The 112,645-nt window shown below is 71.2% G+C and carries 106 protein-coding genes and 9 pseudogenes (1 of these 115 cut by a window edge); 63 read left to right on the top strand and 52 right to left on the bottom strand.

Annotation, left to right across the window (positions count from 1 at the left end):
* Nucleotides 1–363, bottom strand: partial view of an NAD(P)/FAD-dependent oxidoreductase gene (locus tag OG700_RS00575; protein WP_405607151.1) — the beginning only. It extends 624 nt beyond the left edge of the window; only the first 363 of its 987 coding nucleotides appear in the window; the start codon lies at nt 361–363; the stop codon falls past the left edge of the window.
* Nucleotides 364–446: 83 nt separating this feature from the next.
* On the opposite strand from OG700_RS00575, the gene OG700_RS00570 reads away from it, so the two are divergent.
* On the top strand, nt 447–1,037 hold the full coding sequence (locus OG700_RS00570) for a helix-turn-helix domain-containing protein (RefSeq protein WP_405607148.1): 591 nt from the start codon (nt 447–449) through the stop codon (nt 1,035–1,037).
* Here OG700_RS00570 and OG700_RS00565 read toward each other — a convergent pair.
* Nucleotides 976–1,821 (bottom strand): SGNH/GDSL hydrolase family protein, encoded by an 846-nt coding sequence (locus OG700_RS00565; RefSeq protein WP_405607145.1) that lies wholly within the window; start codon nt 1,819–1,821, stop codon nt 976–978. The two genes, OG700_RS00570 and OG700_RS00565, sit on opposite strands and share 62 nt — an antisense overlap.
* A 75-nt stretch (nt 1,822–1,896) precedes the next feature.
* Between OG700_RS00565 and OG700_RS00560 the strand changes: the two genes are divergently transcribed.
* Complete coding sequence (locus OG700_RS00560; RefSeq protein WP_405607142.1) at nt 1,897–2,466, top strand: PadR family transcriptional regulator; 570 nt, start codon at nt 1,897–1,899, stop codon at nt 2,464–2,466.
* Nucleotides 2,467–2,481: 15 nt separating this feature from the next.
* Here OG700_RS00560 and OG700_RS00555 read toward each other — a convergent pair whose 3' ends face one another.
* Nucleotides 2,482–3,786, bottom strand: coding sequence for an MFS transporter (locus OG700_RS00555; RefSeq protein WP_405607139.1), 1,305 nt, complete (start codon nt 3,784–3,786; stop codon nt 2,482–2,484).
* Entirely contained in the window at nt 3,783–4,271 is a 489-nt protein-coding gene (locus OG700_RS00550; protein WP_405607136.1) for a MarR family winged helix-turn-helix transcriptional regulator, read from the bottom strand. The genes OG700_RS00555 and OG700_RS00550 overlap by 4 nt, the downstream gene beginning before the upstream one ends.
* A gap of 174 nt (nt 4,272–4,445) precedes the next feature.
* Here OG700_RS00550 and OG700_RS00545 point away from each other — a divergent pair, with 174 nt between their 5' ends.
* Nucleotides 4,446–5,603, top strand: coding sequence for an SUKH-4 family immunity protein (locus tag OG700_RS00545; RefSeq protein ID WP_405607133.1), 1,158 nt, complete (start codon nt 4,446–4,448; stop codon nt 5,601–5,603).
* A gap of 74 nt (nt 5,604–5,677) precedes the next feature.
* On the opposite strand, the gene OG700_RS00540 is transcribed toward OG700_RS00545, so the two are convergent.
* The 3 genes from OG700_RS00540 to OG700_RS00530 all read right to left on the bottom strand — a co-directional run bounded on the left by OG700_RS00540 (nt 5,678) and on the right by OG700_RS00530 (nt 7,556).
* The gene (locus OG700_RS00540; protein ID WP_405607130.1) at nt 5,678–5,974 is read right to left on the bottom strand and encodes a hypothetical protein; all 297 of its coding nucleotides are present in this window, start codon (nt 5,972–5,974) and stop codon (nt 5,678–5,680) included.
* Nucleotides 5,971–6,162: a toxin-antitoxin system HicB family antitoxin gene (locus OG700_RS00535; protein ID WP_023536496.1), complete on the bottom strand. Its 192-nt coding sequence runs from the start codon at nt 6,160–6,162 to the stop codon at nt 5,971–5,973. Before OG700_RS00535 ends, OG700_RS00540 begins: the two co-directional genes overlap by 4 nt.
* Before the next feature lie 68 nt (nt 6,163–6,230).
* The gene (locus tag OG700_RS00530; protein WP_405621345.1) at nt 6,231–7,556 is read right to left on the bottom strand and encodes a PLP-dependent aminotransferase family protein; all 1,326 of its coding nucleotides are present in this window, start codon (nt 7,554–7,556) and stop codon (nt 6,231–6,233) included.
* 347 nt (nt 7,557–7,903) lie between these two features.
* Between OG700_RS00530 and OG700_RS00525 the strand changes: the two genes are divergently transcribed.
* Both OG700_RS00525 and OG700_RS00520 read left to right on the top strand, forming a co-directional pair.
* On the top strand, nt 7,904–8,932 hold the full coding sequence (locus tag OG700_RS00525) for an alpha/beta fold hydrolase (RefSeq protein WP_405607127.1): 1,029 nt from the start codon (nt 7,904–7,906) through the stop codon (nt 8,930–8,932).
* Between the two features lie 247 nt (nt 8,933–9,179).
* A complete protein-coding gene (locus tag OG700_RS00520) occupies nt 9,180–10,190 on the top strand; it encodes an iron-containing redox enzyme family protein (RefSeq protein ID WP_405607124.1) in 1,011 nt (336 codons plus the stop codon).
* Nucleotides 10,191–10,292: 102 nt separating this feature from the next.
* On the opposite strand, the gene OG700_RS00515 is transcribed toward OG700_RS00520, so the two are convergent.
* The 5 genes and pseudogenes from OG700_RS00515 to OG700_RS00495 all read right to left on the bottom strand — a co-directional run bounded on the left by OG700_RS00515 (nt 10,293) and on the right by OG700_RS00495 (nt 15,787).
* Entirely contained in the window at nt 10,293–10,562 is a 270-nt protein-coding gene (locus OG700_RS00515; protein WP_405607121.1) for a DUF6296 family protein, read from the bottom strand.
* A 117-nt stretch (nt 10,563–10,679) separates the two neighbouring features.
* Nucleotides 10,680–11,465 carry an SAM-dependent methyltransferase gene (locus OG700_RS00510; RefSeq protein WP_405607118.1) on the bottom strand — a complete coding sequence of 262 codons (786 nt, stop codon included), beginning with the start codon at nt 11,463–11,465 and terminating at the stop codon, nt 10,680–10,682.
* A 91-nt stretch (nt 11,466–11,556) separates the two neighbouring features.
* Nucleotides 11,557–12,423 carry a helix-turn-helix domain-containing protein gene (locus tag OG700_RS00505; RefSeq protein ID WP_405607115.1) on the bottom strand — a complete coding sequence of 289 codons (867 nt, stop codon included), beginning with the start codon at nt 12,421–12,423 and terminating at the stop codon, nt 11,557–11,559.
* 167 nt (nt 12,424–12,590) lie between these two features.
* Nucleotides 12,591–14,213, bottom strand: coding sequence for an alkaline phosphatase D family protein (locus OG700_RS00500; protein WP_405607112.1), 1,623 nt, complete (start codon nt 14,211–14,213; stop codon nt 12,591–12,593).
* A gap of 55 nt (nt 14,214–14,268) precedes the next feature.
* Nucleotides 14,269–15,787, bottom strand: a pseudogene (locus OG700_RS00495) (glycoside hydrolase family 3 C-terminal domain-containing protein).
* A 35-nt stretch (nt 15,788–15,822) separates the two neighbouring features.
* On the opposite strand from OG700_RS00495, the pseudogene OG700_RS00490 reads away from it, so the two are divergent.
* Nucleotides 15,823–16,310: pseudogene (locus OG700_RS00490) on the top strand (substrate-binding domain-containing protein); the annotation flags it as partial.
* 73 nt (nt 16,311–16,383) lie between these two features.
* Nucleotides 16,384–17,745, top strand: a complete 1,362-nt coding sequence (locus tag OG700_RS00485) for an NAD(P)/FAD-dependent oxidoreductase (protein WP_405607109.1) — start codon at nt 16,384–16,386, stop codon at nt 17,743–17,745.
* Nucleotides 17,746–18,128: 383 nt separating this feature from the next.
* Here the strand turns inward: OG700_RS00485 and OG700_RS00480 are convergent, their stop codons facing one another.
* Entirely contained in the window at nt 18,129–21,359 is a 3,231-nt protein-coding gene (locus OG700_RS00480) for an alpha-L-rhamnosidase (protein ID WP_405607106.1), read from the bottom strand.
* A 430-nt stretch (nt 21,360–21,789) separates the two neighbouring features.
* Here OG700_RS00480 and OG700_RS00475 point away from each other — a divergent pair, with 430 nt between their 5' ends.
* From OG700_RS00475 to OG700_RS00465, 3 genes are read left to right on the top strand one after another with little or no spacing between them, the layout of a single operon-like run.
* Nucleotides 21,790–23,091: a PP2C family protein-serine/threonine phosphatase gene (locus OG700_RS00475; protein ID WP_405607103.1), complete on the top strand. Its 1,302-nt coding sequence runs from the start codon at nt 21,790–21,792 to the stop codon at nt 23,089–23,091.
* Nucleotides 23,091–24,839 carry an ATP-binding protein gene (locus tag OG700_RS00470; protein ID WP_405607100.1) on the top strand — a complete coding sequence of 583 codons (1,749 nt, stop codon included), beginning with the start codon at nt 23,091–23,093 and terminating at the stop codon, nt 24,837–24,839. Before OG700_RS00475 ends, OG700_RS00470 begins: the two co-directional genes overlap by 1 nt.
* The gene (locus OG700_RS00465) at nt 24,836–25,285 is read left to right on the top strand and encodes a response regulator (RefSeq protein WP_405607097.1); all 450 of its coding nucleotides are present in this window, start codon (nt 24,836–24,838) and stop codon (nt 25,283–25,285) included. The genes OG700_RS00470 and OG700_RS00465 overlap by 4 nt, the downstream gene beginning before the upstream one ends.
* Before the next feature lie 138 nt (nt 25,286–25,423).
* On the opposite strand, the gene OG700_RS00460 is transcribed toward OG700_RS00465, so the two are convergent.
* The gene (locus OG700_RS00460) at nt 25,424–25,954 is read right to left on the bottom strand and encodes a MarR family winged helix-turn-helix transcriptional regulator (protein ID WP_405607094.1); all 531 of its coding nucleotides are present in this window, start codon (nt 25,952–25,954) and stop codon (nt 25,424–25,426) included.
* Between the two features lie 92 nt (nt 25,955–26,046).
* Here OG700_RS00460 and OG700_RS00455 point away from each other — a divergent pair, with 92 nt between their 5' ends.
* Complete coding sequence (locus tag OG700_RS00455) at nt 26,047–27,267, top strand: PP2C family protein-serine/threonine phosphatase (RefSeq protein ID WP_405607091.1); 1,221 nt, start codon at nt 26,047–26,049, stop codon at nt 27,265–27,267.
* 66 nt (nt 27,268–27,333) lie between these two features.
* Here OG700_RS00455 and OG700_RS00450 read toward each other — a convergent pair whose 3' ends face one another.
* Nucleotides 27,334–28,230 (bottom strand): SigB/SigF/SigG family RNA polymerase sigma factor, encoded by an 897-nt coding sequence (locus OG700_RS00450; RefSeq protein ID WP_405607088.1) that lies wholly within the window; start codon nt 28,228–28,230, stop codon nt 27,334–27,336.
* A 180-nt stretch (nt 28,231–28,410) separates the two neighbouring features.
* Here OG700_RS00450 and OG700_RS00445 point away from each other — a divergent pair, with 180 nt between their 5' ends.
* The 13 genes from OG700_RS00445 to OG700_RS00385 all read left to right on the top strand — a co-directional run bounded on the left by OG700_RS00445 (nt 28,411) and on the right by OG700_RS00385 (nt 42,813).
* Entirely contained in the window at nt 28,411–29,565 is a 1,155-nt protein-coding gene (locus tag OG700_RS00445) for a DUF475 domain-containing protein (RefSeq protein ID WP_405607085.1), read from the top strand.
* Nucleotides 29,562–30,164 carry a hypothetical protein gene (locus OG700_RS00440; RefSeq protein ID WP_405607082.1) on the top strand — a complete coding sequence of 201 codons (603 nt, stop codon included), beginning with the start codon at nt 29,562–29,564 and terminating at the stop codon, nt 30,162–30,164. Before OG700_RS00445 ends, OG700_RS00440 begins: the two co-directional genes overlap by 4 nt.
* Before the next feature lie 111 nt (nt 30,165–30,275).
* Nucleotides 30,276–31,955 (top strand): SDR family oxidoreductase, encoded by a 1,680-nt coding sequence (locus OG700_RS00435; RefSeq protein ID WP_405607079.1) that lies wholly within the window; start codon nt 30,276–30,278, stop codon nt 31,953–31,955.
* Between the two features lie 626 nt (nt 31,956–32,581).
* Nucleotides 32,582–33,808, top strand: coding sequence for an ROK family protein (locus OG700_RS00430; RefSeq protein WP_405607076.1), 1,227 nt, complete (start codon nt 32,582–32,584; stop codon nt 33,806–33,808).
* A 289-nt stretch (nt 33,809–34,097) separates the two neighbouring features.
* Nucleotides 34,098–34,601: a flavin reductase family protein gene (locus tag OG700_RS00425; protein WP_405607073.1), complete on the top strand. Its 504-nt coding sequence runs from the start codon at nt 34,098–34,100 to the stop codon at nt 34,599–34,601.
* A 99-nt stretch (nt 34,602–34,700) separates the two neighbouring features.
* Complete coding sequence (locus OG700_RS00420) at nt 34,701–36,044, top strand: LLM class flavin-dependent oxidoreductase (RefSeq protein ID WP_405607070.1); 1,344 nt, start codon at nt 34,701–34,703, stop codon at nt 36,042–36,044.
* A gap of 43 nt (nt 36,045–36,087) precedes the next feature.
* Entirely contained in the window at nt 36,088–36,546 is a 459-nt protein-coding gene (locus tag OG700_RS00415; RefSeq protein WP_405607067.1) for an RrF2 family transcriptional regulator, read from the top strand.
* Between the two features lie 159 nt (nt 36,547–36,705).
* Nucleotides 36,706–38,019 (top strand): acyl-CoA dehydrogenase, encoded by a 1,314-nt coding sequence (locus OG700_RS00410; RefSeq protein WP_405607064.1) that lies wholly within the window; start codon nt 36,706–36,708, stop codon nt 38,017–38,019.
* 213 nt (nt 38,020–38,232) lie between these two features.
* Complete coding sequence (locus OG700_RS00405) at nt 38,233–39,216, top strand: esterase/lipase family protein (RefSeq protein WP_405607061.1); 984 nt, start codon at nt 38,233–38,235, stop codon at nt 39,214–39,216.
* Nucleotides 39,217–39,289: 73 nt separating this feature from the next.
* Entirely contained in the window at nt 39,290–40,261 is a 972-nt protein-coding gene (locus OG700_RS00400; RefSeq protein WP_405607058.1) for an ADP-ribosylglycohydrolase family protein, read from the top strand.
* Between the two features lie 83 nt (nt 40,262–40,344).
* The gene (locus OG700_RS00395; protein WP_405607055.1) at nt 40,345–40,986 is read left to right on the top strand and encodes an alpha-ketoglutarate-dependent dioxygenase AlkB; all 642 of its coding nucleotides are present in this window, start codon (nt 40,345–40,347) and stop codon (nt 40,984–40,986) included.
* A 62-nt stretch (nt 40,987–41,048) separates the two neighbouring features.
* Nucleotides 41,049–41,729: a GntR family transcriptional regulator gene (locus tag OG700_RS00390; RefSeq protein WP_405607052.1), complete on the top strand. Its 681-nt coding sequence runs from the start codon at nt 41,049–41,051 to the stop codon at nt 41,727–41,729.
* Between the two features lie 76 nt (nt 41,730–41,805).
* Nucleotides 41,806–42,813 (top strand): 1-aminocyclopropane-1-carboxylate deaminase, encoded by a 1,008-nt coding sequence (locus OG700_RS00385; protein ID WP_405607049.1) that lies wholly within the window; start codon nt 41,806–41,808, stop codon nt 42,811–42,813.
* A gap of 75 nt (nt 42,814–42,888) precedes the next feature.
* On the opposite strand, the gene OG700_RS00380 is transcribed toward OG700_RS00385, so the two are convergent.
* Both OG700_RS00380 and OG700_RS00375 read right to left on the bottom strand, forming a co-directional pair.
* Nucleotides 42,889–43,089, bottom strand: a complete 201-nt coding sequence (locus OG700_RS00380) for a hypothetical protein (RefSeq protein WP_405607046.1) — start codon at nt 43,087–43,089, stop codon at nt 42,889–42,891.
* Nucleotides 43,086–43,289 (bottom strand): hypothetical protein, encoded by a 204-nt coding sequence (locus OG700_RS00375; RefSeq protein ID WP_405607043.1) that lies wholly within the window; start codon nt 43,287–43,289, stop codon nt 43,086–43,088. Before OG700_RS00375 ends, OG700_RS00380 begins: the two co-directional genes overlap by 4 nt.
* Before the next feature lie 86 nt (nt 43,290–43,375).
* On the opposite strand from OG700_RS00375, the gene OG700_RS00370 reads away from it, so the two are divergent.
* Nucleotides 43,376–43,867, top strand: a complete 492-nt coding sequence (locus OG700_RS00370) for a TetR family transcriptional regulator C-terminal domain-containing protein (RefSeq protein WP_405607040.1) — start codon at nt 43,376–43,378, stop codon at nt 43,865–43,867.
* A 72-nt stretch (nt 43,868–43,939) separates the two neighbouring features.
* Here the strand turns inward: OG700_RS00370 and OG700_RS00365 are convergent, their stop codons facing one another.
* Entirely contained in the window at nt 43,940–44,305 is a 366-nt protein-coding gene (locus OG700_RS00365; RefSeq protein ID WP_405607037.1) for a YkvA family protein, read from the bottom strand.
* A gap of 456 nt (nt 44,306–44,761) precedes the next feature.
* On the opposite strand from OG700_RS00365, the gene OG700_RS00360 reads away from it, so the two are divergent.
* The 3 genes from OG700_RS00360 (at nt 44,762) to OG700_RS00350 (ending at nt 47,170) form a co-directional block, all read left to right on the top strand.
* On the top strand, nt 44,762–45,568 hold the full coding sequence (locus OG700_RS00360; RefSeq protein ID WP_405607034.1) for a polysaccharide deacetylase family protein: 807 nt from the start codon (nt 44,762–44,764) through the stop codon (nt 45,566–45,568).
* 83 nt (nt 45,569–45,651) lie between these two features.
* Nucleotides 45,652–46,101, top strand: coding sequence for a DNA-binding protein (locus OG700_RS00355; RefSeq protein ID WP_405607031.1), 450 nt, complete (start codon nt 45,652–45,654; stop codon nt 46,099–46,101).
* Nucleotides 46,102–46,159: 58 nt separating this feature from the next.
* Nucleotides 46,160–47,170 (top strand): D-cysteine desulfhydrase family protein, encoded by a 1,011-nt coding sequence (locus OG700_RS00350; protein ID WP_405607028.1) that lies wholly within the window; start codon nt 46,160–46,162, stop codon nt 47,168–47,170.
* A 60-nt stretch (nt 47,171–47,230) separates the two neighbouring features.
* On the opposite strand, the gene OG700_RS00345 is transcribed toward OG700_RS00350, so the two are convergent.
* From OG700_RS00345 to thrS, 6 genes are all read right to left on the bottom strand, one after another.
* Nucleotides 47,231–47,443, bottom strand: a complete 213-nt coding sequence (locus tag OG700_RS00345) for a hypothetical protein (protein ID WP_405607025.1) — start codon at nt 47,441–47,443, stop codon at nt 47,231–47,233.
* Between the two features lie 122 nt (nt 47,444–47,565).
* Nucleotides 47,566–48,441 carry an alpha/beta fold hydrolase gene (locus tag OG700_RS00340; RefSeq protein ID WP_405607022.1) on the bottom strand — a complete coding sequence of 292 codons (876 nt, stop codon included), beginning with the start codon at nt 48,439–48,441 and terminating at the stop codon, nt 47,566–47,568.
* A gap of 65 nt (nt 48,442–48,506) precedes the next feature.
* On the bottom strand, nt 48,507–49,178 hold the full coding sequence (locus OG700_RS00335; protein WP_405607019.1) for a CGNR zinc finger domain-containing protein: 672 nt from the start codon (nt 49,176–49,178) through the stop codon (nt 48,507–48,509).
* Nucleotides 49,179–49,246: 68 nt separating this feature from the next.
* Nucleotides 49,247–49,495 carry a hypothetical protein gene (locus OG700_RS00330; protein ID WP_405607016.1) on the bottom strand — a complete coding sequence of 83 codons (249 nt, stop codon included), beginning with the start codon at nt 49,493–49,495 and terminating at the stop codon, nt 49,247–49,249.
* Between the two features lie 68 nt (nt 49,496–49,563).
* Nucleotides 49,564–49,863 carry an ATP-binding protein gene (locus OG700_RS00325; RefSeq protein WP_405607013.1) on the bottom strand — a complete coding sequence of 100 codons (300 nt, stop codon included), beginning with the start codon at nt 49,861–49,863 and terminating at the stop codon, nt 49,564–49,566.
* A gap of 105 nt (nt 49,864–49,968) precedes the next feature.
* Nucleotides 49,969–51,267, bottom strand: a complete 1,299-nt coding sequence (thrS, locus tag OG700_RS00320; RefSeq protein WP_405607010.1) for a threonine--tRNA ligase — start codon at nt 51,265–51,267, stop codon at nt 49,969–49,971.
* A gap of 304 nt (nt 51,268–51,571) precedes the next feature.
* Between thrS and OG700_RS00315 the strand changes: the two genes are divergently transcribed.
* Nucleotides 51,572–54,850 carry a LamG-like jellyroll fold domain-containing protein gene (locus OG700_RS00315; protein ID WP_405607007.1) on the top strand — a complete coding sequence of 1,093 codons (3,279 nt, stop codon included), beginning with the start codon at nt 51,572–51,574 and terminating at the stop codon, nt 54,848–54,850.
* A 79-nt stretch (nt 54,851–54,929) separates the two neighbouring features.
* Here OG700_RS00315 and OG700_RS00310 read toward each other — a convergent pair whose 3' ends face one another.
* Together OG700_RS00310 and OG700_RS00305 are read right to left on the bottom strand one after the other, a co-directional pair.
* The gene (locus OG700_RS00310) at nt 54,930–55,889 is read right to left on the bottom strand and encodes an aldo/keto reductase family oxidoreductase (protein WP_405607004.1); all 960 of its coding nucleotides are present in this window, start codon (nt 55,887–55,889) and stop codon (nt 54,930–54,932) included.
* 39 nt (nt 55,890–55,928) lie between these two features.
* Nucleotides 55,929–56,522: a GNAT family N-acetyltransferase gene (locus OG700_RS00305; protein ID WP_405607001.1), complete on the bottom strand. Its 594-nt coding sequence runs from the start codon at nt 56,520–56,522 to the stop codon at nt 55,929–55,931.
* Nucleotides 56,523–56,700: 178 nt separating this feature from the next.
* Between OG700_RS00305 and OG700_RS00300 the strand changes: the two genes are divergently transcribed.
* The 3 genes and pseudogenes from OG700_RS00300 (at nt 56,701) to OG700_RS00290 (ending at nt 58,105) form a co-directional block, all read left to right on the top strand.
* Nucleotides 56,701–56,958, top strand: a complete 258-nt coding sequence (locus OG700_RS00300; RefSeq protein WP_405606998.1) for a type B 50S ribosomal protein L31 — start codon at nt 56,701–56,703, stop codon at nt 56,956–56,958.
* 179 nt (nt 56,959–57,137) lie between these two features.
* Nucleotides 57,138–57,510: pseudogene (locus OG700_RS00295) on the top strand (VOC family protein).
* Nucleotides 57,511–57,550: 40 nt separating this feature from the next.
* Nucleotides 57,551–58,105: an AAA family ATPase gene (locus OG700_RS00290; RefSeq protein WP_405606995.1), complete on the top strand. Its 555-nt coding sequence runs from the start codon at nt 57,551–57,553 to the stop codon at nt 58,103–58,105.
* A gap of 60 nt (nt 58,106–58,165) precedes the next feature.
* Here OG700_RS00290 and OG700_RS00285 read toward each other — a convergent pair whose 3' ends face one another.
* The 3 genes from OG700_RS00285 to OG700_RS00275 form a co-directional block, all read right to left on the bottom strand.
* Entirely contained in the window at nt 58,166–58,831 is a 666-nt protein-coding gene (locus OG700_RS00285) for an alpha/beta hydrolase (protein ID WP_405606992.1), read from the bottom strand.
* A 282-nt stretch (nt 58,832–59,113) separates the two neighbouring features.
* Complete coding sequence (locus tag OG700_RS00280; protein ID WP_405606989.1) at nt 59,114–59,392, bottom strand: PfkB family carbohydrate kinase; 279 nt, start codon at nt 59,390–59,392, stop codon at nt 59,114–59,116.
* A 204-nt stretch (nt 59,393–59,596) separates the two neighbouring features.
* Nucleotides 59,597–60,316: a substrate-binding domain-containing protein gene (locus OG700_RS00275; protein ID WP_405606986.1), complete on the bottom strand. Its 720-nt coding sequence runs from the start codon at nt 60,314–60,316 to the stop codon at nt 59,597–59,599.
* Between the two features lie 140 nt (nt 60,317–60,456).
* On the opposite strand from OG700_RS00275, the gene OG700_RS00270 reads away from it, so the two are divergent.
* Nucleotides 60,457–61,236, top strand: coding sequence for an SDR family NAD(P)-dependent oxidoreductase (locus OG700_RS00270; protein ID WP_405606983.1), 780 nt, complete (start codon nt 60,457–60,459; stop codon nt 61,234–61,236).
* Here OG700_RS00270 and OG700_RS00265 read toward each other — a convergent pair.
* The gene (locus OG700_RS00265) at nt 61,190–62,164 is read right to left on the bottom strand and encodes a DMT family transporter (protein WP_405606980.1); all 975 of its coding nucleotides are present in this window, start codon (nt 62,162–62,164) and stop codon (nt 61,190–61,192) included. The two genes, OG700_RS00270 and OG700_RS00265, sit on opposite strands and share 47 nt — an antisense overlap.
* Nucleotides 62,165–62,204: 40 nt before the next feature.
* Between OG700_RS00265 and OG700_RS00260 the strand changes: the two genes are divergently transcribed.
* From OG700_RS00260 to OG700_RS00250, 3 genes are all read left to right on the top strand, one after another.
* Nucleotides 62,205–62,711, top strand: coding sequence for a MarR family winged helix-turn-helix transcriptional regulator (locus OG700_RS00260; RefSeq protein WP_405606977.1), 507 nt, complete (start codon nt 62,205–62,207; stop codon nt 62,709–62,711).
* A gap of 125 nt (nt 62,712–62,836) precedes the next feature.
* Complete coding sequence (locus OG700_RS00255) at nt 62,837–63,520, top strand: ArsR/SmtB family transcription factor (RefSeq protein WP_405606974.1); 684 nt, start codon at nt 62,837–62,839, stop codon at nt 63,518–63,520.
* Complete coding sequence (locus tag OG700_RS00250) at nt 63,517–64,920, top strand: MFS transporter (RefSeq protein ID WP_405606971.1); 1,404 nt, start codon at nt 63,517–63,519, stop codon at nt 64,918–64,920. Before OG700_RS00255 ends, OG700_RS00250 begins: the two co-directional genes overlap by 4 nt.
* A 40-nt stretch (nt 64,921–64,960) precedes the next feature.
* Here the strand turns inward: OG700_RS00250 and OG700_RS00245 are convergent, their stop codons facing one another.
* Complete coding sequence (locus OG700_RS00245; protein WP_405606968.1) at nt 64,961–66,568, bottom strand: SMI1/KNR4 family protein; 1,608 nt, start codon at nt 66,566–66,568, stop codon at nt 64,961–64,963.
* 260 nt (nt 66,569–66,828) lie between these two features.
* On the opposite strand from OG700_RS00245, the gene OG700_RS00240 reads away from it, so the two are divergent.
* A complete protein-coding gene (locus OG700_RS00240; RefSeq protein ID WP_405621343.1) occupies nt 66,829–68,064 on the top strand; it encodes an aromatic acid exporter family protein in 1,236 nt (411 codons plus the stop codon).
* A 40-nt stretch (nt 68,065–68,104) separates the two neighbouring features.
* On the opposite strand, the pseudogene OG700_RS00235 reads toward OG700_RS00240, so the two are convergent.
* Nucleotides 68,105–68,459: pseudogene (locus OG700_RS00235) on the bottom strand (hypothetical protein); the annotation flags it as partial.
* On the opposite strand from OG700_RS00235, the pseudogene OG700_RS00230 reads away from it, so the two are divergent.
* The 3 genes and pseudogenes from OG700_RS00230 to OG700_RS00220 all read left to right on the top strand — a co-directional run.
* Nucleotides 68,421–68,630, top strand: a pseudogene (locus OG700_RS00230) (alkene reductase); the annotation flags it as partial. The pseudogenes OG700_RS00235 and OG700_RS00230 sit on opposite strands and share 39 nt — an antisense overlap.
* A gap of 74 nt (nt 68,631–68,704) precedes the next feature.
* Nucleotides 68,705–68,986 carry a hypothetical protein gene (locus OG700_RS00225; protein WP_405622248.1) on the top strand — a complete coding sequence of 94 codons (282 nt, stop codon included), beginning with the start codon at nt 68,705–68,707 and terminating at the stop codon, nt 68,984–68,986.
* Nucleotides 68,987–69,016: 30 nt separating this feature from the next.
* Entirely contained in the window at nt 69,017–69,349 is a 333-nt protein-coding gene (locus tag OG700_RS00220; RefSeq protein WP_405606965.1) for a DUF6191 domain-containing protein, read from the top strand.
* Nucleotides 69,350–69,385: 36 nt separating this feature from the next.
* Here the strand turns inward: OG700_RS00220 and OG700_RS00215 are convergent, their stop codons facing one another.
* Entirely contained in the window at nt 69,386–70,504 is a 1,119-nt protein-coding gene (locus OG700_RS00215; protein ID WP_405621341.1) for a lactonase family protein, read from the bottom strand.
* Nucleotides 70,505–70,751: 247 nt separating this feature from the next.
* The gene (locus OG700_RS00210; protein ID WP_405621339.1) at nt 70,752–71,657 is read right to left on the bottom strand and encodes a hypothetical protein; all 906 of its coding nucleotides are present in this window, start codon (nt 71,655–71,657) and stop codon (nt 70,752–70,754) included.
* A 462-nt stretch (nt 71,658–72,119) separates the two neighbouring features.
* Between OG700_RS00210 and OG700_RS00205 the strand changes: the two genes are divergently transcribed.
* From OG700_RS00205 to OG700_RS00175, 7 genes and pseudogenes are all read left to right on the top strand, one after another.
* On the top strand, nt 72,120–73,217 hold the full coding sequence (locus OG700_RS00205; protein WP_405606962.1) for an N-acetylmuramoyl-L-alanine amidase: 1,098 nt from the start codon (nt 72,120–72,122) through the stop codon (nt 73,215–73,217).
* A gap of 186 nt (nt 73,218–73,403) precedes the next feature.
* Nucleotides 73,404–74,051: a TMEM175 family protein gene (locus tag OG700_RS00200; RefSeq protein ID WP_405606959.1), complete on the top strand. Its 648-nt coding sequence runs from the start codon at nt 73,404–73,406 to the stop codon at nt 74,049–74,051.
* Nucleotides 74,052–74,128: 77 nt separating this feature from the next.
* A complete protein-coding gene (locus tag OG700_RS00195; RefSeq protein WP_405606956.1) occupies nt 74,129–74,890 on the top strand; it encodes a hypothetical protein in 762 nt (253 codons plus the stop codon).
* Nucleotides 74,887–75,567, top strand: coding sequence for a DUF4166 domain-containing protein (locus OG700_RS00190; RefSeq protein WP_405606953.1), 681 nt, complete (start codon nt 74,887–74,889; stop codon nt 75,565–75,567). The genes OG700_RS00195 and OG700_RS00190 overlap by 4 nt, the downstream gene beginning before the upstream one ends.
* A complete protein-coding gene (locus tag OG700_RS00185) occupies nt 75,564–76,247 on the top strand; it encodes a TetR/AcrR family transcriptional regulator (protein WP_405606950.1) in 684 nt (227 codons plus the stop codon). The genes OG700_RS00190 and OG700_RS00185 overlap by 4 nt, the downstream gene beginning before the upstream one ends.
* A gap of 100 nt (nt 76,248–76,347) precedes the next feature.
* Nucleotides 76,348–76,713, top strand: coding sequence for a nuclear transport factor 2 family protein (locus OG700_RS00180; protein ID WP_405606947.1), 366 nt, complete (start codon nt 76,348–76,350; stop codon nt 76,711–76,713).
* Nucleotides 76,714–76,913: 200 nt separating this feature from the next.
* Nucleotides 76,914–77,696: pseudogene (locus OG700_RS00175) on the top strand (MHYT domain-containing protein); the annotation flags it as partial.
* A 296-nt stretch (nt 77,697–77,992) separates the two neighbouring features.
* Here OG700_RS00175 and OG700_RS00170 read toward each other — a convergent pair.
* Nucleotides 77,993–78,736, bottom strand: a complete 744-nt coding sequence (locus OG700_RS00170) for a PIG-L deacetylase family protein (RefSeq protein ID WP_405606944.1) — start codon at nt 78,734–78,736, stop codon at nt 77,993–77,995.
* Nucleotides 78,737–79,230: 494 nt separating this feature from the next.
* On the opposite strand from OG700_RS00170, the gene OG700_RS00165 reads away from it, so the two are divergent.
* The 5 genes from OG700_RS00165 (at nt 79,231) to OG700_RS00145 (ending at nt 82,697) form a co-directional block, all read left to right on the top strand.
* A complete protein-coding gene (locus tag OG700_RS00165; protein ID WP_405606941.1) occupies nt 79,231–80,082 on the top strand; it encodes an aldo/keto reductase in 852 nt (283 codons plus the stop codon).
* Nucleotides 80,083–80,146: 64 nt separating this feature from the next.
* Nucleotides 80,147–80,386, top strand: coding sequence for a DUF2630 family protein (locus tag OG700_RS00160; RefSeq protein ID WP_405606938.1), 240 nt, complete (start codon nt 80,147–80,149; stop codon nt 80,384–80,386).
* Between the two features lie 93 nt (nt 80,387–80,479).
* Nucleotides 80,480–81,685 carry a cysteine desulfurase-like protein gene (locus OG700_RS00155; RefSeq protein ID WP_405606935.1) on the top strand — a complete coding sequence of 402 codons (1,206 nt, stop codon included), beginning with the start codon at nt 80,480–80,482 and terminating at the stop codon, nt 81,683–81,685.
* 201 nt (nt 81,686–81,886) lie between these two features.
* Nucleotides 81,887–82,429: a kinase gene (locus OG700_RS00150; RefSeq protein WP_405606932.1), complete on the top strand. Its 543-nt coding sequence runs from the start codon at nt 81,887–81,889 to the stop codon at nt 82,427–82,429.
* A gap of 145 nt (nt 82,430–82,574) precedes the next feature.
* Nucleotides 82,575–82,697, top strand: coding sequence for a hypothetical protein (locus OG700_RS00145; RefSeq protein WP_405606929.1), 123 nt, complete (start codon nt 82,575–82,577; stop codon nt 82,695–82,697).
* 213 nt (nt 82,698–82,910) lie between these two features.
* Here the strand turns inward: OG700_RS00145 and OG700_RS00140 are convergent, their stop codons facing one another.
* From OG700_RS00140 to OG700_RS00120, 5 genes and pseudogenes are all read right to left on the bottom strand, one after another.
* Entirely contained in the window at nt 82,911–83,702 is a 792-nt protein-coding gene (locus tag OG700_RS00140) for an inositol monophosphatase family protein (RefSeq protein WP_405606926.1), read from the bottom strand.
* Nucleotides 83,703–83,724: 22 nt separating this feature from the next.
* Nucleotides 83,725–84,597: a DMT family transporter gene (locus OG700_RS00135; RefSeq protein WP_405606923.1), complete on the bottom strand. Its 873-nt coding sequence runs from the start codon at nt 84,595–84,597 to the stop codon at nt 83,725–83,727.
* Between the two features lie 74 nt (nt 84,598–84,671).
* Nucleotides 84,672–85,013: pseudogene (locus OG700_RS00130) on the bottom strand (hypothetical protein); the annotation flags it as partial.
* Between the two features lie 688 nt (nt 85,014–85,701).
* Entirely contained in the window at nt 85,702–86,412 is a 711-nt protein-coding gene (locus OG700_RS00125; RefSeq protein ID WP_405606920.1) for a hypothetical protein, read from the bottom strand.
* Nucleotides 86,413–86,456: 44 nt separating this feature from the next.
* Entirely contained in the window at nt 86,457–87,371 is a 915-nt protein-coding gene (locus OG700_RS00120; protein ID WP_405606917.1) for a hypothetical protein, read from the bottom strand.
* A 194-nt stretch (nt 87,372–87,565) separates the two neighbouring features.
* Here OG700_RS00120 and OG700_RS00115 point away from each other — a divergent pair, with 194 nt between their 5' ends.
* Nucleotides 87,566–88,225, top strand: coding sequence for a papain-like cysteine protease family protein (locus OG700_RS00115; RefSeq protein WP_405606914.1), 660 nt, complete (start codon nt 87,566–87,568; stop codon nt 88,223–88,225).
* A 7-nt stretch (nt 88,226–88,232) separates the two neighbouring features.
* Nucleotides 88,233–89,186 (top strand): hypothetical protein, encoded by a 954-nt coding sequence (locus OG700_RS00110; RefSeq protein WP_405606911.1) that lies wholly within the window; start codon nt 88,233–88,235, stop codon nt 89,184–89,186.
* A 281-nt stretch (nt 89,187–89,467) separates the two neighbouring features.
* On the opposite strand, the gene OG700_RS00105 is transcribed toward OG700_RS00110, so the two are convergent.
* The 6 genes and pseudogenes from OG700_RS00105 to OG700_RS00080 form a co-directional block, all read right to left on the bottom strand.
* A complete protein-coding gene (locus tag OG700_RS00105; protein ID WP_405606908.1) occupies nt 89,468–90,109 on the bottom strand; it encodes an FAD-dependent monooxygenase in 642 nt (213 codons plus the stop codon).
* Nucleotides 90,106–90,618: a hypothetical protein gene (locus tag OG700_RS00100; protein WP_405621337.1), complete on the bottom strand. Its 513-nt coding sequence runs from the start codon at nt 90,616–90,618 to the stop codon at nt 90,106–90,108. Before OG700_RS00100 ends, OG700_RS00105 begins: the two co-directional genes overlap by 4 nt.
* Nucleotides 90,619–90,727: 109 nt before the next feature.
* The gene (locus tag OG700_RS00095; protein WP_405606905.1) at nt 90,728–91,318 is read right to left on the bottom strand and encodes a cytochrome P450; all 591 of its coding nucleotides are present in this window, start codon (nt 91,316–91,318) and stop codon (nt 90,728–90,730) included.
* Nucleotides 91,315–91,863, bottom strand: a complete 549-nt coding sequence (locus tag OG700_RS00090; RefSeq protein ID WP_405606902.1) for a hypothetical protein — start codon at nt 91,861–91,863, stop codon at nt 91,315–91,317. The genes OG700_RS00095 and OG700_RS00090 overlap by 4 nt, the downstream gene beginning before the upstream one ends.
* A gap of 321 nt (nt 91,864–92,184) precedes the next feature.
* On the bottom strand, nt 92,185–93,066 hold the full coding sequence (locus OG700_RS00085; RefSeq protein ID WP_405621335.1) for a prenyltransferase: 882 nt from the start codon (nt 93,064–93,066) through the stop codon (nt 92,185–92,187).
* A pseudogene (locus OG700_RS00080) lies at nt 93,061–93,291 on the bottom strand (squalene--hopene cyclase); the annotation flags it as partial. The pseudogene OG700_RS00080 and the gene OG700_RS00085, both read right to left, overlap by 6 nt.
* A 48-nt stretch (nt 93,292–93,339) precedes the next feature.
* Between OG700_RS00080 and OG700_RS00075 the strand changes: the two are divergent.
* From OG700_RS00075 to OG700_RS00055, 5 genes are all read left to right on the top strand, one after another.
* Complete coding sequence (locus OG700_RS00075; RefSeq protein WP_405606899.1) at nt 93,340–93,714, top strand: FAD-dependent monooxygenase; 375 nt, start codon at nt 93,340–93,342, stop codon at nt 93,712–93,714.
* A gap of 320 nt (nt 93,715–94,034) precedes the next feature.
* Nucleotides 94,035–94,412 carry a hypothetical protein gene (locus tag OG700_RS00070; RefSeq protein WP_405606896.1) on the top strand — a complete coding sequence of 126 codons (378 nt, stop codon included), beginning with the start codon at nt 94,035–94,037 and terminating at the stop codon, nt 94,410–94,412.
* A 57-nt stretch (nt 94,413–94,469) separates the two neighbouring features.
* Nucleotides 94,470–94,973: a hypothetical protein gene (locus tag OG700_RS00065; RefSeq protein WP_405606893.1), complete on the top strand. Its 504-nt coding sequence runs from the start codon at nt 94,470–94,472 to the stop codon at nt 94,971–94,973.
* Between the two features lie 51 nt (nt 94,974–95,024).
* On the top strand, nt 95,025–95,780 hold the full coding sequence (locus tag OG700_RS00060; RefSeq protein WP_405606890.1) for a DsbA family protein: 756 nt from the start codon (nt 95,025–95,027) through the stop codon (nt 95,778–95,780).
* The gene (locus OG700_RS00055; protein ID WP_405606887.1) at nt 95,777–96,625 is read left to right on the top strand and encodes a cytochrome c biogenesis CcdA family protein; all 849 of its coding nucleotides are present in this window, start codon (nt 95,777–95,779) and stop codon (nt 96,623–96,625) included. Before OG700_RS00060 ends, OG700_RS00055 begins: the two co-directional genes overlap by 4 nt.
* Nucleotides 96,626–96,895: 270 nt before the next feature.
* Here OG700_RS00055 and OG700_RS00050 read toward each other — a convergent pair whose 3' ends face one another.
* From OG700_RS00050 to OG700_RS00040, 3 genes are all read right to left on the bottom strand, one after another.
* Complete coding sequence (locus tag OG700_RS00050) at nt 96,896–97,258, bottom strand: hypothetical protein (protein WP_405606884.1); 363 nt, start codon at nt 97,256–97,258, stop codon at nt 96,896–96,898.
* Between the two features lie 579 nt (nt 97,259–97,837).
* Nucleotides 97,838–98,191 carry a hypothetical protein gene (locus OG700_RS00045; RefSeq protein ID WP_405606881.1) on the bottom strand — a complete coding sequence of 118 codons (354 nt, stop codon included), beginning with the start codon at nt 98,189–98,191 and terminating at the stop codon, nt 97,838–97,840.
* A 1,541-nt stretch (nt 98,192–99,732) separates the two neighbouring features.
* On the bottom strand, nt 99,733–101,304 hold the full coding sequence (locus OG700_RS00040; RefSeq protein WP_405606878.1) for an MFS transporter: 1,572 nt from the start codon (nt 101,302–101,304) through the stop codon (nt 99,733–99,735).
* Between the two features lie 99 nt (nt 101,305–101,403).
* Between OG700_RS00040 and OG700_RS00035 the strand changes: the two genes are divergently transcribed.
* The 3 genes from OG700_RS00035 (at nt 101,404) to OG700_RS00025 (ending at nt 107,072) form a co-directional block, all read left to right on the top strand.
* Nucleotides 101,404–104,280: an AfsR/SARP family transcriptional regulator gene (locus OG700_RS00035; RefSeq protein ID WP_405606876.1), complete on the top strand. Its 2,877-nt coding sequence runs from the start codon at nt 101,404–101,406 to the stop codon at nt 104,278–104,280.
* Between the two features lie 432 nt (nt 104,281–104,712).
* On the top strand, nt 104,713–105,516 hold the full coding sequence (uppS, locus tag OG700_RS00030) for a polyprenyl diphosphate synthase (protein ID WP_405606873.1): 804 nt from the start codon (nt 104,713–104,715) through the stop codon (nt 105,514–105,516).
* A 131-nt stretch (nt 105,517–105,647) separates the two neighbouring features.
* Nucleotides 105,648–107,072: an oxygenase MpaB family protein gene (locus OG700_RS00025; RefSeq protein ID WP_405621333.1), complete on the top strand. Its 1,425-nt coding sequence runs from the start codon at nt 105,648–105,650 to the stop codon at nt 107,070–107,072.
* Nucleotides 107,073–107,172: 100 nt separating this feature from the next.
* Here the strand turns inward: OG700_RS00025 and OG700_RS00020 are convergent.
* From OG700_RS00020 to OG700_RS00010, 3 genes and pseudogenes are all read right to left on the bottom strand, one after another.
* Nucleotides 107,173–107,587: pseudogene (locus OG700_RS00020) on the bottom strand (transposase); the annotation flags it as partial.
* A gap of 515 nt (nt 107,588–108,102) precedes the next feature.
* A complete protein-coding gene (locus OG700_RS00015; RefSeq protein WP_405621331.1) occupies nt 108,103–108,432 on the bottom strand; it encodes a DUF4262 domain-containing protein in 330 nt (109 codons plus the stop codon).
* Nucleotides 108,433–108,880: 448 nt separating this feature from the next.
* Nucleotides 108,881–111,550, bottom strand: a complete 2,670-nt coding sequence (locus OG700_RS00010) for a Helicase associated domain protein (protein WP_405606871.1) — start codon at nt 111,548–111,550, stop codon at nt 108,881–108,883.
* Nucleotides 111,551–111,666: 116 nt separating this feature from the next.
* On the opposite strand from OG700_RS00010, the gene OG700_RS00005 reads away from it, so the two are divergent.
* The gene (locus OG700_RS00005; protein ID WP_405606868.1) at nt 111,667–112,296 is read left to right on the top strand and encodes an ankyrin repeat domain-containing protein; all 630 of its coding nucleotides are present in this window, start codon (nt 111,667–111,669) and stop codon (nt 112,294–112,296) included.
* Nucleotides 112,297–112,645 lie beyond the last annotated feature (349 nt).

Below are 112,645 nucleotides of genomic sequence, written 5' to 3'. Positions count from 1 at the left end.
TTCGTCGACCAGCCCCGTCGTCACCAGCAGCCTGCGCGCCGTCACCTCGGGCACCGCCGCGCCCTCTTCGAGTACGACGCGGAACCCCTCGGCGGCCGATCCCTTGACCGCCGCCACCCGGCCGGCCAGGAACTCGCCGCCGTAACCGGCCACCTCCTCGCGTCCCACGGCGACCAGGTCGGCGGGTGCGATGCCCTCACGTCCCAGATAGCCGTGGACATGGGCCGCCGGGGCGTTGCGCGGCTCGCCGGAGTCGATCACCAGCACCGAGCGGCGCGCCCGTGAGAGGGTCAGCGCCCCACTCAGCCCGGCGGCTCCGCCACCGATCACCACGACATCGAAATCTACTTTTTGTACCTGCATGTGAACCACCTCCATCTGCTGGAGATGTTCCGTCCACGCCTCGTCGTTTGACAAACTTCCTTGCCGAGGTGGCAAATGGAAGCATGGCTGACGACGACCTCTCGACCGTCCTGAACGGCGTGGGACCGCGCCTGCGCGCCCTGCGCCGCGATCGCGGTACGACACTGGCCCTGCTGAGCGAGTCGACCGGGATCTCGGTCAGCACGCTGTCCCGTCTGGAGTCCGGCGGACGCAAACCGACACTGGAACTGCTCCTGCCGCTCGCCAAGGCGTACGGCGTGCAACTCGACGAGCTGGTGGACGCGCCCCCGACCGGCGACCCCCGCGTCCATCTGCGGTCCTTCACGCGGTACGGCATGACCTTCGTGCCGCTGACCCGCCATCTCGGCGGGCTCCAGGCGTACAAGCAGATCATCCCGGCCGGCCCGCAGCACACCGGCGAACTGGAACAGCGAACGCACGAGGGCTACGAATGGCTCTACATCCTGGCCGGCCGGCTCCGGCTGCGCCTCGGCGAGCACGACCTGGTGCTGAGCGCCGGGGAGGCCGCCGAGTTCGACACCCGCACCCCGCACGGGTGGGCCGCCGCGGGCACGGAAGCGGTGGAATTCCTCACCATCTTCGGTCGGCAGGGGGAGAAGATGCACGTACGCGCCCGGCCCGCCGGGAAGTGAACAGCGCCCCGACCAGGGGCGGTACGAGGTGACGGCCGACCCAGACCGTGTGCCGTACCCCGGACGCGATCCGTTCGCGCAGCGGATCCTGGTCGGGGACCGCCACCCCCGGTCCCGGCGCGACGCCGCCGCGTGCGCGCAGGACATCACCGGCGAGTGCGGCGAGATAGCGGTGGCCACGCCGGTTCGGATGCAGTCGGTCCACGCAGACGATCCCGGCCCCGTCCACGCGGGCCGCCGCGCGCAAGTCCACCAGCCATGTCCCGTGGCGCCGCGACACCCGCTCGATCACCTCGTTCGCCTCGGCGATCCGGCGCCGCAACTCCGCCCGCCTCGTGGACGGGAGGGGCAGCGCGGCGGCGACATCGTGCAGCGTCATCGTCAGGACGCCGTCGGTCGCCGCCCCACTCAGCGCGGCGACCACTTGGGCGTAGTCCTCCTCGAAACGGGCGACATCGAAGCGGCCGGCGATCACGTCGTTCACCCCGATCACGCAGGTGATGTACGAGGGCGCGAGCGCGACGGCGCGGTCCAGCTGGTGGCGGCGCAGCATGGCGACCGTGGCGCCGCTGCGCGCCAGATTCGCGACGAGTTCCAAGCCGGTCTCCAAGCCGGTCTCCAAGCCGGTCTCCGGGCCGGGGGTGTCGGCGGCGTGGCCCGTGGGCCCGGCCGTCAGGTAGTGGATCCAGCCCCTCAGTCCGCCGCCCCGGTACGGGTCACCGACGCCCTCACTGAGGCTGTCGCCGACCGCGACCAGGCTCTTCGTCCCCATAGTCATATCCATGACTATTAATGTAGATGACTAATTGCGCTCCGGACAGTCCGGAACGGCTCCGAACAGCCCGGATAGGGTGACGCCATGTCTCTGCGACACGCCGTCCTGGCGGCCCTGATCCAGGGCGAGGCCAGTGGCTACGAACTCACCAAACGCTTCGACGTCGGAGTGGCCAACTTCTGGCACTCCCGGCCCCAGCAGCTCTACGCGGAGCTGACCCGCCTGCACGGTGAGGGACTCGTCCGGGCCACCGAAGTGGTGCAGGAGTCGCGGCCGACCAAGCGGCTGTACTCGCTGACCGACACCGGCACTCAGGCGCTGGTCGACTTCGCCGCCGGGCCGCTGCGGCCGACGAACCTGCGGGACGAGCTGACCGTGGCGGTGCAGTGCGCCGACGTGGTGGAGCCCGACGCGCTGCTCGCCCATCTCGGGCGCCGCGCGGAGGAGGCCCGGGAGAAACTGGCCGTGCTCCGCCGCACGGAGACCTCGATCCTGTCCGGCCGCGACGAGGCGGAGTTCGTACGAACGACCGGCCACCTCGGGCCGTACCTCACCTGCCGGCGCGGCATCCGCTACGAGGCCGACGCGGAGGACTGGTGCGTATGGGCGGCCGGTCTGATCCGTGCCAAGCAGGGGGTGACGCGCCCCGCGTGAAGTCCGGGCCGGCCGTCAGACCTCGACGGGTCCTACGGGCGCCGGCGCTTCGGTGCCCTCAGGGGCGGTCGGCTTCGCGGTGACGGTGGCGGTCGGTGTGCGGTAGGCGCGAAGGGGTGCGTTGGTCGCGGCCACGGCGGCGACCGCCAGGACGGCGGACAGTCCGCCGACGACCAGGGAGAAGGAGGCGGAGGTGGCCGACGCCAGGAGGCCACCACGGAAGTTGCCGAGTTCGGGGCCCGCGACGCCGATGACGTGTTCCACCGAGGAGACCCGCCCCCGGTACACGTCCGGGGTCTCCAACTGCACCAGGGCGCTGCGGGTGACGACGGACACGGTGTCGGCGGCGCCCGCCACGGCCAGGCAGCCGAGCGCCAGCCACAGCGGCCCGGCCAGGCCGAAACAGGCCAGCGCCACACCCCAGACAGCGGCGGCGGACAACTGCACCAGGCCGCCACGACGCCACCGCGTCACCGTTCCGGAGAGCAGACCGGCCGTGATCCCCCCGACCGCGACGGCCGAGAGGAACAGGCCGAGGGTCTGCGGATTTCCCCCGAATCGGATCTCGTTGACCAGCGGGAAGAGCGCGATGGGCATGGCGAGCAGCGTCGCGGACAGGTCGGTGGCCATCGAGCCCCACAGCGTCGGGCGGCGCAGGACGATCCGCCAGCCGCCACGTTCCGGCCTGCGCCTGCCGCCTGTCGTGGCCGCGCCCTCGGGTCGTACGACAGGGAGGCGGGCCACCGCGAGCATCGAGATCGCCATGGCCACGGCCTGGGTCGCGTACGCGGCGGAGAAATCCCAGCGGGCGATGATCAGCCCGGCCATCGCGGGCCCGGCCAGCATCGCGGCCTGGAAGGAGACGTTGGTCAGCGCGAGCCCTGCCGCGACCTGGTCGCCCGGCAACAGCCGGACCGGGAGCGTGCGCCGGGCGGGAGCGCCGAGAGCGCCGCAGGCACTCCTCAAGGCGACCAGGGCGAGCAACAGCAGCACGTTCCGGTTGGCCTCCAGAGCCTGGGCACACAGCCCCGCGGCGGCCAGCAGTTGTCCCGCGGTGGTGGCCCGTACCAGCGCGCGGCGGTCAACGGTATCGGCCAACGTGCCGCCGAGCAGCCCGAACAGCACCATCGGCAGACCGGTGGCGAGCCCGATGGCACCGGTGCCCACCGGGCTGCCGGTCAGATCCCAGACCTGGGCCAGCACCGCCACGTTGGCCATCTGTCCGCCGAGTTGGGAGACCGAGGTGCCGATCCACAGGTCGCGGAACGGCTGATTGCCACGCAGCGGACGGGTGTCGAGGAACCGGACACGCCCCCTCATCGGGGTGGCTCGACGATGTGGTGGAGGATCCGCTGCCGCATCGGCCTGCGTTCCAGTGCCCGCCGCACCTCCTCGACAACGGTGGTCATCGCATACGGGACCTCGTTGTCCAGCTCGGCGACCGTCGCGTGGGTGGCGCGCCACTCCGCCTCCAGGAACGGCACCAGCGACCGGCCGCGCTCGGTCAGGTCGATCCGCCGGGTGCGGGCGTCGGGCCCCGGCTCGGAGCTGACCAGATCCTCCTTGCGCATGGCCGCGACGGTCTGGCTGATCGCGGAGTGCGAGCGGTCCAGGGACTTCGCGAGCTCGCGAATGGTCAGTGGGCCGGTGTGCGCGAGCCTGATCAGCGGATAGGCGAACCGGGGCCGCATGCCCTCGATGCCACGCTCGACGTAGACCTTCTCGATCTCGGCGTCCATGGTGGCCAGCAGCTGGTGAAGGGAGCGCCAGGGGTCGGGCAGCGCTGTGGGATCCGAAAATGTCACAGCGCTAATATAACAGTGCTGTGATAACTGGGGGTTCCTGCTCGCCCGCACCGTCACGGTGGCGAACCCGCCGACCAGCGGCAGCACGGTCATGCGCACCGGCTCTCGTTGTCAGTGGTGCCCCGTACTGTTTTCCGCGCGGGAAGAGACCGGCACCGAAGGCACGGGGGAAGCATGACGACGGCGAACGACGGCTCGGGGGAGTGCGGGGCGGGGGAGAGCGGCATGCTGCGATTCCGGCCGCCGGGTGACGAGCCCGCGGTGCTGGTCCCCGCACTTCTCGCGGACTCGGCGGATCCCGCCGAACTCGACCCGCACATCCGGGGTCTGCGGGCGATCGGCCATCTTCTGGTGGAGGGTTTCGAGGCCGACCGGATCGTGCTGGACGAGACCACGGGGCGGGTCTTCAGCATGTATCTCTTCGAAGACCGGCCGGACCTTGTCGATGCCCTGCCCCTCGCCCCGTCCGTGGCCGCATTGGCGCGGTTCACCGCGGCGATGGATCAACTGACGGCCACGCGAGGCCGGTTCGCCGACCTCGCGGGGCGTTTCGGGGAGGCGGCGGTGGCCGAGGCGACCTCGCGGTTCCTCGCCGTCCTGGCCGAGGAGGAGTGGGACGGCGGAGGCTGGGGGAGCGCGGGCGAGCGGGAGACGTGGGGCCACCCGCTGCCGGCGTTCTGGCGGATCGCCGCGCTGATACGGCCGTTGGCGCTGATCGCCGTGCCCGGCCGGGGACTGCTGCTCGACCTGCCGGAGGGGCTGCTCGCGGCGGAGTTCGGAGCGGAGAAGGTCGTCCGGTTCGATCCCGCCGCGGTGCCGGCCGCCCTCGGCCACGAGCCGACCCGGCGCTTCCTCGTGGAGACCGGGCTGCCCGTGGGCGCGTCCATGTTCACCCTGTTCAGGGAGGAGCCGCTGCTGCTCACGCTCGCGGAGTACCGCGAACGGAACGGCCCGGCCGAGGGCGAGCCCGACGACTACCCCGACGGCATGGCGGTCGCGCCGGACCGGCTGTTCTCCCTGGGATGGCTCACCCATGACACGGAGGTCGTCATCGACGGCCGCACCGGCCACATCCACGGCTGGACGGGCGGCGCACTGGAGCCGTTGAACGCGGACATCTCCACGCTCGCGTTCGCACTCTGGATGCACCGGCGTGAGGGCACCCTCGACGAGACGCACAGGCTGACCGGCGACATGTACCAGCCGCTGGCCGACACCATGGCCGCCGTGCTCGCCTCGGTCGACCCGATGGCCTGCGAGCCGACGGGCGAGAAGGACGACTGGAGGTACTGGCCGGAGGTGTTCCACGACGAGGCGGGCGGAGTGCTGTGAGTCGGTGAGAGCGGGGAACAGACGGGGATCAGGCGGGTAGCAGACGGGGGCAGGAGGGGATCAGGAGGAGGGGGTCAGAGGTCCAGCACCGCGCGTAGCGCCTGGCTGACGCGCTCCATCACCGCCGTGTCGACGGAGCCCAGCGGCTTCGCGCCGTCGAAGCGCGTGACCCTCAACTGCTGGAGGTTGACCGCGACGGCGGTGCACGGCAGCGGATGGTCGATCACCACGGACATCGCGGTGTCGGGATAGCGCCCGGCGTCGTGCAGGACGACGGTGAGGACCGCGCCGTAGGCCTCCTCCAGGCCGTCCAGCGAGACGATCAGGACGTTGCGCCCGTCGCCGAGCGCCCAGATCTCACCACGTTTCACAGGGTGTCGCCCTCGCCGCCCAGGTCGTCGCCGAGGCCGAGCGACGCGAGCCGGCGGGCGGAGTCGAGTACGGCCTGCCGCTGAGCGGCGCGCACGATGTAGGCGTTCAGGGACAGACCGGCCGCTGCCGCCCCCGCCTTGATCGATGCGTTGATCTCGTCCGGGATACGGAGCGTCATGGCTGTCATGCGACCGACGATAGCAACCGGACTGTGGTTGCACCATGTGGTGTCACTTCTCGCCGGCCGTCGAACTCCTACGCGGCGGGCGGCAGGGCCGCGCACAGAGCCTGGAGCGCACCGTTGAACGTGTGATCGGGCGGGGCGCCGAAGCCGATCACCAGACCGTCGCGCGGTGGCATCGTGCTGTCCGGGTGCCGGAAGGCGCCGAGTCCTTCCAGAGCGAGGCCCCGCCGCCCGGCCGCGCGCACCGTGTCCCGCTCGGTGCCCGGCGGGAGGTCGAGCACCGCGTGCAGCCCGGCGGCGATGCCGCTCACCTCGATGTGCGGTGCCCGCTCGGCGAGTACGGCCACGAGCCGGTCGCGCCGCCGCCGGTAGGTGCGCCGCATGAGACGTACATGCCGGTCGTACGCGCCGCAGGCGATGAAGTCGGCGAGGGTGAGCTGGTCGGAGACACCGGTCCACATCTCGCGGACGCCCTTCACGGCGAGCACGTCGTCCACGAGAGTGTCGGGCAGGACCAGCCAGCCCAGCCGCAGCGCGGGGGAGAGGCTCTTGCTCGTGGAGCCCAGATAGATCACCCGGTCGGGGTCCAGCCCCTGCACGGCGCCGACCGGCTCCCGGTCGTAGCGGAACTCGCCGTCGTAGTCGTCCTCCAGTACCACCGACCCGGTGGTACGCGCCCAGTCGACGGCCGCCGTCCGCCGCTCGGGGCGCAGCGGACCCCCGGTCGGGAATTGGTGGGCGGGCGTGAGCAGTACGGCGCCGGCGTCGAGGGTGCCCAGCTCGGCGGTCCGCGCGCCGTCCGCGTCCACGGTCAGCGGTACGGTGCGCAGCCCGGCGCCGGTGAGCAGCGAACGGTGGAAGGCGAGCCCGTACGACTCGACGGCGACCGTGCCGTCGAGCACGTCGCCGAGGATGCGCAGGGCATGCGCGAAGCCGGCGCAGACGACGATCCGGTGGGGCGCGGCGCGTACACCCCTGGCGCGGGCGAGATATTCGCTGAGCGCGGTGCGCAGTTCGGCACGTCCCCGGGGGTCGCCCACGCCGAACGCGTCGTTGGGCGCGCTGGTCAGCGCGCGGCGCGCAGACGTCAGCCACGCGGACCGGGGGAACGCGGAGGCGTCCGGCGACGTCGGCATGAAGTCGTACGTGGGCCGCCGCACCGGCGGCACGGAGCGGCGGGCCGGTTCCTTGGCGACGGGCAGCGGCGTGGCGCGCGGTGCGACGTGGGTGCCGGAGCCCTGGCGTGCCGTGAGCCAGCCCTCGGCGACGAGTTCGGCGTACGCCTCGCCGACGGTGTTGCGGGCGATGCCCAGGTCGACGGCGAGCGTGCGGTACGGGGGCAGCCGGGTGCCCGGCGCCAGCCGGCCGGACGTGATGGCGTCCCGCAGGGCCAGCATCAGCTGCTCACGACGCGGTCCCCGCCCGCTCAGCTCCAGATGGAGATCCGTCCCCACGGCGGGCTCGGCTCCGGGGCCGGGGCCGGGGCCGAGCTCAGGTCCGGGCTCGGCTCCGGGGCCGGGCTCAGGCCCAGGTCCGGCGACGGGGGCCGCGTCCGTGGAATTGACCCGTGTATCCGCCATGGAAATGCACCCTACAGGGGTCCATCCGGCTCCCGGCACGGCCGGCAGGACAGCGCGCGGGGCCCGGCCCGGAAGGCGAATTGCCGACCCGGCAAGTTCTCTTGGACCGGGCGCGGCGGTCGCCGAATGATGGTGAGCGGAAACGATCACCCCGAGGAGGACCCATGCCGGAGCCCACCACACGACCCACCACACCGCCCACCGCACCCACCACCCTCTCCCCGCCCGGCGCCGCCCACCGTCTCGTGGACGTCCCCGGCGGCCGTATCCACCTCGTGGAACAGGGCACCGGCCCCCTCGTCCTCATGGTCCACGGCTTCCCCGAGTCCTGGTACTCCTGGCGCCACCAGCTCCCCGCGCTCGCCGCCGCGGGCTATCGCGCCGTAGCCGTCGACGTACGCGGCTACGGACGCTCCTCGAAGCCCCCGGCCGTCGAGGAGTACCGGATGCTCGCCCATGTCGCCGACAACGTCGGAGTCGTACACGCCCTCGGAGAGGAGACGGCGATCGTCGTCGGCCACGACTGGGGGTCGAACATCGCCGCCGGCTCGGCGCTGCTGCGCCCGGATGTGTTCACCGCGGCGGCGCTGCTGAGCGTGCCGTACGCCCCGCGCGGCGGCCCCCGCCCGACCGAGGCGTTCGCGCGGATCGGCGGCGACGAGGAGTTCTACGTCAGCTACTTCCAGACGCCGGGCCGGGCCGAGGCGGAGATCGAGCCCGACATCCGGGGGTGGCTCGCCGGGTTCTACGCGGGTATCTCCGGCGACACGATGCCCCCGGAGGGCGAGGGAAGCCTCTTCTTCGTGCCGCGGGGCGGCAGACTCCGCGACCGGTTCCCCGCCGGCCGGCTGCCCGCCTGGCTCTCCGAGGCCGATCTCGACCACTACGCGGGCGAGTTCGAGCGGACCGGAATGACCGGCGCGCTCAACCGCTACCGCAACGTCGACCGGGACTGGGCGGATCTGGCCGCCTGGGACGGCGCCCCGCTCACCCAGCCGTCCCTCTTCATCGGCGGCGGCCTCGACGCCTCCCTCGCGTGGATGGCGGACGCCGTGCGGAACTTCCCCAGCACCCTCCCCGGCCTCGTCTCCTCGCACATCATCGAAGGCTGCGGGCACTGGGTGCAGCAGGAGCGTGCCGAGGAGGTCAACCAACTCCTGAGCGAGTGGCTCGGGGCGCTGCCGCCGCGCTGATCCACGGAGACTTCACCACCCGAACGGCGGCACGCCCGCACCGGGCCGGAACCGAAGCGGGCGGGCCGCCCGGCGGGCCGGGAACGGACGGCATCAGCGGGCGGTCGCGAGGCGTGGGCGGATGTTACCCACGGTCCGGTGGCAGCCACCGGCAGGCTGCCCACGAACGAGGACAGGCCGGGCAAAGCGGCGAGAATGATCGAACCGAGCACGCTGATCAGTTCGATCGGGTCAAGGAGTGAAGTCAGTGGAGAACGCCGACGTCCGGCCGACCGGGCCCGCTCTGCCGACGGGCCGTGGCGACCTCAGTTACGGAGTCGTACGTGCCCTGCGTGGCCGCCCCGGTTCCGGGACCCCCCTTCCGCCGGGCGGGGCGGCGGCCGACGCCGCCCCGTACGGCGACGACCTGCACCTCGCGCTCTACCTCTGCTACGAGCTGCACTACCGCGGATTCTGCGGCGTCGACCCCGCCTGGGAGTGGGACCCCGCGCTGCTCGCGCTCCGCGCCGATCTGGAGCGCCACTTCCTGGACGCGCTGCGCGCGGACACCAAACGCCGCACCGACATCGACGAGGCGCTCGCCGACCTCCTGGTCGAACCGACGGACGGCGCGAGTACGTCCCACTACCTCAGGGACGAGGGCGAACTGTGGCACCTGCGTGAGTACGCCGCCCAGCGTTCCGTCCGCCACCTGAAGGAGGCCGACCCGCACGCCTGGGTGATCCCCCGGCTCCGGGGCAGGGCCAAGGCGGCCATGGCCGCGGTCGAGTTCGGCGAGTTCGGCGCGGGCCGGGCGGACCGGATGCACTCGCGGCTCTTCGCCGGCCTCATGACGGACCTCGGTCTGGACACGACGTACGGCCGGTATGTCGACGCGACGACGGGCGAGATGCTGGCAACCGTCAACCTCATGTCGATGTTCGGTCTGCACCGCGCGCTGCGCGGCGCGCTGGTGGGGCACCGCGCCGCCGTCGAGGTGGCGTCGTCGCCCGTGTCCCGCCGGCTGGCGGAGGCGATGCGCCGCGCGGACGCCGGAGAGGCGGCCGTGCGCTTCTACACCGAACACATCGCGGGGGACGCGGCCCACGAACAGCTCGTGCGCCGCGATGTCGTCGGTGGACTGCTGGAGGAGGAGCCGTGGCTGGAGACGGACGTGGCCTTCGGCGTCGACGCCACCGGTGTGCTGGACGCACGTCTCGCCGAGAAGCTGCTCCCCGCCTGGCGCGACGGCCTCTCCGGACTGCGCACGCCCCTGTGAGACAGCCCGTCGGAATCCGGCCCGCCCGAATCTTGCCAGGAACGGAATCCGTCCCCGCCCCTCCTCACCGAGGGGCGGGGACGGATTCCGTCACCAGCGAGGTCACGAGTCGAGCGACCGCGCCGTCACCGGCGTGCTGAGCGCCTGCTGGCCTCCGCTGGCCAGCATCCGCACCTCACCCCGGTCGCTGATCTCCGCGCGCACGATGCCCGTGTCGTCCTCGTACACCGGGAATCCGCCCGCACCGGCCTTGGCGGTACGCCGTACCGTCACCACGTCCCGTTCGACGTCCTGCCGTGGGACCGGCGGACCGGCCGGGTCGGCAGGGGCGGGTTCCTCGAACACCAGCTCATAGCGTTCCGGGTAGTCCATGGGGGGAGCCTCCTCCCGCGATAGGCACCACCTCCCATCGTCCCCCCGCCGGGCGCTCCTCGCCTCTGGCGTGGCCGGGACACCGGGACCGCGCGGCCGCAACCGCGGCGGCACACCCTAGGGAAGGCGGGCGACCCCGGCGTAGACCGCGTTCTCCTCCTGCTCCGGCGCTGCCGTGTCCTTGTACCAGTCGGGGCCGGTGACGAGTCCTGGCTCGACGAGGTCGAGACCGTCGAAGAACCGCGCCACCTCGTCCCGGGTCCGGAACCGCAGCTCGATGCCGCCCTTGCCGTACGTCCCGGTGATCTGGGCCTCCAGCTCCTCGTGGAAGTCGAAGGTGCCGTGCGAGAGCATCAGATAGCTGCCGGGCGCGAACGCGTCGAGGAGGGTGCGGGTGATCTCGTACGGGCCGTCGCTGTCCGGGATGAAGTGCATCAGCGCGATGAGCGAGACGGCCACCGGCCGGTCGAAGTCCAGGTGCCCACGCGCGTGGTCGAGGATCGCCTTCGGCTCGCGCACATCCGCCTGGATGTAGTCGGTCGCGCCCTCCGCGCTGCTGACCAGCAGCGCTTCGGCGTGCCGGAGCACGATGGGGTCGTTGTCCGTGTAGACGACCCGCGCCTTCGGATTGATCTCCTGGACCACCTGGTGGAGGTTCGGCGCGGTCGGGATGCCGGTGCCGATGTCCAGGAACTGGTCGACGCCCTGACCGGCCAGCCACGCGGACGCGCGGTGCATGAAGGCACGGTTCTGCTTGGCGCTGCGCTTCCCCAGGTCGGGCAGTTGCTCCCCGACGGCCCGGTCGACCGGGTAGTTGTCCTTGCCGCCCAGGAGCCAGTCGTACACCCGTGCCGGGTGGGGCTTGCTCGTGTCGACCTGCGTCCTGGGTGTACCTGCGTTCATGGGGCGCTCCGTTGGCTGTCTGATCCGAACAGGGGGGTGGCGAGAGCGAGGAGCGGGGGCCCGGCGGCGGGCCGGTGCCCCGTACCGGCGGTCACAGCGCGGCGCGGACGTCGGACAGCAACTGCCTCGTACGGCTCGCGGACTCCGCGTGGGCCACCATCCGGTCCATGGCCTCCATGTGCTCGGAGACCTCGCCGTCCTCGTCGAGATAGAGCGCGCCGGTCAGATACTCGATGTAGACCATGTCCCGCACCTCGGGGATGCCGAAGCGGAACAGCACGAAGGGGCTGTACGTGCCGGGGTGGTGGCCGGCGGCGAACTCGGCGATCTGGATGGTCACGTTGGGCAGTTCGCTCGCTTCGAGCAGCCGGTCGATCTGCGCGCGCATCACGTCCGGCGACCCGACGTGCCGGCGCAGCACGGTCTCGTCCAGTACGGCCCAGAAGACGGGCGCGTCGGTGCGGGTCAGCAGCGCCTGGCGCTCCAGCCGCAGCGCGACCATGCGCTCGATGCGCGCCGGGTCGGACAGTTGCTGCCCCAGGGCGCCGGCGGTCAGGATGTGCCGCGCGTACTCCTCGGTCTGGAGCAGCCCCGGCACAAAGTGCGGCTCGTAGCAGCGCATGGTCGTCGCGGCCTCTTCGAGGCTGACGTAGCCGCTGAACCAGTCGGGGAGCACATCGTGGAACCGCTGCCACCAGCCGGGCTTGTTCGCCTCGTCGGCCAGCCGCAGGAAGACGTCTATCTCCTCGTCCGGGACGTCGTACGCGGGAAGAAGGATCTGCAGATACGGGACTTTGAGCCCGACCTCCGCCATCTCCATCCGGCGCACGGTGGCCGCCGTGACCCGCAGCAGCCGACCGGACTGTTCCCGGCTGAGCCCCGCCTTCTCACGCAGCGCCAGCAACTGTCTGCTGAGCACGATCTGACCGATCGTCGGAGCCGACCGTGGCTCGCTCATCCCGCACCCCCGAGCACCGCCGCAGCCATGGCGGACAGTGTGCCACAGCAACTCGCTTCCGCGGCGGCCCTGTTGATCTCTCGTACTCCGGGGGCGGCCGGTCCGGCCGCCCCGTTCCCTATGCTCAAGTCCTCAGCTCGCTTCTGGCGTGTGCCGGTGCCGCCCGGTCACGCGGGCCGCAGTCCCGGATTACCCGCTTCCGTGACGAACGAAGCCGCCCTGGTGAGCCCGGAGCCCGGCTTTGTCACGGCCGTGAGCGTGTTGAACGTGACCGTCGCCCGGTCCGGCGCGAGCGTGAACGTGGTGTATCCCCGGCGCCCGTTGTAGTACTTCATGTGCGCGTTGGCGGAGGTGAGGTTGTTCCAGTTGGACGGCTTCTCCGCGCCGTCCATGCCGCTGGTGACCGATGTCGTGGCGATCTCGGTGCCCACGACGCGGGACTTCGGGTCGTCGAAGTCCTCCTTCAGGTCGAAGCCGTAGCCGACGTGCACGTCACCGGTGAGCACCATCAGATTGCCGAGACCGGCGGCCTTCGCGCCGTTCAGGACGCGTGTACGGGAGGCCGTGTAGCCGTCCCACGCGTCCATCGACAGCTTGAAACCCGCGCCGGGCCTGTCGCGGCGCTGGGCGAACGTCACCTGCTGGGCCAGCAGGTTCCAGGTGGCGTTCGAGTTCTTCCAGCCGTCGAGGAGCCAGCGCTCCTGCGTCGCGCCGGTCATGGTCCGCCCCGGGTCCTTCGACTCCGCTCCCGGGACCTGCCAGTTGGCGCCCTGCACCTGGTTGGAGCGGTAGTGGCGGGTGTCGAGGATGTCGAACTGGGCGAGGCGCCCGAAGTGCAGCCTCCGATAGAGCCGCATGTCGGGTCCGTGGGGCCGCTGCGGGGTGCGCAGGGGCTGGTTCTCCCAGTACGCGCGGTAGGCGGCGGCCCTGCGGAGCAGGAACTCCTCCGGCGGTACATCGTTCTCCGGTGTGGAGTCGGCGTAGTTGTTCTCGGTCTCGTGGTCGTCCCAGGTGACGACGAATGGGTGCGCGGCGTGTGCGGCCTTCAGGTCCGGGTCGGACTTGTAGAGGCCGTAGCGCAGCCGGTAGTCCTCCAGCGTGAGCGTCTCGCGGTTGTAGTGGGCGGGGAGTTCGCGGTCGGTGTAGTCGCGTGCGCCGCCCGTGGCCGTCACGGCGTACTCGTAGAGGTAGTCACCGAGATGCACGACGACATCGAGGTCTTCGGCGGCCAGATGCCGGTACGCGGTGAAGTAGCCGTGGTAGTAGGCCTGGCAGGACAGGGTGGCGAACTTGAGGTCGGTGATCCTGGCCCCGGCGGCGGGAGCGGTACGGGTGCGGCCGACGGGGCTGATCCAGGTGCCGGCCCGGAAGCGGTAGAAGTAGAAGCGGTCGGGCGACAGCCCCGGGACCTCGACGCGCACGCTGTGGTGGAACTCGGGGTGGGCGGTCGCGGTGCCGCTCCTGGCGAGCCCGGTGAAACGCTCGTCGTGGGCGACCTCCCACTCCACCTCGACCCGCTCGGCGGGCAGACCGCTGTCCGCCGTGTACGGCTCGGGCGCCAGCCGGGTCCAGAGCAGGGCCGTGCCGGGCTGCGGGTCGCCCGAGGCGACGCCCAGGGTGAAGGGGTTCTTGGTGATGTTCGCGGGGTTGAGCCGGCGGGCCGTCGCGGCGCCGGCGGCGGGCATGTTCGCCGCGAAGGCGAGCACGGCCGCGGCGCCCGCGCGGGTGACGAATTGACGGCGGTCGATACGGCGCGCGGCAGCGCGGAATTCCGGCAGATGATTTCCCATGGTGACGAGTCATATGCCCTGTTATGTACGTTTACTGACCCCGCATCAGAGTGATCTATTCCGCCTCCCGGCGTATCCGGGCGTGCAGCGCGCGAGTGTGGTCCGCCTCCCGTACGGGACCGGTCGGGACCACCCGGGCGGTGAGCCGGGTGTCGCTGCTGGAGGCGGCGAGCCGCAGCTCCAGCTCGCCCGGCTCCACGACACGCCGCCCGCCGCGCCCGCTTCCAGCGGCACGCGCAGACAGCTGATCAGGCGCTGGACCGGCTGCACGACCGAGGCGACCGGGTCGTGCGGGCGCAGCTGCACCACCTCCGTACCCGCCGCCCGGCCACCGGTGTTGCGCACGGTGAAGGAGAGCCGCAGGACGCCGGGGAACGCTCACCGGCAGCCGGCCCGAAGGATCGCCCCGGCCGCTCAGCACGCCCGCGACCGCCCGCGCCCCTTCCTGGCCGGGGAAGAACGCCCGCACGATCGCCGCCGAGGCGTCGACCGCGCCGCCGCCCTCCCCGCTCGTACCCCGCCCGGTCGCCGAGCGCGGCGACGATCCCGCACCCGGGGAACTCCGACATCAACGCCTGGAGCCGCGTGGGCAGTCGTCCCCCGGCCGGGGGACCGACGACCGCGATCCGGGCGGGCCGCCCCAGTGGCAGGATCCCGTCGTTGCGCAGCAGGATCGCCGACCGCTCCGTGAGGCGCCGCGAGATGGCGCGGTGCGCGACGGTGCCCAGGCTCACGGTGTCGCACAGCCGGTGCGGCGCGTCGAGATCGGCGCCCGCCGGCGCCGGTTGCGGCGGGCTCCAGCCGGGGTCGAGCCGGGTTCGAGCAGGCCGAGTTGCGCCTTCTGCGTCAGCACCCGGCGCAGCGCCCGGTCGACCAACGCCTGTGCAGGCTCCCCGGCGGCGACCGCGTCGCGCAGCGGCTGCCCGAACGTCTTCACCGTGGGCCGTTCGACATCGACACCCGCCGCCAGGGCCAGCGCCTCGGCCTGGCCCCAGTCGGCGGCCACGCCGTGCGGGGACTTGAGGAACGCGATGCCGAAGTAGTAGGCCACGACGGTGCCTTGGAACCCCAGGTGTCCAGGAACAGACCGGTCGGCAACTCCCCGTCGGCGGCGCCGGGGATGCCGTCGGTGTCGGTGTACGCGTGCATCACCGACCGCGCTCCCTGACCCCCATGCTCACCGGGGCCGGCCTCTGGTGGACGCCCACGGACCGCATGTCGCTGCTGACCGCCGCCGCCACCGTCCGGACCGGGTCGGGGTTCCTGAGTGCGCATCAGGGACAGCGCGCCCAGCGCCGGATCGACGGGCACGGTGCCGAACGGCCTTGTCAGCTGGCCGAGTCCGTACGGGATCAGCTCGTCCAGGGAGGGCGACTCGTCCATGTCGTGCTGGTGCGGGGAGATTTCGGCGCCGTCCGCCGAGGCACCGCCCACAGGCCGTACAGCTGGCCCAGCTTCTTCTCCAGGGTCATGGCGGCGATCAGCTCCTCGACACGCGCGACGCGGTCGGCCCGGAGCCGGTCCTCGGTACGTGTCCCGCTTCGCGGGGCGTCGGTGGTCACGTTCTCGGTCACTTTCCTCCGACGCCCATCAGCCCCTGGACCAGGGCCCGGCCGGCGACCCGGAACCCGGCGTACCCTCCGTCGGATCGGCCAACCGGGCAGGCCGACTGGCCGCCACCCGCCACCCGCCATCTGCTCGACCTCGGCCACCGCTCCATCGCGGTCGTCACCGACCCCGAGGACATGCTCTGCTCCCTGGCACGCCTCGACGGCCAGGCGCTCGGCGTCCAGGTGCCGGAAGGCCTCCGTAGTCGGGTACGACGGCATCCCGCTCGCCCAGTGGTCCGGCCCGGCGCTGACCACCGTCCACCAGCCGCTGGTGGAGATGGCCGAGGAGGCCGCCCGGATGCCGCTGCGGCTGCGGCGCGTACCAGAGCGCCGGCCCCGCACGGACCGCTCCGACGCCCGCCTGGATGCCCGTCTTGATGCCCGTCCGGACGGGCGCGTGGACCAGGCCGAGACCCGGATCGAGTTCGGCACCCGGCTAGGCCCTGTCCGGAACAGCACGCCGGTGGTCAAGCCCGCGACGGAGTGAACCGGACCGTGAGAGATACCGGTCCCGGGGAAGGTGAAGGGGCGACCCAGCAGGACCGGAAGGGAAGGACACCGTGGCACGATCGAGGATTCTCGTAGTGGGCGCAGGCTTCGGCGGCGTGGAGTGCGTGCAACGCCTGGAGCGGAAGCTGGGGGCGGCGGAGGCGGAGATCTCGCTGGTCACGCCGTTCTCCTACCAGCTCTACCTGCCGTTGCTGCCGCAGGTGGCGGCGGGCGTGCTCACCCCGCAGTCGGTCGCGGTCTCGCTGCGCCGCAGCAGGAAACACCGCACCAGGATCATCCCCGGCGGGGCCATCGGAGTGGATCCGAAGGCGAAGATCTGCGTCGTCCGGAAGATCACCGGGGAGATCGTCGACCAGCCGTACGACTACCTCGTGCTGGCCCCCGGCAGCATCACCCGCACCTTCGACATCCCCGGTCTCGTCGACAACGCCCGTGGCATGAAGACACTCGCCGAGGCCGCCTACGTACGCGATCACGTCATCGCGCAGCTCGACCTCGCCGACGCCAGCGTGGACGAGAAGGAGCGCGCGGCGCGCCTGCGGTTCGTGGTCGTCGGCGGCGGCTACGCGGGTACGGAGACGGCCGCCTGCCTGCAACGCGTCACCAGCAACGCGCTGCGGCGCTATCCCCGGCTGGACCCGAAACAGATCAAGTGGCACCTCATCGACATCGCCCCCAAGCTCATGCCCGAACTCGGCGACAAGCTCGGGCAGACCGCCCTGGGGATCCTCCGCAGGCGCGGGATCGAGGTGTCGCTCGGGGTGTCGGTCGCCAAGGCAGGCCCCGCCGAGGTGACCCTCACCGACGGACGGGTACTGCCCTGCCGCACGCTCATCTGGACGGCGGGTGTCGTCGCGAGCCCGCTGGTCGGTACGTTCGACGCCGAGACGGCGCGCGGCCGGCTCGTCGTCTCGCCCGAACTGCGGGTGTCCGGGCTCGACGGCGTCTTCGCCCTCGGCGACGCCGCGGCCGTTCCGGACCTGGCGAAGGGCGGCGACGCGGTCTGCCCGCCGACCGCCCAGCACGCCCAGCGGCAGGGCCGGACGGCTGCGGACAACGTCATCGCCACGGTGCGCCGGCAGCCGTTGCGGCGCTACGAACACAAGGATCTGGGTCTTGTCGTCGATCTCGGCGGCAAGGACGCGGTCTCCAAGCCGATGGGTGTCGAACTGCGCGGGCTGCCGGCGCAGACCGTCGCCCGTGGCTACCACTGGTCGGCGCTGCGGACGAACGTCGCCAAGGCGCGGGTGCTGACCAACTGGGTGATCAACGCCGTCGCCGGGGACGATTTCGTACGGACCGGATTCCAGGAGCGGAAACCGGCATCGCTGCACGACTTCGAGTTCACCAACTCCTATCTGACGCCGGAGCAGGTGCGGGAACACACGGCGACGCTGACCGCACGCGGCTGACCGACGCATGGCTGTCGCCTGTGCCGGTTACGCGACGACCGTGGCCGCCTCCCTGGTCGGGGGGAACTCCAGCGCACCTGGCCGGCGTCCTCGCACCGGGCCAGACCCCCGCGGGCGGCGCGGGTTCGGGCGCGGGCGCGGTCACGGACACCGCGCCGACACCGCCGACTCAGGGGACGGCGGCACCGGGAAGCCCCCGCAGCAGCCGCAGCACGAGGCCGACCCACAGGGCGGCGGCGATCCGGTCGGCGGTCTCCCCGGCGGCCGGCCACGCGCCACCCGGCACGCGTCGCCGGCCACGCGCCACCCGGCACCGGCCGGGTACGGGAAGCCTCCCGTACCCGGCCGGGTCAGTTCCGCCTGCCCGGTCGCCCCCGCCGCGATCAGGTGGTGAACCGGTGGCGTCCCGACGCCACCGCGTACACCGCGCAACCGTCCTCCATCCGCAGGAACTTCGCGCCCTTGTTCCTGACGTCGCGCGCCTTCCGCGCCGGCACCCACACCTCGGCGGTGGTGTTGGGCGGCACCGAGCACTCCAGCTCGAAGCCGTCGCGCCCCAGCTCCCAGCGAGTGGTGATCGGACCGTAGACCGATACGTACCGGCCCCCGGCCCGTTTCACCTCACCGCCGGGCCGCGGCCGGATGACGATCTCCTTGAACCCGGCCCGGCCGGGCGCGATCCCCGAGATGTTCGCGTACATCCACTCGCCCACCGACCCGTACGCGTAGTGGTTGAAGGAGTTCATCCCGGCGTCCTGGAAGCTGCCGTCCGGCCTGATCGAGTCCCAGCGCTCCCACATCGTGGTCGCGCCGTTCTCGATCTGGTACCCCCAGCCGGGGAACGTGCGCCGGTGCAGCAGCCGGTAGGCGACGTCGTTGTGCCCGGTGGCGGTCAGCACCGGCAGCAGCCGGGGCGTGCCGAGGAAGCCGGTCGACAGATGCCAGTCCTTCGCCTCGATCAGCGCCACCAGCCGGTCGGCGGCGGGCTTGCGGGCCGCCTCGGGCAGCAGGTCCATGGACAGGGCGAGCACATAGGCCGTCTGCGTGTCACCCTTCACCCGGCCGTCCGCCGTCACGTACGCCGCCCGGAAGGCGTCGCGGACCTGGCCCAACAGCGTCTCGTACGGGGCGGGATCCCTGCCCAGCACCCGGGCCGTGCGCGCGGTGAGATCGGCGACGTGCGCGAAGTAGGCGGTGCCGATGACGTCCTTCGGCGTCTCGTCCGCGATGTTGAGCCAGTCACCGAAACCGTCCGCCGGGCGCAGCAGGTTGTCGCTGTGCGCGCGCAGATAGTCCAGCCACTTGACCATCGAGTCCCACGACACGTCGAGTATCCGCTCGTCGCCGTACGCCTGGTACAGCGCCCACGGCACCGTGACACCGGCGTCGCCCCAGCCGGCCGAGCCGTCGCCGACGCCCGCGATGTCCGGGGCGACATGGGTGAACGACCCGCCGTCGGTCTGCGCGTCGCGCAGGTCCTGGAGCCACTTGGTGAGGAAGCGCGCGGACTCCATGACGTACGACGCGGTGGGGGCGAAGACGTTGATGTCACCGGTCCAGCCGAGCCGTTCGTCCCGGGCGGGCGTATCGGTCGGTATGGAGAGGAAGTTGCCGCGCTGGCCCCACGCGATGTTGCTGTGAAGCTGGTTGAGCATGGGGACGTCGGATTCGAACTCGAAGGTGAACGGCGCCGACGTGTGCATGACGCGGCCGGTGACCGCGCTCGCGCGTGGCGTGCCCGGGAAGCCGCTGACCTCGACGTAGCGGAAGCCGTGGAACGTGAAGCGCGGCTCGAACGTCTCCTCGCCGCCGCCCTTGAGGGTGTAGATGTCGGTGGCCCGCGCCGTACGGAGGTTGGCGGTGTAGAGCGAACCGTCCGGATTCAGCACCTCGGCGTGCCGCAGCCGTACGGTGGTGCCCGCCTTGCCCGACACCCGGAGCCGTACCGAACCGACCATGTTCTGGCCGAGGTCGAAGACGAAGACCCCCGGAGCGACGCGGGTGACCTTCTTGGCGGGCAGTTCCCTCGTCACCCGCACCGGGCCGTCCAGCTCCGCGACGATCTCGGTGTCCACGCCGTCGACAGGCTCGGCCGCGAGCCACTTGGCGTCGTCGAACCCCGGTGAGGTCCAGCCCTTCGTCTCCCGCCGGGCGTCGTACTCCTCGCCCGCCTGCATGTCGGTCGACACGATGGGCCCGGCGGCGGCCCGCCAGCCGTCCCCCGACACGACCCGCTCGCGCGTCCCGTCCTGGTACGTGACCTCCAACTGGGCCAGCAGCGCGGGCCGGTCACCGTAGTGGTGCGGCCCGAACATGCCGAGATTGCCGCCGTACCAGCCGAGCGCGAGATGCGCGCCGAGGGCGTTGGCGCCCCGCCGCACCAGCGCCGTCACGTCGTACGTCTGGTACTGCACCCGCTTGCGGTAGTCGGTCCAGCCGGGCGCGAACTGGTCCTTGCCGACCCGGTGTCCGTTGATGTGCGCCTCGTAGTGGCCGAGCGCCGTCGTGTGCAGCCGGGCGCGCGCCACGGGCTTGTCGGCCAGCCGGAAGCCGTGCCGCAGCTGGGTGGCGGGGAAGATCGCGGGCGCCACCGAGCCCCACGGCCCGGAGCCCCACGCCGGACCCTCCTTGGCGGCGGGCCAGGCGCTGTCGTCGTAACCGGGCTGCCGCCACGCGCCGTCGGCGCCGGACGGCTCCTCGTTCGCCGCCTTCCAGGCGTCGTCGGTGGGGACGGTGGTGGTGCCGTCCGCCGAGGTCAGCTCCAGGACGGCGATGAACCCGGCCGGGCTCTCGGTGGCGTTGACCGCGGCCGCCGCCAGGACGTTGGCCCCGGCGCGCAGTTGGGCCGTGACGTCGACGACGGCCGGCCGGCGCCAGTTCTCGGCGGGCCCGTCGGGCTCGGTGCGGGCCACCTCGATGCCGTTCACGTACACGGTGTACGCGTCGTCGGCGCTGACCACGAGCCGGGCGCCCGTGACGGCGGCCGGGACGTCGTGGGCGCGGCGGAACCAACGCGTTCCGGCGGGTAGGTTGCCGGTCGGTTCCCCTTCGGGGAACCAGATCCAGGACGCGCCCCGCAGGCTCGGGGCGCCGCTCAGCGCCGCCGGCGCCGCGATCCACTTCGCGGACCAGGCCGCCGTGCTCATCAGCCCGGTCTCCCACCAGGCGCTCTCGCTCCAGCCGGAGACCTGACCGGCGGCGTTCCAGACGCGGACCGACCAGTGGTAGCGCGTCAGCGGCTTGAGGGCGGGGCCCGCGTAGGGCACGAGCACCGACCGGTCCGACACGATCTTGCCGCTGTCCCACACGTCGGGCTCGGCGAGCTTGTCGGGACCGGAGGCGACCCGGATCTGGTACGCGCTCTGCGCCTGGTCCGGCGCGTCGGAGAGCAGGGGCCAACTCAGCCGGGGCTTCGGGGTGTCGAGGCCCAGCGGATTGCGCACGTACTCGACGGTCGGCGAGCTGACCCGGAGTGCTCCGGCCCGGCCCGAGCCGGCGGCGGCCCCGGCCGGGGTCTGCTCGGCGGCCTGCGCCGACGGCGCGTTGGCCGTCGCGAGGGTGGTGCCGAGTGCGGCTGCGGTGGTGGTGGTGAGCATGCGGCGTCTACTGATCACGTCAACCCCAGAAGAATTCGACAGTGAATCGATTCATTGCGTGAAAGTAGGGGCGCCCTCCTGGCGAGTCAAGGTGTCGCGCTCATATTGCCGTGCCGCGCAGGCGATTTGGCCGGTACTGCTGAACCCTTTCAGTCGGATCCGCCCGCTGCGTGGCCCGGTACGTCGTCGAGGGGCGGGGGATCTTCGCGATTCCTGACGCTCCGTCAGGTGGGCGTCGGCCTGGGCCCCGGTGCCGACGGAGTCTTCTGCTTCTGGCGTCACTGTCGTCCGGGTGGCCGTTAGGGTCTGTCCGGGGGTCGTCCGAGAGCCGGCGGAGGGCACTCCGGGAAAATGTTGTCATGGGGTAACTGATCGCTTTAGTCTCGACGCGGACGCACCCGGCGGTCCCACGGGCCGCCGCGCCCGTGGCGAGAGGAGAACAGCTGCCATGGGCACCGGCCCGAACACAGCGGTCAGATCCACCTCAGGCAGACCCGGCACCCCCGCGTCGCCCGGCGCACGGGGCCAGGTCCCCGCGAGCAGGGACACGGCACGGGGGGACGACGCGGCGCAGGCCCTCTGGAACGGGCGCCCGCCCACGGTGCTGCTGATCGAGGACGACCCCGGCGACGCGCTCCTCGTCGAGGAACTCGTGGCCGACAGCGAGGTCCCGCTGCGGCTGAGCCTGGCCAGGACCCTGGCGGAGGCGGTCACCGCACTGGAGGCACAGGTGCCGCAGTGCATCCTGCTCGACCTCCACCTCCCCGACGCCCAGGGCCTGGAAGCCCTGGAACGGGTCCTCGTCCACTCCGGCGGTTCGGCCGTCGTCGTGCTGACCGGGCTCGCCGAGGAGCAGGCCGGCCTCGCGGCCGTCGCCGCCGGGGCCCAGGACTATCTGATCAAGGGGCGGGTGGAGCCCGACCTGTTCGTCCGCGCGATCCGCTACGCGATCCAGCGCAAGCACACCGAACAGGCGGCGTCCGCCCTCCAGACGAGCCGCCTGCGCGCCCAGGAGAACGCCCGCCTGGAGCGCGGCCTGCTGCCCACCCCGCTGCTCCTGGACACCACGGTCGCCGTCTGCGCCCGCTACCGGCCGGGCCGCTCCCAGGCCCTGCTCGGCGGCGACTTCTACGACGTCGTCCAGACACCCGACGGCATGACCCACGCGGTCGTGGGCGACGTCTCGGGGCACGGGCCCGACGAGGCGGCGCTCGGCGTGTGCCTGCGCGTGGCGTGGCGCTCCTTCGTGCTGGCGGGCGCCCGCGGCCAGCGACTCCTCAGCCTGCTCGAACAGATCCTCGTCGCCGAGCGGTCCGGTCCCGAGATCTTCGCGACCCTCACCTGTCTGACCCGGTCGCCGGCCGACGAGCACATGACCGTGCAACGCGCCGGCCACCCCGGAGTGCTGATCCGGTCGCCCGACGGCGGCGTGCGTCTGGAGGAGGTGCCGGGCGGTCCCGTACTCGGCCTGCTGCCCGGCCGGGCGTCCTGGCCGGTGACCACCGTCCCCGTCCACCGGCACGGCGCGGTGATGATGTTCACCGACGGGCTCATCGAGGGACGTATCGGCACCGGACACGAACGGCTGGGCGAGCACGGGCTGCTGGAACTCGCCCGGCGGCACGCCCACGAGGCGGCCGACGCGTTCGTCGACACACTGATCCACCGCGCGCAGACTCTGGCGGCGAGCGGCGGCGGCCTGGCCGACGACGTCGCCGTGCTTCACCTCGAATGGAACGGTGCCACCTGATGTCCGACACCACGCGGCGTCCCGCCGGGACACCGCGCCCCGCCGACGACGCGCCTTCCGCAGGCGCGCCGCCCGACGACGCGACCGCGCCGCCCCCGTCCACGGCAGCCCGGTCCCAGCCCCAGCCTCCGCGGCCACCGATCGGCCACCGGGTGCGGATACTGCGGCGGCTGACCGTCCAGGGCTGGTTCCTGCTGGCTGTCGCCGCACTCTGCGTCATGACGCTGGTCGCCGGGTCGGTGGCCGCGGCCATGCTCGCGCGCACCACGGACACCGGGGACCGGCTGATCGACGAGGTCTCCCCGGCCCGCACCCAGGCGTTCCGGCTGCAGGCCGCCCTCCTCGACCAGGAGACGGGTGTCCGCGGCTACCTCCTGACCAAGGACGAGGAGCTGCTGGAGCCGTACCGGCGCGGCCTCGCCGACGAGACCGCGGCGCGTGAACGGCTCGGCGACCTGGTCGACGGGCTCGACCGGCCGGTCGCCGACCTGCGGGCGGTCGACCGGGCCGCACGCGAGTGGCGCGCCGAGTTCGCCGATCCGGCGCTCGCGGGCGCGCGCAGCGACGAGGCCGCCTCGGTGACCGACGCGAAGCACGCCTTCGACCGGGTCCGGACGGCGCTCGCCGCCCAGCAGGAGCATCTCGGGCAGGAGCAGCGGCTGGCGCGGATGGCGTTCGCCGAGGCCCGCTCGGACCGCGACCGGGCACTGATCGCCGCCCTCGTCGCCTTCCTGCTCACCGGGGTGGCGATCACCGTCCTCGTGCACTTCACGGTGGTACGGCCGCTGGACACCGTGCGCGCCGCGTCCCGGCGCGTCGCCGCAGGGGACTTCGACCACGCGATCCCCGCGCACGGGCCGGCCGACCTGCGGACGCTCGCACACGCGGTGGAGGGCATGCGGCTGCGGGTGGTCAGCGAACTCGCCACCGCCCGTGACAGCGAGGGCGAGCTGGCACGCCAGGCCGCCGAACTGGACGCCCACGCGGTGGAACTGCGGCGCTCCAACGCGGAGTTGGAGCAGTTCGCGTACGTCGCCTCGCACGACCTCCAGGAGCCGCTGCGCAAGGTTGCCTCCTTCTGCCAACTGCTGGAGAAGCGCTACGGGGACCAACTGGACGAGCGCGCCACGCAGTACATCGGCTTCGCGGTCGACGGCGCCAAGCGCATGCAGGTCCTCATCAACGACCTGCTCACCTTCTCCCGGGTCGGCCGGGTCCAGGACGCGCAGGAACCGGTCGCCCTGGACGCGGTCCTGGACCGTGCCGTACGCGATCTCTCGGTGATGATCGAGGAGACCGGCGCCGTGGTCGAGCGCCCGGCGGAGCTGCCCGAGGTCGTGGGTGATCCGACGCTGCTCGCGATGCTCTGGCAGAACCTCGTCGGGAACGCGGTCAAGTTCCGACGTCCGGACCGCGATCCGCGCATCAGGATCGCCGTCGACCGCGAGGAGGGGGCCGATTCCTGGACGTTCACCGTCACCGACAACGGCATCGGCATCCCCGAGGAGTTCGCCGAGAAGGTGTTCATCATCTTCCAGCGGTTGCATGCCAGGGACGCGTACGCGGGCACCGGCATCGGTCTGTCACTGTGCAAGAAGGTCGTCGAGCACAGCGGTGGTCACATCTGGATCGACACGGCCCACACCGACGGCGCCCGTATCGCCTTCACCCTCCCCGTCGCACCGTCGCTGCCCGCCGCCGTCGAGCCGCCGTCGCCGGTCACCACCACCGAAGGAAGCACCGAATGACCACGTCCCCCCAGTCCCAGCCCGTCGAAGTGCTGCTCGTCGAGGACGACGCGGGCGACGAACTCATGACCCGTGAGGCGTTCGAGGACAACAAGATCGGCAACACCCTGCATGTCGTACGGGACGGTCTGGAGGCCCTGGACTTCCTCTACCGGCGCGGGGAGCACGTCGAAGCGCCGCGCCCCGACCTCATCCTGCTCGATCTGAATCTGCCCAAGTACGACGGCCGGCAGGTGCTGGAGAGGATCAAGTCGGACCCGGACCTCAGCCATATCCCGGTGGTCGTCCTCACCACGTCGGCGGCCGAGGAGGACATCCTGCGCAGCTACAAACTGCACGCCAACGCGTATGTGACCAAACCTGTCGATCTCGACCAGTTCATGAAGGCGATCCGGGACATCGACGACTTCTTCGTGACGGTCGTCAAGCTGCCGCGATCGCTCTGAGGGCGGCCCGCCGCGCTGTTAGGCTTCATCGCGACAGGAATGTTTCCTTGCGGCAACGTTTTGGGCGGGACCCGCACTCGCAATCCCCGCACCACCCACTCACCACTCACTCGCACGCGGAAAGGGGGCGCGATGACGTCAGGCGCTGTCCGCCGTGGCGCCCCGGCCGTCCGTGCCCTGGTCGTCCGCGGACCGCGTCTCCGCCGCCGCGTCGAGCCGGTCGGACGCCGCCTCGTGGAACGCGGTCAGCCCCTGAGTGAGCGCGGCCACGGCCGAGGGTTCCATGCCGTCCAGTACGGCGCTGACCTCGCGGGCCCGGATGGCCCGGTGCTCGGCCAGTACCTTCCGTCCGCGCGGGCTGAGCCGCAGCTCCACCTCGCGGCGGCTGGTCGTGCTGGTGCGCCGCTCCACCAGGCCCAGGGCCTCCATCCGGTCGCACAGCCGGCTGACCGAAGGAGGGCGGGAGCCGAGTGCCTTGCCCAGCGAGCGCAGGTTCGTCCCGTCGTACTTCTCCAGCACGAGCAGGGCCCTGAGCTGCGACGGCGACACCGTGCCCGACGGGGCCGCCTCCTGGCCGCGCCCCCACAGCACCTCAAGCAGCTCCGAGGCGGCGCGAGCGGCCTCGGACATCTTCTCGCGCGGACGAGGCTGACCGGTGAGGGGGGACATCCGTCCACTGTGTCACCCGGCGGCGACCTCTGTCAGCTCCGCACCGCGCACGAGTCCGCCCCCGCCCCCTACGCAGGAATGTCTGAGAGACCGTGACACAACGCGACGACGTACTCGGAAGATCGGTGCGGGCAGCCGCGCCGAACGCGCTCGTGGACCGGGTCCGCGACGCGCTCGCCGCCTCGCACGGCGCGACGCGCGTGCAGCTGTTCCTCGCCGACTACGGGTTCACGGTGCTCAGCCCGTACGACCCGCTGCCGGGCAAGGAGCAGGCGCTCTCCCTCTACAACAGCGCCGAGGGGCGGGCGTTCGGCAGCCAGGAACCGCGCGAGCAGCAGGTGGTCCACGGCGACGCCGTGGACCACCATCTGCCGGTGACCGTCCGTGGCGAACGGATCGGCATCCTCTCGGTCCGGCTGCCCGGCGACCGGTCCACCCCGCACGCCGTCGACGAACTGACGCACGTCGCCGATCTGCTGGGGCACGAGATCCTGGTCGCCGAGCGGGACACCGACGCCTACCAGCGGGCCCGCCGGATCAGCAGGCTCACGCTCGCGGCCGAGATGCAGTGGCAGTTGCTCCCCGGGCGCGCGTGCGGCGCCGAGGAGTTCGCCATCGGCGCCCAACTGGAACCGGCGTACGCGATTCACGGCGACAACTTCGACTGGGCGGCCGACGCGGAGGAGCTGACCCTCGCCGTCACCAACGGCATGGGCGAGGGCATCCAGGCGTCCCTGCTCAGCAACCTCGCCGTCAACGCCCTGCGCAACGCGCGCCGTTCGGGCCTCGACATCGCCGGCCAGGCGGCCCTCGCCGATCAGGCGATCTACGAGCAGCACCGGGGCGCGTCACACGTGTCGACGCTGCTGATGCGTTTCGAGCTGGCGACCGGCCGGGTGGAGGTCGTGGACGCGGGCTCGCCGCAGCTGTGGCGCCGGCGCGGCCGGACGGTCGAGAGGGTCCCCCTCGAAGCGCAGCTGCCGCTCGGCATGTTCGAGGAGTCCCACTACGAGGCGCAGGAGTTCCATGTGCTGCCGGGCGACCGGCTGTTCATGGTGAGCGACGGCGTGTACGACGCGGTCTCGCCGGACGGCGAGCGGTACGGCGAACGGGCGCTGGCCCGCGCGATCAACTCGACCGGTCTGCTTCCGGCGGCGACGATGCCGCGTGCCGTGCTGCGCGCGCTGGCCGAGTTCCGCAAGGCGGACACGACGGACGACGCGCTCGCGGTCTGTCTCGACTGGTCCGGCAGGCCGGACGCCCTGTCGCCCGTCCCGCCGGACGCCGAGCCGACATCGCCCGAGGAGAACTGAACGGAGGGGGCGGCCGACGCCCGTACCGGCGTCGCCGCCCCCTCGTCGTTCGGGAGGGGCCGTGTCTCACTCCTCGGTGAGCATGCCCGCGCGCAAGGTCGTCAGGATGCGGGAGAGCAGCCGGGACACATGCATCTGTGACACGCCCAGCTCGGCGCCGATCTCGGACTGCGTCATCTCGCGCCCGAAACGCATCTCGACGATCCCGCGGTCACGCGCGTCGAGCCCCTCCAGCAGTGGTGCCAGCGCCTGGAAGTCCTCGACCAGTTCCATGCCCGGATCGCACGCGCCGAGCGTGTCGGTGAAGGCGCGGCCACCGGCGGCGGCCGGTCCGCCGTCCCCGCCGTCGGTCGGCAGATCGAGAGAACCGGCGGTGTAGCCGTTGGCGGCGACCCGCCCGTCGATGACCTCCGCCTCGGTCAGCTCCAGGTGCCCGGCCAGCTCGGCCACGGTGGGCCCCCGGTTGAGCCTGTCGCTCAGCTCGTCCTGGGCCTTGGCCAGGTCCGTACGCAACTCCTGGAGTCTGCGCGGCACATGGACGGCCCAGGTGGTGTCCCGGAAGAACCGCTTGATCTCTCCGTGGATGTACGGCACGGCGAAGGAGCTGAACTCCACCTCACGGGAGAGGTCGAACCGGTCGATGGCCTTGATCAGACCGATCGTGCCGACCTGGAGCACGTCCTCCATGTCACCGCTGCCGAGACCGCGGAAGCGCCGCGCCGCGTATCTGACCAGGGACTGGTTCATCTCGATCAGGGTGTTGCGGGCGTACTGGTGCTCCTGAGTGCCCTCTTCGAGGACCTGAAGCCGCTCGAAGAAGAGCTTCGACAACTCCCGCGCGTCCCTGGGGGAGACCTTTCCCGTGTCCTCGATCCACGGAAGCGCGCCGGACGCCGTGTTCGTGCGGGTGAGGGCCGCTCCGGTACCCGTGGGGGCCGAAGCGGCGGGGGAATGCGTACTCATCGTCACGTCACTGCCTTCGCTGGTGTGGGCACTGTGCCGCGATGCCACTGGCTGAGGGCCCGTCCGGTCCCACCGTGCCGTAATAGTTGCCGTCTGGCAAGTGTTCGCCCGGGAGTCACCGCCCGGACGAGACGCGTGAGGGGACAGCCCTTAGCATGTCCGCGGAAGGCGTGGTGAGTCGTGGTACTGAAGACATTCGGCTGGGCATTCGGTTTCACCGTGCTCGGTCTCGCGGCGGCGGTGTTCTACGACGGTTGGGCCGCACTCGGGGTGGTGGCGATCCTGACCGTGCTGGAGGTCTCGCTGTCCTTCGACAACGCGGTGATCAACGCCGGGATCCTGAAGAAGATGAGTGCCTTCTGGCAGAAGATCTTCCTCACGATCGGTGTCCTCATCGCCGTGTTCGGCATGCGGCTCGCCTTTCCCGTCGTCATCGTCGCGGTCACCGCCAAGCTCAGCCCCGTCAGGGCGGTGGAGCTGGCGGTCAACGACAAGGACAAGTACCAGCAACTGGTGACCGACGCCCACCCGTCGATCGCCGCCTTCGGCGGCATGTTCCTGCTGATGATCTTTCTCAACTTCGTCTTCGAGGACCGCGAGATCAAGTGGCTGGGCCGGATCGAACGTCCGCTGGCCAGGCTCGGACAGGTCGAGACACTGTCAGTCTGTCTCGCGCTGATCGTGCTGCTGATCGCCTCCATGACGGTCGCGACCCACGCCCACCAACACGGCGGCGCCCACGCCGACAAGGCGCAGACGGTGCTCACTTCCGGCCTCGCCGGCCTCGTCACCTATCTGATCGTCGGCGGGCTGTCCAGCTTCTTCGAGAACCGGCTCGCCAACGAGGAGGACGCGCAGGCCGACGCGCAGGCCGCCAGGGAGGGCGCGGCGGGTACGGAGACGGCGTCCGGCGGGCGCGGCACGGGCGGTCCTTCGCTCGTCGCCGTCACCGGCAAGGCCGCCTTCTTCATGTTCCTCTACCTCGAAGTCATCGACGCCTCCTTCTCCTTCGACGGCGTGATCGGCGCGTTCGCCATCACCAACGACATCGTGCTGATGGCCCTCGGCCTCGGTATCGGCGCGCTGTACGTCAGGTCGCTCACCGTCTACCTGGTCCGCCAGGGCACCCTCGACGACTACGTCTACCTGGAGCACGGCGCGCACTACGCGATCGGCGCGCTCGCCGTGATCCTCCTCATCACCATCCAGTACCAGATCAGCGAGATCATCACCGGCCTCATCGGCGTCGTCCTGATCGGCGCCTCCTTCTGGTCGTCGGTCCTGCGCAACCGGCGGATCGCGGCGGGCGAGGCGCGCGCCACGGGCGCCGCGTGAGCCGTACCCGAGCGCCACGTGCGCCGTACCTGAGTACGGAGACAGCCCGCCGGATCACCGATGTGCTCCAGCCCCGCAACGCCCTGCTCGCCGGCATGGTCGGCATAGGCGCCGCGGCGGCGGGCGACTGGACCGGCGTCCCCTGGGGTCTGCTCGGCGCGCTGTGCGCCGGGATCGTGCCCGCCGCGTACATCGAGTGGGAGCGCGGGCGCGGCAGATGGGGCGACCGGCATGTCGTCGACCGGACGCAGCGGGCACCGATCTTCCTGGTCATCCTCGGCTCGATCGGTGTCGGCGCGCTCGCGATGACCGCCGGGCGGGCACCCACCGGGATCCTGGTCGCGATGACCGCGCTGTGGGCGATGACGATCGTCCTGCTGGCGGTGAACACCGTATGGAAGATCAGCGTCGACTCCGCCGTGGCGTCCGCCGTCGTCGCGATGCTCGCCGCCGTCCACGACCCGTGGTGGCTCGCGGCGTACGGACTCGTCGTCGCCGTGTGCTGGTCCCGGATACGCCTCGGCTACCACTCCCTCGCCCAGACGGCGGCGGGCGCCTCGCTCGGCGCGGCCACCGCCGTCGCGTTCCTGCCGCTGTAGCGGCGCCCCCCCACCGGTGCGTCCGACGGAGCCGGTCGGGCGGAAAGGCGCGTACCGGGGGAGGGTGAACAGGGTGAGGGGGCACCACGCACACGGCCGACGGAGGGCTCCATGACGAACGGCGACGCGACGAACGGCGACGCGGCGAACGGCGACGCGGCGAACGGCGACGCGGCGAACGGCGACGCGGCGAACGGCGACGCGGCGAGCGGTGCGGACCCGGCGAACGGCGACGCGACGACCCGTGCGGACCTGGCGAACGGCGCGGACCCGGCGACCGCCGCCGAGGCGGCACCGGCCCTCCACTGCCTGGTGACCGGTGCCACCGGCTACATCGGCGGCCGCCTCGTGCCCGAACTGCTGGACGCCGGGCACCGGGTGCGCTGTCTCGCCCGCACGCCCGAGAAACTGCGCGACCACGCGTGGGCGGGCCGGGCCGAAGTCGTACGCGGCGACGTCACCGACGCCGAGTCGGTCCGCGACGCCATGCGGGGCATCGACGTCGCCTACTACCTCGTCCACTCGCTCGGCACCGGACCCGGCTTCGAGCGGACCGACCGCGACGCCGCCCGCGTCTTCGCCGAACAGGCCCACGCGGCGGGCGTCCGGCGCATCGTCTATCTCGGCGGCCTGACCCCGGCCGGTGTACCGGAGCGCGACCTCTCACCCCATCTGCGCTCCCGTGCCGAGGTCGGACACATCCTGCTCGACTCACACGTCCCCACCACCGTGCTGCGCGCCGCCATCATCATCGGATCCGGCTCGGCGTCCTTCGAGATGCTGCGCTACCTCACCGAACGCCTCCCGGTGATGGTCACCCCGAGCTGGGTACGCAGCCGGATCCAGCCGATCGCCGTCCGCGACGTCCTGCGCTACCTCGTCGGCGCCGCGCGGATGCCCGCCGACGTGAGCCGCGCCTTCGACATCGGCGGCCCCGACGTCCTCACCTACCTGGACATGATGCACACGTACGCCGCCGTCGCCGGGCTGCGGCACCGGCTGATCGTGCCCGTGCCCGTCCTCACCCCGACCCTCTCCAGCCACTGGATCGGCCTGGTCACCCCCGTACCCCGCTCGATCGCCCGCCCTCTCGCCGAGTCGCTGCGGCACGAAGTCGTGTGCCACGAGCACGACATCGCGCGCCACGTCCCCGACGGGCCCGGCCGGCCCATCGGCTTCGAGGACGCGCTGAGGCTGGCCCTCAAGCGGATCCAGGACGCCCGGGTGACCACCCGCTGGTCCTCCGCCGCCGTCCCCGGAGCGCCGAGCGACCCGCTGCCGACGGACCCCGACTGGGCCGGCGGCAGCCTCTACACCGACAACCGCGAACTCACCGTCGACGCGGGCCCCGAGGCACTGTGGCGGGTCATCGAAGGCATCGGCGGCGACAACGGCTGGTACTCCTTCCCGCTGGCCTGGGCCGTACGGGGCTGGCTGGACCGCCTCGCCGGCGGCGTCGGGCTGCGCCGGGGGCGACGCGACGCGGCGCGGCTGCGGGTCGGCGACTCGCTGGACTTCTGGCGCGTCGAGGAGATCGAACCGGGCCGGCTGCTGCGGCTGCGCGCGGAGATGCGGCTGCCGGGTCTGGCCTGGCTGGAGATGCGCGTCGAGGAGGCCGAGCGGGGCCGCACCCGTTACCGGCAGCGCGCCGTGTTCCATCCGCGCGGGCTGCTGGGGCACGCGTACTGGTGGAGCGTCGCGCCGTTCCACGCCGTCGTCTTCGGCGGGATGGCGCGCAACATCGCGAAAGCGGCGAGCAAGGACGCGGCGGTGCCCGCCGTTCACACGTAGCCCGTCCGGGCCGGCCCAACTCGCCTGCGCCGAAAGCCTTTACGGGGCCGTCGGGCGGCGGTGGTTCCTCCGCGCAAGAGACTGCGGCAGCATTCCGGTACGACGTCCAGAGCTCGACCGTGCTGTTCAGCCGACCCCTGAGGCGCGTCAGGGTCCCGGCCGCCGCGGTGGTGACGGGCGGCACGCTCGGCGTCCCGGCACCCGGCAAGGGCAACCAGCGGGTGTACGTCCTCGACCTCGGCGGCGCGAACGCGGGCGCCCGGCAGGATCGGCACCGCCGGACCGTATCTGGGGTAACCGGTCCATGGGCAGGGTCCGAGGCCCGAACCGGAGGCGCGGGTGGGCGTGCGTGCCCGCGCCCGCGGTGTGCGGTGCCCGGTGCCCGGTGTCTCCGGTCCAGTCCAGGATGCGGCCGGTGATTGACCCCGTTCGGCCGCCGCGGTTACGTTGCCAGGCATGCAGCGATCCGCGCACCTGACGACTCGGGGTCATATCGATCTCAAGCGCGTCTGCTCCGCGGCGTGTCACCAGGGCTGACGTCACAGCGCCCACGCGGTCCGGCCGACCCCCGACGGGATGTGTCCCCGAGGTCGCCGCCGCTGCCATCCAGGATCTGGAAGACACCCGTGAAGAAGCCGCCGGTGCCCGTCCGTCGCCGACCCACCCCCGTACGCCGCGCGGACATCCCGCCGGCCACCGCACCACCACGCCGCGCCCCCGGCACGAAGACCGTGCTGAACGCCGTCCTCGACCACGGCCCGGTCGCCCGCAGCACCGTCGCACGCCTCACCGGGCTGTCCCCGGCGTCCGTCACCGGGCACAGCGCGCGACTGCTGGCCCGAGGGCTGATCCGGGAGAGCCCGGAGGCCACCGGGCCGCGCGGCCTGGGCCGGCCGCACGTCCCCGTGGACATCGACACCAGTCGCTACCTGGTCGCGGGCGCGCACATCGCCGTCACCAACTCGACGCTGTCCCTGATGGATCTGCGCGGGCGGATCGTCGCCGAGGACCGGCGGCCGCACCGGGACACCCGCCCGCAGCCGCGCCGGGTGCTGGACTCTCTCGCCGAGCGGCTGCCCCGGCTGGTGTCCGCCCACGCGGGCGGCCGTTCGGTACTGGCCCTCGGCGTGGCCACCGGCCACCGGGTGGACCCCGGCGCCGGGGTGATCGTGCGCCATCCGCAACTGGGCTGGCGGAACGTGGCCGTACGGGACCACCTGGCCCACGCCACCGGGCTGCCGGTCCATGTGGACAGCCACGCGAGGGCGTTGGCGCGGGCCGAGCAACTGGTCGGTGAGGCGTCGACGCGCCGGAGCGCCGTGCTGCTGTTCGTCGGCGCGGTCGTCGACGCCGCGTTCGCCACCGCCGGAGAGGTGCACCTCGGCCCCCGGCACGGCGCGGGGAGCATCGCGCGTCTGCCGGTCGGCGGGGACGGCAGCCTCGAATCGGAGGTCTCCGAGCAGGCCATGGTGCGGCTGGCGGCCGAACAGGGCCTGCCCGTACCGTCGTTCCCCGCCCTGCTGGAACGCGCGCTGGCGGGCGAGCGCCGCGCGCTGGAGCTGTTCCGCCGCAGAGCCCGGCTCGTCGGCCGGGCGGTGGCACTGCTGCTGGACATGCTCGACCCCGAGGTGCTGGTGGTGGTCGAGCCGGGCGCGGGGCTGCTTCCGCACTGCCTGGACGAGTTGCGGACGGAGGTGGCGGAGCGCTCCCTCGTCTGCGACGACCCCGAACAGGCCGTCGTGGCAAGCAGTTTCACCGGCAGCGTGCTGTCCACGGCGGGCGCGGCGGTCGCGCTCGGCGCGCTCTACGCGGACCCGCTGGGTTCCTGGCCCTCGCTGACGGCCGTGTCGTGACCCGCGAGTTGGCGGACTTAATTCAGAGAGTTGCATTGTTGACCCGGCCCGTAGATGGGCAGGACAATTACCTCATGACCATTCGGCAGCGGATTCCGCGGTACGTGCCCTGCCTCTGTTGTCGCGCCTGAATTCTCCTCGCGCCACGGTCCACCCCTGAATTCACCGGCGATCGCGTCCGGCCCGCTCAGCGCGCCCCGGATCGCCTGGTTCCGACCTGTCCCACGGCTCCGTGTGCGGCCCTGCCTGCCCCTTTCCGTTGAATCCACCTCTCTTTCTGGGGGAGACGTTGACTGTCACCGTGTCGTCGAATCTCACCGCGGGCATTGCCCCGGACCGTTTCAGGCAAGTGTTCCGCCACTATCCGGCGGGGGTGGTCGTGGTCACCGCCGACGCCGGCCACGGACCGGTCGGATTCACCGCCACCTCGCTCACGTCCTTGTCCCTCTCCCCGCCGCTCGTGTCGTTCGGCATCGCTCTCTCCGGCTCGTCCTGGCCGACGATCGAGCGCGCCTCGTCGGCCGTCGTCAACTTTCTGGGTGTTGAACAGGAGCCGCTGGCACGGACGTTCGCCACCAGCGGCATAGACAGGTTCGCGGAGCCGACGGCCTGGCAGCGCCTGCCGGAGGGGGAGCCCGTACTCGACGGTGTGGCCGGCTGGCTGCGGCTGAGCATCCAGCAGATCGTTCCCGCCGGTGACCACCGGATCGTCGTGGGCCGGGTCGAGGACGCCGCGCACGACGACGGCCGGCGCCCGCTGCTGTTCCACGACGGCCGCTACCTCGCCCTGTGAGCGCCGCGCACACCGAGCAACGAGCACCGTCCGCTTGAGCGCCCGTCCCCCCGCACCCCTCATCCGCCCAGCCCGTCCCGCCCCAGGAGAAGAAGCCCCATGTCCCGCGACCCGGACCGCAAGCCCCTGCACCTCAACGCCTTCCTGATGACCGTCGGCCACCACGAGGCCGCCTGGCGGCTCCCGCAGAGCCCCACCGACGGCACGGACGTCGAGCACTACAAGAACCTCGCCCGCATCGCCGAGCGCGGCCTGCTCGACTCGCTCTTCCTCGCCGACGGCCCCGTCCTGCACGGCGACCCCGGCCGCCGGCCCGCCAGCATCCTGGAACCCACCGTGCTGCTGACCGCCCTGGCCGGCGTCACCAGCAGGATCGGCCTCATCGCCACCGCGTCCACCAGCTACAACGAGCCCTACAACCTCGCCCGAAGATTCGCGTCCCTCGACCACGTCTCGGGCGGCCGCGCCGGCTGGAACATCGTCACCACTGCGGGCGCCGACGCCGCCCGCAACTTCGGTCTGGACGGCACCCCGCCGCACCACGAGCGCTACCTGCGGGCGGCCGAGTTCATCGACGTCGCCACGAAGCTCTGGGACAGCTGGGCCGACGACGCGGTGGTCGCCGACAAGGCGCGCGGCGTGTACGCGCTCACCGAACGCGTCCGCCGCATCGAGCACCGCGGCCCGCACTTCCGGGTCGACGGGCCGCTGAACGTACGGCGCTCCCCGCAGGGCCACCCCCTCCTCGTCCAGGCCGGATCCAGCGAGGACGGCAAGGACTTCGCGGCGCGCTACGCGGAGGCGGTGTTCACCGCGCAGCAGACCCTGGAGGAGGGCATCGCCTTCTACAAGGACGTCAAGCAGCGCGCGGTGACCCTCGGTCGCGACCCGGACGGCATCAAGATCCTGCCGGGGATCGTGCCGGTCATCGGCGCCACGGAGGCCGCCGCCCTGGAACTGGACGCGGAGCTGGACCGGCACATCGTCCCCGAGTACGCCCGGCGCCAACTGGCCACGTTCCTCGGCGTCCCCGCCGAACGGCTCGTCCTGGACGAGGAACTGCCCGACGATATCCCCACCGAGGACGAGATCGAAGGAGCCAAGAGCCGTTTCACCCTGGTCGTGGAGCTGGGCAGACGCGAGCGTCTGACGGTACGTCAACTCATCGGCAGGCTCGGCGGAGGCCGCGGGCACCGCACCTTCGCCGGCACCGCCGAGCAGGTCGCGGACACCATCGAGCACTGGTACGACAGCGGCGCCGCCGACGGCTTCAACATCATGCCGGCGCTGCTCCCCTCGGGCCTTGAGATCTTCGTCGACCAGGTCGTGCCGATCCTCCAGGAGCGTGGCCTGTTCCGCACCGAGTACACCGGTAAGACGCTGCGCGAGCACTACGGGCTGGCGCGTCCCGCCAACCGGCTGTTCGACCCGGTCGGCACCTGATCGGTGGGGGTCGCCGGGCGGAGCCGTACGCGATACTGCGCACATGCGCATTTCAGCCAGAGCGGACTACGCGGTGCGTGCCGCGCTGGAACTCACCACGTCCCGCGACGAGGCCCCGCTGAAGGCGGAGGCGATCGCCGCCGCCCAGGACATTCCGCACAAGTTCCTCGAAGGCATCCTCAACGACATGCGCCGCGGTGGGCTCGTGGTGAGCCGGCGCGGCGGCAACGGCGGCTACCGGCTGGCCAGGCCAGCGGACTCCATCACCGTCGCCGACGTCATCCGCGCGGTGGACGGCCCCCTCGTCTCGGTGCGCGGGGTCCGCCCGCCCGAACTCTCGTACACGGGCACCGCCGAGTCGCTGCTGCCGCTGTGGATCGCGCTGCGGGCCAATGTCCGCCAGATCCTGGACGTGGTGACCCTGGCCGACGTGGCCTCGACCGAACTGCCGGACGGTGTGTCCGCGCTCGCGGCGGACCCGGAGGCCTGGACGAACCCCTGAGGCGAGGGCGGCAGGGGCGTGAGCGCCGGCCTGCCCCGGATTTCGCGGACCGGAACGCGAGTCCACCATATGAACACGCACTTGGGGCGGGGGCGACTCCGTGCCAGTATTCCTACTAATCCAGTGGGAAAACTAGGGATGTTGGAGGTGGCCGGCACCGTGCCGACGAAACCCGTGGTCCGTACCGCCGCCCCGCGCCGGCCCCCCGCGGTCGACGACGCGCTCTGGCCGCGCGTCACGCGGGAGGTGGCCGACGATCTCGCCGCCGACGCGATCGCCCGCGACCGGGCGGGCAAGCCGCCGTACGACGAGGTGGCACGGCTGCGCGAGGCCGGTCTGCCCGCGCTGCTGACGCCACCCGCGCCCCTCGGCCGAAGCCGTACCGCCGCTGCCGCGTCCGACGGCGGCCGTAGCGGCGGCAACGGCGGCGGCGCCGACTGGCGTACCGCCGCCGCCGTGATCCGTGAGATCGCGGCGGCCGACGGCTCCATCGGCGAACTCATCGCCCGGCACTACGTGTTGTCGTGGAGCGGCAGGCTCTTCGGCATGCCTGACGGTACGTCAGGCGACGAACCACTCGCCGTCGCCGACGGCCGCCTCCTCGGCGGCGGCACCGACCTCCCGGACCCGGAGAGCGGCCCCGGCCTCACCCTCTCCCCGGCCGACTCGGGCTATCTCCTCAACGGCCGCAGGTCCTTCGCCGCGGGCGTCACCGTCGCCGACCGGCTCGTCGTCGGCGCGGCCTCCACGCACACCGGCGAACTGCTGATCGCGCTCGTGGACCCGGCCCATCCCGGCGTACTCGCCGACACCGACAACGACCGCCTCGGCCAGCGGCTCACCGGCGCGGGCAGCGTCGACTTCGACAACGTGCCCGTGGGCGCGGGCCACATCCTCGGCGCGATGCCACGCGACGAGCACGCCGTCTCCGCGTTCACCGCGCTCGCCCCGCTCGCCCTGCGGCTCGTCCTCAGCCAGGTCGCCCTGGGCATCGCCGAGGGCGCACTCGCCGAGGCCCGCGACGTCAGCCGCGCGGTGCCGCCCGCGCCGCGCCCGGAGGCTCCGGACACCACCACCTACGCCGTACGGCCCAGCGGCGATCCGTATCTCCTGCTGGCGTACGGGGAGTTGGCGACCGCCGCCCACACGGCTGCCGCCGTCGTGGAACGCGCGACGGACGCGCTGGAACAGGGGCTCCTGACCGGACGGGATCTCGGCATGGACGAGCGCGCCGAGATCGCCGTGCGGGTCGCCGCGGCCGAGGCCGTCACCAGCAGGTCCGCGGTCGACATCACCACGCGCATCCTCGAACTCACCCAAGCGGCCACGTCGTTCGAGGGCGGTGCGTCGCTCGACAGATTCTGGCGCAACGCCCGCGCGCTCACCGCGCGGAGCTCACCCACGCACCGGCTCCGCGACATCGGCGACCACTACCTCAACGGAACGCATCCGCCCTTCACGGTGCGCTCCTAGGCCGTGTCCGGCGGACGCCTCCGGCGTCGCCGGCGACTCGCCCGACAGCCGGGCGAGCGGCCCTGGGATCGGCCGGCGGCAGCGGCTCGCCGCCGCCCCGCGCCCACCGATGGGGGAATCCCGCCGGTGCCGGGCACCATGGGATCGGATGGCGGGCGTCATCGAAAGACGCCCCCTCTCCGGCGCGGTGTCCCTGACCTCCGGAGCCGGGACATGCGCGACCCGGCGGGGGCCGCACACCTGGGAGCCCTGTTGAAGCTCAGAGATGTCGCCGCCGCACTGGCCGGATCCGCGGTGCTCGCCGTCGCGGCGGCGACCCCCTCGTCCTCGTCCCCGTCCGTTCCGCCGGACTCCGCCCGTACCACGGCGGTCGCCCCCAACACCGGCCTGGCGAAGTTCGCCGCGGCGTTCACCCGGTCGCAGGCCGCCCCCGAGACGGCGCCGCCCGGCGCCAACGACTGGGCGTGCGAGCCCAGCGCCGCGCACCCGCGTCCCGTCGTGCTGATCCACGGCACCTGGGCGAACGCCCACGCCAACTGGTCGGGTCTGTCGCCCGTCCTGAAGCAGGCCGGCTACTGCGTCTACGCCCTCAACTACGGTGCGCCCGAGGGCGATGTGTTCAAGGCCAGGGGCCATGTCCCCGAGTCCGCCGAGGAGGTGGCCGCCTTCGTCGACCGGGTGCTGGACGCCACCGGCGCCGAGAAGGCCGATCTGGTCGGACACTCCCAGGGTGGCGGGCTGCTGCCGCGTTGGTATCTGAAGTTCGGGGGAGGAGCGGCGAAGACCCACCGGCTGGTGGGCATCGCCCCGAGCAACCACGGCACGACGGCGTCGGGCATGGCGTCCCTCGCCAAGTCGCTGCGCGTGCTGGACGCCACGGCGCGGATGACCGGGCCGGCGGCCAAGGACCAGACCGTCGGCTCCGACGTCAACGCCCGGCTGGACGCCGGCGGTGACACCGTGCCCGGCGTCCGCTACACGACCGTCGTCACCCGCACCGACGAGGTGGTCACCCCTTACCGCCAGCAGTACCTCGCGGCGGGCCCCGGCGCCCCGGTGGACAATCTGACCCTTCAGGACGCCTGCCCGGTGGACATGAGCGCGCACCTGGGCGTCGCCTACAGCACGGTCATGTACCGGCTGGTCCTCAACGCCCTCGACCCGGCGAACACCCGCCCGGTGAGCTGCCGCGGCTGAGCGCGGTCACCGGCCGGGAGCGGCCGGCGAAAGGGATGTGCGGCCGGAGGCCGCCGGCGGCACCATAAGGCGCATGACCTCACCGACGCGACCTCCGGCCCGGCCCCGTACCACTTCGCAGGCCCCTGCGGCTCCGCCGACCTCCGCCGCACCCCCCGCACCCGCCGTGTCCCCGACCGGCCACGCCGCCGCCCGCAGGAGTCTCGAAGGGCTCGCGCTCGGCGACGCCTTCGGTGAGCGCTGGTTCCCGCTCTTCCGCGACCGGGCGCGGGCGTACGCCGAGATCAAGGCCCGCCGCACGCCGCAGGAGCCCCGGTGGCACTGGACCGACGACACGGCGATGGCGCTGGCCGTCCAACAGGTGCTCGATCAGCGGGGTTTCATCGACCAGGACCGGCTCGCCGGCTGCTTCGCGCTCACCTTCGACGCCGACCCGGCGCGCGGTTACGGGCACGGCATGCACATCCTGCTGCCCCAACTCCTCGTGGAACCGGCGAGTTGGCGGACGCTCGCGCCCACCCTCTTCGAGGGTGGCAGCCTCGGCAACGGGGCGGCGATGCGCGTCGCGCCCCTCGGCGCGTGGTTCGCCCACGACCTCGAACGCGTGGTGGAGCAGGCCACGTTGTCGGCCGAGGTGACCCACGCCCATCCGCAGGGCATCGCGGGCGCGGTGGCCGTCGCCGTCGCCGCGGCGCTCTCGGTCCGCGGCGAACTGTCGCTCGCGGCTGTCGCGCGGGCCACCCCGGAAGGGCCGGTGCGGGACGGTCTCGCGCGGGCGGTCGACGTGCCCTTCGGCACCGAGCCCTGGCAGGCTTCGGACATCCTCGGCAACGGACAGCGCATCCGGGCCGACGACACCGTCCCGTTCGCCGTCTGGACCGCGGCCCGGCACCACGGCGACCTGGCGGCCGCGCTGTGGGCGACGGCCGAGGGCTTCGGTGACGTCGACACGACGTGCGCCATCACCGGCGGCATCGTGGGCGCGCGTACGGGAGTGGACGCCGTGCCCCGCGAGTGGCTGGAGCGACGGGAGGGGCTGGGCTGAGCGTCCGCGAGGCCGAAGGGGAACAGGCGGCCCCCACTCGCCAGAATCGATCGTACGTTCGAGAGTGTGGTTATGCTGGGCGTATGCCGGTACACGCACAGGGTTCGCTCTTCGACCAGACCGACGAGATACGGCTCGGTCCGCTGACAGGCGTCCGGCGGACCGTGCTCGGGGACGGGGCGTGGATCGATCTGCTCCCCGGCTGGCTCGGCGGGGCCGACGCGCTTCACGGGGAACTGGCCTCCGGCGTGCCGTGGCGGGCCGAGCGCCGGCGGATGTACGAGCGGGAGGTGGCCGTACCGAGGCTGCTCGCCTTCTACGGAGAGCGGGACGGCGCGCCGGACGCCCTGCCGCACCCGGTCCTCGAAGAGGCGCGCGACGCGCTGAGCGCTCACTACGCCGACGAGTTGGGCGAGCCCTTCACGACCGCCGGGCTCTGCTACTACCGGGACGGCCACGACGGGGTCGCCTGGCACGGCGACCGGACGGGCCGGGGCTCCCACGAGGACACCATGGTCGCGATCCTGTCGGTCGGCGCCCCGCGCGATCTGGTGCTCCGGCCGCGAGGGCGGCACGGTTCCGTCGTCCGCAGGCCGCTCGGGCACGGCGACCTCATCGTGATGGGCGGTTCCTGCCAGCGCACCTGGGAGCATGCCGTCCCCAAGACGGCGCGGGCGGTGGGCGCGCGCATCAGCGTCCAGTTCCGGCCGCGCGGCGTGCGCTGAGCGAGCGCCCCGAAGCCGGCTCGTCCTTGACGTAACCGGTTCCGCGATGTGCAATATATTGCATGCCAGTACCCCAGAGCCGAGGGCTCGTCTCCAGATCGCTCCTGCGGGAGAACGCCTACCAGGCACTCAGGGACGCGATCGTCGACGGCACACTCACACCGGGGGAGCGGCTCAACGACAGCGATCTGGTCGAGTGGCTGGGCATCAGCCGCACTCCCATCCGGGAGGCGCTGGGGCGACTGGAGCAGACCGGTCTCGTACGGACCAAGCCCGGCCGTTACACGATCGTCAGCCCTCTGGACCTCCGCGCGGCCCGCGGCGCGCAGTCCGTCACGGCCGCCATGCACGAACTGGCCGTACGGGAAGCCCTGCCCAACCTGTCCACGGCCGAGCTCGACGCCATGCGCGCGGCCAACGCCCGCTTCGCCGACGCTCTGGCCAGGAACGACGTGGACGCGGCGCTCGCCGCCGACGACGACTTCCACGGCGTCGCCGTCACCGCGTGCGCGAACCAGTCACTGCGCGCCGTGCTCGAACAGTTCACACCCGTGCTGCGCCGTGTCGAGCGGCTGCGGTTCTCGTCGCTGAGCGGCCGGGGCTCGGTCGCCCAGCACGACCGGATCATCGAGCTGTGCGCCGCGGGTGACGTCGACGGAGCCGCGGCGGCCACCCGCGCCAACTGGCAGACGCTCGCCCCGCTTCTCGACGCCCTGCCCGCCGACGACGAGAGCGACGACTGACCCCGCCGCCGCCACACCCCGGCCAGAACGCGGCCAATGCCTGGCCGCGACCCCGTCACGCCCCAAGGAGCTTCAGATGTCCCTCGACAGCTTCCCGCGCCATCCCCTCCTCTTCGGCCCCAGCCCCGTCCACCCGCTCGACCGCCTCACCGGCCACCTCGGCGGCGCCCGTATCTGGGCCAAGCGCGAGGACTGCAACAGCGGGCTCGCGTACGGCGGCAACAAGACCCGTAAGCTGGAGTATCTGGTCTCCGACGCCCTCGCGCGGGGAGCCGACACCCTCGTCACCATCGGCGGCATCCAGTCCAACCACACGCGACAGGTCGCGGCCGTCGCCGCCCACCTCGGACTGAAGGCGGTGCTCGTCCAGGAGAGCTGGGTCGACTGGCCCGACGCCGTCAACGACAAGGTCGGCAACATCCTGCTGTCGCGCGTCATGGGCGCCGAAGTACGGCTGGTCGAGGCGGGGTTCGGCATCGGCGCGAAGGACAGCTGGCACCAGGCCCTGGCGGACGTCGAGGCCGGGGGCGGCACCCCGTACGCGATCCCGGCCGGCGCCTCGGACCACCCGCTCGGCGGCCTCGGCTTCGCCAACTGGGCCTACGAGGTGGCACAGCAGGAGCGCGAACTGGGCGTCTTCTTCGACACGATCGTGGTGTGCAGCGTCACCGGCAGCACCCAGGCGGGCATGATCGCGGGCTTCGCCGGTCAGGACCGGCCCCGCAGGGTCCTGGGCATCGACGCCTCCGCCAAGATCGGCGAAACCCGCGCGCAGGTCGCGAAGATCGCCCGCGCCACCGCCGGACTCATCGACCTGGGAAGGGAGTTGAGGGACGACGAGATCACCGTCCTGGAGGGCTGGGCCGGGGATCTGTACGGCATCCCCGTGGAGTCCACGCTCGACGCCATCCGGCTCACCGGTGGCCTGGAGGGCATGATCATCGACCCCGTGTACGAGGGGAAGTCGATGGCCGGGCTGATCGATCTCGTACGCGGCGCGGACATCCCCGCGACGTCGAATGTGCTGTACGCGCACCTCGGCGGCCAGCCCGCCCTCAACGCCTACAGCGGTGTGTTCCGCTGAGCGGTGTGCGGGCGCGGGTCTGTTGGTGCGGGACGGCTGAATGAGCATCCGGCAGGTGCGTGAACTTCCGTCGACTCAGGCGGAGTTCGACCACATGCGGCCGAACTCGCCGATGATGCCGGCTTCGAGGACTTGCCGGGCGCGCACCGCACGAATGATCGCCCGCGCGGAGGGCGGCGCGGTGGTGCCCTGGACAGCCCGCCGTCGGGCGCCGGGGTCCAGTCGACGGTCGCCGGCGTCCCGCCGGTCCTCCGCCGGATCTCCACGCTCAGTCACCGCGGCACCTCGCCGCGCTGCTCGACCTCGGTGAATAACTCCCCCATGCGGGCGTTGACCTTGGTCGCGTCCTCTCCCGCAATGGCGTGCGTTGCCGTCGGCCAGAGCTCGGCGCGTACGTCCGGCAGCAGGTCGCGCGCTCGCGCTGCGGCCCGGCGGGCGTCGTGCATCACGCTGCGACCCGCGATCAGCGTGAGCACCGGGGGCACGGGCCGATCGCAGTTGTGCGTCGGTGAACACGGCCGGGACGGGCAGCGCGATACGGAACGTGCGCATACCCGCGTCGATGACGGTCGCGACGGGGTCGCCGGCCTCCACCGGGGCGTCGTCGGAGATCCAGCGCAGGAACGAGGGGCGGGTCGAGACCCGGGTCGCGACGGGCGTCACCACCGGCCCGCCCAGCGTGCGCGCCACACTCCTCGCGCTGCTCCCGGTTGACGAGCGGAGTCGCACCGAGGCCCTGGTGGCCAACGCGTTCCTGCTGCGATCCCTCAAGGACCCGGAGATCGCCGAGCGCTTCCGCGCAGGGCACGCGCAACTCCGCGACCTCCTCGCCTCGGTGATCGCGAGCGCCCGGGCGGCCGGCGAATTCGCCGCGGACCTGGACCCCGTACGCGAGGGCGGACCTGCTCCTGGCCCTCGTCGGCGGGCTGGGCGACGCGGTACTGCTCGGCCACCTCACGGCCGAGGAGGTGACCGCGCTCATCGATCACCAGTTGTCGCGGCTGGCGGCGGGGTGAGTGGACGCGGGGTGTGCTGTCACGGTGGCCGCCGGTGAGCTGGGGATCGTCGGCGCGCCACGAGTTGAACACCCGGCCGGTCCACCGGATCGGCTGACACCGGGCAGGTCTTACGACGTTCTTCGCCGGGAGCCGACGGATCGCGGACGAGCGCTGCTCGTCCGCGATCCCGCGCGTTCCCGGCCGTACGACCCGGCGCGGGCCGCCGCACCGGCCGAAGCCGCGTGCAGGGACCGCAGGGCGAGCAGCAGGACACCGATGTCGTCGAGGTAGACCGGGTCGGGCAGCAGGTCGACGGGGCTCATCACGTAGATGAGGGCTCCCCAGTACGCGGCGCGGTTGCTCAGCGGCACCCCGGCCTCGCGCAGCAGCGCGCGGGTCCGGAAGACCTTGACGAGAAGAACGATCGTCGCGGCGAGCATCGCGACGATCGCGACGGCGGCGACGGCCAGGGCGACCGTGAGGTTGGCGTCCATCGTTTCCGTGGCCTCCTGGGGCGAGGGCCTTGCCTGTCCCCGAGCGTGTTCCCCCAACGGGGCACTCCCACGTGCGAATTGGGCGTGTTCACCGTATTGCCGCGTTCCCGGGGTCGGTTTCCGGACCTCTATACGCCCCGGGTATACAGCGTGTGTATAGTGATCGGCATGTCATGGGACCCCGCCTGGCCTGGCACGTTATGCCCTGCCCGGCTCCAGCCGGCCGACCCCGCGCCCGCTCACGGTGACGGGCGCCGGATGTAAGCACCCGCCCTTCCGAGGGGCTGCCCTTCCTCCGCGCGACAAGCGCCACCCACCCCCATCCCGCACCACCTCCTTCCCGCGCAACCCCGCTCGCACGGACCACCGCGAGGCACCGGGGCGGACCCCGTCGTGCCCGCCCGGCCGTGCGGCTGTGCGCGGCGATCGCCGCGAGAACACAGAGAGAGCTCCGCCATGCCCAGAACCGCCACGCCCAGCTCCGCCCTGCCCGAAAACGCCCCGGCCGCCCGCGTGCGCCGTACGGCCGCCGCCGCCCTCGCCGCCGTCGCGGCCCTCGCCCTGACCCTCGCCGGCTGCGGGACGCAGACCGTCTCACCGGCCTCGGCCAGGGCGGACGCGGGAGGTGACGGCAAGGGGCGTTATGGCTCGGTCGACTGCGCCAAGTCCAAGTGCATCGCCCTCACCTTCGACGCCGGCCCCGCCAAGGACACACCCCGGCTGCTGGACATCCTCAAGGAGGAGAAGGCGCCGGCCACCTTCTTCCTGCTGGGCAAGAATCACGTACTGGCTCATCCCGACACCGTCCGGCGCATCGCCGACGAAGGGCACGAGGTCGCCAACCACACCTGGAGCCACCGCATACTGACCGATCTCGCCCCGGCGGAGATACGCGAGGAACTCTCCCGGACGCAGGACGCCATCACGAAGATCACCGGAGACGAGCCGACGCTGATGCGCCCGCCGCAGGGCCGTACCAACGGCGACGTCACCGACGTCTCCCGCGAACTCGGTCTGTCGCAGGTCCTGTGGAGCGCCACCGCCAAGGACTACTCCACGACCGACTCCGCCCTCATCGAGCGCCGCATCCTCGACGACGCCTCCGCCGACGGGATCATCCTGCTCCACGACATCTACGACGGGACGGTTCCCGCCGTGCCCGGGATCATCGAGAAGCTGAAGAAGCGCGGCTTCACGTTCGTCACCGTTCCGCAGTTGTTCGCCCCGGCGGTCCCGAAGCCCGGCGAGGTGTACCGCCCCTGAGCCTCCGGCCGGGAGAGGTGATGAACAAGATGTTCAACACGATCGGTTGACATCGATACGTGAGTCGAACCATGCTGGTGGGCATGTCATCGACTCCCGGTCAGCACGCCTCCGATCCCTTCACCGCGCCGCACCCGGACCAGGCCCGCGCACATCGCGTGCACGCTTCCCTGTTCCGTATCGCCGAGCGGCACGCGGCCACGCAGGCGCAGCGCCGCCGGCAGGCGCATCCGTCCGTCATCGCGCCGCACGAAGCCGTCAGGCTCGTGTCGTTCCTGCTCAGCGGGGCGGCGAAGCCGGAAGAGGGTGAGCCCGAGGTGGACCACGCCGACGTCACCGCGGCGCTGAGCCTCGTGCCGCGCGCCCGCGGGGACATGGACGAACTGGAAGCGGGACTCCTCCAGATGGCGCGGGGCCGGGGCATGACCTGGCAGGAGATCGCCTTCGGCCTCGGCCTCGGCACCCCGCAGGCCGCCCGCCAGCGCTACGAACGACTGGTCGGGCGCACGGCCGCCGACCAGGACATCGAGTAGACCGGCGGGACAGTGCGTCGGGTGCGCCGTGGCGCGGGCGAGCGGGCAGAGTGGAGCCATGGTGACCCTTTCCACGGGCGACGGGCAGCCGTCCCGTACCCCTCTCGGCAGCTGGCCGACCCCGCTCGAACCGATGCCGCGACTGGCCCGCGCACTCGGCCTCGGCGCCGACGACCTGTGGGTCAAACGCGACGATCTCACCGGCCTCGGCGGCGGTGGCAACAAGGTCCGCAAGCTGGAGTGGACCTGCGGAACCGCACTGGCCGACGGTGCCACGGTCCTGGTGACGACCGGGGCGCCGCAGAGCAACCACGCGCGCCTCACCGCGGCGGCGGGCGCCCGGCTCGGACTCGACGTCGTCCTCGTGCTGGCCGGCGAGCCCGGTTCGTCCGAGTCCGGCAATCTCACGCTCGACGGCCTGTTCGGCGCACGGGTGGTGTGGGCCGGCGGTGTCGGCAGGGACGAACTCGCCTCCACCGCCCGGCATGTGGCGGGCACGCTGCGCGACCGGGGGGCCGTCCCCGCGCTGATCCCCTTCGGCGGCTCCAGCGTGCTCGGCGCCCGCGGTTACGTCGAGTGCGGCCAGGAACTCCTCGACCAGGTACCCGACATGGCGACGGTGGTGGTCGCGCTCGGCTCCGGGGGCACCATGGCGGGGCTGGTCGGGGCACTGGGACCCGAGCGGGTGCTGGGTGTCCACGTCGGAGCCGTCGCCGATCCGGGCCGCGTCGTATCGGACCTGGTCTCCGGTCTCTCCGGTACGCCCTGTCCGCCGGACGACCTGCGTATCCGCCTCGACCAGGTCGGATCCGGCTACTCCGCGCTCACCGAACCGGTCATGACCGCCCTCACGCTGGCGGCCCGCACCGAGGGCATGGTGCTCGACCCCATCTACACCGGCCGCGCGCTGGCCGGACTGACGGCCGCGGTCGAGGCCGGCGAGATCACACCGGGCCGGCGCACGGTCTTCCTGCACTCGGGCGGCCTGCCCGGCCTCTTCGGCCACCGGGCGACCCTCGACCGGGCGGCGGCCGAACTGGCCGTCGACGGCGACCCGTTGAGCACCTGAGGACACACCGGACCGAACGCCCGCCCGGGTCGGCGGGGTCCACGTCGTCGGCGAACGGGCTCACGCGGCGTCCGGGCGCGCGGGCCAGGTCGACGGTCGTACGAACCGCTCGCCGTCGTCGTACAGCGTGGTGACGGCGCGGCACTCGGCGGGGGCGAGGAGCGGCCGGGCGGTGAGGGCGTTGCCGTACGCGTCGAGATCACCGGTGATCGCGGCCCAGTCCCGCGCGGCGACGCGATCGCCGATCCCAGCTGCCCGGTTGATGGTCTTCATCGTCTCTCCGCCTCTCCGGGCGGCACTCTCGTAGCACTGTCGAGAGTGCCGCCCGGAGCTCTCCCCCCGCCGGCGGGAATCGGACATCGCGCCGGAACGACGCGACGGCGATGTCCCGTTGGTCAGCCGGCGGGCAGCTCCGCCTTCGCGAGGAACGCCCGGATCAGCTCGGTGACCTCGTCCAGCGCGCTTTCGAGCAGGAAGTGGCCTCCGTCGAGGAGGTGCACCTGTGCGTCGGGCACATCGTCGGCGAACGCGCGGGCGCCCGCCGGCCCGAAGATCTCGTCGTTCCTGCCCCAGACGGCCAGCAGCGGAGGCCGGCGATCACGCAGATACGCGTGCAGGGACGGATAGAGCGCCAGGTTGGTGGCGTAGTCGAGCAGCAGCTTCAGCTGGACGCGGTCGTTGCCGGGGCGCGAGACGAGGGCGTGGTCGTGCTGCCAGGTGTCGGGGCTGACCAGGCTCGGGTCCGCGACGCCGTGCAGATACTGCCACTTGATGGTGTCCAGGCTGACGGCTTCGCGGACGGCGTCCGCCGTCTCGGGGGTCTGTTCGCGCCAATAGGCCTGGGCGGGCTCCCAGAAGCTCTCGACGAGGCCCGCCTCGTAGCCGTTCCCGTTCTGCGTGATGATCGCGGTGATCGCGTCCGGGGCCCTGAGCGCCAGACGCCAGCCGATCGGGGCGCCGTAGTCCTGGACGTAGACGGCATACCGGGACACTCCGAGGTCGGCGAGCAGCCGTGCGGTGAGATCGGCGAGGGCGTCGAAGGTGTAGTCGAACTCTTCGACGGAGGGCGCGTCGGACAGTCCGAAGCCGAGGAGGTCGGGGGCGATGACGTGGTAGCGGTCCGCCAGTTCCGGGATGAGATGGCGGAACATGAACGAACTGGTGGGGAAGCCGTGCAGCAGGACGAGTACGGGCGCGTCGGCCGGGCCCGCCTCCCGGTAGAACAGCTGTCGGCCCTGGACTGTCGCGTAGCGGTGATGGACGTCGACCATGACGGACTCCGTATGTTGTCAGGCGGGCAGGGTGGATGGGGCGGCCCGGGTGGGCAGGCGTGGGCTCACGCCTTCGCCGACTCGTCGGTGCCGCGGTGGCGCCGGTAGTGCCGGGCGACACGGGCGCGGTTGCCGCAATCGGCGGAACACCACTCGCGGCGTGGATGGGAGCGCACGAAATACAGCACACAGCGGGGACCGTGGCAGGCCCGCAGTTCGGTCCTGCCGGGCCCGGCGAAGAGCCGTACGCCGTCCTCCGCGACACGCGACAGGATCCACGCGGTCGCGGTGTCGTTCGTGGCGGCCGTACGGGTCGGCCCGTCGTCTCCGGTCCACTCCAGGGCGGACCAGGAGGGCGCGTACGCGCAGCACTCGTTGACGGCGGCGACCGCCGCCGCATCGGACGCGACCCCGGAGACGGTGCCCCGCGAGTCCCGCGAGTCGCCGGTCGTGACGGCGGCGAGGTGGCGCAGCGCGTCCCGCAGTTGCCGGAACCGTCGGAGTTCGTCGGCCGATGGTTCCGGCAGCCGCGCGAAGGACAGGCCCTCGGCCGCCGGGAGGCGCGATCGCACGCCACGCAGCCAGGCCGCGAGACCTTCGGGATGCGCCAGCTCGTCGTGTACGCCGTCCCGGTCGGCCCAGATCGTGTTCATGAACTCGACCGGCAGGGGCTCACCCAGCAGCGGGGCCGCTGTCGGGGGCGTTGGGTCGGACGTAACGGGCCGAATGCTCTCCATGCGTACGAGAGTAATGCGGAATCTAATGGTTGTCGAGCGGGGTAAGCATGTGAATCCGGCTGCGGGTGTCAGCGTCGACGGTCGACGGGGTGCGATCGGCCGGACACGGCATCGGTCGTGGTCCGATCGGGGCGTCGCCGCTGCACCTGGGTCCACTCCGCGAACCACCAGACGAACGCGACCAGCACCGCCCACAGCAGTGCGTGCGCGGCGGCCGTCGGCCACGGCAGCTCCCCGCCGAACCGCTCCACCCCGGCCGTCGCGGCCCAACTCACCAGCAGGACCAACAGGATCCGGATACGTCGGTGTTTCAACATGAGGCCCGAATACCCAAGATCACCAGCCGGACACGTGGCCACCGCCCTCGGCCTCCGGCGGACAGTCCCTACCGAGGGAGCACCGCGTAGATCGTCTTGCCGCGTCCGCGTCCGCGTCCGTGTCCGGAACCGGGGCGGGGTTCGGCCCCGGACACGGACACGGTTCCGGCGGACAGTTCGAGCGAGTACCGGCCGCCGCCGTGCCGCAGCGCGTTGGTGACCAGCTCGGACACCATCAGGACGACGCTGTCGACCGCGCCGGAGCCCGGTGCCGGAGTGAGGCCGCCGGTGAAGACCCGGGCGGTGTCGCGGGCCTCGTGGATTCCCGCCGGACCGTCGCCGCTCACCACGCCCGGTGCGGAGGTCACATCGGTGATCCTCGTGCCGTTCGTGCGCGTTCACCTCATGTGTGCGTCGCTTGTGCCGCGTTCAGGGCAAGCGTGCCCGCCGCGTCCGGCTTCAGACCCGGCGGATCAGTCGTGCCGTACGGCCCCGCCGCCGCCCTCCTCGTCCCACAGACCGGTGCCGTACGCGCCGACCAGCGCACCGATACGGGACGGCAGTTCGGCGGCCGGCAGGGCGTCCATCCGCCGCCCGTCCCGCAGGCGCAGCGCGACCGAGTCCCCGGCCGCCTCCCTCGCGCCGATCACCGCCTGGTACGGCACCAGCCTGGCTGCCCTGACCCGGGCGCCCAGAGTGCCGTGCTCCGGCCCCGACAACTCCGCCCGCAGCCCTCGCGCGGCACACCGCGCCACGAGCCGGGCGGCCTGCGGGAGTTCGGTGTCGGAGACGGGCAGGACCACGAGCTGGGTCGGCGCGAGCCACGGCGGAAAGGCGCCGCCGTGCTGCTCCACGAGATGCGCGACAGCCCGCTCCACGCTGCCGATGACACTGCGGTGGATCATCACCGGCCGGTGTCTGGCACCGTCGGCCCCGATGTAGCGCAGATCGAACCGCTCGGGCTGGTGGAAGTCGACCTGGACGGTGGACAGGGTCGACTCGCGCCCGGCCTCGTCGGCGATCTGCACATCGATCTTCGGGCCGTAGAACGCCGCCTCGCCCGCCACCGCCTCGTACGCGACGCCCGAGCTGTCGAGGACACCGGTCAGCAGCGCCGCCGACCGCTCCCACAGCGCCGGATCGGCGACGTACTTTCCGCCGGGTCCCGGCAGCGACAGCCGCAAGCGCGCCGGGCGGATGCCGAGCGCGTCGTACGCCCGCCGGATCAGCTCCAGCGCCGCCCGCGCCTCATCGGCCACCTGGTCCACTGTGCAGAAGATGTGCGCGTCGTTGAGGTGGATGGCCCGTACGCGGCTCAGACCGCCCAGCACGCCGGACAGCTCGGAGCGGTACATGGCGCCCAACTCAGCCATCCGCAACGGAAGTTCACGGTAGCTGTGGGCGCGGGACCGGTAGATCAGCGCATGGTGCGGGCACAGGCTCGGGCGCAGGACGAACTGCTCCCCGCCGAGATCCATCGGCGGGAACATGTCGTCGCTGTAGTGCGACCAGTGCCCGGAGATCTCGTACAACTCCCGCTTGCCCAGCACCGGTGAGTACACGTGCCGGTAGCCCGCGCGCCGCTCGACGCCCCGGATGTACTCCTCCAGGGCGTGCCGTACGGTCGCGCCGTCCGGCAGCCAGTACGGCAGGCCGGCGCCGATCAGCGGATCGGTGTCGAACAGGCCCAGCTCGCGGCCGAGTCTGCGGTGGTCGTGCATGGGGGTCTCCTCGCTTGCGTGGAGCGAGTGACCGCGTGGCCGGACAGACATGAGCCCCGGGGCACTCGCCCCGGGGCTTCGGACTGGATCAGCAGTCAGCGCGCCGGGACACTCTCCGGCGTCGTCGTCATGGCGGCACGCTTCATGGGGTCGACGGTAGAGCCGAACCCGCCTCCACGGCAACGCATTTGCGCCCGGCGTCCCGCGAACGCCTTCTGTCGTACCTCTGGACACCTGTCGAGCAGGCGTGCTGTCATTCCGCTGCGCACTCTTTCCAACGTTGTAATAACCGTTGTAATGACGACGGTACGAAGACCCTTCCGCCCCCGCCCGCGCGAGGACACCGAGGACATCCATGAGACGAAAGCCCGCCACCCGCTCCCGCCCACTGCTCCGTTCGCTGCTGCTCGCGGTCGCCCTGCTGCTGCCGACGAGCGGGTTCGCCCCGGCCGCGACGGCCGCCGGCGCCCCGTCCGCCGACGTGCCGTCCGCCGCCGCCCCGGCGGCGAAGGACGTGCGCGGTCTCAAGGGCGAGTACTTCAGCATGTCCGCGCCCGGCGCGCGGGACTTCGCCGACCTCGGGGGAGTGGCCCTCGACCCGCAGATCGAATTCCCGGGCCTGGCCACGACGTTCGAGTCCCTGACCGGCCGCACCGAGCACACCACCGCCCGCTGGACCGGCCGGATCGAGGCCCCCGCGAGCGGCGACTACACGTTCTACGCGACCGGTGACAACGGCTTCCGGGTGTGGATCGGCGACAAGGTGGTGATCGACCACTGGGAGCCGGACTGGGACAAGGAGCAGACCAGCGAACCGGTCACGCTGACCGCCGGGGAGCCGCAGGACATCCGGGTCGAGATGTTCCAGGACACCGGCGGCGCGAACATGTTCCTGCGCTGGTCGGGGGCCGGGACCGGGAAGCAGATCGTCCCCGAGTCAGCGTTCACCCCGCCCGCCGGATTCGAGGTGTACCCGGTCTCGCTGACGGTCGGTCAGGACGGCCGCCGGCTCCGCGCGACCTTCGAGGACGAGGTCGGCGGCACGGTCGCGGCGCTCAAGGACCATCTGAAGGTCGAGGTCGACACCACACCGATGCCGCTCTCCTCCGTCGCCCGCACCCCAGGTGACCCCAACTCGTTGACCGTCACGCTGAAGGCGCCGGTCCAGAAGGACCAGCGGGTCGGCTTCCGTTACGACGGTCAGGGCGGCCTCCAGGTCGGCGGCGAGACGGTGCCGGAGATCATGCGCACGTCGGCCAACGAATCCACGCACCGGCTCACCACCGAGTGGGGCGACAAGGTCGACCGGAACAACCCGCTGCCCGAGTACCCCCGTCCGCAGCAGGTGCGCGACAACTGGAAGAACCTGAACGGGCCTTGGCAGTTCGCGGGCGCCGAGAAGGACGAGAAGCCCGTCTTCGGCAAGGACCTGGACGAGAAGATCATCGTGCCGTTCCCGGTCGAGTCGCAGCTCTCCGGCCTCGAACGCCACGAGGACCACATGTTCTACCGCAAGCTCGTGACCGTCCCCCAGGACTGGAAGGTCGGCACGGGCAAGCGGCTCAAGCTCAACTTCGACGCCGTCGACTACGCGACCCGCGTCTGGGTCAACGGCACCCAGGTCACCCAACACACCGGCGGTTACACGGCGTTCAGCGCCGACATCACCGACGCGCTGAAGAACGGCGGCAAGGGCCCGCAGGAGATCGTCGTCGCCGTCGCCGACACCAACGGTCCCGACCAGCCGATGGGCAAACAGTCCACCGACCCCGGCGGCATCGTCTACACCCAGTCGTCCGGCATCTGGCAGACCGTGTGGATGGAGCCGGTCGCCACCGCGGCCGTCGACGAACTCGTCACCACGCCCGACATCGACTCCCGCAGCCTCGCCGTCACCGTCAACTCCGCCAAGGCCTCACCCGATGCCAAGGTCAGGGCCGTCGCACGCGACGCCCGGGGCAGAATCGTCTCGACGGTCAGCGGCCGTCCCGGCACCGAACTGCGCCTTCCGATCAAGAACCAGCGGCTCTGGACCCCGGACGACCCCTACCTGTACGACCTCGATGTCACCCTCACCGACGGCCGGTCCACCGACACCGTCGACAGCTACTTCGGCATGCGGTCCGTCGGCATCGAGAAGGTCGGCGGCTACCAGAAACTCGTACTCAACGGGAAGCCGCTCTTCTCCCTCGCCATGCTGGACCAGGGCTTCTGGCCCGACGGCCTCTACACCCAACCCAGCGACGCGGCCCTCAAGTTCGACCTCGAAGCGCAGAAGAAGCTCGGCTTCAACGCCGTACGCAAGCACATCAAGGTCGAGTCGGCCCGCTTCTACCACCACGCCGACAAGCTCGGCCTGCTCGTCTGGCAGGACTTCGTCTCCAGCGACATCGTCAGCGAGGCGGGACAGCGCACCTTCGTCGCCGAGGGCAAGCAGATGATGCGGCAACTGCACAACTCGCCCTCCGTCATCGGCTGGATCGTCTTCAACGAGGGCTGGGGCGAGTGGAACCGTGAGGAGACCGGACGGATCGCCGAATCGGTGAAGCAGACCGACCCCTCCCGCATCGTCAACGCCCACAGTGGCGTCAACTGCTGCTCCTCCAAGGGGGATTCGGGCAAGGGCGAGATCATCGACCACCACGACTACGTCAACAACGACGCCCCCTTCCCCGACCACCGCGCCGCGATGGACGGCGAGCACGGCGGCTTCACGCTCCGCACCCCGGGGCACATGTGGCCCGGGGTGCCCGCCGCGATCTACAGCGGAGTCGCCGACAAGGACGCACTCACCGCGAAGTACGTCCAGAACACCACGGACTTCTACCTCGAAGCGGCGAACGCCGAACTGTCCGGCTCCGTCTACACCCAGGTCAGCGACCTGGAGAACGAACTCAACGGCTTCTACACCTACGACCGCCGGCAGCTCAAGGTCGACCCGGCGCGCGTACGCGCCATCAACCTGAAGGTCATCGAGGCCGGCGCCGAGGCGGGCGAACGCGACGAGCTGAGCGGCGGCGGACACTGGCCGCTGGACGAGGGCAAGGGCACCACCGCCCGGGACAAGGGCCCGAACGGCAGCAGCCTCGGCCTCGTCGGCGGCTCCACCTGGGCACCGGGCGTCAGCGGCACGGCACTGGCCTTCGACGGCGAGGGCCAGTACGCGCAGACCGAAGGACCGGTGCTCGACACCACCAAGAGCTACTCGGTGTCGGCCTGGGTCACCCTCGACGCGCTCCCCGGCAACTACGCGACAGCGGTGAGCCAGGACGGACGGCGCACGGAGAATCCGTTCTATCTCCAGTACGGCCAGGGGGCGTTCGCGTTCAGCACCCCCGGCGGCAACCGAGCGCGACTGGAGATCGAACCGGAGACGGACCGCTGGTACCACCTCGTCGGGGTCCGTGACTCGGCGTCCGACGACATCACGCTGTACGTCGACGGCGCACCGGTCGCGACCGCGGCGGCCGGTCCCGTCGATGTGAGCACCGGACCACTGTCGCTCGGCCGCGCCAAGTACGACGGCGCCAAGGGCGACTTCTGGAACGGGTCGATCGACCAAGTGACCGTCTACGACAAGGCGCTGACGGACGATCAGGTCAAGCGCCTGAACGAGGAGGAACTGCCGCGCTGACGCGGCCGGACAGCGCTGTGGTCCCCGGCGAGCCGATCAACTCGCCGGTAACCACACGTACTTGGGGGGACCGCCCCGGTCAGGGCAGCGGCGCGCCGCGCGCCGTCAGCCACAGGTCGTACCACTCCTCGTGGGTGAGTTCCGGTTCCCGGACGGCCGCGTCGGCGCAGGCGCGGATGCGTTCGGGCCGCGCGCTGCCGACGACCGGTGCGATCCGGGCCGGGTGCCGTTGCAGCCACCACAGCAGAATGGTCTCCGGTGTGGTGTTCTTCGCCTCGGCCAGCGAGGCGACGAGCCGCGCCGCCGCCCGCTCGTCCGGGGTCTCCTGACGGCCCGTGTAACGGCCCTGCGCGAGGGCTCCCCACGCCTGGACGCCGATCCCGTTCGCCCGGCAGTACTCCGTCGTCCCGAGCGGATAGCCGCCGTCGGCCGCCTGCGGGGTGTTGACCAGCACCCCCGCCTCCACCCAGTCCCGCCGGGCCAGGCTCATCTCCAACTGGTTGGCCACCAGCGGGAGTTCGAGCGCCGCCCGCAACCGCTCGATCTGCGCGCCGCCCATGTTCGACACACCGAACCGCCGTACGAGCCCCTGCTCGTGGAGCGAGGTGAGGGCACTCGCGATGTCGTCCGGGTCGGCGAGCGGGTCGGGCCGGTGCAGGAGCAGGACGTCGATGACATCCGTACGCAGCCTGGTCAGGCTCTCCTCGACGCGCCGTACGATGCTCGCCGACCGCAGATCGTAGATGCCGGGCCGGTCGCCCTCGGCGAGCCGGATGCCGCACTTCGTCTGGACGACGACTCGCTCCCGCAACCCCGGGGTGCGGCTGAGGACTTCGCCGAAGACGGCCTCCGCCTTCCCGTGCCGGTAGATGTCGGCGTGGTCGAACGTGGTGATCCCGCTGTCCAGCGCCGCTTCGACCGCCGCCTCGGCGGCGTCGATGTCCGCCGGGCCGTAGGGCGTGGTGTCCCAGCCCCCGCCGAGCCCCATACAGCCGTAGATGAGCCGGTCGCCGTTCGTGGTCTCCGCTTCCTCTGTCACGCGCTCACCCTACGGCGGCCGGCACGGCGCGCGGCCGACCTATCGCATGGCCGCGGTGGGACCGCTCGCGTCGAGGTCGCCCTTGCGCAGACGGTAGACCTGCAACTGCAAGTTGTAATACTTCTCCGTCTCGCCGACCCACTCCATCCCGACCCGCCGGGCCGTCGCCGCGCCTCGGCTGTTCCGGGGCCGTACCACCGCGAACAGCTCCTCCACCCCGGCGTTCGACTCGAAAGCCTGATGCGCCACGGCGTGACCCGCCTCCGCGGCCAGCCCCTGCCCCCATACGTCGGGGGCCAGCTGCCAGCCGATCTCCAGATCGCTGCCGAACGGGGGGAGCGGCAGCAGCGCCACGCCGCCGACGAGCTGACCGGTCTCGCGCAGGGAGATGGCCCACCGGCCCTGGGGAGGTTCGAGGGTGACCGACTCGGCCACCCACCGTTCGATCAGGCGTTCCATCGAGGCGAGATCCGACACGGGCTCCAGCGCCGGGGCGAGCCACCGGGACACCTCGTCCACGCCGTAGACCGGCAGCGCGGCGTCGGCGTCGCCCGGCGCCCACGGTCGAAGGGTCAACCGGGGAGTACTGATCCGGGAGCCTTCGATAACGACCCGATGTATTCGGTCAGCCATATATCGAGAATATCACCGGAACGCCTGGTCAGTCGGGGGCGGGTACAGGCCAACTACCGGTTTGTCGGCGACCGGTGGAGAGACGGAATTCAGTGGAATATCCCGTCTCCCCCCGCCGTTGTAGGGGATACCGGGGGCCGAAACAGACCTCTGGACCGGCGACAGGAAGGGATCACATATGAAGTCTCGTATCCACCCCGTCTCCCGTCCGGTTGTTTTCCGGGACCGCGCCGCCGACGTCGCGTTTCTGACGCGGTCGACCGCGGAATCGGACAAGACCATTGAGTGGGACGACGGGCGGAAGTACCCCGTCATCGACGTCGAGACATCATCGGCGAGCCACCCCTTCTACACCGGTAACTCGCAGGTTCTTGACACCGCGGGCCGTGTGGAGCGCTTCGAGCGCCGTTACGGCGACGCCGCGAAACGCGGATGAGCCGCACCGGGAAGCGTCGGCGCGAAGACGGAGACCATGGACCCCGGTAGCGCGATCAACTGATCACGTCACCGGGGTCTTCCCCTGCCGTCCCACGGCCCGTCCCACGGCCGGAGCGTGCCTGCCGCGACGGGCAAAACCAATTGATCATCGCCCGAGGTCTCTGGCACCATCACCTCATGATCAGCATCGGGTCCGTTGTCATGGGCGCCTGTGACGTGCGGCGCGCCGCCGCGTTCTGGTGCCGGGCGCTGGACTACGTCCCGCGCGACGGCGAGCCGGCGGACGACTGGGTCGTCCTCGTCCCCGCCGGCGGTCCGGGGCCGGGCCTGTCCCTCGGGCTCAGTACGGTTCCGGTCCAGGAGCACCCCCGCGTCCACCTCGACCTCTACGCGAGCGACGCCGCCGAGCAGGCCGCGGAAGTGGCACGCCTGGTGTCCCTGGGGGCCGAACGCGTCGACTGGGACCGCTATCCAGACGACCCGGACCTCGTCGTCCTCGCCGACCCCGAGGGCAACCGGATTCTGCGTCATCGACACGAGTCACGGCTGAGCGCCGTCTCTGGGGCGCCGCCCCCGATCGAGAGGTTCCAGTGAGTACCGAACTACGTTCCGCGGTTGTCCTGATCACCGGCGTGATGGCCTCGGGGAAGTCCACCGTCGCCGGCCTCTTGGCGGAACGGCTGCCACGCGCGGCCCACGTCCGTGGGGACACCTTCCGCCGCATGCTCGTCTCGGGACGCGAGGAGCTGCTGCCCGAGGAGACCGCGGAGGCCAGGGCCCAGCTGGACCTGCGCCTGCGGATCACGGCGACGGTGGCCGACACGTACGCGAGCGACGGATGGACCGCCGTCGTCCAGGACATCGTCATCGGCCAGGACCTGAGCCGGTTCGTCGCCAGGGTCGGCACCCGTCCGCTGTACGTCGTCGTGCTGACGCCGTCCGTCGAGGCCGTGCGGAGCAGGGAGGACGCGCGTCCGAAGACCGGATACGGCGTCTGGACCGTGGAGGCGCTCGACCACGCCCTGCGCACGCAGACCCCGCGCATCGGCCGCTGGCTCGACACCACCGGGCAGACACCGGAAGAGACGGTGTCCGCGATCCTCGCCGACCTCCCGGCCGCACGCGTCACGACCGAGCGGGACTGACCGGCACCCGTACGCGACTGGCGGCCGACCCGGTCGCGTACGGGTCGCGTCCCCGTCGCGTCACTCGCTCGTCGCCGGGTCCCGCCCCTCCTCGAACGCGCGCCGCACCGGACCGGGCAGTGGAGCGAGCCCGAGCAGACCGGAGACCAGCTCGGTGGTGAGGGCGTGCCACTCGACGGCCCGCCGCAGCATCGCGTGGTCTCCGCCCGACATCAGCACCGCGCACGCGTCGGCGCCCGCCTCGCGTGCGCGGCGCACGACATCGCGGCTGCCCGTCGGGTCGGTCGTCCGGTCCCGGTCACCGTGCACGAGGACGATCCGCCGGTCCGTGAGCTGGTCCACCGGCTCCCCGGGCGGGCACCACGGGGCGAGCCCCACCACACCGCGCACCAGCTCGTGCCCGGCCACGGCCAGCGCCGCGCGCCCGCCCATCGAATGGCCGACCAGCACCACCCGTACCGAACCGGCGAGCTGCTCCAGCTCGTCGAGGGCCCGCCGGGCGTCCGCCGCCGCGTCGGCGCGCGTGCCGTTCCAGCCCCGGTGCCGGTAGCGGACCCGTCCCACGAGAACGTCGTGCCCCTCGGTGGCGCGCAGCACCGCCCGCGTGAACGGGCGCATCCGCGCGGCGGCCAGATTCCACCGGGGCGGCGGCGCCATGCCCTCCGAGCGTCCGCCGTGCAGCAGCAGCACGGCGGTACGGGGCCGCGGGGCCGATCTGTCGAGCACGAGGGCGGGCGGGAGCGGAGCACGGGGATCGCTGACGGGCACGTGGTGCCTGGCCTCTCTTCTGTCATCCGTGGCGGGTGGGGTCACCCGCCACGGAAAGTATTCGTCGCCGAGGCCGCCCCGGATGCCTCGTCCGGCGTATCGATTCCGCACGCCGGATTCCCCGCGCCGGAGCGGTGCGCAAGGGGGCGGTGGCGCGGCGTCGTCCCCCCGGACCGTAACCGCACCACCGCACCGCCCCCCTGTGGGGGCGCCACCGGCGACGCGGGCGCGCCCCCGGCCTCAGGACCGGCGCACCGTCCCCTCCCGCCACCCGGTGTCCACACCGGATTCGGTCAGTGCCCGGTGTACGAGCCAGCCGTGCGCGTCGTCGCCGAGCGCGCCGGTCATCACGACCGCCGCCCCGGCCCGGGAGGCGGCCACGGCCTGGTTGCCGCCCTTGCCCCCGGCGGTGATCAGTACGTCGGAGGCGAGCACGGTCTCGCCGGCCGCCGGGAACGCGGGGACCGCCAGGAGCTGGTCGGCGTTGAGGCTGCCGACGACGAAGACGGTGGTGGGCATGGGGGATCCCCGTTCATGGTGTGGAAGGCAGGGCGGTGTACGGGACGGCGGGCACCGGTCGGGTGCCTCGCCTCCCTCGGAAGGCCTGATGCGGATGGGCAGTTGTGTGAGGTGCGGGGTGACGGCAGGACCGCCGGTCCCGTGGACGGGAGATCCGGACAGCGGGCGCGGGCCGGGGTGGGGCCGCGTACGGCCTCCTGCCGGCTACGCCGGTCGCCGCGCCCCGCCCGACGACTCCCGCACGACGAGATGGGCCGGCAGGATCACCGACTCGGGTGTGCGGCCCTCGATGACGTCGAGGAGGAGCCTCATCGCCGTCGACCCCATGGCCTGCGCGTCGTGCGAGACGACGGTGAGCGGGGGGTCGAGTTCGGAGAACCACTCGATGTCGTCGAAGGCCACCAGGTCGATGTCCGCGCCGATCCGCAGTCCGCGGCGGCGCAGCGCGCCGAGCGCGCCCACCGCCATCGGGCTGTCGGCCGCGAGCAACGCGGTCGGCGGCCGTTGGCCGGACAGCAGGCGCTCGGCGGCCGTCGAGCCGTTCGCCGAGCGGAAGTCCCCGGAGGTGATGCGCCCGGGGTCGGCGTCGAGACCGTGCCGGGCGACGGCACGCACGAAGGCGTCGTGCCGGGCGCGGCCGGTGGAGATGGACCGGGGGCCGCCGATGTAGCCGATGCGGGTGTGGCCGCGGTCGGCGAGATGGGCGACGGCCTGGTCGATGCCCTGCGCGTTGTCGGAGGTCACGCTGGGCACCTCGAACCCGTCGACGGTCCGGTCGACGAAGACGAGGGGCACGGTGGTGGCGAGGGTCCTGAGGTGGCCGCTGTCCTCGCCCTGCGGAGCGATGATGATGCCGTCGACCCCCCGCTGGGTGAGGAAGGACTGCGGGGACTGTATCCCGGCGCGGTCTGCAAACGATTCCATGGAAACATTTCCGAGGCGGGCTCCTGGAGTGTCCCGCGCGGTGCGCCAAGGGGTTCGACCGATCGGTTTCCGGCGCGGCCCGCGCGGCGGGCACGTCACCCACCAGGCAGGGAGCCTCGTGCGACGTCTAATCTGCGGGCATGGATTCGCAGGCGTATCTCTCCGAACTGTTCTCCCTGGAAGGCCGCGTGGCTCTGGTCACCGGTGGCAGTTCCGGCATCGGCAGGGCGATCGCCGAGGCCCTCGCCCGCGCCGGCGCGAGCGTCGTCGTCGTGGCCCGCGGGGAGGCGGAACTGGCCGCCACGGTCGACGAGTTGACGGACCGCGGCTGCCGGGCGGCGTGGGTGAGCGGCGACCTCGGCACCCGCGAGGGCGTGCGTACGGTGGCCGACGAGGCGGCGGAGATGTTCGGCGAACCCGACACCGTCGTCAACTGTGCCGGGATCAATCTGCGGCCCCCGATGGGGGAGACCGGCGACGACGTCTGGGACGCGACGATGGCGGTGAATCTGGAGGCGCCGTATCTGCTGGGACAGCGGTTCGGCCCCGGCATGGCCGAGCGCGGTTTCGGCCGGATCATCCATGTCACGTCCCAGCAGGCGCACCGGGCGTTCGTCCAGAGCGGTGTCTACGGTGTCTCGAAGGGCGCACTGGAGTCGCTGGCCCGCTCGCAGGCCGAGGCGTGGTCGCGGTACGGGGTCACCTGCAACACGCTCGTGCCGGGGTTCGTGATGACGCCGCTCAACGAACGGCTGTCGTCCGACCCCGAGCGGGTGGCGGCGCTTGCCGCGCGCACGATGGCGGGGCGCAACGGGGTGGCGGCGGACTTCGCGGGCGCGGCCGTCTTCCTGGCGAGCCGGGCCTCCGCGTACGTCACCGGGCAGTCGGTCTTCGTGGACGGCGGGTTCTCCGTCCACTGAGGGGTGGTCGAGCCGTACGGCCGCCGGAGAGAACGGCCTTACGGCGGGCGCGCCGGGCGCGCACGGCCCGGGTCACGCCCGGCTGTCCCAGCACGATGCCGAGGAACACCAGCATCAGCCCGGCGCCCTGGCGCGCGGTGAGGGTGTCTCCGGCGACGAGTGTGCCGAGCAGGACGCCGGTGACCGGGTTGAGCAGACCGATGAGCCCCACCGTTCCCGCGCTCAGATGCCGCAGGCCGGTGAACCACGCGGTGAAGGCGACAGCCGTCGCCACGCCGGATATGTAGGCGAACCCGAGCACCGCGCCCCCGTCCAGGGCCGGCGGTGCCCCTTCGACGGCGACCGCGACCGGCACCAGCACGGCCCCGCCGGCGATCAACTGCCACGAGGTCAGCGCGAGAACGTCGACGTGCGGGCACCACTTCTTGGTGAGGATGTAGCCGATCGAGGACATCGTCATGGCCGCCACGGAGGCGAGCACACCGAGCGGATCGATCCCGGTCGCGTTCGTGAGGAGCATGACGCTGACGCCCGCGATCCCGATGGCCGCGCCGACGGCGGGCAGTACCTGCGGACGCTCCGCCAGCAGCGGCCAGGCGAGCAGCATCATCACCACCGGCGCGGTCGCCATGACGGTCGAGGCGATGCTGGTCGGCAGGAGTTGGGCCGCCAGGTAGACGAGGGCGAAGAAGGCCCCCATGTTGAGGGTGCCGAGCACCAGCGCCTTCCACCACAGCGACCCGTGCGGCCGTCGTCCGCTCAGCGCCAGCAGCACGATCCCGGCGGGCAGGGCCCGGAACACCGCCCCGTACAGCGGATGATCGGCCGGCAGGTAGCGCCGCGTGACGAAGTACGTCGTGCCCCAGGCGATCGGCGCGACGGCGGTGACGAGTGACCAGCGGGCGGGGGCCGAGGCGGTAGCTTCCATGGAAGCGATAGTATCTTCCCTGGAAGGTATTATTGCCGTCATGACTGAATCCCTTGACCGCGTGGCCCGTATCCAGCGGGAGTGGGCCCGTGAGCGCCCTGATGTCGATGTCCGTCCGCAGGGCGTGATCGGGCGCCTGCACCGCCTCGGCGTGTATCTCACCGAGGAGCTGTGCGTCGTGTACCGGAAGTACGGGCTGGGGGAGGGGGACTTCGACGTCCTGGCCGCGCTGCGGCGGGCGGGCGAGCCCTTCGAACGCGCGCCCGGCGAACTGGCCGGGCACACCATGGTCACGACGGGTGCCATGACGAAACGCGTCGACCGGCTCGAACGGGCCGGGCTGGTCTCCCGGCGGGCGAGCGAGAGTGACGGGCGGGGCCGGGTCGTCGCGCTCACCCCGGACGGCCGGGCGCTCATCGACCGGGCCTTCGCGGAGCACATGGCCAACGAGCGCCGCCTGCTGGACGCGCTGACCGAGGGCGAGGCGGCGCAACTCGAATCCCTGCTGACCAAGTGGCTGGCGGCGACCGGGGAGGCGCGCGGCTGAACGCGCCCCCACCACGCGGGCCGCCCCCGGAGGAACCCCAAGGCTCATTCGCAAAGACTTCTTCGCAAATAACTGTTTGCGAAGAACTGTTTGCGAAGAACTGTTTGCGGTCTAGGCTGCTCGGCATGACGGATTCGAACGACACCCCTCGCGGTCCGAAACACGCGCCGAACACGGTCGTGCTGGATGCGAAGGGACTGCGCGCCCTGGCCCATCCGGTACGTGTCCAACTCGTCGGGCTGCTGCGGAAGCACGGCCCTTCGACCGCCACCAGGCTCGCCGAACGGCTCGGGGTCAACTCCGGTACGGCCAGCTACCACTTGCGCCAGCTCGGCGACGCGGGGTTCGTCGAGGAGGACGCGGAGCGCGGCAACGCACGGGAACGCTGGTGGCGCGCGGTCCACCGGTCGACGTGGTTCAGCGAGCCCGAACTCGCCGAGCGGGAGCCCGAGGCGGCGCTGGCCTATCTCCAGTCGGTCGCCGCCGCGTACACCCTGCGCACCCAACGGGCTCTCAGTGAGCTACAGACGCTGCCCGACCGGTGGCGGGGCACCTTCGACATGAGCGACTGGTCGCTGCGGCTGACTCCCGAGGAGACGGTGAGTCTGCGGGAAGAGCTGCGCGCGCTCCTCGACCGCTACCGGTCGGACGACCCGGAGACGGCGGCCGAGGCGCCGGAGGGCGCCGAGCGCGTCTCCCTGATCGCTCAGATCCTGCCCGAGCTGGACACCCCTGGCGCGGACTCTCCCGATGCCGCCCCCGCGAGCGACCCGGCTCGCGCACGGTCACGGCGAATGGAGTCCTGGTGACGGCAACGGGGGTGCGGGCAACGGATTCTGACGTCATATCAGGGCGACGTACGCTGCTGCCGCTCGTCGGCGTACTCGCCGCCATGGCGGTGTCGTTGACCGGTACGCGGGTCTCGGCCATCGCCCTGCCCTGGTTCGCTCTCGTCACCACCGGCAGCGCCACCCAGACCGGGCTCGTCGCCTTCTGCGAGATGGCGCCCTACGTGGTGGTGAAGGCGTTCACCGGACCGCTCGTGGACCGGGCCGGACCGCGCACCATCTCCTGGACCACCGACCTGATCAGCGCCGCCGCCGCTGCCGCAGTCCCTCTCCTGCACACGGCCGACCGGCTCTCGTTCCCCCTGCTGCTCGTCCTGGTCGCGTTGATCGGCGCGGCGCGGGGGCCGGGCGATCTGGCGAAGGACGTCATGGTCCCCGAGGCGGCCGACCACGGTCGCCTCCCGCTGGAGCGGGCCGCCGCCCTCGCCGGTGTGACCGAACGGCTCGCCGCCACCGTCGGTCCGGCGGCGGGCGGCGCTCTGATCGCGTTCCTCGGGCCGCTGCCCGGGCTGGCCGTCAACGCGGCCTGTTTCGCGCTCGGTTCGGTGATCATCGCGCTGGTGCTGCCGCGTGGCATGGGCCGACCGGCGGAGCGCGTTCCGTCGGACGGGGTCGACACCGATCCGTCCGCGGAGCCGGGGTACTGGAGGCGGTTCGGCCAGGGCTTCACCTTCCTGCGCGGTGAACCGCTGCTCCTCGCGATCATCGTCATGGTCGCGATCACCAACCTCCTGGACGCCGCGTTCAGCTCCGTCCTCCTCCCCGTCTGGGCCAAGGAGTCCGGCAACGGGCCGAGCGCCATCGGCCTGTGCGCCAGTGCGGGCGGACTGGCGGCGATCGGCGGCAGCCTCATCGCCGCAGGCGTCGCGCACCGGATGCGGCGACGGCTGGTGTTCTTCGGCGGATTCATCCTGGCGGGCGCGCCGCGCTTCCTGATCCTCGCCTCGCCCGCACCCCTGTGGACCGTGCTGGTCGTGTTCGCGGTGGGCGGCTTCGGCGCCGGCTTCCTCAACCCCATCCTGGCGGCGGTCACTTACGAACGCGTGCCCCGCCGCCTGCTGGGCCGGGTCAAGGCGCTCAGCGGATCGCTCTCCTGGTCCGGAATCCCGCTCGGCGGGCTGATCGGGGGAGCCGCGGTGGCCTCGTTCGGACTGGTGCCGGTGCTGCTGGCGGGCGGGGCGGCGTACTTCCTCACGACGAATCTCACCGGACTGCGGCCGGAATGGCGGGAGATGGACAGGCTGCGCGGCAAGGGCCTGGCACCCGACACTCCGGTCGTCCCGCAGCCGATCTCGGACCCGGACCCGGACCCGGACGCGGACCCGGAGCCCCGCGCCCCCCTCACGCGGTCCGTCGGATAATGCCCCCAGGGCAGCCCGAATCGTCCTCGGGCGGTCGGCCTCAGACGGTCAACTGCCCTTCGTAGTAATGGAGTGCGTCGCTCTGGTCACCGTCCGCGAAGTGGGCCGCCCACTCCACCAGCTGTCCCGGTGTGGTGGTACCGGCCAGCACGGGCACCGCCGGCGCGAACGGTGAGCCGGTCCGGTCCCACAAGTCCAGCCATTGCTCGTGGCGCAGCGACAGATACAGCAGCCCCTTCATCTCGGCGACCGTTTCGATGTCGCGCACGGCGGCGTTCGACAGGTCCAGCCCGTACAGCCGCGGGCAGTCGCGCAGCGGAGCGAGGGACAGCGGGGCGGCTGTCCTGACCGTGACGGTGCGCAGGGTCGGGTGCTCCGTCAGGGGCGCCAAGTCCACCGAGGCCAGGTCGAGTTCGAGGCTCTCCAGCGGGACGTCGCCCAGCGGCGCCAACTCGACGGCCGTGGCGCCGGACAGACACACCCGCCAGAGCCGCCGCGCCCCGCGCAACGGCTCAAGGTCTGTCTCTCCGGTCGTCACCAGTGCCTGGACATCGTCCAGCGATGCCGCCGCCTCGTGGACACGCGAGTGGGACAGCGCGGCGCGACGCCGCTTCGGCAGACCGGTTTCGATCCACAGCTCGCCGTTCTCGACGTCGCACTCGTACGCGCCACGCTCCAGAGCGTCCAACTGGGCGCGCAGCAGGGCGGTCACGGAATCGGCGACGTGGACGGGGCCGTCGTCGTGGTTGCGGCCGATCCGAATCACCTGCCCCGGGCGTCCGCCCTCCGCCGGATCCATGTCGACGGCGAGGAAGTCGCCGCCCCCGTTCTCCGCGAACGGGATCCAGCCGGGGCGGCGGGCGGAGCGCCGTACGAGACCGAAGGGGCTCGCGTCGTACCGCACCGCGTGCGGGTGATGGGAGGACCACGAGGCTGCCGTCAGCCACCAGAGGTCGGACCGGTACCTCGCCGCCACATGCCTCAGGTCGAACCACGAGTGACGGTCCATGAGCCGGGCGCCGCCGTCCCCGCCGTCGCCGTCCGCCACGGCGTACAGCGCGCGCAGATCCTCGGGGAGGGTGATATCGGGCGAGGACTGCTCCAGATCGTCGATCTCCGCCGGCTCCAGCGGGCGGGGCAGCCATTCGAGGTCGCCCTCCGGCAGTCCGAGTATTGCCGCCCGCTTCCTGAGATACCGGTCCAGCAGCTGAACCGCCTCCACCGGATCCCCGGACCGCGCCGCCCGCGACGGACCGGGCGCGTCGTCACCCGCGTCGGGAGGAAGGACATCGGGCCTGCGGACGTAGAGACACTGCTCCGTTCCCGGTGCGGAGCCCCGCCGGCTGAGCAACGCCCGGCCGGTGACCGCTTCGAACCGGCCGGTGGGATCCACGACGATCTCGATGCCCAGCTCGTCGGTGCCGGTCCCGGCCAGGTCGTAGACCCGGCTCAACTGCTGGTGGAAATCCCGCGGGCCGGGCCGCGCTCTGCCGCCGGCCAGTACGTTCGTCACTCCGCCGCTGGCTCCGTGCCGGTCGGCACGAGCACTCAGGGAAGTCCGTCGAAAGCCCGCGGGTGCCCCCTTGAACATGCTCAGCGCCATCCGCCGGAACATCTCCGTCGTCTCGGAGTTCTGCTCGCCTGCCATACGAGTACCCATCGTTTTCGAAGATCAGTCGTGCCACTGCCACTGCCACGGTCATGGCTATCACGGCGTACTGACAACGCGGACGCCTCGTCAGATCCCGTCGCCGCTCCCGCCGCCGCCGTCGTCGCTGTCACCGGTGCCGCGTGTCGCACGGACTCCGCGCGTTGTCTGTGTGCAGGGTGCTGCTCATGAGACTGCGGGCCGCGGGCGACGACGACAAGGGTGGTTCGGGGCGCGGGGCGTTGACCGGGCTGCTGGACATGCGGAACGACGTGACCGTCACCCAGACACTGCGTTCCACGGCGGCCGCGACGCTCGCCTACATCGTCGCGCTGTGGCTGAGCAGCGAACCCGCGCCGCTGACCGCGCCCCTCACCGCACTGCTCGTGGTGCAGGTGACGCTCTACTCCACCCTCACCACCAGCGTCCGCCGGGTGAACGCCGTCGTCGCCGGCGTGCTGATCGCCATCGGATTCAGTGCGCTCGTGGGGCTGTCCTGGTGGAGCCTGGGGCTGATCATCCTGGCCTCGCTGCTGGCCGGCCGGCTCGTCCGCGTCAACGAGTTCGTTCCCGAGGTGGCGATCAGCGCCATGCTCGTCCTCGGCGTGACCCACGCGGCGGGCACCGCCTGGGACCGGGTCCTGGAGACACTGATCGGCGCGGTGGTGGGGCTGCTGTTCAACGTGCTGTTCGTGCCGCCGGTCTGGGTCGGCGCCGCCGGGGAGTCCATCGAGGGTCTGGCCCGGCAGATGCGCCGGCTGATGCGCGACGTCGGCGACGAACTGACCACCCACACCCCCGTCGAACTCGCCGCGGCCCGGCTGCGCGAGGCGCGACGGCTCGACCACGGCATCGCCGAGGTGGACGCGGCGCTGCGCCAGGCCGAGGACAGCCTGCGGCTCAACCCGCGCGTCAAGGAAGGGCTGCTGTACCGGGTGGTGCTCCGTACCGGCCTGGACACGCTGGAGATCTGCGCGGTGGTGCTGCGCGTACTCACCCGCACCATCACGGACCTCGCCAAGGAGCGCCAGGAGGAAGACCTCTTCGCGCCCGAGGTCGGATCCGCCCTGGAGGAGCTGCTGTCGCAGGTCGCGGACGCGCTCGTCAGCTTCGCGGTGCTGGTCACCACGCAGACGAGCGAGGCCGCCGAGGCGGCGGAGACCCGGCTCGCGGAGGACCTCACCGCCGCCGGGGCGAGCCGCGAGCGAGCGGCACACCTGCTGCTGGAAGGCGTGCAGCGGCACCCGCGCCAGTGGCAGCTCCACGGCGCGCTGCTGTCGGAGATCGACCGGTTGCTCGACGAACTCGACACCGACCACCGCTCCCGCCGGCTGATGGAGGAGCTGGACAGATCCACCCGGGAACAGCGTGAGCGCTACCCGCGATTCACCGCGTTCACCCAATGGCTGCGCCGTATGCAGCGGACCAAGTTGAAGCGGCCCACGCTGAAGCGGCGCGGCGGGCGGGGAGGCGGGGACACCGGACGGGAGCGGTGACGCCGGTGGCGCGGCTCGTGGATCGCGCTCGTCCTCGGTCGCCGGACACCGTCGTGATGACGTCGTCCAGCACCTCGCGCGTACGTACGAGTTCGGCGATCCGCTGGTCGATCCCGGCCCGCTGCCGCGTCAGGTCGGCGACGAGCCACGGCGTCGCGGTCTCCGAAGGACCCCCGTCCTCGTCCCGCAGGGCACGGCAGCAGCCCGGCGGCGAACAGCTCCTGGATACGGACCCCCCGGTCGACCGCCCGCTCCCGGTGTACGCGGTGGCCCGAGGTCGTACGGGTGGAGGCGAGCAGTCCCCGCTCCGCCACGTACGCGACGGCGGGAAGGCCGATCCCCTCCCGCCCCGCGAGATGACGCGCGACGACATCCGGCGGGCCGTCGACGACCATGTCAGGGCGGCCGGGAACGCCATGGCGGCAGGCTTCGACGGGATCGGACCGCACGGCGAACTGCACGGCGCCAAAAGCTACTTGATCCTTCAGTTCTCGCCGACAACACCAGTCGCGCACGGACGGCTACGGCGGTACGACCAGGGCCGGATCCGCTTCCCCGCCGAGCTGGTCACGGCCGTCGCCGACGCGGTCGGGGCCGGGCGGACGGCGTTGCGGATTTCCCTGGGCACCCCCCGTTCGGCATGGCCGAGGCCGACCCGGCCCCCGCCTACCGCGCCCTCCTCGACGCCGTCGACCGCCTCGGCCTGCTCTACCTCCACCTCACCGACAACGACCGCTGTCCGGCGCTCGCCGGCCTCGTCCCGTACGGCCGGTCCTTCATCGCCAACCCGGACCTCCCCGAGCGCTTCGCCTGCGGCGCACCGCTCAACACCACCGACGAGCGCCACCTCTGCGCACACGGTGGCCGGGGCCGCACCCACCACCCGGCCCTGCGGCTGGACCTGTGCTCCGCAGGCTCGTGACGCGCCGGGGCTCGCGGGGGATACTGACGTATGGGATTCGCCGTCTTCATGACTCTGCCCGGTCTGGTCATCCTGCTGACCGCGCTGGCGTTCATCGATCAACTGTTGCTGCGCGCCGGTCGCGCCGGTGTACTGCCGTGGCGGAACATCGCCCGGCAGGGGCAGGTTTCCACGACCGGGTTCGAGATGCTGCACGCGAGCTTCTCGCCGGGCAAGCAGAGCGAGTTGAAGGAGCGCCGGTCCGCCCGGCTGATGCGCGACGACGAGGAGGACGGGGCGCCGCCGCACCGGACGACGGTGGATCTGGACGGCGGTACGGCGGTCGTACGGATAGGGCCCGGCCGGCCGGACCGCCCGAACTGACCGGCCGGTCCGACCCCCCGGCCGACTCACGCCCGGTCAGAGGGGAAGCACACAGACGGCTACCGGGGACGCGAACGGGGCGCCCGCCGAAGCCAGTTCGCCGCTGGCCTGGTCGATGTGGAAGACGCAGACCGCGCTCGACCGCTGGTTGGCGGCGAAGAGCAGACTCCCGTCCGGGGAGAGTGCGAGCTGCCTCGGTTGGTCACCGCCGACGGGGACCGTGTCCAGCAGCCGCAGGCCGGCGTCGTTGTCCTCCACGGCGAAGCGGGACAGGCTGTTGTGCCCCCGGTTGGCGAGGAAGACGAACGCGCCGTTGGCCGTGATCACCGGCTGGGAGGGGAAGCTGCCGCCGGCGCCGGTGGGCAGCGGTTCGCCGGGGGTGAGGGTCCCGCTGCCGGGGTCGTACCCGCAGACGGCGATCGTGTTGTTCAACTCGTTGGCCAGATAGGCGAATCGACCCGAGGGATGGAAGACGAGATGCCGCGGCCCCGCGCCCGCGGGCAGCCTCGCGTACGACACCCGGGTGAGCGTGCCCGCCGTCTCGTCGAGACGGTAGGTGTAGACGCTGTCGGTGCCGAGGTCGACGGCCAGCACATGGCCGCCGTCCGGGGTGGTGACGATCTGGTGCGCGTGCGGGCCGTTCTGGCCGGGGCCCGGAGCCGGTTCGGAGTGGGTCACCAGATCGGTGCGCTCGCCGAGCGCGCCCGAGGTCTCGACGGGGTGGACGGCCACGCTGCCGGAGCCGTAGTTCGCGCTGAGCAGCCACCGCCCGCCGGGGTGCACGGACAGATGACAGGGCGACGATCCGCCGGTGCCGCGCGTGCCGAGGACCGTGTGGCCGCCGTCCGCGCCCAGCGCGATCGCGGTGACGCCGCCGTCCTGGCGCTCGTTGACCGCGTACAGGGTGCCGCCGTCGGGGTGCACGGCGAGATACGAGGGGTCGCCGACACCTTGGAGGGTCCCGGTGCCGGTGATGTGGCCCGTAGCCGTGTCGTACGAGGCGAGCCCGATGCCCGTACCGCCGCCGGAGGTGTACGTGCCGATGAACAGCGGCCCCGTGGCCAGGAGTTGGCGCGGGCGGGTCGTGGAGCGGGTGGCGGTCGGCGTGGCCGTCGCGGTGGCGGGCACCGAGACCGTCGCGGCGGCGGCCACTATGCCGATGACCTGACGACGGCTCGGCCCGCCGGCCGGCTTTGCGGCGGCGCGTGCCTGTGCGCGTGCCTGTGCGTGTGTCTGTACCTGTGCCTGTGCCTGTGCCTGTGGCTGTGAGGCTGAGGCTGTTCCTGAGCGGTCGTTTCTCATGCCGGGCACCTCGGATGACTCGTGAGGGGAGTGCTTGCCGGTGTCGTGGCTGCCACCCTGTCGCCCTCGTACCCCCGTCGGCAAGGCCCCATCGGCCCCGTCAGCCGCGGAGCGCCTCGGTGTCGCCCATCACGATCACCGGCCGCTTCGCCGGGTCCAGCAGGCGCAGGAGTTCGACCATGTGCGTTCTCGACAGCGAGACGCAGGCCTGGGTGGGCCCCTCGTGATCCACATGGACCCAGACGCCACCGCCCCTTTCGAGGCCGAGGGGACGGGCCTTGTCCAGCGGAGTGGTCCCCGGTGTCCGGTTGTAGTCGATGGCCACGACGTAGTCGAAGGAACCTTCCAGCGGCTCGCCCAGGAAGCCGGTGCCGGGGGATTCGAAGGCGCTGTCCTCGTCGTACGGGAGTCTGGCCCCGGGGTCGGGAAGCCGGCCGCCGGCGTCGCCGAGGGTGAAGACACCGATCGGCGAGCGCAGGTCGGCGGCCTGGTGGTCGCGGGTCCAGCCGCGCAGCGCGTTGTGCGCCGGCCAGCTGTTGGTGACGGGCTGCCAGCCGGTGTCCGCGTTCCGCTCGTACAGCACGACGCCGGACCGTGAGGAATTCCGGCCCTCGCCGCTGACGACGAGCGCCTGGCGGGTGGAGACGGGGATACGGTCGCGGGTGCGCGGGCCGAGACCGGGGATCTCGCGGACCAGCGCCGCCTCCACCGGCGCACCGGCGAGTCCGCGAGCCGCGGCGTCCGCCGCGCCCCGGCGCCGCTCGGGCCGGCCTCCCGCCGGCTCACCTTCCGCCGACTTGCTCTCCGCGCTCCGGCTCTCCACGCGACGGCCCTCCGCGTTCCGGCTCTGCGCCGCCCCGGACGGCGACGTCCGGCTCTCCGCCCGCTGTCCGTCGCCCGGCGCGGGCGCCTGCTGCGCACATCCGGCGAGGAGCAGGCACGTACAGAGCGAGGTGAGGGCCAGGACACCTCTGGCGCCGTGGCGAGCGCGGGGGAGGAGGGGCATGTCAAGCCTTTCGTGGGCGTTGGCGGACGGTTCGTCCTCGTCCGCCGCGTTCTGCGCCATGAAACGCGATCATCGTGTGATCCGACCGACCCGAGATACGCGATCGGAGACAGACTCCGAGATTTCCCCCGTTCTGGCTAAGCAGGCGTCGGAGACCGCCCGTGGAAAGCGCCTGACGGACTTCGAGCCATCCGTTATCGGTACGAGCAACGGCGGCCGGGGGTGATTCGTCGTCCTGCGGGTGATTCGCGAACGCGCGTCATGTCAGACAGCCGAAAGAGCGTCAAATAGGTTGCCTGACAGGGTTGTCGGGAGCATGGCGGGATTGCTTGTCTTGACGCGTCGTGGATCGTGGGCGCGCCTCGACTCCGCCCCACCGGAGTGGCGTACCCCTGTTGCGCGACGTGCCTGTTGTCGTTGAACCCGGGAGATCGTTCCCCCCCACTTCCCAAGGAGATCGACATGGCTGCCCCTTCAGGTCCCGGCCGTCGTACGGTGCTGAGAGGCGGTCTGACCGCCACGGCGGCCGGCGCGCTCGGACTCGCCGTGAACGCACCCGCGAACGCCGCCCCGGTGCGCGCGAGCCGCCGCCCGGCGGCCGGTTCGTCGCTCGCCGCACCCGAGCCGCGCATCCACAGCACCGCCGAATGGGGCGCGCGGCCCCCGAACCAGCAGATCGTCGTGCTCGACCGGGTGCCCACCTACATCGTCGTGCACCACACCGCCGAGCCCGGCAACAGCGAGGACTACTCGCTGGAGCACGCGATGGAGATCTGCCGGTCGATCCAGAACTTCCATATGGACGGCCAGGGTTGGGGTGACTCCGGCCAGCAGTTCACCAACTCGCGCGGCGGCTTCGTCCTCGAAGGCCGGCACCAGAGCCTCGACGTCGTACGCGGCGGTACGCGGCACGTGCAGGGCGCGAACGTCGGCGGCCGGAACAGCGAGGTCATCGGCATCGAGAACGAAGGCCTCTATACGGAGGTCGACGTGCCGGCCGCGCTCTGGGGCTCCCTCGTCCAACTCGTCGCCTGGATCGCCACCCGGTACGGGCGGCCGGTCACCGACATCATGGGCCACCGCGACTTCAACTCCACCGAGTGCCCAGGCGGCGTGCTCTACGGCCGACTCCAGGAGCTGCGCGACGCGGTCGCCGGCGCGCTGGGCGTCGCGCCGGCCGACCGGCCGTCCGTCTGGCCGCTCCTGCGGCCGGGGTCGGCCGGCCCCCAGGTGCGGGCCGCGCAGTACCTCCTGCGTGCCCGCGGCTTCGAAGACGTACCGGTGGACGGGGTCTTCGGCGCGGTCACGAAGCGCGCGGTGGTCAAGCTGGCCGATGTGCACAACGTCGAGAAGCACACCTGCGCGGCCATGGTGCGCGGCCACACCGACGAGACCGGCTACCTCGGCTCCGACATCTGGCCGCTGATCACCCCCAAGGCCAGGGCCGCCGACAGCGCCGACCTCGCGAAGGCGGTGACCACCCTGCACCGTGCCGGCGCGGACCGGGCCCACTCGGCCGGCGTACTCACCACCACCGACTGGCAGCGCCTGCTGGCCTGACGGTCCACGGCGGACCTCACCCTCCGGCGCCCCGCCCGGCCCTTCGGCGGCAGGAGTCACCTCCTGCCGCCGAAGGCCTCCGGGTGTGCCAGGGCGTGTCCGGTGGATCGGCGCGAGCGTTCGTGGCCCACTCGTCACGTTCCTGTTCACGTCTCTCTTCCCGGGCACGTCCCTTCCGGAGCCGCCATGCAGACCCTGACCGAAGAGGCCCGCGACGAACGGGGCATCGGGCGCCTGTTCACCCTGTGCGACGGCGTGTTCGCCATCGCCATGACGCTGCTCGCCCTCGACCTGCGGGTGCCCGACATCGGCGGGAATCCCGGCGACGCCGCGCTGCGGCAGGCCCTCGCCGATCTGGAACCGCGCTATGTGTCGTTCCTGGTCAGCTTCTACGCGATCGCCAGCTACTGGCGACGCCACCGCGCCGAGATGCGTACGGTCCGCGTCAGCCCGCCGGTACTCGTACGGCTGACGATGTTCCTCCTTCTGACGATCGCCCTTCTGCCGTTCGTCTCCAACGTGCTGGGCTCCTACGGAAATCAGGCCGGGATCGCTGTGGCCGTGTACGCCGGGGTGAATGTGCTCGCCGCCGGAACGCTGCTGGTGATCAGGCGGGTGGTCGACAAGCACCAGCCTCCTGGGGAGGTCGCGAGCGAGCGCGGACGGTACGCACTCTGGTTCGACCTGGCCGCCTTCGTGCTGGCCGTTCCGTCCGGCTACGTCTTTCCCGGCGACGGTCCGCAGGCGCTGATCGCCCTCCTCGTACTCAGTGCCGTCGCCTCGTTCGTGACGCGGAACCTCCTGAAGGAGCACGTTCGGCGATCCCGCTCTTGAGCGACCGCTCAAAGTGCTGCTATTTTCAGTTGAGCAGTCGCTCAACACAGGGCGGGGCGAGGGAGCCGGGGGACGGGATGGGCCTGTACGTCGAAACACGCATCCGTACGGACATGGACACGCTCTGGGAACGGACCCAGGACCCGGCGCACCACCAGCGGTGGGACCTGCGCTTCTCGGAGATCGACTATCTGCCCCGTCCGCCCGGTGAGCCTCAGCGGTTCCGCTACGCGGTCCGGGTGCTGCCCTTCCTCACCGTCTCCGGCACCGGCGTCAGCGCGGGGGAGAGCGGCGGGGCGGACGGACGACGCGTCTCCGTACTGAGGTTCGCTTCGCCGCACCCCCTCTCCCTCCTCGCCGAGGGCAGCGGGTACTGGCGTTACGTGCCCACGCCCGACGGCGTCCGCTTCCTCACCGGCTACGACTACCGTCCCCGTTGGGGACGCTTCGGCGCCGTCGCCGACCGGTGGGTGTGCCGGCCACTGATGGGGTGGGCGACGGCCTGGTCCTTCGACCGGCTGCGGCTCTGGTGCGAGCACGGGGTCAGCCCGGCACGATCCCTCGCCCACGGGGTGGCCGAGCCGGCGGTCCGACTCCTCGCCGTGGCGGGCACGTTCGCCGCGCTCGCCCCGTCCGGGGCGGACGGGGTCGCGGGGGCGGCGCCGTGGGCCCTGCCCGCACTCGTCGCGCTCGCGCTGGCCGCCCTGCTGCTTCTGCTGCCTCCACTGCCGCGCACACCGGCCGCCCGACGCTGTCTGCGTACGCCTCCGGGCCGCCCGACCGCGTCGTCGGCGGCTGTGCGGGACCCCGCCCTTCTCGCCACCCTGGAGCGCCCGTGACCTCGATCTTCCGCCAAGCCATGGGCGACGACTTCGACCGGCTCCACCCCCAGTTGCGACGGCGCTTCTCCGTCGGTCTCGACAGCGGCGAAGCCTGCGTGGGGCGCGGCGTGATGGACCGCGTCTGGCACGGCCGCCCCTTCGTCAAACCGTTCCTCGCGCTCGGCGCCGCCCGCAACATCCTCGTCCCGCGCACCGGCCGCCGTATCCCCTTCACCATCGAGAACGTGCCCTACACAGACGCCTACGGCCGCGAGACCGTCACCTTCGTCCGGATCTTCGAACTGCCCGGCGGGGACCGCCGGTTCGACGCCACCATGATCTACAGCCCCGAGCGCGACTGCGTCCTCGACTACCTCGGCACGCACCAGCACCTCGCCAGCGATCTGCACCCGACCGCCGAACCCGACGGCTCCCTGCTGATCCGGTCGGGCCAACACCGCTTCCGCGAAGGGCCGGTGGACCTGCGCGTGCCCGAACTCATCGGCGGCGACGCGGAGGTGCGGGAGTCCTACGACGACGCGGAGGGCTGCTTCCGTATCCGCGTACGCGTGACCAACCGGCGCTTCGGACCGCTCTTCGGGTACGAGGGCGCCTTCGCCGCCGCGTACGCGCCCGTGCGCTCGTACGGGCTGCGCGCCGGGCTGCGTCCCGTACGGGAAGAGGCCCGCGCGTGAAGGACGATTCGGGTTCCGGGGGCGACGCCCCGCGCGGCAAGGACACCAGGAGCCGCGACACCAGGACGAAGCTGCTGGAGGGGGCGCTGCTTACGCTCACCGAGCAGGGCATCGCCCGCACCTCCGCCCGTACGATCGCCGCCGCGGCCGGGGTCAACCAGGGCCTGGTCTTCTACCACTTCGGCTCCGTCGACGCGCTGCTCGGCGCCGCCTGCCGGCACGGCGCCGAGCAGCGCGTCGCCCGCTACCGTCCCCGGCTCGACGCCGTGACCTCCCTCGCCGAACTCCTCCAGTTCGGGCGGGAGATGCACGCCGAGGAGCGGGCCGGCGGCCAGGTCGCCGTCCTGGGCCAACTGCTCGCCGGGGCGCAGACCCAGCCCCGCCTGGCCACCGCGGCCCGGCGCGGTCTGCACCTGTGGATCGACGAGATCGAGAAGGTGCTGGAGCGGGTGCTGGCCGGTACCCCGGTCGCCGATCTCACCGACTCCGCGGGCCTCGCCCGCGCGGTCGCCGCGTCCTTCGTCGGTCTTGAGCTGTACGAGGGCGTCGACCAGGAAGGCGCCGGGGACGCCCTCGACGCGCTGGAACAACTGGCCGTGCTCGCCTCGGTCCTGGACGAGCTCGGACCGCTGGCCCAGCGTGCGGTACGGCGCCGGCTGCGGCACACCGCGCGGAGTTGAGACACCGCGCGGGCGCACCGGCGCCGCCGTTACCTGGTGGGTAATCGACGTTCTTCCGGCGCCGCGAAAGGGTGGTGACCAGACGACGAAAGGAACGCAGATGTCCACCCACCACGAAACTGTCGCACGCTACTTCACCGCCTGGAACGCCGCCGACGAGGACGTCGAGAAGGCCGTCGCCGAGGCCTTCACCGAGGACGGCACCTACACCGACCCGCTGGCCGAGGTCGCCGGGCACGCCGGTATCACGGCCGCCATCCGGGGTGCCCACGCCCAGTTCCCGGGCTTCGACTTCACGCTCACGGGCACTCCCGACGCCCACCACCACCTGATTCGCTTCACCTGGGACCTGGTCTCGCGGGCCGACGGCTCGGCGCCCGCGGCGGGCTTCGACGTGGTCACGCTGGCCGAGGACGGTCGGATCAGCTCGGTGAGCGGATTCCTCGACCGGCTGCCGGGCGCCTGACGCGCGCCGCGGCTCGCCCTGGACGGTGTCGGTGTCGGCATGAGGGCGCCGGCTCCTGCCCACCGGCGCCGGGTAACTATCAGACGCTACGGGGCATTTGTGCTCCTTGGTTGATGCCTATTCGGCCACGAGGGTTGTAATTTGGCCATGTGAGCGCCTACACATCTTCTTCATAGATGTGATGAACGGGAGCGCTGCACATGCAAGGCACGGTTGACGGGTTCAGCTACGGGGTCATCACGCCGATCGCGGCATTTGTGATGGCCTGTCTCGGGGGCGCGCTGGGACTGCGCTGCGTCACCCGGTCACTGCGGGCGGAACGGTCCTTCAAACCGGGGTGGCTGTCGCTCGGGGCGGCGTCCATCGGCTGCGGCGTCTGGACGATGCACTTCATCGCCATGATGGGCTTCCAGGTACGACAGGCGCCGATCAGCTACGACGTTCCGCTCACGGTCGCCAGCCTCGCCGTGGCGGTCCTCGTGGTCAGCGTCGGTGTCTTCATCGTGGGCTACCGGGGCACCTCGCCGGCCGTCCTGATCACCGCCGGAGTCATCACCGGTCTGGGCGTCGCGGCGATGCACTACCTGGGCATGGCGGGCATGCGGCTGGACGGCCAACTCCACTACGACACCACGATCGTGGCCGTCTCCGTGGTGATCGCCGTCGTCGCCGCGACCGCCGCGCTGTGGGCGGCGGTGTCCGTGCGAGGGTTCTTCCCCAGCCTGGTCGCGAGCCTCATCATGGGCGTGGCCGTGACCGGAATGCACTACACCGGGATGGCGGCGATCAGCGTCCACCTTCCGGGCGGCGAGGCGCGCCAGGGGGCCTGGGGCGAGTCACTGCCGTCGATCATGCTCCCGATGCTGCTGGGACCACTCGTCTTTCTCCTGCTGGCCGGTGTGGTCGTCATGTTCGACCCGCTCCTGGTCCTCGGCGAAGGCGAGTGGAACGACACCCCCCGCGGCGAAGCGCGGGGCGCCCCGTCCGGACGGGACGGACGCGCCGGGCGGCGGACGGGGTGCGACGGGCGTCGCGAACACGGTTCCCGGTCCGCCGGCCTGGACGGGCACAGGGCCGGGGACGGCGAATCCCGACCCCGGCGCCCGGCCGCCCGGCCAGGAACCCACGCGTACGCACCACCGCTGACGAAGGGGGTGACCAGATCCTGTCCGGCGGATCTTCGGGGGTCCGGGACGCCTGGCACGGCACCTCGCCGCGTTGTCGGCCAAGCGGGACTTCCGGCAACACGCCCTGGCCGACCGGCCCCGCACGCCGCCGGTCAGCTGTCCTTGGCGCCCGGCCCCACCGCCCATACCCGCTCGGCGCGCAGCGGCCCGTTGCGGGCCATCACCATGCCGTGATCGATGGTCAGCGCGGCGAGTTGCGAGCCGTAACAGAGCACCGCCGCGCGCTTCAGGGCCCACTGCTCATCCGTCAGGGTGAGTTCGTGTTCGAGACGCAAGTCATGACGGCTTGCCATGTCCTGGTAGGCGAGCCCGTACTGGTGGCTGCGGCCGAGCGCGTCATCGGCTCCGGCGGATCCCCACTCGTCCAGATGGCCGGTGTAGGGGAGGTCCGCGTAGAACATCGGCGTCGCGCGGCCGAGTTTCGCGGTGACCGCCAGCGCGCGGTCACGCACCTTCTGGTGGTCCGACTGGTTGGTGGAGACGGGGATCAACAGCAGGGTGTCCGAAGGCTGTTCGGCCAGGTAGGCGTCGATCGCCGTCAGTGGCGTGCCGTCGGCGTAGGGGCCGTCGGGATGGTCCAGGGCGACGCTCCCGACGCCCATCAGCGCACAGGCCCGCGCGTCCTCCGTGAGGCGGGAGCGGTACGCCTCCCGCGCGGTGGAGAACCCGCAGACGCTGTCCCACCAGGAGACACGATGGTGGGAGGCGGGCTCGCCGCCGTACACCGTCACCACGGTCACCGGGCCGGGAAGCCGGGGAATGAGCCCCGCGAGTGAGAGCGCGGCGTCGTCGAAGTGCGGCGAGAGGATGACGGTGCCGGGCGGTGGGGGTGTCATGGATGTGTCTCCTCGGTTGCGGGGTGTGCTGGACGGCGTACTCCGCCGGCCGCTCCGTGAGCGGGTGCCCGGCGTGCCCCACATCGAGGACCGCGCGGCCGATCGCCGTGTCCCGGCCGACCCGGCCCCGGCTGCGCCCGGTGAGAACGGACAGGAAGTCGAACGATGTGGATCAAAGAATCGGTCCTCTGTACGGAAACGGACAGGCCGCCGACTCCACACGCTAGGTCTAGACCACAACTCGGTGCAAGGGTCGAATGCGCCGAGTGACGCGTCCCGGCCCTCCCTGCCGCATTCGACTCGCGCCGCAGTCAACCCGCCCCTGATGAAGACCCGCCGCGGTTGACAGGCAGCGCCCCGGTGAGAGCCTTGAAGGAGACGCAAGCCCCGCGGCGTAGGTGAACGCACACGCACCGTCTCGACGGGAGAGGGAGCGCGGGTGCGGAGCGGGGGCACCGCGCGGGGACGGTACGAGCGAGAGGAGCGGCCTCGCGATGGGACCGACACAGGACGTCCCCACTGTCCCGCTCCCCTCGGGCGAACACGTTCCCGTGCTGGGACAGGGCACATGGGGCTGGGCGCAGGACCCGGCGCACCGGGGGAGTGAGATGCAGTCCCTGCTGCTGGGACTGGACCTGGGCCTCACCCTGGTCGACACGGCGGAGATGTACGGGCAGGGCGCCGCGGAGGAACTGGTCGGGGAAGCCCTCGCGGCCCGGCGCGACGAGGCATTCCTGGTGACGAAGGTTCTGCCGTACAACGCGGGCCACATGGACACCGTCAACGCCTGTGAACGCAGCCTCAAACGACTGCGTACCGATCGCGTCGACCTCTACCTGCTCCACTGGCGCGGCTCCGTTCCGCTGGAGGAGACGGTCACCGCGTTCGAGGACCTTGTCCGCGCGGGCAAGATCCGCCACTGGGGAGTCAGCAACTTCGACCCCGCCGATCTGCGGGACCTGGCCGAGGTGCCGGGCGGCGACGCGATGGCCACGGACCAGGTCCTGTACAACCCGGCCCGGCGCGGCATCGAGTACGACCTGCTGCCCCTGTGCCGGGAACGCGGTGTCCCGGTCATGGCCTACTCGCCGGTCGAACAAGGACGGCTGCTCACCGCCCCGGTACTCGAAGCCGTAGCCCGCCGCCACCGGGTCACGGCCGCACAAGTGGCCCTGGCCTGGGTCCTTCGCCACAGCGGCGTCATCGCGATCCCCCGGGCGGGCCGGCCGGAGCACGTCCGCGACAACCACGCCGCGCTCGCGCTCACCCTCACCGACGACGACCTCGCCGCCCTCGACGCGGCATTCCCGCCCGTCCGGGGTCCGGTGCCGCTGGACGTGCTGTGAGCGGCGCGGGGCGAACCCGCTTGGCACATCGGCTCGTTGGCGGCGCACAACAGTGGAGGCAGTGATGGCGGACGACATTCTGCGGACGATCGACACGCTGGTCGCGGAGGAACACCGCCTCCGCGAGCAGGCCCCCGGCAAGGGCCTCGACCCGGCGGACCGTGCACGACTTAAGGTTCTGGAACAGCGACTGGACCAGTGCTGGGACCTGCTGCGGCGACGGCGGGCGGAGGCGGACGCCGGGGAGGACCCGCGACGGGTCGAAGCGCGACCGGTCGCCGAGGTCGAGTCCTACCAGCAGTGAACCGTACGAGCGGTGGAACGCCCGCGATGAGATGATCGGCCCCCGACCGGACCGGACCGGCCTGTGCTGTGTGGTGAGGGGTGTTCGAGACGTATGACGTACGACGTTGAGGCATTGCGCGCTCGGATACCTGCCCTGCGGGCCGGCGTCGCGCACTTCGACGGCCCCGGCGGTACGCAGACGCCCGCGCCGGTCATCGCGGCGATCACCGACGCGCTGAGCAATCCCCTGTCGGTCAGGGGCTCCGCGGCGCCGGGAGAGATCAACGCCGAGACGATCGTCCGCGACTTCCGGCGGGCCATGGCGGACCTGCTGGGCGCGGAGGACACGGGCATCGTCGTCGGGCGCAGCGCCACACAGCTCACGTACGACTTCTCCCGTGTCCTGGCCCGGAGTTGGGCACCCGGCGACGAGGTGGTGGTGAGCCGGCTGGACCACGACGCCAACATCCGCCCCTGGGTACAGGCCGCGGAACGGGCCGGTGCCGTGGTGCGATGGGCGGACTTCGACCCGGCCACGGGCGACCTGTCCGCGGCGTCCGTCGGCGCGCTGCTCACCGACCGCACACGGCTGGTCGCGGTCACCGCAGCCTCGAACCTGATCGGGACCCGGCCGGACATGGCCGCCATCGCCGAGCTGGTCCACCGGGCGGGTGCGCTGCTGTACGTCGACGGTGTGCACTTCGCCGCACACGCCTTCGTCGACGTCGCCGAGCTCGGCGCGGACTTCTACGTCTGCTCCCCGTACAAGTTCTTCGGCCCCCACCACGGTGTACTCGCCGCCTCCCCCCGGCTGTTGGAGACTCTGCGGCCGGACAAACTGGCGCCGTCCACCGACGCCGTACCGGAGCGTTTCGAGTTCGGCACCCTGCCGTACGAAGCCCTCGCCGGCACACGCGCCGCCGTCGACTTCCTCGCGGACCTCGCCCCCGGCCCGACAGGCGACCGGCGTGCACGGCTCCGGTCCGCCTACGCGGCGATCGAGGAGCACGAGACGGTTCTGCGCGAGAGCGCCGAGCACGCGCTGTCCCAACTCGACGGCGTGACACGGCACTCCCGCGCCGCGCTGCGGACACCCACGATGCTGCTCACCTTCGACAACCGCAGCGCGCTCGACGCCCACCACTTCCTCGCCCGGTCCCAGGTCCACGCACCGGCAGGCTCGTTCTACGCCCTGGAAGCCTCCCGCCATCTCGGCCTGGGGGACGCGGGCGGCCTGCGCGTGGGCCTGTCCCCGTACAACAACGCGGACGACGTCGAACGACTCTTCGCGGGCCTGTCGGCGTTCCTGCGCGCCTGAGACGGTGCCACCCGTGCCGTTAGGGCGTGTTGCGAAAGTCCCGCCTGGCCGACGACGCCTGGCACGCACACTCGCCGCGTTGTCGGACTCGTCCAAGTACGCCCAGTACGAGCACGATCCTCCGCCTTGCGATCGCACGCACCAGACGCCGTCGGCCCCGCCCTTCGGGCGGACGGCGCTACTTTCGCAACACGCCCTAGGATGACGCGGATGAGGGTGGGCACCACACAGACCCGGCTCGTCGTCCTGCGGGGCAACAGCGCTTCGGGCAAGTCGTCGGTCGCGGCCACGATCCGGGAGCGTTTCGGCCGCGGTCTGGCCCTGGTCGGTCAGGACAATCTCCGGCGTGTCGTGCTCCGTGAACGCGACCGGCCCGGCGCGGCGAACATCGGTCTGATCGACACCGTCGCCCGGTACTCGCTCGACGCCGGCTATCACGTCGTGGTCGAGGGCATCCTCCACGCCGACCACTACGGCGCCATGCTCACCAGGCTTCGCGCCGACCACCGCGGCCCGACGCACGGCTACTACCTGGACGTCCCCTTCCAGGAGACCCTGTCCCGGCACGCCACCAAACCCCAGGCGCACGAGTACGGCGAGCGGGAACTGCGCGGCTGGTACCGGCAGTTCGACCTCCTGCCCGGCGGCACCGAGACCGTCATCGGCGCCGACAGCGCACTGGCCGACACCGTCGACCGCATCATGCGCGACACCCGCCTTGCCCAACTCTCCTCGCGTGAATGAGGGTTCGCGTGAGCTGGCACGGCGGGGCGTCGTGCGTCACGGATACGGCCGGCGCATCGGGCGTGTGTGACGACCGGGCGTGTGCGACCCCAAGGGCGACGGCTTCACACGGGATCGCCCGCAGGGGCGGAAAGGGGCGCCGGGAATGTCCGCCGGGGGAACAGCGCGGCTGCTGCTCGGCAACGGCGGTGAGGCGCCGCTGGAACTGACCGTGGGACCTGGGCGGATCTCCATCGGATCCCGCCGCAGCGGACCTGTGCCGTGGTGACCCCCTCGCCCGCGTTGAATGGTTCCTGGTCCGTGACGGCGGCTGCCGTGACGGCCTTCCAGCACGTGGCGCCGGACTGGGGCTTCCCTCGGGACGAGGCAACCTGCCAAGAACCCCGGCGTGTCCGGGCTTGAGGCTCCCGCCGAGCCCGGCGTCGTACGACGTCCGGTGGCCGAGCAAGTGGCGGCCACCGTCCGGGAGATGGCGGCAGCCTCAGCAGCCCGTCATCGACATCAGCAGGTCGTGGGTCTCGCCGTCGGCGGCGACGACGAGGCCGCGACCTGTCTGTCCGATCGGGGCGCCGTCGATCCCGGTGACCACGCAGCCGGCGGCCCGGCACAGAGCGATCCCGGCGGCGAAATGTACGCTTCCGGACAGGTCGCCGCCGTCGGTGACGTACGCGGAGCGCTTGCCCGCGGCGACCCAGGCCAACGCGAGCGTGGTGGAGACGACCCGGGGCCGGAACCGTTCGACGAACCCGGGGTGGGCCAGCAGGTCCACGGCCCGGAATCCGGGCGCGCCCGGGAACGGCGGGTCCAGGTTGACATCCACGAGCCGCGTCGCGGGCGTGGGCGCCAGCAGGGCGTCGGCACCGGCGTGCCGCACTCGGGCACTCTCGCCGTCGGTGAAGAAGACCTCGCCGCTGAACGGGTCGGCCACCGCCGCCGCACCGCCGCGCAGCGCCACGTTGACGGCCACCAGCATGTTGCCGACCGCGTAGTTCAGCGTGCCGCACAGCGGATCCACCAGCCACTGGCGCGCGGAGTCCGGTGCACCCCGCTGTCCACCCTCCTCGCACAGGACGGCATCGTCGGGCCGGGCAGCTCGGATGACGCCGAGGATCGCCTTCTCGGCCGCCACATCGGCGGCGGTCGCGAAGTCCCCGGCGCCCTTGTCGATACGGGTGAGCGGCCGGCCGTACATGCCACGCACCACGTCCGCGCCGGCCCGTACCGCGGCTATGGCCACGCCCGCATCGTCAAGGCGCGGATACGAGTGGGTCATGGCACGCAGAATATCGGCGGCGTCAGTGGGTGCGGGGCTTGGGCGGGTTGGTGCCCGAGGCCAGGGGAGAGCGGGCCAACTCGACGCAGCCGACGGTGATCAGGGCGACCGCGACGAGTTCGGGGATCAGCCACCAACCGGTGCGCACGCTCTCGCCGAACAGTGTCACGCCGTACGTGATACTGATCAGCGCGTCGCCGAGGGTCAGCATCGGCTGGGACGCGACCAGGGAGCCGGCCTGAAGGGCGTTCTGGAGGAGGAAGAGCGCACCGATTCCGGCGACGGCGGTGGCGTACAACTGCCAGGACGAGAAGAACGTGCCGAACCCCGCCCCGTCCTCGATTCTGGCCACGGCGTCTTTGAGGAGCGCGGCGGTGACGGCGTACGCGCAGGCGGCGGCGAGTGCCAGCAGCGCGGCGCGGGTGTTGTGCCGGGTCCGTCGTGCGGCGGTGATCAACAGAGCCTCGAAGACCGCGGTGACGATCAGCGCCGGGATCCAGGAGACACCGTCCACGGTCTGGCTGCCGCCGGTGGGCGCGGCCGAACCGAGGCCCAGAGCGAGACCGCCGGTCACCGCGGCCACGCCGTACCAGGCGGTGCGTGGCAGCGCGGAACGGAAGACGTAGCTCGCGATCAGCAGGGTGATGGGCAGCTCGATGACGAAGATCGGCTGTACGACGGCGATGGGCCCGGTCGCGAGCGCCACCGCCTGGCAGACCGCGGCCACCATCACCAGCCCGATACCGGCGAGCCAGACGGGCTTTCGGAGCAGATGCCCGATCAGCGACAGGCGCAGGGCGTGGGAGTCGGGAACCGTGGAAGCCGCGCGCCGCTGGAGCACCGAGGCGGAGCCGTTGCTGATCGCGGTCAGCACGGCGAACAGGACACTGATCACCGGCCCATCATGGGGGCAGCGCGCCGGGGCCGCCTCTCATCGTGGGCGAGGCGGCCCCGCGGGGGCCGAATGGGCTATCCGCCTTTGCCTCCGCACACATCCGCCGCCTCCGCACGCGACGACCGGGGGCGGCGGTTCGGGCGTTCGTCCCACCGGTGAGTCGCCCATGCCCGTCGTGTCAGGCTGCGCACGGTGATGATCGCGTCGGCGAGGTCGAAGAAGGCGTCGGTGACGGTGATGTGGCGCTCGTGGCAACGGGCGATGCGGTGAAGGCGTTCTGCCAGGCGTGCGTACGTTCGTTCGGCATGCCAACGCCGGCTGGCCTGGATGGGCGCCTTCGCGCCCTTGTGCGCGATCCGTTCGTGCAGAGCGCGTTTGCTGAGCAGAGCCCGGGTGGCGTCCGAGTCGTAGCAGGCGCCTGGGCGCTCGCCGAAGCGATGCGCACGGGGAAGAATCCCACGGACTTCCCGCGCAGTGCCCCCAGTTGGCAGAAGGACAAGGGGTACAACCGAGTGCGTCTTCCCGGCGCACAACTCGGCGGAGCCGGCGAGAATCCGTGAGATTTCGTCACCATGCACTCCTAAACAAATTCCTCTTCATGCGGCATACTGAAAGGCTGAATCAGGGCCACAGCTGACGAAGGCAGTAAAATGAAGCTCCCTGCCGTCCGGTCTCATCATTGATTATTGGAAACAGGACCCCAGCCATGATTAACGCCCTTGCGCGTCTTTTCGAAATCGCGCCGGCGCCCAGCAAGCTCCGCGTGAAAGATTGGAGCGCGGTCGAGCGTGCTCTTGGGGTCGGGCTCCCGTTGACTACAAGGAGTTCATTCACGTCTTGCGGCGGACCAGTGGACCTTCATGGTGAACGAGGCGCGCAGCGATCGATGGGAGCGTTTCTCCGCATCCTGCACGCAATTTCTCGCTTCTTCCCTTGACGGAGAGCTGCGGTCGAACCTTCTCTGGTCCTTGTTTCCCCGCGCTGCGCATGAATTCCGCCGACTCGGTACGGTATGACGACGCGCCGATCTGTCGGCCGGCTCTGGCTCCCGGCAGCTCTGATGCGCGGAGCCCACTTTCTTCGGTGGTCGTCCGCTCCGGACGGTCACTTGTCCGACGGGGCCGAGGAGACACCGGCGGCGACGGCGGGGTCGTACCGCAGCGGCTCGCGGCGGTCTCCGCGGTACTCCGCGAACAACTCCCTTCGGGCGTGTACCGAACCCCGGGTCGCGATGACGTACCTCAGGTAGTCCTCCAGGTAGGTCACGCGCGAGTAGTCGGCGTCGATCCAATGGCCGCCGAGGAACATCATCTTCCAGTCCACCAGGTCCGGCTGCACGATGAACGACATCGCGTAATAGTTGTCGACCGCGTCGAAGTGCCGCACCATACGGCTGAATTCATTGTCGGTGTAGACCGTTCCAGCGAAGTCGAACTCCGGTTCTTCGCCTTCTTTCCATTCAAGCTGAGGCATGGTGAAATCCTCGTCGAACAGCATATCCTCCAGCGCTACTATCCTTATGGCGCCGTCGAAGAGGCCGGAGTCCGAGATCATGTTCGTGTGTCGTTTGGTGATTCGCTGACGGGTCCGCTCGTCCAATCTTGATTTGAGGCACCAGTAGAGGTTGACACTGCCGAGCGACTGATAGAGCTGGCGCAGCGGCGTCGGCAAGGGTGTTCCGAAACGAGCCTCCGCAGCTTTGATGGTTTCTTCGGGGACAGGGTCGCCCATCTCGAACTCGAAGAGTTCCAGCAGGGGGTCTCTCCGGATCTTCTCGGCCAGTTCTTTCAATTCCGCACGAAAGTCGAAGTCCATAACAGGTGATCTTTCCACACCGGCGGCGACCTGTCCGCACACCGTCAGGGCCAGTCCCAGCCGATGCCGAGGATTCCGGGGCGTACGTCCTGCTCCGCCAGGTGTACCGTTCGGTGCCGCCCCGTCAGAGTCAGCTCACGCTCCCCGGTCGCGCGTGCACCCGGTGCCGTACGGGCGAAGCTGCGGCAGTGCACCGGCAGCGCCGCGTCCTCGAAGCGCACCTGGAGGACGTACTGGCCGCCGCCGAAGCTGAAGCCGCGCATGTACTCGTGGCTGGTCCCGGCGGTGCCGTCCTCGAAGGTGTAGCTGAAGACATGGGTGTCGCCGGCGCGCAGCCGGCTGTCGAAGAGCAGCTCGGCGATGACGATCCCGGCCGCCGCGTCCCGGCCGACGCTGCCCGCGCGGCAGTTCTCGCCCGCCCGCAGCCGTATCCGGTCCGTGTCGCAGCCCGGGTCGCCGTGGTGGATGGCGACGTAGCGGTCCACACCGTCCCGGTGCGCGCGTATGACCTGATGCGAGTCGCGTTCCAACAACTGGCGGCGGGACCCGATACGTACCCGTTCGAACTGCGTGACGGTGTGCGCGCCTGCTTCCGCGGGCGCCCGCAGCTCGTTGATGAGCCGCTGGAGCGCGTCGCCGGCGGACACCAGTGAACGGTACGAACGGGCGGGGGGCCGCCCCGTCGCCGCCCGGGGTGCCAGCAGGGCGGTGAGCGCGTCCGGTGGGAGTTCCAGGACGTCTTCCAGGGCGCGTACGGCCCGCAGTGACTCGGGGCGGGTGGGGCGGCGGACGCCCTGCTGCCAGTAGCTCAGGCTGGTGACCCCGATGTGGACGCCCCGCTCGGCCAGTCGGTGCCGCACGCGGTGCAGTGCGAGGCCGCGGGCGCTGATGGCGGCCCGGAGGGCGAGGTGGAACGGCCCGGTGCGCAGCCGCTGTTGGAGCTCCTTGTGGATATTCACCGCCAGGATCCTCTCTCTGGGCAGGTCACCAGTCCGGCCGGGCTTCACGTTCACATCAGGGTCGACGCGTTCACATCCGCCCGTCACCGGCATTGAAGCGCGTTGACAACCGGTCAGCAACTTTCCATGCTCATGACCATAGGGAACAGCATCCGGATGCGCTCCTCCGCCCATACCTCCTCGGGAGGAACGCCATGCTCCGATCCCGCGAACGTGAACGCGGCCGCACCCGCGGTCGACGCCGCGCGCACTACAGACGTCTCGTCCTGTCCACCCTCACCGCCACACTGCTGGCCGTGCCCGCGGCGGTGGCGACCGCCGCGCCCGGCCCGGCCGCGCCCGGCCCCAGCGCGGCCACTGGCACGCAAGCTCTCGCCGCACGCCAACTCAACATCAGCATGCAAGCGCAGCAGCAGACCAACTGGTGCTGGGCCGCCGCCGGCAACACCATCGCCGCCTTCTACGGCAGGAACTACAGCCAGAACCAGTTCTGCAACGCCGCGTTCAACCGTCAGCAGGGATACGACTGCCCCAACTGGCAGGCCGATCTCGGCAACGTGCAGCGGGGCCTGAGCTGGGCGGGCGTCAGCCCCGGTTCGTACGTCACCGGCTGGCTCGGCTACCCCACGGTGCAGTCCGAGATCAACGCGGGGCGGCCCGTCGAGACCAGGATCGGCTGGGACAGCGGCGGCGGTCACATGCACGTCATCTACGGCTACGACACCTCCCAGAGCTGGGTGTACTGGGGCGACCCGTGGCCGTCGAGCGGCCGCTACAACTGGGCGTCGCACAACTGGTACGTGAACAACAACTCGTTCAACTGGACCCACTCGCTCTACCGGATCGGAGCGTGAGGCGGCCATGACGCACGCACCGCACCACTCGCATCACCCGCACCCCGCGCACGATCTGCCGCGCCTGGCCCGCCGGGCGTGTGTGACCGGCGCACTCGCCGCCGTACTGCTGACGGTGACCGGCCAGAGCGCGCAGGCCGACTCGCCCGCACCGCCGCCGCCCGCGCCCGGGAAGGCGGAACTCGCCGCCGCCCGCGCCGCGGTCACCTCTCCGCAGACGCGGGACGTGCTCTCCCGCTTCTTCGCCCGCGACGGCGCCATCAGCGAATCCGCCGCGGAACCGGCCGCCGAGGGCGCGACGGTGCCCGTCTTCATGCTCTCGCCCGGATTCGTACGGGGCACGGCGGGCGCCCCTGTCGCGGAGACCGAGTTCCTGGCCACCAAGGCGACTTCGGCGGACGGCCAGGTCGCGTCGGTGTGGACGGCCCGTACGGACGGCAAGTGGCGCGTCGTCAACATCGCGACGGGGGCCGACGAGACCACCTACGCCGCGAAGGGCGCCAGAAAGGCCCCGGGCGGCACGGTATTCCGGGAACCGCAGATCGACGCCTGGTACGTGTACGACGGCGACGGTGCTGGCGGCAGGGTGCTGCCGCTGGACGCGGACGCCCGCAAGGCGGTCGGCAGCGGCGGCATGACCGTGGGCGCCTACCAACACCGGGTGCACGAGGCATACGGCGACAAGCTGCCCGGATCGGCGTACGACACCAAGGGCCGCGCGGGCGGCTACGGCCCGCAAGGGGAGCCGGCCCCGGGCGCCGACGTCAAGGGGCCGGTCGGACTCGCAGCGGACAGCAACGAGGCGGCCCCGTCCGGCATCGCTCAGGCCGGCGTGGCCCCGGCCGGCCCGGGCCTGACCGGCGTGGGCCTGGCGGCCTTCGCGCTCACCACGGCTTCCGCCGGTGCCTGGTTCGTACGGTGGAACCGCCGGCGCGCCGCACCGGAGAGCCGCCTGTCGTAGACGGCGGCTCCACGAGACCCCGTCCGCATCCGCTACCGCCGAGTGAACGGCACAAGCCGTTCACTCGGCGACAGCTCGCGGACGGGGTCCAGGCCCGAGCCGTCGAAGCCCGAGCCCGTCGAACCGGCGAGCGCGTGAAGCGCTGGGGCTCCCCCCACCCGGGCCGCGGGCCGAAGCGACGGCGTGTTCGGAGCGTCCTCTCCAGGGACGTGCCGATCACGTGCCTGGAGGGGCCGATCAGGAGTTGACTGCGGAGTCCACCGACCAGGACCGCCGGGCGTTCAGCCCGCGAGTCGTTTGTACGCGTGGGAGATTGCCTGTGCCTGTGCCTGTGCCAACGGGACGGGAGCACCCGCGTCCTCGGCGAGAGCGATGATTCTCTCCGGTCCCAAGTCACGGTTGGCGAGGACCAGTTGGTTGAGGGTGTCCCGGCGAAGATTCTCGTAGTGGGCGAGGGATCGCGCCGGGTCGTCGTGGTGCGAGAGACACCAGGCCAGCACGCGGGCGTCGACGACGGACTGGGAACCGCCGTTCATACCCATCGGATACATGGGGTGGGCCGCGTCGCCGATCAGCGTCACTCGCTCGAAACTCCAGCGCGGTAACGGGTCCCGGTCGGTCATCGGGTACGCGTGGATGTGGGTGGACCGGCCGATCAGGTCGACCAGGTCGAGCCAGGGGAGGTCCCACCCGTCAAGGTGTTCGAGGGCCTCCGCCGGCGGGACGGTGCGAGGTGAGTGGTCGCCGGCGTTCTCGCCGGAGATTCGAGGGTCCCGGCGACTGATTTCAAGGACCCAGTTCATCTCCGCCCGCCCGCCGGGGGCGGCCGGATCGGCAACGGGGTACGCGACGAACTTGTCGCCGGGCCGCCCCCCTGCCTTGACGAGCGACCTGCCGTCGAGTACATGCGGATGGCGGCTCATGCCGCGCCACATGAGAACATCGTTGCCGAGCGGGGGACCTCCCCGGGGTGGAGCTGAGCCCGCAGCCGGGAGTCGATCCCGTCCGCGCCCACCAGGACGTCGCCCCGTTCGGCGACGGGCGGACCGCCCCGACGGCCGAGGAAGAAGGCCGTGGCGCCGGACGTCCCGTGCTCGAACCGGTCGAAGGCCAGACCCGTACGTACGGCATCGGGCCCGACCCGGGCGCGGACCGCGTCCAGCAGCATCATCTGCAGCCTGCCGCGGTGCACCGAGTACTGCGGCCATCGGTATCCGGCCACTCGCCCCAAAGGCTCCTTCCAGACCTGCGTACCGCGTCGGTCGTAGTAGACCAACCGCCGCGGAGGCAGGGCGATGGAGGCGAGTTCTTCGCCCAGTCCCAGCTCGGTGAGCTCACGCACCGCGTGCGGCAGCAGGTTGATGCCCACACCGACCGCTTGAGTCTCCCTGGCCGCTTCGCAGACCACCGGTGTCATCCCCGCCGCGTGCACGCTCAAGGCAGTGACGCGACCGGCGATTCCCCCCTCCTACGACGACGATCTTCATATGTCCTCCCTCATGTCCGACTCATGTCCGACTCATGTCCGACTCATGTCCGACTCACGTCCGGCGCCGCACGGCGACCGGAAGTCCTCTGCGTGGTCGCATCACTATGATGCTGGCCGGGGCCACGTCCGTGAGCAGGCGCAGATCGACGCTCCGTAGCAGCTCGGCCAGGATCGTCTTCAGCTCGGCCGTCGCGAAGGGCGCGCCGACGCACCGGTGCCGGCCGCCGCCGAACGGCAGGAACGCGGACGGCGCGGCGGGGCGGTGGAGGGATTCCTGCGGGTCCCACCGGCCGGGACGGAACCTCTCCGGCCCGGGCCACACCTCCGGCATACGGTGCGTGACGTACGGGCTGATCGCCAGCCGGGAGCCGGCCCGCAGCCGGTCCCCCCCGAACTCGGCGTCCTCGGCCAGCACCCTGGGCAGGACCACGACCGGCGGATGAAGGCGCAGCGATTCCTGCACGATCGCGTCCACAGAGGGGAGTTGGTCCAGAAGCTCCGCGCCGATCTCGGAATCGACGAGCACCGTGTCCACCTCCTCGCGGGCGCGCTCCCAGACACCCGGCGCCCGCAGGGACGCGTAGAGCGTCCAGGCCTGCGCGGCACTGGTGGTCTCGTACCCGGCCACGATCAGGCTGATCACCTGGTCCCGACCTCCGCGTCGTTCAGCGGCCGGGACTCGGCGCTCCGCGCCGACAGCAGCGCACCGAGTCCGTCGGGCCCCGCGCCGTCCATGAGGCGGCGGTCCATTTCCGCCTGCACCCTCGCCGCCACCTTGCGCCGGGCCCGCTTCGCCCTGGGGGTCAGGGGGTTGGGCACCCCGACGAGGAACAGCTGGGCGCCCAGGGGGAGGTCGGTGGAGTTGAGGGCGATCTGCAGCCTGTCGCCGATCCCCTCGCTGTCGGCGGCCAGTCTGTTTCCGTACAGTGCCCCGACCGTGTTGCGGCGGACCACGGAGCGCAGCACCCGGTACAGGTCGAGCGTGGTCTCCGCGCGAGTGCCGATGCCACTGTCCACGCCGCTGTCGATGCCCCAACCACGCACGGATGCGGTGGTGTTGGCAGCCATGAGGCGTACGTAGTCGTCGATGCGGCTGCGGTGGAAGGCGGGCAGGACGTGGTGGCGTAGGCGGCGGTGGTCCTCGCCGTCCGTGACCAGGAGCGCCGTCTCGCCGAGGACCGGGAGCATGACCGCGAAGGACTCATGCCAGGAGAAGATCTCCGGGCGGGCGAAGACGAAGGAGTTGGCTTCCGGACTTCCGGTCCGAAGAGGAACACGGTGCGCTGGGAGGCGTACCCGACGGAAACTGCGGGCCCGTGGGCACGCTGCGCGGCGAGCATGCCACCGAAGGGGTCGACCGCGAACCGCAGCACCTGCGCCGGGGTCAGGCTGGGAATACGGCCGCTCAACGGTCGCCCCCCCTCTGCCGTTGCCGCAGTGCCCGTCGCCGCCGTCGTTCCGCGCACGCCGATGTGTTCGGGCGTACTGAACTCATCGCCGGTGCCCATGTCAGAGCCACGCTCCGATCGAGAAGAGAACGAAGTCGGCGATCATCAGGTAGTACAGCCACGCCCAGGAGATCAGCTCCGGCCCGATGCGGGCCCGCGCGACGGACACGACCAGTTCGGTCGCCCAGGGCAGGGTCAGCAGCGGCAGCAGGAAGCCCGGCGCGTCGAGCCGGACCGCCACCGCGGCCACGACCAGATGGAAGCCGAGGAGGCAGCAGGCGTAGAGCGTCTTGGGCACCACCGATTCGACCACCTGGGGGAGCGTGGTCTTGAGGGCCGCCCGGTCCTTCTCGGTGTCCCGCGCGTTGTTGTGCAGCATCAGCGCGGCGAAGAGGAACCCCGGGCCCAGCACCGCCAGGAGCAGTGTGCCGTCCGCCCTCCCGACGTTCAGCCAGGCGAGGATGAGCGTGACCGCGGTGCCCGTCACCACGAAGTCCAGCAGCTCGCCCATCGCGCGGTGACCGAGTGGCCGGGGGCCTCCGGCGTAGCCGAAGTACCCCACGTAGCACAGGGCTATGAGGAGCGGCAGCCACAGGTCGGTGGTGGCGGCGAGCACGGCCAGACCCACCCAGGCAACGGCGAAGCAGCCCAGCCCCACGGCCCGCAGCCGGCGCATGTCCAGTCCGAGTGCGAGTGAACTCTGCGGCCGCACCCCCTCCGGGTGGTCGAGGCCGCGCACGTAGTCCTCGTAGTCGTTGACGCCGGCGCCGCGCAGTCGGGCACCAGCACCAGCAGGGTCAACACGACCCGCCAGGGCTCCAGTTCCCCGGTGTGCCGGGCCACCGACAGCGCGTACACCCCCTGAAGGACGATGACGAGAATCAGCGGGGCCCCGGAGGCCACGATTCAGCAAGGTCAGTTCGTGTAGCCGCCCGATGGCCATGACCGGGTGCAGCTGCCGGTACATGGGATAGCTCATGTAGAACTGCCCCGGCAGCACGGTGCCGGTGAACACCTCCTCGTCCCAGCTCCCGTCCGGGTTCTGGGCCACGGCCGGCCAGTTCAGCGCCCGCTTCACCCGCTCGTCGTCCACCGGCACGCCCGCGGCGTGCAGGGCGAGCAGCGCCCAGGAGGTCTGACTCGGAGTCGACTCGCCCCGCCCGCGCCAGGAGTCGTCCTGTAGGACCGCACGTCCTCGCGGGCTTTCGTCTCATGGATGTCCTCGGTGTCATCGCGCGGGTGCACCGGCCGCACCACCCTTGTGGGAGACGCGGCGCACACCATGCCGCCGATCGTCGCCCAGGGCGCGAACCGGGCGCGGGAAGACGCCTGGGTCCTGGCCAGATCCCTCGGCAACGGCCACCACGACCCGGTCGCGACACTGCGCCGCTATGAGCGCCTCCGGAGGCGTGTGGTGCGGCCCATCGCACGGTTCGACGCCACCGAGTACACGTACCGCTACCACCCGCCGGTGTTCGACCGCCTGATCCCAGGAGGAGCGGCGGTCAGCCGCGCGTACGGCCACTGGCTCCGCGGCGCCAACAACTACCTGCGCGCCAGGGACCACCGACGCCGATCCGGCACGCCCTGAAGGCAGGCGCGCCGCATGAACCGGCCGCCCCGGAGGCAAGCCCACCCGGCGTCCGCCCGGGGTCCACCCGCCCACGCCGCACCGCGACGCCCCACCGGCGATCAAGCACTCCGGCGGGAGGCTGAAGAACCGACCCGGGGCAGGGAACCGGCGTACCGCGCGGACCTGGGCGGAACGGCCCCGTGCGCGGGTCCTGGACGAAAGACGCTCAGGACGGCGCGGCGCGGCGCAAGCGCCGACGCGGGGACGCGGGGGCCGAAGCGTGGCCGGGGTGTTCTATCGTGGGGTCACCATCCAGGAAGAGCAGGTCCATGAGGCGAGTGACGAACCCCGCGGCGACCCCGGTCGTCCTGCGCGGTCTGCTCGTGCTGATGGTGGCCGCTGTGGGCCTGTTGTGCCTGCTCGGGCGGGCGTCGCCGCACAACGCGGTTCCCTCCGAAGGGGCGGCGGTGTCGCGGGTGGCTGTGGCCCAGGTCTCGGCGGTGGACGCGGGCGGCGCGCCCTGCGGTAAGAAACTGGTGGTGAACGAGCACATTACGCCGCGTGCCGATGCCGCTCCGCAGACCGTTCCGGTTCCCGGTTCTGTGCGGTCGCCCGACTGCTTCATGCCGACAGAGGCCGGTTCAGGTGCCGCGTTCAGCCGCGGCAGTCCCACGCCACCGTCTTCCGTGGCTTCTTTCTCCGTTTTGCGGATGTAGACCGACCTGCGCGGTCGTGTGTCCTCATCTCTTCCATCCGGAAAACGGAGTTTTCGCATGTCCTCTTCCCGGCGCTCTCTGAGCCGGGCGGGTACGGCGCTGCGTGTGTGGCAGGCCAGGCAGTGGCTGGTGGCGGGGCTCGGAGCCCTGGCCACGGCCGTCGCTGTCGGCGTGCCCACCGCTGTGGTGCCCAGCTCGCTGTTCGGCCGCTCGGTTCCCGTGCAGTGGTGGAACTATCCCGCCCTGGCCCTCACCGCTGTCCTGGCAGGCATCGTGCTGAGCACGTACGTCCGCCCGCCCGCCACGCCCCTGCCGGAGGAGTCCGCCCAGTCCGCCCAGGGTGGCCGTATGGGCGCCGTCGGCGGGTTGTTGTCGTTCTTCGCCGTGGGCTGCCCCGTCTGCAACAAGCTCGTGCTCGTACTCCTCGGCGCTTCCGGGGCGATGAGCTACTGGGCTCCCCTGCAGCCGCTGCTCGCCGTCGCGTCCATCGTGCTGCTCTCGGAAGCGGCACTGCGGCGCCTTTCCACCCAGGCCCAGTGCCCGGTCACGGCTTCGGCCTGACCTCTGCGGCCAAGCCCAGCCACTCGTCACTCTCACCGTCAGAGGCATTCCATGACTGCACCAGCATCGTCCTCATCCCGCCGCACCCGCCGACGCGACCGCCGGCGGACCTATGTGGCCGGAGGGGTCCTCCTGGCCGCCGCGGCCACCGCCGTCTTCGCGTTCACGCTCGACGACTCCGACGACCGCGAAAGCGCTGCACGTGGGACCACCGCGGCGGCGGACCCCGGCACCGCCGCCCCCGCACCCGCCGACGAGAGCCTGCTCGCCCTCGCCCGCCGCGACTCCTCCGACGCGCTCGCGGTGGGCCGGGCCGACGCACCGGTGGTGATGATCGAGTACTCGGACTTCCAGTGCCCCTTCTGCGGTCAGTTCGCCCGCGAGACCAAGCCCGAACTCCTTCGCTCGTACGTCGACAAGGGGATCCTGCGCATCGAGTGGCGCAACTTCCCCGTCTTCGGCGAGGAGTCTCAGCGGGCCGCGCTGGCCGGCTGGGCCGCGGGCCGGCAGAAGAAGTTCTGGGAGTTCCACGACGTGGCCTACGCCAAGACCCGGGAGCGCAACTCCGGCGAGTTCAGTGCGGACAAGATCGCCGCCATGGCCCGCGAGGCCGGTGTCCCGGACATCGCGAAGTTCCGCTCGGACATGGCCTCCGACCAGGCGCGCAAGGCCGTCGAGAAGGACCAGAACGAAGGCTACGGCCTGGGCGTGAGCAGCACCCCCGCGTTTTTGGTGAACGGCGAGCCGATTCTGGGAGCCCAGCCGACCGACACGTTCAAGGACGCCATCGAGGCGGCGGCGAAGTGAGCGACGTCGGCCTGGCCATGGCGTTCCTCGGCGGGCTGCTGGCCCTGCTCAGCCCGTGCAGCGCGCTGCTGCTGCCGGCCTTCTTCGCGTACTCGTTCACCAGCCGTACGCGGCTGGTGGCGAGAACCTGCGTGTTCTACGCGGGGTTGTGCACGACCCTGGTCCCTCTCGGGGTGGCCGGTTCCTTCGCCAGCCGACTCTTCTACGGTCATCGCGACGTGCTGGTCATGGTCGGAGGGTGGACGCTGATCCTGCTCGGTGTCGCACAGGTCGTCGGCTTCGGATTCGGCTCCCGCCGACTGGCACAGGCGGCGGGCAACCGGCGCTCGGGCTCGGCCCTGTCCGTGTTCGCCCTGGGGGCGGTGTACGGGTTGGCGGGGTTCTGCGCAGGGCCGATCCTCGGCGGCATCCTGACCGTCGCGGCCATCGATGGTGACCCCGTCCACGGTGGAGTGCTGCTGGGGGTGTACGCCCTGGGAATGGCCGTCCCCGTCTTCGCCCTGGCCCTGCTGTGGGACCGGTTCGACCTCGGGCGCAGGCGCTGGCTGCGGGGCCGGATGTTCACGGTGGGTCCGCTGACGCTGCACAGCACATCCGCCCTGGGCGGAGCCCTGTTCGTGGTCCTCGGTGTGGTCTTCCTGGCGTTCGACGGCACGTCGGCGCTGCCCTCGCTGCTGAGCACCGAGACCGAGTTCGCGTGGGAGGAGCGCCTGTCCGCGCTCGGTGGGGCGGTCTCCGACCGGCTGCTGCTGTTGGTACTGGCCGGGGTGGCCGCACTCGCCGCGGCGGTCGTACTGGTCCGCGGCACTTCGCGGCGCCGCGAACGGGAAGGACAGGACGCCTGAGCCGGACACGACGGTGACTCACTGATGGACCAGGCCGGGGGAGGGCGTGCGGGGCCGTCCCCCGACCCGTTCCGGTGTATCAGCGGTCGCACGGGTTCGAGTCCGACCCCGACCCCGAGCTTCGCGCGGCCCCGACCACCTGCCGGAGAACACCCCCGCTGCCCTCAACTCCCCGGCCCCGGCCGCCGCGACGGGTGCTCCGTGCTGGTGCGGCGTCGGGTCTGTCAGGCTCTGCCGCCGCACCAGCCCAGCTACGCGGCGATACGAGCCTCAGCAATCACCGACTCGGGAGGCTCCACGAGTGTCCTGCCCCCGGCCGAGCTCAGTTTCCGAGCCCGCTCCGACGCAGATCTCCTTGTCCCACCAGAGAATGTTGTCGATCTTGATCTTTTCGCTGGTCGAGATGCAGTTCTTCCAGTAGCGCCAGGTTGTGCCCAGGTGGCTGTGCGAGTGATTTCCGCAGGGATGGTCCACTTTCGCGGCAGGGGCCACACTGGCCTGCACCGCTGGAGCGGCGGTGGTGGCACTTGCCGGCGCGGCGATGGCCAAGGCGAGCGCGGCGGCGCTGATTCCCAGACCTCGCGAGATGCGGAGTGCTCTCATTTCGCTGTCCTTCCAGATCGTGTGGAACACCGTGAGATGGCACGGGGCCCGGCAGCCGCGTGAGCGATACGCGGGCAGCTGCCATGACCGTGGCACCCGTTACCGTGCTCGGGGGAGCGAAGACCGGACGTCACCCTCGATCGAGTGATCACGACCACCCGTGCGAGTGCCTTCCACGCGCCGTGGCCCGCTCCGGCCCTCCGACGGCGCCCGAGTTCCCAGGTGAGGACTTGTCCGGCGACGGCCCGTGGCGCGGTGCGTTTCCGGCGGAGGTAGGCGTGAACGCGCTGGTAGCTGCCCTGGTAGCCGAGAGGGGCGATCTCTTCCCGTAGTTTCCATGCGTTGGCGGCTGTGTCCTGCCTTGACCAGGGCATGGACCGTGGCATGCGTGGTCCGGGCGCGGTCGGCGAACCGGTGGCCGGTTGGCCACGGTGCGCCGGACGGCTCCTCCGCCGCACCGGGTTCCGTATGGTCGGTTCAGGTGCTCGCGCATCAGGACGCGCCGACATCGGCGGTGCTGGGCGATCGGCCGACGGCTTCGCACCTCGACACGCACTGTCGCGATGTTCATGTCGACCTACTCCACCGTGACGTCCGCGATCGACGGGATCAACAACTTCTGGGTGGTCGCCCCGGGGTCGTCCGATACCGTCGATGAGGACTCGGGGCGACCATCGGGATGCGGCCGTCGTTCTCGCCGTAGCGGTTGGTGGGCCGCCTCTCGTGGCTGCGGCCTGTGCAGGCCATTTGGCGTGGCGTAGAGCGTTTCTGCACGACCAGTTCAGCGGCGCTGATGGCAGGGGTGCGGACCGGGCGCACGCTGCCGTGGAACAAAGACCGAGGATCGTCCGGTGTGATGTCCGTGCCGGCTGTCGCGCAGTCGCGCAGTTCGGGCGGGTTCAGCCGGTCGGGTTCGCCGACGAGATCGCGCATGGCCTGGTCATCAAGTTTCGGCCGCTTCACGGCAGTTCTCCGTTCATGTCGTCGCTCAGGAAGTCGAACGGCACCTCGCCGCTCGGCGCGACAGGCCGGCCGGCCCGGGCAGCCCGTACATGCCCGGGTCCGTCAGTTCCAGGCTGTCGAGCGGCGAGTCGGTCGCTGTGGCCGCCGCGTGGTGTCTACCGGCCGAGGGAGTCCACAGATGGCCTTCGGCCTGCGGTGATACGTAGCTTCCAGGTAATCGACGGGAGGTCGAGAGAGGTCTGGAGAGGTCTGGAGAGGTCTGGAGGTCTGCCCTTCAGACAGCGGACAGGCCGGACGGCCGGGGCCGCATTGATCGCAATGGCCTCACTCCGGGAGGATGTCGTCCATGACGAACCAACGAAAGGCCCATGGCGCGTAGACGGCCAGGCCAGGTGCGCGCCAAGCTGTCGCGCAGGCTCCGCCCGGAGCGCGGCAGGAAGATCGTTTCTGGGGTCTCGGCGCGCGCACAGAGCGAGATTGCCACGTTCGAGGATTCGCATTTGTGGCCAGGAGCCATCGCCGACGCGATGGCTCGGTGGGTCGGCACTGTTCACGGGCCGGCCCGCGGGCTGACACATCCACCGGCAGGTGGCTGCGGAGTTGAAGCGTGTTGTCCCTCTGACACCCATCCACGAGAATTGCTGGAGCAGGCCCTGTACGGGCTGCCGACAGGTGCGTCGCGGGAGCTCCGGCGTCGGGTGCATCCGCTTGACGAGGTCTACTGTTCCCGCACGATCGTGGACTCCGACGTCGATCTGTCTCAGCCATGGTGGCTGCGGAGATGCTGAACCCCGGACAGGGGGATGCCTCGTAAGCGCCCCTCCGCGCTCCGGCCGGAGTCCGGATCGTGCCTGCGGTGCGGCACCAGGCAGGACTACTGCGAACGGTTTGACGCAGTGCTGTGCGTGGTGTGCGACCAATGGCGTGAAGGCGTCTGCAGCGATCCTGACTGCGCGTATTGCCGACGACGGCCCGAACGGCCGAGCCTAGCCTCGGAACACGCCGATGCAGAAGCCGTCTTGCGTCGGGCGGCCCGGCTGGCCAACCGTCGATCGCTCTGGTCCCGGCGGAGGGGCCGGGTCACCTGATGGGTGATCGGGCCCTCCGCCGGGGAGTTGCTGGGCAGCTTTCCGCCGGGTGGGTCGAGGAGTTGGGCTCCGAGGTCGACGACGGGCTGACAGGTGCGGAACCCTCGCCCAGTGGGGGCTGCTGCGGTGAGGTCGTTGGTCCAGGGGCCCGCGACCCAGACGTGCTGGAGCACGTCTCGCGAGCCGGACCGGGTCAGGTGCAATGCGGTGGGGTCGGGTAGTGGAACTTTCCGAATGCCCGGCTCCTGAGGCTGTTGAGGTCACTGCCCGCGTGCTCGTTGAAGTGCTCAGGCAGGTACGGACGGCCGCGATCGTGTGGTGCCGACTCCGACTCTGGCAAGGTGGCCCCGTGTTCGATTTCGGCATCGCGCGATACAACCACAGTGGTTGAACGGCCGTGCCGCCACGTACCGGTCGCGGAAGTCCGGCCCCGGGCTTGAGGCGCGGCCGCGGTCAGGCCTCCGACTTGGCAGCTTCCACCGGGTCGCCTTCGTCGGCCCCGTCGCCATCCGGCTCGCCGCCGATGACGCCGACGTGCCGCAGCACGACGGCGGACAGGAACGCGAGCACCAGGGTGCACACCGCGGCGACGAGCATCGCGAGGTTCATCCCGGAAGTGGCCGCCTCCTTGGCGTGGTCGAACCAGCCGGCGGGCAACCGGTGCGCCGAGGAGGCCGCGCCGGCCAGGCTGTCGCCTGCCGTGTCAGCCACCTCGGACGGCGCACCGGCGGGGATCTCGCCGTCGATACGGTCGCGGTAGACCGCGGTGGCCAGGCTGCCCAGGATCGCCACACCCAGGGCGAGACCCAGTTCCTGTACGGTCTCCGACATCGCCGAGGCCGAGCCGGCCTTCTCCGGCGGCGCGGCCCCGACCACCAGGTCCGTGCCCAGGGCCGCGATCGCCCCGAGTCCGAGGTAGACGAGGCCGAAACCGATCACCATCAGGGCGATGCCGCCTGCGGCGTCCACCTGGGTGAGCAGCACGTACCCGACCGTGGACAGTGCCAGGGTGGCGGCCACCACGATTCCCGGCGGCACGCGGCGCGCGAGTAGTGGCGCCCCGATCGCGGCCAGGAACATCAGCAGCGCGGGCGGCCCCATCCACAGTCCCGCCTCGACGGGAGGCAGTCCCTCCACGAACTGGAGCTGCTGGGTGATCAGCAGCATCGAGCCGCCGACGCCGACAAGGCCGACGAGCAGGACGCTCAGCGCGGCGCTGAACGTACGATCGGTGAACAGGCGCACGTCCAGCAGCGGGCTCGCCAGCTTGTCCTGGCGCCGGACGAACAGCACCGCGAAGGCCAGGCCGATCACAGCGGCGATGACCGTGGGAGCGTCGGGGCCGTCCTTGGCGAACCGCTTCACCGCGTAGATCACCGGCAGGATCGCGACCAGTGACAGCGCCACGCTGAGCAGATCGAACCGGCCGCTCCGAGGCGCCCGGTACTCGGGGATCAGGAACGGCGCGGCCACCAGCAGCACGATCGCGACCGGAACCGCGAGAAGGAACGCCGAACCCCACCAGAAGTGGTCCAGCATCACACCGCCGACCACCGGCCCCAGCGCCATGCCGAGCGCGAAGCTCGTCGCCCAGACACCGATGGCCAGCGAACGCTGGCGCTGATCGGTGAACATGTTGCTGATCAGGGCCAGAGTGGACGGCATCAGCGTGGCGCCGGCGATCCCCAGCGCCGAACGCGCGGCGATCAGCATCTCGGCGCTGCCGGAGTAGGCGGCCAGCACGGAGACGGCCCCGAAGGCCGCAGCCCCGATCATCAGCAACTTGCGGCGGCCGATCCGGTCGCCCAGCGTGCCCATCGTGATCAGGAAGCCGGCGATCAAGAAACCGTAGGCATCCATGATCCACAGCTCTTCGGTGCCGCTCGGACGCAGATCCCCGGCCAGCGCGGGCAGGGCCAGGTACAGCACGGTGACGTCAAGGCCCAGCAGCACGGTGGGCAACGAGAGGACGGCCAGCCCTCCCCACTCCCGGGCACCGGCCCTGCGTACGGTCGTTGTGCTCATAGCGCTCCCCTGCGATTCGAGTCTCCAGAACGTGCCCCGCCACCATGCCGACCGGCACGCACGATTTCCTGACGGTCGCTCGGCGATACACTGCGACCCATGCGTTACGGGGTGCTCGGCCCGCTGACCGTCTGGGACGCCGAGGGGCGGCCGATCAGGGTCCCCGAGGCGAAGGTGCGCGCCCTGCTGGCGAATCTGCTGGTCCACGGGGGCGGACCGGTTCCGGCGGACCGTCTGATCGAGGACCTGTGGGCGAACAACCCACCGGGCGGCTCGGCCAACACGCTGCAGACCAAGATCTCCCAGCTGCGCCGCGTACTGGGCCGGGACCAGGTGGTCCGTGAACCCGCCGGCTATCGGCTGCTGCTCACGGACGGCCCGCACGACAGTGGCGCCGCGGACGGCGCGGACGGAATGGTCGACGCGCTGCGGTTCCAAGCGCTGGCCGAACGCGCCCGCGCCCACGAGGAACCGGCGGTGAAGGGGAGCCTGTTCGCCGACGCGCTCGCGTTGTGGCGAGGCCCGGCCTACGCCGACGTGGCCGAGTCCCTGTTCGCCCGCGGGGAGATCGCCCGGCTGGAAGAGCTGCGCCTCACCGTCATCGAGGACCAGGCCGAGGTACGGCTGACGCTGGGCGAACACACGGAACTGGCAGCGGAGTTGGGGGAGCTGGTGGCGCGGCATCCGCTGCGCGAGCGACTACGCATGGCCCATATGCGCGCGCTGTACCGGGCCGGACGGCAGGGCGATGCGCTGCGGAGCTTCCAGGAGCTGCGGCGTCAGCTGGCGCAGGAGCTGGGGGTGTCACCCGGGCCGGGCGTCTCCGCACTGCATATCGCGATCCTGCGCCAGGAGCCGCAACTGGCCACGCCCGCGATCGAGTCACTGTCGTGCCGTACCAACCTGCCCACGCCGCTGACCCCGTTGATCGGTCGGCGCAAGACGGCCGAACAGGTGCGGGCGCGGCTGAGCCCGGGAGCGAACACCCGCCTCGTCACGCTCACCGGTCTCGGTGGGGTGGGCAAGACGCGCCTGGCGATCGCCGCGGCACGCGACGTGGCCGAACGGTTCGCCGACGGCGTGTGGTTGGTCGAACTGGCCGGTCTGGGTGCCGCATCCACCCCGGACGACATCGCCGAGCGGGTCATCACGACACTGGGTCTGTGCGACACCGCGGCGACGGAGCCGAACCTGGACGACCTGGTGGGCTGGCTGTGCCAGGCGGTGGCCGAAAAGCACCTGCTGATCCTGCTGGACAACTGTGAGCACCTCGTCGAGCCCGTCGCCGTGTTCGCCGGAGCCGTGCTGTCGGCGGTCCCCGCCGGGCACCTGCTGGTCACCAGCCAGGAACCCCTCGACGTCCCCGGCGAGGTGGTGCATCCGGTGCCGCCGCTGACATTGCCGGAGCGCACCGATCCGCAGACGGTCGCCCGGTCCAGCGCCGTCGAGCTGTTCGTGGAACGGGCGGCGGCAGCGGTGCCCGGCTTCGTCCTCGACGCGGACAACGCGGCGGCCGTCTCCGCCATCTGCCGTCGCCTCGACGGCATTCCGCTCGCGCTGGAACTCGTGGCGTCCCGGCTGCGGACGCTGAGCCCGGACGAACTCGCCGCCTGCCTGAGCGACCGGTTCACCCCGCCCGAGGTCCGGGTACGCGGGCTTCCCGCCCGGCAGCAGACGCTACGGGGCATGCTCGACTGGAGCTGGCAACTGCTGACCGCGGACGAGCAGACCGTACTGCGGCGCCTCGCCGTGCACGCGGACGGCTGTACCCTGCCCTCCGCCGAGGCGGTCTGCGCCGACCCTGACCTCGGCGCCGAGCGGGTGCCCGACCTGCTGTCCCGGCTGGTGGACCGCTCGCTGGTGGTCCGTGTGGGGGACCGCTTCCGGCTGCTCGAATCAGTGGCCGCGTACTGCGCCGAACAACTGGCTGAGGCGGGTGAGGAGACTGCCGTACGCGCACGGTTCGTACGCTGCTACACCGAATTGGCCGAGCAGGAGAGCGAACGCCTGCGCGGCCCGAACCAGCGGCGCTCCCTGGAGCGCCTGAACGCGGAGACCGTCAATCTGCGCCACGCCCTCGACCTCGCGGTCACCGAGAACGCCACCGCCGGATACGCGGTGCGGCTCGTGAACGCGCTGACGTGGTACTGGTTCCTGCGCGGTCGGCTCACCGAGGCCCGCAGGTCGCTCAGGACGGCGCTGGCCGCCGACGGCCGGGCCGCCCCGGCCGCGCGCCTGACGGCGCGGGCCTGGCTGACCGGCATCGAGCTGCGTACCTCGTCGGCCGGTGCGGCGCCGGTCCCGGCGGGTGAGGACCCGGCGGCGGGTGTCGGAGATCCCGTACTGCGGGCCCGGTTGCGGTGGTTCGTCGGCACCGGTCTGACCGGCCACGGCCACCACAGCGAGGGGCTGCGGATGGTGGAGGCGAGCCTGGCCGGTGCGCGCGCAGCCCGAGATCGCTGGGGCGAGGCCGCGGCACTGGTCGAACTCGCGGGCCACGCCTCGGCCCAGAGCCAATCCCACGCGGAACTGGGCGCCGCGCTGTTCCACGAGGTCGGCGACCGCTGGGGCCGGCTCCGGGCCACCCGGTCCCTGGCGCTCGCGGCCGAACGCGACGGTGACCACACGCGGACGGAGCACCTGCACCGAGAAGGACTCCTGATGGCCGAGGAACTCGGGCTGTGGACCGAGGTCGTCGAGACACTGACCTGGCTCGGCGAAACCGCCCTGGCAGGCGGCCAGGCTCGGCGGGCGACGGAACTGTACGAACGCGCGCTGTCCGTGTCGGCCGAACGCGCCTACAGCAGGGGTGAGATCCGTGCCGAGATCGGTCTGGGCGACGCCGCACGTCTGCGCGGCGACCAGGAAGCCGCCAGGCGCCACCTGAACCGGGCGCTGGCCAAAAGCCACTCCTCGGGCCACGCTGCTCATGCCGCGTCCGCGCTGGCGAAACTGAACTTCGTCCCCCAGGCATGACCGGGTTCGTACGCTGCCCCCCCAGGCGCCCCGGGGCACAGCTGGGGCGGCGGGCCTGTGGGACCCGAACCTGTCCTGCCCGGGGGAGATACCCGGAACGAAGGAACCGGTCTCCGTTGCCGGCCTCATGACTGTGGCTCTGATCCATAGGCGGGCTTGTCGTCACCAAGATCGGCAGGCGCAGAGTGTGCGGGGTACGGCAACTCGGTGAAGCGTCCCCATCAGCACATCAGCGGCTGCTTATCGTTCACCTGTGCGGCATGGCCCACGTTGGGGTGAATGCCGAGTGATCGTGCTGTGCCGGCGGGCGGTTCCCGTCACGCTGTTCCTGGTCGATCAGGGGTGGCGGGACATTTGCACCGCCCGCATCCCCGGGGTGTTCCTGCCGATCTTCAGGCCGGTGGTGTTCGTGGAGGTAGTTGAGGAGCCCACATGGAGGCTGAACAAGCCACGGACCCCACTGCCTTCGAGCCCGTCGGCCCCTCTGTCCGTGGTTTGGGAGGTGGAGGTTCTGGGGTGCGGGTTCCGCGGCATGTCGCCTGTGTGATGGACGGTAACGGCCGGTGGGCCGCGCGCCGGTCGTTGCCGAGGACGTCGGGTCACCGTGCCGCGGAGTCGACGGTGATCGATGTCATTGAGGCGGCGCGCGCTGCCGGGATTCAGTGGCTGAGCCTGTACGCGTTCTCCACCGAGAACTGGCAGCGCCCGGGCAGCGAGGTCGATTACCTCATGCGGCTGGTGCGCCGCGTGGTGCGCAAACATGCCCCGCTGCTACAGGCCCGGGGCATCCGCTGCCGGTTCCTCGGCGTCACCGACTCCCGGATCCCTGCCGAACTGGCGCAGGACTTTGCCGATCTCACGACACTGACGAGCAGGAATCGCGGCATGACGCTGACGGTGGCGTTCGATCACGGCGGGCGCTCGGACATCGTCGAAGCGGCACGCTCCCTGATCCGCAACCAGGTGCCGGCCGAAACGGTGAGCGAGGAGAGCTTCGCCGCGCACCTGCCCCACCCCGACACCCCCGACGTGGACCTGGTCATCCGGACCTCGGGGGAACAGCGCATCTCCAACTTCATGCTCTGGCAGATCGCCTACGCCGAGTTCATGTTCTCCCCGGTGCTCTGGCCGGACTTCAGCGCCGCGCACTTCGTGGAGTGCCTGCACACCTACCGGCAGCGCAACCGCCGCTTCGGCGGTCTGACGCCCCAAGCAAACGGAGCATCGTCACCGTGACCGACACCGCCCCCAGCCCTGGCCCCGCCAACATTCCCCCGACGAGCACCCCACCCGAGGACACCGGCTCGCAGGCCGCCGGCCACGACGGTGCGGCTCTCTTCCCGCCGACGCCCGGTGCACCTGCGGACCTGCCCGCAGACCCCTTGTTCGGTCCGGGGTCGCAGTTCCACGCGTTGTTCAACGACCCACGCTGGGCCCTGGCCATGATCCGGGCGACCGTGCTGGAGGCCGCACACCCGCAGATCGGCGCCGCCCTCCTGGACAACTCGACCTTCGTGGCGCACCCCTGGCGGCGGCTGCGCAACACCTTCCAGAGCATGCGGCGCATGTTCTGCGCCGACGACCACACCCGGCAGCGTGAAGCGGCCCGCCTGAACCGGCTGCACGCGCGGCTGAACGGCACCGACGCCCGCAGCCGACCGTACGACGCGATGGACCCCGGGGTGCGTGCCTGGGTGGTGGCGACCTTGTTCGAAAGCGCCGTGACCATGTGCCGCCTGGGCGGACAGCCCCTCGAACAGGCCACCATGGAAAAGCTGTACGCCGAGTTCCAGGCATTCCTCGCCACCATGGGCGACCAGGCCGGACACCTACCGCCGACTCTGAACGAATTCTGGCCCTACTTCGACCGCATGATCGAGGAGGAACTGGAGAACACCGAAGCCCTGCGCATCATCCTGTACAAGCTCTTCGACCACCTTCCCGCGCCGCCCGTACTGGACGGACTGCCTACGGTGTGGGCGGCCGGCCGCACGGTGGCGGGACCCGTCATCGGCGCCATCACCGTAGCCTCCCTCCCCGAACCGTTCCGCCGGAAGGCAGGTCTGCCCGAGATCCCCGGCGCGCAGACCCTGATGCAGAGCGCCTACCTGGCCGCCGGCCTGGCACGCTTCCTGCCCGACAACTGGATCCAGGCCGAAGGCATCGCCGGCGTGCTCTTCCTCTCACCCGACAGTGACGACCCCCGCGCTCGAAGCATCACCGCGGCGCGGGAGGCGATGAAACGAGCCGGCGCCTTCATCAGGCTGATCACCCCCCTCACCGCACAGCCCGAACCCGCCCGCGCGCCCGCGCCGCAGCGCGGCGCCGAGGAGTTCTTCCACTCGGTGCTCGACCAGACCGGCGACGGCTACCTGGACTGGCCCGACCTCGCCGCCATGGCCAGGGAACTCTCCAGCCGCCTCGACCTGGACGAACCACAGGAGACCCGCCTCTACAACGCCTACGCCCACTGGTGGAAGGAACTCCAGACGACCCTCGACACCGACGGCGACGGCCGCATCAGCGCCCAGGAATACGCCGCCGCCGCACCCTCCCTCGCTGGCCCCGCCCTCATCCGGGTCGCCGAAGTGCTCTTCGACGCCACCGACAAAGACGGCAACCAGACCATCGACGCGGACGAGTACCGGGCTCTGTTCCGCACTGCCTTCCAGCGGAACATGGACAACCCCGAGGCAACGTACTCACGCAGCGCGTTCCTGAACGACTTTCTCTCCTTCATGGCGGGCCGCCAGCGCTCAAGCACCTACGATCCACTGCTCACCGAGGCATAGCCCTCTGCGATATCGGGCGGCGCTGGCGCCACCGTCGCCTCTCTCGCGGCGGATCCCGGCGGGTGGTGTGTGGGTCGCGCTCACGGTGTCGCTCCTGCCGGTCGACGATGATGTGGTGCTTGCTGCCGGGGCGGCCGCGGTCGACCGGAGATGGCCCGGTGTGAGTTCCTCCTTATGAGGGCGCGGATGTGCGAGCCGTCTATGGCACAGTCGTCCATCTCCAGCAGCCCGGCCGCCCGCAGTTCGGCAAGGATCACCGCGTGCAGTCGGGGCCAGACGCCAGCCTCGGACCAGTCCCGTAAACGGCGCCAGGCCGTGACCCCGGAGCAACCCACCTCCTGACGTGGCACGTCGCGCCAGGTCACGCCTGTGCGGAGGACGAAGATGATGCCTGCCAACGCGATGCGGTCGCATGTTCGGTGTCGTCCTGCATACCGATGCCGCCGCTGTGGAGGGGGCGGCAGCATCGGAGCGATGCGCGTCCACAGGTCATCGGGCACAAGATCATTGTTCATGTCCGGCAGCGTGGCGGAAGATCCCGGTTGAGGTGGGCCGAACATTTCGAGGCCTCGTTCGTACCGAATGCCGGTGAGGACCTGGAGTCCGTGGACAACGTCGACGTCTTCGTCGACCTTCCGGACGGCTCTCGGTGGAGTGCGACCATCATCACTCTCGCCCAGGTCAAGCTCGTGATGGAGAGGTGGGCGGCAAGCGGGGAAGCCTTGGGAGGTCGTCGTGCGCGGCCTCCCTTCTTGTGGTTGGTGCCTGGTAGTGGGGTGCCGTGTTTTTCTTGTGGTGGTGTTTGGGTTTCCGTTTTTTGGGGGTTAAGTGGTTGCTTTTTGGCTGAGTCGGGTTCGAGCTTTTCCGTAAAGTGATTTTGTTTGAGCGGTTTCCAGTGATGGTGTTGGTCTGTGATTGGTTGGTATGTGAGAGGTCAGAGTTCGGTCGTCCAGGCTCTGGCGGGGTGCTCTCTCGGTGGCAGCCACGTCTGAGGTTGTGGCTTCCGATGCCTCTCCTCAGTCTGATTTTTTCAGTGGAATCGGTCGTCTGTATCGGGCCGCGCGAGTTGGAGCTCGGGCAACGGGGGCCGCCGGTAGGTCCCCGTGGCCCGCCCGAGGAAGGTTCGGTACCGGCGGGGATCGGTCTGCCTGAGCGCGACTTGGTGACTGTCGACAATCTCGGGATGTCTTTGGTCTTCAGCCTGTACGGCACTCGCGGCGGACTTTGCTCCGAGCCTGTTGAGCGTGTGGTGTATGGCGTGGATGCCGAGTCCGTACATGGCGAGTTCAGGTCTGCCGTGAGTGTGCGCGAGGCCGGTCGTGTGGGCGAATCCAGGACCGATCTTGTCCTCGGGAGCCATCTGGACGTGCCATCCGTGCTGCTGCACATTTTTGATGATCGTCAGATCCGCGTGGTCCGCCTTGTCTTGGTCGCCGTGGTCATGGCAGAGGACACAGCGGTACTGGAATGAATCATCAGCCATGTGCGGGGGTTACGAGGTGAGCGGCTGTATCGGGCGGCCGGGGCTCGTGTGCGATCAGATCCGCTGGCGCACCGCCGCGCTCGTCTACCTTCGTGGCACAGTGCCGCCCGAGCACTACATGTGGCAGCTGCGTCCCCGATGGCAGGATTTCAGCGTTCCTGCCAGCTACCCAGATATTGCGTAGCAGATCTTCGGGCGGGATGGGGGGCCGGTCCTTGTTCGCCCTTGAGGGTTTTCTGGCGCTGGTCGGGCCTTCGCCGACTACCAGGACCCGACGAGGGGGCCAGTCGCGTGCTGTGTCGGCCGGCCCCTTCGACGTCTGGCTCTATGCCCAGTCGACGCCCAGCTCAGCAAGCGCTGCCCGCTGCTCCTGGGTGAGTTTGTCGCGCCGAGTCTTGGTGTTGGAGATCCATACGCCGAGTTTCACGGTCATCGGCTCCCCCTGGCCGTCGACGGTGATCGTTTCGCTGTGGCCGCGCGGCACCGGCCGGTGGGCGCCTTCCCGTTCGATCCACTGCGCGAGGGCCTGCGCACCCCGCTGGAACGCCTGTTGCGCCTTGCTCGGGCCCTTTGCCGCGGGCGTGGCCGCGGGGGCAGAAGGCGGGACCTCAGTGCCTTTGATGCCCAGCGCGGTCAGCCGCTCGCGCTGCTCGGGCAGGAGCGGCGCCCAGGTGCCCGGCTCCTGCTGCCGCCGTCTCCATGTGCCGATGTCGTCGCCGTTGTAGACGACGCCCGGCGCGATGTGGGGCAGGGCGCCGTCGGCGTCGACGAGGTCGGCGAGGACGCGGTGGTGGCGTTGCCAGTCCAGTGGCCAGGGGCAGTTCCAGTCGGGGTCGATCGCGGCCAGTTGCTGCGCGCGTGCGGCGGCCCGCTCCGGGTCTTTGCCCAGGCCGCCCTTCCGGCGGAGGTTGGCCATGTGCTGGCCGATGGGCACCATTGCCTCGGCCTCGCCCCAGGCCGCGTCCTGGCGTGGTGCGAGGTGCCCCATGGCGCGCCGGTAGGACCTCAGGGCGGCCAATTTGATTTCCCAGGCCTCTTCGCCCGGCTCCCAGACCATTCCGGCCTCGGGGGCGTCCAGGAGGGTCTTGCGCCGCTCCTCCAGCTCACCCGCCCGCAGGGCCTTCCTCTGCTGGTGGACCCACCGGCCGAGGGGGAAGTCTTTGGTGACGCCGACTTCGACCTCTACGTCGTACGGGGCGGCGTGGACGCCGGTGATCTGGTTCTCCTTCCGCCAGCGGGTGAGGGCTTGGTAGCCCTCGAGCCACACCATGCTTTCGACTTGGTAGACCCGGGTGCGGAGGAACGCGGCGATGGTCGCCGTGTCGCGCGGGCTGGAGAAGTGCAGCAGCGCGGACTCGGCAGCGGCGTCGGTGGCGTCGTCGTGCTCCTGGTCGTCGCTGTCGCTCTCGCCGCCGGCCTTGACGATCTGCCCGTCCTCATCGCGCTGGACGTGGACGGTGCGCTTGCCGCTGGTGAGGGCGCGGGAGGCGAGCTGCTCGACGAGTCGTTCATCGTGCGACCGCAGGCCCTGGAGCACGGCCACGAGGGGGCGGAAGCTGGCGCTGGCGACCATGTCGGTGGGGTCCTCGTTCGGCTCCAGGAAGACCGGCACGATGATCCTGGCGATTTTGGTGGTGCCGTCCTTGTTGAGGCGGAGCGCGCGGCCGATGTTCTGCACGATTTCCACCTGGGAGCCGCGGGTGTCGGCGAAGCAGATTGCGTCGACTCCGCGTTCGCCGGTGATGTCGACGCCTTCTCCGAGGACGCGTACGGAGGCGAGGAACGCGCGGTGGACCCGGCGGCCGGCCGCGTCGATGCCGTTGGCGAACTGGCGCAGCACCTCGCGCCGTTCGGCTACGAGGTGGTCGCCGCACAGCCACGCCGACCAGACCCGGTCCGGGGGTACGTGGCGGCCGGCCTCCAGCTCGTAGAAGGCCGCGTCGATGGAGGACTTTGGCAGTTTGTCGGCGGCGGCCAGGTCGTCGCCTGTGGCGTCGTTCAGGTACAGCTCGGCTGCGGTCTCGGGGAGCTTGTCCGCGAACGTGGCGGCTTCTTCAACCTTCTGGTGGAACGTCATGACCGTGCGGAGGTTGTACGCGGCGGCGTGCTCCAGGAGCGCGGTCTGCAACAGGGCCAGGCGCCGGCCCCGCCGCGCCTCCTCGGACTCCCCGATCACGGGGGAGGGGTCACGGATCTCCAGGACGTCGATCTCGAACCCCGCGAGGATCTCGCGCTCGATCGCCTCGCTCAGACCGAGCTCCGCGAGCCACGCGCCGTACGTGCCGTCCGGGTCGTCGGCCATGGTCGCGATCTCCGCCTCCTGGCCGTCCGCGCCCTTCTGCGGCCGGGCCGCCGCAAGGATTCGCGGGGTCGCGGTCAGGTAGAGCCGGAAGTCCGCCGGGATCCGCTGGTTGTCGTGGATCGCAGCCCACGGCCGCCCAAGATCACCAGCGGTTCCGTGGGCTTCGTCCACGATCGCGAGGTCGAAGCCGTCCATGCGCTGTCCGTAGAGGCGCTCTCCGCCGGCCAGGGCGGCTTCCAGCGGCCCGCGAACGGTCTGCTGGCCCATCGGTGCGGTGACGTCTTCGCGGTCGACCAGGGAGGCGTACGTGGCCAGTACGACGACCGGGCCGTGGCCGGCCCACAGGGCGAGCTGGATCGGGTTGGTGGTGGTCCGCACCTCCAGCTCGTTCAGTACCGGGTCGTTCTCCAGCGAGCACACCGCGATCATCGGGGCGCGGTGGCCCATCAGGCGCCATGCCTGGGCGGTCTGGGCGAGCAGGTCCAGGGTCGGGACGGTGACGAGGATCCGGCCGTCCGGGAAGCACTCCAGAGCGGAAGAAGCGGCCATGATCGTTTTACCGGAGCCGGTCGCGGACACGATCGTGCCCCGGGCGCCCCGGGCGGGCACAGATGATTTTGCAGGGAATCCGACCCACTTACGGAAACTCGCCTTTTGGTCTACTTGGTGTTCCCGGAGTTGTACGTGCGGCATGAGAGACCTTCTTTACTGATGTCTACAGCTCATCTTCCGACAAGGGTGAGCGAGGGTTCGTGGTGTGAGTGCGAAGGCGGTAGCTCTGATGGCGGTGTTGGAGGACGATGCGGGACATGGGTGAGATAGCGGAGTTGGTAGAGGCGGCGGGCTCCGGCGACCTGGAGCGGATGACAAGCTTGCTGGGCAAGGGCGCACCGGTCGAGGGAAGAGACCAGGAGCACCGCACAGCTCTGGACTGTGCTCTTTGGGCGGGACAACGTGAAGCTGTCCGCCTCCTTCTGGCCGCAGGCGCGAACACTGAACAGCCCATCGGGGAGTACGCTGAGACGCTGCCATTACGCTTCACCGCTGAGCGAGGTATGCAGGCCACGGCCCGCATACTGCTGGAGGCGGGGGCAGAGCCTGATGGCCGACTGTGGGAGGGCCGGGCTACCGCCTTGATGGTGGCGGCCACCGAAGGACACGAGGACATCGCTCAAATGCTGCTGGACCACGGCGCAGGCCTTGAGGCGGTGGGACGGGACCAGACACCGCTGGAGTGGGCGGCGTTCGGGGGCCGGCCGGCAACCGTCCGGTTGTTGCTGGACCACGGCGCGGCCCGCACGGCCGAGGCGCTGGCCGCAGCTCACCGCAGCGCCGACCGCTGGAAACATACCCCTGAGCGCCAAGCAGAATACACGGCGACAATCTCCATGCTCCTGGCCGCAGGCAAGCGAGCCTCCTCGAAAATTTCTTTTGATTGAACTCAGAGGATGTCCCAAATTTCCGCCAACAGTACATGCTGTATCAGAATGATGCAGCCGTCACGCCGAAACCCGCCCCCGTAGCCAGCCTGGCCCGCGAAGCGGGCCACAAGGGCTTGGAGGCGAAGCCGGAAAGACCGGGCAGGGGAGCGAAGCGGACCTGCCACAAGGGCGCGCAGCGCCCGCAGTCCCTTCCCAGATCCCAAGCGAAGCGCGGGATCTGACGGCGAAGGGCCGGCCCCCGCGAAGCGGGGGCAACCCGTTGCGAAGCAACGGGATTCACGAGGAAGCGAAGCGCCCCCGCCCACGCCGAGCGAAGCGAGGCGGTTCGATTCCACAGCGCGCAGCG

The organism is Streptomyces sp. NBC_01508 (assembly GCF_045040315.1).
In the GTDB taxonomy this organism is placed as follows: domain Bacteria; phylum Actinomycetota; class Actinomycetes; order Streptomycetales; family Streptomycetaceae; genus Streptomyces.
This window is presented reverse-complemented; position numbering and strand designations above follow the sequence as displayed.

Excerpts from the sequence above, each read along its gene's own strand:
- OG700_RS00570 (WP_405607148.1), top strand. The coding sequence starts at position 447 with ATGGCTGACGACGACCTCTCGACCGTCCTGAACGGCGTGGGACCGCGC.
- OG700_RS00565 (WP_405607145.1), bottom strand. The coding sequence starts at position 1,821 with ATGGATATGACTATGGGGACGAAGAGCCTGGTCGCGGTCGGCGACAGC.
- OG700_RS00560 (WP_405607142.1), top strand. The coding sequence starts at position 1,897 with ATGTCTCTGCGACACGCCGTCCTGGCGGCCCTGATCCAGGGCGAGGCC.
- OG700_RS00555 (WP_405607139.1), bottom strand. The coding sequence starts at position 3,786 with ATGAGGGGGCGTGTCCGGTTCCTCGACACCCGTCCGCTGCGTGGCAAT.
- OG700_RS00545 (WP_405607133.1), top strand. The coding sequence starts at position 4,446 with ATGACGACGGCGAACGACGGCTCGGGGGAGTGCGGGGCGGGGGAGAGC.
- OG700_RS00535 (WP_023536496.1), bottom strand. The coding sequence starts at position 6,162 with ATGACAGCCATGACGCTCCGTATCCCGGACGAGATCAACGCATCGATC.
- OG700_RS00530 (WP_405621345.1), bottom strand. The coding sequence starts at position 7,556 with ATGCTGGCCCTGCGGGACGCCATCACGTCCGGCCGGCTGGCGCCGGGC.
- OG700_RS00525 (WP_405607127.1), top strand. The coding sequence starts at position 7,904 with ATGCCGGAGCCCACCACACGACCCACCACACCGCCCACCGCACCCACC.
- OG700_RS00515 (WP_405607121.1), bottom strand. The coding sequence starts at position 10,562 with ATGGACTACCCGGAACGCTATGAGCTGGTGTTCGAGGAACCCGCCCCT.
- OG700_RS00510 (WP_405607118.1), bottom strand. The coding sequence starts at position 11,465 with ATGAACGCAGGTACACCCAGGACGCAGGTCGACACGAGCAAGCCCCAC.
- OG700_RS00505 (WP_405607115.1), bottom strand. The coding sequence starts at position 12,423 with ATGAGCGAGCCACGGTCGGCTCCGACGATCGGTCAGATCGTGCTCAGC.
- OG700_RS00500 (WP_405607112.1), bottom strand. The coding sequence starts at position 14,213 with ATGGGAAATCATCTGCCGGAATTCCGCGCTGCCGCGCGCCGTATCGAC.
- OG700_RS00475 (WP_405607103.1), top strand. The coding sequence starts at position 21,790 with ATGGGCACCGGCCCGAACACAGCGGTCAGATCCACCTCAGGCAGACCC.
- OG700_RS00470 (WP_405607100.1), top strand. The coding sequence starts at position 23,091 with ATGTCCGACACCACGCGGCGTCCCGCCGGGACACCGCGCCCCGCCGAC.
- OG700_RS00465 (WP_405607097.1), top strand. The coding sequence starts at position 24,836 with ATGACCACGTCCCCCCAGTCCCAGCCCGTCGAAGTGCTGCTCGTCGAG.
- OG700_RS00460 (WP_405607094.1), bottom strand. The coding sequence starts at position 25,954 with ATGTCCCCCCTCACCGGTCAGCCTCGTCCGCGCGAGAAGATGTCCGAG.
- OG700_RS00450 (WP_405607088.1), bottom strand. The coding sequence starts at position 28,230 with ATGAGTACGCATTCCCCCGCCGCTTCGGCCCCCACGGGTACCGGAGCG.
- OG700_RS00435 (WP_405607079.1), top strand. The coding sequence starts at position 30,276 with ATGACGAACGGCGACGCGACGAACGGCGACGCGGCGAACGGCGACGCG.
- OG700_RS00420 (WP_405607070.1), top strand. The coding sequence starts at position 34,701 with ATGTCCCGCGACCCGGACCGCAAGCCCCTGCACCTCAACGCCTTCCTG.
- OG700_RS00415 (WP_405607067.1), top strand. The coding sequence starts at position 36,088 with ATGCGCATTTCAGCCAGAGCGGACTACGCGGTGCGTGCCGCGCTGGAA.
- OG700_RS00405 (WP_405607061.1), top strand. The coding sequence starts at position 38,233 with ATGCGCGACCCGGCGGGGGCCGCACACCTGGGAGCCCTGTTGAAGCTC.
- OG700_RS00400 (WP_405607058.1), top strand. The coding sequence starts at position 39,290 with ATGACCTCACCGACGCGACCTCCGGCCCGGCCCCGTACCACTTCGCAG.
- OG700_RS00395 (WP_405607055.1), top strand. The coding sequence starts at position 40,345 with ATGCCGGTACACGCACAGGGTTCGCTCTTCGACCAGACCGACGAGATA.
- OG700_RS00390 (WP_405607052.1), top strand. The coding sequence starts at position 41,049 with ATGCCAGTACCCCAGAGCCGAGGGCTCGTCTCCAGATCGCTCCTGCGG.
- OG700_RS00385 (WP_405607049.1), top strand. The coding sequence starts at position 41,806 with ATGTCCCTCGACAGCTTCCCGCGCCATCCCCTCCTCTTCGGCCCCAGC.
- OG700_RS00370 (WP_405607040.1), top strand. The coding sequence starts at position 43,376 with ATGACGGTCGCGACGGGGTCGCCGGCCTCCACCGGGGCGTCGTCGGAG.
- OG700_RS00365 (WP_405607037.1), bottom strand. The coding sequence starts at position 44,305 with ATGGACGCCAACCTCACGGTCGCCCTGGCCGTCGCCGCCGTCGCGATC.
- OG700_RS00360 (WP_405607034.1), top strand. The coding sequence starts at position 44,762 with ATGCCCAGAACCGCCACGCCCAGCTCCGCCCTGCCCGAAAACGCCCCG.
- OG700_RS00355 (WP_405607031.1), top strand. The coding sequence starts at position 45,652 with ATGTCATCGACTCCCGGTCAGCACGCCTCCGATCCCTTCACCGCGCCG.
- OG700_RS00350 (WP_405607028.1), top strand. The coding sequence starts at position 46,160 with ATGGTGACCCTTTCCACGGGCGACGGGCAGCCGTCCCGTACCCCTCTC.
- OG700_RS00345 (WP_405607025.1), bottom strand. The coding sequence starts at position 47,443 with ATGAAGACCATCAACCGGGCAGCTGGGATCGGCGATCGCGTCGCCGCG.
- OG700_RS00340 (WP_405607022.1), bottom strand. The coding sequence starts at position 48,441 with ATGGTCGACGTCCATCACCGCTACGCGACAGTCCAGGGCCGACAGCTG.
- OG700_RS00335 (WP_405607019.1), bottom strand. The coding sequence starts at position 49,178 with ATGGAGAGCATTCGGCCCGTTACGTCCGACCCAACGCCCCCGACAGCG.
- OG700_RS00330 (WP_405607016.1), bottom strand. The coding sequence starts at position 49,495 with ATGTTGAAACACCGACGTATCCGGATCCTGTTGGTCCTGCTGGTGAGT.
- thrS (WP_405607010.1), bottom strand. The coding sequence starts at position 51,267 with ATGTCTGTCCGGCCACGCGGTCACTCGCTCCACGCAAGCGAGGAGACC.
- OG700_RS00315 (WP_405607007.1), top strand. The coding sequence starts at position 51,572 with ATGAGACGAAAGCCCGCCACCCGCTCCCGCCCACTGCTCCGTTCGCTG.
- OG700_RS00305 (WP_405607001.1), bottom strand. The coding sequence starts at position 56,522 with ATGGCTGACCGAATACATCGGGTCGTTATCGAAGGCTCCCGGATCAGT.
- OG700_RS00300 (WP_405606998.1), top strand. The coding sequence starts at position 56,701 with ATGAAGTCTCGTATCCACCCCGTCTCCCGTCCGGTTGTTTTCCGGGAC.
- OG700_RS00280 (WP_405606989.1), bottom strand. The coding sequence starts at position 59,392 with ATGCCCACCACCGTCTTCGTCGTCGGCAGCCTCAACGCCGACCAGCTC.
- OG700_RS00275 (WP_405606986.1), bottom strand. The coding sequence starts at position 60,316 with ATGGAATCGTTTGCAGACCGCGCCGGGATACAGTCCCCGCAGTCCTTC.
- OG700_RS00270 (WP_405606983.1), top strand. The coding sequence starts at position 60,457 with ATGGATTCGCAGGCGTATCTCTCCGAACTGTTCTCCCTGGAAGGCCGC.
- OG700_RS00265 (WP_405606980.1), bottom strand. The coding sequence starts at position 62,164 with ATGGAAGCTACCGCCTCGGCCCCCGCCCGCTGGTCACTCGTCACCGCC.
- OG700_RS00260 (WP_405606977.1), top strand. The coding sequence starts at position 62,205 with ATGACTGAATCCCTTGACCGCGTGGCCCGTATCCAGCGGGAGTGGGCC.
- OG700_RS00255 (WP_405606974.1), top strand. The coding sequence starts at position 62,837 with ATGACGGATTCGAACGACACCCCTCGCGGTCCGAAACACGCGCCGAAC.
- OG700_RS00245 (WP_405606968.1), bottom strand. The coding sequence starts at position 66,568 with ATGGCAGGCGAGCAGAACTCCGAGACGACGGAGATGTTCCGGCGGATG.
- OG700_RS00240 (WP_405621343.1), top strand. The coding sequence starts at position 66,829 with ATGCGGAACGACGTGACCGTCACCCAGACACTGCGTTCCACGGCGGCC.
- OG700_RS00225 (WP_405622248.1), top strand. The coding sequence starts at position 68,705 with ATGGCCGAGGCCGACCCGGCCCCCGCCTACCGCGCCCTCCTCGACGCC.
- OG700_RS00220 (WP_405606965.1), top strand. The coding sequence starts at position 69,017 with ATGGGATTCGCCGTCTTCATGACTCTGCCCGGTCTGGTCATCCTGCTG.
- OG700_RS00210 (WP_405621339.1), bottom strand. The coding sequence starts at position 71,657 with ATGCCCCTCCTCCCCCGCGCTCGCCACGGCGCCAGAGGTGTCCTGGCC.
- OG700_RS00205 (WP_405606962.1), top strand. The coding sequence starts at position 72,120 with ATGGCTGCCCCTTCAGGTCCCGGCCGTCGTACGGTGCTGAGAGGCGGT.
- OG700_RS00200 (WP_405606959.1), top strand. The coding sequence starts at position 73,404 with ATGCAGACCCTGACCGAAGAGGCCCGCGACGAACGGGGCATCGGGCGC.
- OG700_RS00195 (WP_405606956.1), top strand. The coding sequence starts at position 74,129 with ATGGGCCTGTACGTCGAAACACGCATCCGTACGGACATGGACACGCTC.
- OG700_RS00180 (WP_405606947.1), top strand. The coding sequence starts at position 76,348 with ATGTCCACCCACCACGAAACTGTCGCACGCTACTTCACCGCCTGGAAC.
- OG700_RS00170 (WP_405606944.1), bottom strand. The coding sequence starts at position 78,736 with ATGACACCCCCACCGCCCGGCACCGTCATCCTCTCGCCGCACTTCGAC.
- OG700_RS00165 (WP_405606941.1), top strand. The coding sequence starts at position 79,231 with ATGGGACCGACACAGGACGTCCCCACTGTCCCGCTCCCCTCGGGCGAA.
- OG700_RS00160 (WP_405606938.1), top strand. The coding sequence starts at position 80,147 with ATGGCGGACGACATTCTGCGGACGATCGACACGCTGGTCGCGGAGGAA.
- OG700_RS00155 (WP_405606935.1), top strand. The coding sequence starts at position 80,480 with ATGACGTACGACGTTGAGGCATTGCGCGCTCGGATACCTGCCCTGCGG.
- OG700_RS00150 (WP_405606932.1), top strand. The coding sequence starts at position 81,887 with ATGACGCGGATGAGGGTGGGCACCACACAGACCCGGCTCGTCGTCCTG.
- OG700_RS00145 (WP_405606929.1), top strand. The coding sequence starts at position 82,575 with ATGTCCGCCGGGGGAACAGCGCGGCTGCTGCTCGGCAACGGCGGTGAG.
- OG700_RS00140 (WP_405606926.1), bottom strand. The coding sequence starts at position 83,702 with ATGACCCACTCGTATCCGCGCCTTGACGATGCGGGCGTGGCCATAGCC.
- OG700_RS00125 (WP_405606920.1), bottom strand. The coding sequence starts at position 86,412 with ATGGACTTCGACTTTCGTGCGGAATTGAAAGAACTGGCCGAGAAGATC.
- OG700_RS00115 (WP_405606914.1), top strand. The coding sequence starts at position 87,566 with ATGCTCCGATCCCGCGAACGTGAACGCGGCCGCACCCGCGGTCGACGC.
- OG700_RS00110 (WP_405606911.1), top strand. The coding sequence starts at position 88,233 with ATGACGCACGCACCGCACCACTCGCATCACCCGCACCCCGCGCACGAT.
- OG700_RS00105 (WP_405606908.1), bottom strand. The coding sequence starts at position 90,109 with ATGAGCCGCCATCCGCATGTACTCGACGGCAGGTCGCTCGTCAAGGCA.
- OG700_RS00090 (WP_405606902.1), bottom strand. The coding sequence starts at position 91,863 with ATGCTCCCGGTCCTCGGCGAGACGGCGCTCCTGGTCACGGACGGCGAG.
- OG700_RS00085 (WP_405621335.1), bottom strand. The coding sequence starts at position 93,066 with ATGGCCATCGGGCGGCTACACGAACTGACCTTGCTGAATCGTGGCCTC.
- OG700_RS00075 (WP_405606899.1), top strand. The coding sequence starts at position 93,340 with ATGTCCTCGGTGTCATCGCGCGGGTGCACCGGCCGCACCACCCTTGTG.
- OG700_RS00065 (WP_405606893.1), top strand. The coding sequence starts at position 94,470 with ATGTCCTCTTCCCGGCGCTCTCTGAGCCGGGCGGGTACGGCGCTGCGT.
- OG700_RS00060 (WP_405606890.1), top strand. The coding sequence starts at position 95,025 with ATGACTGCACCAGCATCGTCCTCATCCCGCCGCACCCGCCGACGCGAC.
- OG700_RS00040 (WP_405606878.1), bottom strand. The coding sequence starts at position 101,304 with ATGAGCACAACGACCGTACGCAGGGCCGGTGCCCGGGAGTGGGGAGGG.
- OG700_RS00035 (WP_405606876.1), top strand. The coding sequence starts at position 101,404 with ATGCGTTACGGGGTGCTCGGCCCGCTGACCGTCTGGGACGCCGAGGGG.
- uppS (WP_405606873.1), top strand. The coding sequence starts at position 104,713 with ATGGAGGCTGAACAAGCCACGGACCCCACTGCCTTCGAGCCCGTCGGC.
- OG700_RS00015 (WP_405621331.1), bottom strand. The coding sequence starts at position 108,432 with ATGGCTCCCGAGGACAAGATCGGTCCTGGATTCGCCCACACGACCGGC.
- OG700_RS00010 (WP_405606871.1), bottom strand. The coding sequence starts at position 111,550 with ATGCCGCACGTACAACTCCGGGAACACCAAGTAGACCAAAAGGCGAGT.
- OG700_RS00005 (WP_405606868.1), top strand. The coding sequence starts at position 111,667 with ATGGGTGAGATAGCGGAGTTGGTAGAGGCGGCGGGCTCCGGCGACCTG.